This window comes from Erythrobacter sp. GH1-10 (assembly GCF_045363165.1).
In the GTDB taxonomy this organism is placed as follows: domain Bacteria; phylum Pseudomonadota; class Alphaproteobacteria; order Sphingomonadales; family Sphingomonadaceae; genus Erythrobacter.
In genome coordinates, this window is record NZ_JBJFLP010000001.1 from 1282993 (window position 1) to 1392168 (window position 109176).

Here is a 109176-nt window from a genome sequence, read left to right on the forward strand (position 1 = left end):
GGCTTCGTTGTCGTAGGCGAGCTGCTCCGCCTCGAAAGTGATGGTCTGGTCGGACAGCAGCTCGGCCACGGCATCGGCCGTCGTTTCGACGTCTTGCTCCGGTTCGGGCGCATCCTGCTGCGCGGCTGCCGGAACAGCGACCGACAGCGCCAGCGAGCCCACGATCGCCAGTGCGACCGGGCTTGTCCTGCAGCGCATATCTGTGCCGGTCCCGATCAAACTGTCGACCTTCCAAGCTCGCGACATGGCTTGCCTATTGCACCGCTCGCGCCTAATCGCAATCGCCATTCCAGAGCCCGACCGCTGGAGCCGTTTCGCCGTTCCGTGCGTTCGACGAAGCGGCCTGCTACCGGCCCGCATGTTCGCAAGAAATCCCCGGGAGACCCCATGAAGATCCAGTTCACCGACAGCCCGCCCGCCGATGTCCGGCTTATCGCAAGGATCGTGAACCAGGGTGATGCACTGTCCGATCTCGACGCCGCAATCGTCGACGGCGCGAAGGCGGCGCGATTCAAGGGACGTGTCGGGCAGGTGTTCGAGGGCTTCACGGTGGCTGACGGGGCGCTGCGCCGCGTGGCGATCGCCGGTGCGGGCGAAACCGACGCCGATGCGCGCCGCCTCAACATCGAGAAAGCCGGTGCGGCGCTCACCGCGAAATATCTCTGCTCGGGCGAAAGCAAGATGGTGCTCGACCTCGGACACGCCGATCTTTCGGGCGAGGAAGCCGCCGCAGCGCTGCTGGGCCTGCGCCTGCGCGCATGGCGGCATGACGAATACCGCACCAAGCTCGCGAAGGAAAAGCGTGTCTCGCTGAAAACCGTCCATGTCTTCGGCGCGCCCGACGGGACCGAAACGGCCTGGGAAGAGGCGGCGGCCATCGCAAAGGGCGTCGAATTCACGCGCACCCTCGTCGCCGAGCCGGCCAACATCCTTTATCCGGAAAGCTTCGTCGAACGCTGCGACGAGGCCTTCAAGGGAACCGGGGCGGAAATCACCGTGCTCGGCGAAGCCGAGATGGAGCGGCTCGGGATGGGCGCTTTGCTCGGCGTCGGACAGGGCTCGGAACGCCCGTCGCGCCTGCTCGCGATCCGCTGGAACGGCGGCGAGAAGGGCGAGAAGCCGACTGTGTTCGTCGGCAAGGGCGTCACTTTCGACACCGGCGGCATTTCGCTGAAGCCGCCGCCCGGCATGGAAGACATGAAGTGGGACATGGGCGGCGCAGGTGCGGTTGCGGGCGGCATGCTCGCCATCGTTTCGCGCAAGGCCAAGGCCAATGTCGTCGCGGTGATGGGATTGGTCGAGAATATGCCCGACGGCAAGGCGCAGCGCCCGGGCGATATCGTCACCACGATGAGCGGCCAGACGGTCGAAGTTCTCAACACCGATGCCGAAGGACGGTTGGTGCTGTGCGATGCGCTGCACTGGGCGCAAGAGGAATACGACCCGGCTCGCATCATCGATCTTGCCACGCTGACCGGAGCCATGATCATCGCGCTTGGCCATGAGCACGGCGGCCTCTTCGCAAATGACGACGATCTTGCCGACCAGTTGCTCGATGCGGGCAAGACGGTGGGGGACAAGCTCTGGCGCCTGCCGATCGGCCCTGCCTACGACAAGCTGATCGACTCGCCCATCGCCGACATGAAGAACGTCGGCCCGCGCCCTGCCGGTTCGATCACGGCGGCGCAGTTCCTGCACCGTTTCATCAAGAAGGGCATGCCTTGGGCGCACCTCGATGTCGCGGGCATGGTCTGGTCGGACAAGCCCGGCCACAGCTGGGACAAGGGCGCGACCGGCTATGGTGCGCGCCTGATCGACCGGCTGGTAAAGGACGTCGCGGAATAAGTCTCATGGGCAGGATGCGGAAGAAGGCGGACCTGCCCACCAAGATCTGCGAGACCTGCGGGCTGCCTTTCACATGGCGCAAGAAGTGGGAGCGCGATTGGGACAGCGTGAAGTATTGCTCCGAGCGGTGCCGGCGTTCTCGTTCACAGTGACCAAGCCACCCGCTCCCTCCACCCTTCCACCCGGAATATTGTCGGTTAGGATCCGGGTGGAAGGGTGGAGGGAGCGGGTGGCCTAGGCTATCCAACCAAACATGAAGATCGACTTCTGGCAGTTGTCTACCGATCCGGCGGAGAAGGTCTGCGCGCTGATTGCGCAGCGGGTGCTCGATTCGGGCGAGCGGCTGCTCGTCGTGAGCAACGATCCCGACCAGCGGGACACCATCTCGAAGGCGCTGTGGAATGCCGGGCCGACAAGTTTTCTGGCCAATGCCGAAGTGGATGCTGACGGTCCCGAGCGCCAGCCGGTGCTGCTCAGCGATGTGCCCGAACCCGCCAACGGGGCCGGCCACGTTATCTTTGCCGACGGCCAATATCGCGAAACGGACGGCTTCGAACGCACCTTTCTGCTGTTCGACGAGGCCACTGTCGAGCAGGCCAGGGCGGTCTGGCGCTCGCTCGACGGAAAGGACGATCTCGAACGCGCGTTCTACCGGCAGGAGGGCGGAAAGTGGGTCAAGGTCGCCTGACCCCTTGCGATTCGGCGGGTGTTGCGAGATGTTCGTTTCCGCATTGACCAGGGGGGGAAGCACCATGCTCCGCACGACAACCATCTTCGCCGCAACCGTTCTGCTCGCCGCGTGCGGTTCGGAAACTTCGGGCGAGTTCACCACGGGCGACGGTGAAACCGGCGAATACACGATCGACGAGACAACCGGCGAAACCACCGCATCGATCACGACGGACGAGAGCACGGCCACTCTGCGCTCGGGCGCGAATGTAGAGGTCGATTTGCCGTCCGGCTTTTCACTCTATCCCGGCGCGGAGGTCGTCTCGAACACTGTTGTCGATCACGCGGGTGGCAAGGGCGTCATGCTGGTGATGCAATCGTCAGACAGCACCGAAGACCTGATCGAGTTCTACCGTGAGCAAGCGGAAGAGGCGGGGATCAAGGTCGAACTCGACATGCGCATGAACGAGATGATGATGCTGGGCGGGCAAGCTGACGACGGAACGACCTTTTCCTTCAACACCTCGCCTTCCGACGATGGCGGCAATCGCGCCCAATTGATCGTCGGCACCAAACAGTAAGTCTCCCGCGAAGCCACAAAGGCTTGAACTGGCGCGCTGCCGGAGCTAGGGGCGCGCCGACAGGAATCTGCCCGCTTGCGGGTCTCTCTTCGCGCACCCCCTTTGCGCATCATTTCAAGGAACCAGTACAATGGCGGTTACCCGCACCTTTTCGATCATCAAGCCCGACGCCACGCGTCGCAACCTCACCGGCGCTGTCACCAAGATGCTGGAAGAAGCCGGACTGCGCATCGTCGCTTCGAAGCGCATCCACATGACCAAGGACCAGGCCGAAGGCTTCTACGCGGTCCACAAGGAACGCCCCTTTTTCGGCGAGCTCGTCGAATTCATGACCAGCGGCCCGGTCGTCGTGCAGGTGCTCGAAGGCGAAGATGCCGTGAAGCGCAACCGCGACATAATGGGCGCAACCAACCCGGCCGACGCCGCCGAAGGCACGATCCGCAAGACCTTTGCGGAATCGATCGAAGCCAACACCGTCCACGGCTCGGACAGCGAAGAGAACGCGAAAATCGAGATCGACTTCTTCTTCAAGCCCGAAGAAATAGTCGGCTGAACGCCGACATCGTCCGATAGCAGGAAGGCCGCTCCCATCGGGGCGGCCTTTTTCGTTGGCGGGATCAGCCGGCCTGGGCCGAGCGCTTGGCAAATTGCGCCAGCTGCGCCGAATGCGCGTGGTGGTGGCCGCTCTCGCTGCTTTCCATCTCGCGGTGCATCGCGGCGAGTGCTTCGGGGTTGAGGTCCAGCCCGAGCCTGGAATACGTTCGCGCGATTTCGCTTTCCCAATCGGCGTTGAGGTTATCGAAGTGCAGGCGGGCAATCGGACCTGACCAGCCATCGAGCGCTGCCGCCATGCGGGCTTCGCGCAGCGCCAGCTTGCGTCGCCACTCGGCCTCGATCCAGCCGAGATCGCAATTGTCGCACTGGATCGCCATCTGGTTGGCGACCAGCGAGACCGCGCTGCGCAGCACCGCTTCGAGCCTGCGCTCGGCGATCACCAGCCGCGCGTTCGGGAACTGGGCAAGCAGCGTTGCGAGATCTTCCGAGAATGCCGGGACCTTGAGCACGCGCGGCTTGTCGGCGAGCCCGCGATGCGCGGCGTCGGTCTTTAGCATCCGGGCGAATTCGCGATATACCGGCGCAGGCTCGCGAGCTTCGCTGAAAGCCGAATAGGACGGAATACGCCACTGCGATTCGTAGATCGAATGGTTGAGCGCCGCCGCGATCCAGCCCAATTCTTCCTCGACTTCGCCGCTCGCCATCGGGTGGATCACATCGATCCACGGATTGATCCGGCGCATCATCATCAGGTCGATCGCGCCCTTCATCCGCCGCATGTCCGGGAAGCTCGGCACCGGATGCGAAGCGTCGCAATACCGGGTCGCCGAATGCGCGGGATCGGCGGCGAGCAGCTTGTGCACGCGGGTCGTGCCGCTGCGCATGTGGCCGATGACGATGATCGGCGGGGCCAGCCTCGTTGCGAGCAGTTCGGGCCGGTCCATCCACAGCGCGCCGAAGCGCAGGCGGTTGCGGATCACGCGCACCAATTGCCCCCAGGCCATCGCCCGGCCGAGCGGGTTGAGATCGGCTTCGGCTTCGATCGCCTTCGTGAGCCGTTCGAGCCGCAGGCGGAAATCGGCGACGTCGTCCGGCTGGCGTCCGGCGATCTCGGCATCTGCGGCTTGGTCGCCGAGTGGCTTTGCCGCCGCCGTCCACAGCTCTTCTGCATCCAGAGATGGCGGGGGGAGCCAACGTCTGTCCCAAGCCTGCCGTAACCAGCCGTTCGCCTTGTCGACGATCGGCGCGCGGGCCAGCGGATGCGGGCGTTCGGGCAGGCTGGAAATTGCTCGCGACGCCATCAGAACTGATCCGCCACATTCATCAGCTTCGTAAGCCGCGCAGGCGCGACGCTCCGCCAGCTGCGTTCAAGCCATTCGCTTACGTGTTCCCAATCGACCCCCGGACGGTTGAGGATCAGCCCGACCCAGCCGCTCGCGCCATAATAGGCAGGTTTGAAATAGACCTCGGGCTGCGTCTCGACGAGGCCCATCAATTCGTCGATCCCGCTCGTCTTGACCAGCACGGCAATGTGCTCGCTGCCGTGATGCTGGTCGTTGAAATGCGCGAAGAACTTGCCCGATTTCTCGGTCCCGACTCGAAAGCCCGGCGATCCGTGGCTTTCGCGTGCGTGGGTTTCGGGCAGAGCCAGTGCGAGCTCTTGCACGCGCTGGTAGAGATATCCGGCATCGTAGCCGCGCGAGACGTAATCGGAGACCGCGCGCGGATAGAGCTGGTGCTCGGCGAACTTCACGCGCTCGGCGAGGCTTGCGGGCGTTTCGCCCGTACGGATCGCGACCTTCGCCTGCGCCAGCACTTCGCCAGCGTCGAGCTCGGGCGTGACGATATGCACGCTTGCACCGCCATGGCTGTCGCCCGCGTCGATGGCGCGCCTGTTCGTATCGAGCCCCTTGTACTTGGGCAGAAGCGAAGGATGGATATTGAGAATGCGGCCCTCCCAGCGGCGCACGAATTCGTCAGAGAGAATGCGCATATAGCCGGCCAAAACCAAATATTCCGTTCCCGCGTCGACCAGCGCGGCCTCCATCGCGGCGTCGTGTTCCTCGCGCGAGTGGCCCATGTGCGAATGGACGAAGGTGGCGATGCCTTCCGCCTCGGCGATGTCGAGCCCGGCCGCATCGGCTTTATTGCTGGCGACGAGGACGACTTCGTAGGCGGCGTTGTCGAGCAGGCTGGCATAAAGCAGCGCGGCCATGTTGGTGCCGCTGCCGGAGATGAAGATAGCGACCTTTGCCTTACGCAAGGTGGACCGCCTCCCAGCCTTCCTTGGCGCTCCACGTGCCTTGCGATCCGCGCACGGTGCAGCCGCGCTCGCCCGCTTCTATCGTGCCGATCCGCAAAACGGCCTCGCCTTCTTCGGCGAGCCGCGCGGTGATCTCTTCAGCCTTGTGAGCATCCACCGCGAGCACCATCCCGACGCCGCAGTTGAAGGTCCGCGCCATCTCGCCCGGTTCGATGTTCCCCTGCGCCTGCAGAAACGCCATCAGGCGCGGCTGCTCCCACGCATCGGCATCGACCACCGCATGCGCGCCCTTGGGCAGGATGCGCGGAATATTCTCGAGCAATCCGCCCCCGGTAATGTGCGCAAGGCCGTTCACCAGACCCGCGCGGATCAGCGGCAGCAGGCTCTTCACGTAAATGCGAGTCGGTTCGATCAGAGCATCGATCAGCAGCCGCTCCTGATCGAACAGGGCGGGGCGGTCGAGCTTCCAACCGAAATCGGCCGCCAGCCTGCGCACCAGCGAATAGCCGTTCGAATGGACACCCGAGGAGGTGAGCCCGAGCAGGACATTGCCCGGCGCAACCTTGTCGCCGGTCAATTGCTCACCGCGCTCGACCGCGCCGACACAAAAGCCTGCGAGGTCATAATCGCCATCGGCATACATGCCCGGCATTTCCGCCGTCTCGCCGCCGATCAGCGCGCATCCGGCCTGTTTGCAGCCCTCGGCTATCCCGGCGATCACGCGCTCGGCAACCCCGTTTTCCAGTCGCCCGGTAGCGAAGTAATCGAGGAAGAACAGCGGCTCGGCACCTTGCACTATCAGGTCGTTGACGCACATGGCGACAAGGTCGATCCCGACGGTATCGTGCCGGTCATGATCGATCGCGAGCTTGAGCTTGGTCCCGACGCCATCGTTGGCCGCGACCAGCAGCGGGTCCTCGTATCCCGCCGCCTTGGGGTCGAAGAAGCCGCCGAATCCGCCGAGTTCGCTGGTCGCGCCGGGCCGCGCGGTGGCTTTCGCCAGCGGCGCGATTGCCTTCACCAGCGCGTTGCCGGCATCGATCGAAACGCCTGCATCGGCGTAGGTGTAGCCTGCGGCGGCGTTTTTGCCGCTTGAACCGGTGTCAGACATCATACAATCCCCAGCCTCATGCCCACCCCTCTAGCCTTTCCTGCTTGGAATTCCACGCCGGTTTGGGCAAAAGGCCGCTGATTTCCCCGATGGCTGCTACGATCACCCATTCCGGCCCTGCCAAAGAGGCCTCCAAGCGCGCCACCGCCCCAGCGTGGCTGCGGCGTTGGAGTGCGGCGTTGATCGCGGTCGCCTTGCTCGGCGGAGCCTACCTGGTGGTTGCGCAGGTTTCGGGTGATCGCGGGATCGCGCCAACCGCCTCGAGCGCCGACGTCGAAGTGCGCGGGATCGAGGTCGATATCCGCGCGGATAGCGGCGAGGAAGCCCGACAGGAAGCCTGGAAGCGCGCGCAGCGGCTCGCGTGGCAAAAGCTCGATGGTCCTCCGGTTTCCGACAGCCAGCTTTCGGGCATGGTCTCCTCGATCGTGATCCAGCGCGAACGGATCGGGCCGAAACGCTACGTTGCGACGCTCGGCGTGGTCTTCGATCGCCAGCGCGCCGCACGCTATCTCGGTGGTGCCACGCAAGGGCGATCCTCTGCGCCGATGATGCTGATTCCGGTGACGGTGCGCGCCGGTACCTACACCACGTTCGAAATGCGCAATCCATGGCAGCGCGCCTGGGCGGAGTTCAATCCCGGCACCAGCAGGATCGACTACGTCCGCCCAACCGGCGCAGGCGGAGACTCGCTGCTGCTTACTTATGGCCAGACCGGAAGGCGCAGCCGTGCATGGTGGAGCTCGACGCTTGACCAGTACGGGGCTGCGGATGTCCTCATTCCGATTGCCACGCTCGATCATCAGTTTCCCGGCGGCCCCGTCAACGGGACCTTCACGGCGCGCTACGGGCCGGACAACCGCGTGCTCGAGAGCTTCGAGCTGGACGCGGACAGCCCGGCGAGCCTGCCCGACATGCTGACCCAGGCGGTCGAGCGGATGGATGCGATCTACCAGCGCGCGCTCGAAGACGGCAAGCTGCGGCCCGATCCCACGCTGAGGGTCGGCGGATCCGGCGAGATCGATCCCGCGCTCCAGCGGCTGATCGAAATCGGCAGGGCAATCCGCGCCCGCGACGCGGCGGCCGCAGAGGGCGCCACCGTTGCGACCGGGGAGCCGGGCGCCGAACAAACCACGCCGCCGCCGGCTGCTGCGGTGGTGCGCAGTTTCGTCGTCCAGTTCGCTTCTCCCGATGCCGCGACCTTCGATGGCGCGCTTTCGGGTGTGCGCGGCACTCCGGGCGTTCGCGGCGTTGCGGTCACGAGCACGGCGATGGGCGGAACGTCGGTGATGAGCGTGAGCTATGGCGGTTCGATCGACGAGCTCGCAGCGGCGTTGCGGGCGCGCGGCTTCAACGTCACCCAGGGGGCGAACGCGCTCGCCATTAGCCGCTAAGGCCGCCGCTATGGCCAAGGACGCCAACCGATCGACCCAGATAGCTTTGCCGTTGGCCCCGCGAGATGGGCGCGAGGCGCAACGCATCGTCGTCGGCAATGCCAATGCGGATGTTATCGAAGCGTTGCGCAATCCGGCGCGCTGGCCGTTTCACACCGCCGTGCTGACCGGCCCGCCGCGCTCCGGCAAGTCGCTGATCGGGCGTTGGGCCGAAGGGCACGGCGTGGCCGTGATCGACGGCGCGGATAAGATCGACGAAACCGAGCTGTTCCATCGCTGGAACGCCAGCCAGAAAGGTGGGTCGAAGTCCGGCGAGCCGCTGCTTTTGATCGCCGATGCGCAGCCGTGGGAGATTGCCTTGCCGGACCTCCGATCACGGCTTGGTGGCTCGCTGCAACTCGAAATCGGCGAACCGGACGACGAGATGGCGGCGGAGTTGATCCATGCTCATGCCGAACAGCGTGCGCTCTCCTTGGCCGATGGTGCGGTGGAGTATCTCGTGCCGCGCACGGAGCGCAGTTTTGCTGCGCTGGAGAAGCTGGTTGCGACGATCGATCGCATCAGTCTTGAACGGCAGGCCCCCGCCACCATGTCGGTATGGCGCTCCGCGCTGGAAGCTTTGCAAGGGCCCGAACAACAAAAGCTGTTCTAGTGCCAGCTTGCATCACACCGGTTTTGGTGGGAGAAAAATGCCATGTTCGACGGTCTGAAGAGCTATCTGGACTCGATCCAAGCACGCGATCCCGCACCGCGTTCGCGTTGGGAAGTCCTTTTATATCCAGGTGTTTGGGCGCTGTTCTTCCACCGGATTGCGCACTGGCTGTTCGATGCCAAGCTGTATTTCCTGGCGCGCTTCGTGAACCATTTTTCGCGGATGATCACCGCCATCGACATCCATCCGGGCGCGACCATCGGCAAGAATTTTTTCATCGATCACGGCTTCACCGTAATCGGGGAGACCGCCGAAATCGGCGATAATGTGACGATTTACCAGTGCGTCACCTTGGGCGGGACCAACCCGACCAACGGGATCGGCGGAAAGCGCCACCCGACCCTCGAAGACAACGTGATCATCGGCTCGGGCGCGCAGATCATCGGCCCGATCACCGTAGGCGAACGTGGGCGCGTGGGTGCCAATGCGGTGGTGATGGAGGATGTCCCCGCCGGCGCGACCATGGTCGGCGTGAAAGCCCGTTCGACGCTGGTTCCGGCGGAAGACTGGGCCAAGGAATTCATTCCCTACGGCACCGTTCCGCAGTGCGAGGATGCCGAAGGCAACCGGGTCGATTGCATCGAGAAGCTCGAAGGCGAGCTTGCGGCCCTGAAAGCGGATCTGGCTGCACTCAAGGCCGAGCGTCAGTCGGAGGAAAAGTCCGCGGAGCAGGCCTCGCTCGATCTCGATCCCAAGAAGAGCGGGACGGGTAGCTGATGAGTTCCGGCATGGGGCCGGGAGCGCCCGGACAGGTCGTTGCATTTCCCGGAAGGGCACAGGGCCAGATCGGGTTCGAACGGGATGAATTGCAGCGGATCCTCGACCTCTATGGCCGCATGGTCGCTGCCGGCCAGTGGCGCGACTATGCGATGGATTTCGACAAGCACGCGGCGACGTTTGCCGCGTTTCGCCGCACCGCCGAGCGTCCGCAGGCGCGGGTGGAGAAACGCCCGGCGCTACGCAACAAGCAGGGCATGTGGACGCTGTTCGGCGAACACGGCCAGATCCTCAAACGGGGGCATGAGCTCGCGGGTGTGCTGGCCCCGATGGAGCGCCGCCTGCTCAAGGCCGTCGACGACGACTGAGCGCGGCGGCGCGCTCCCGTCAGGCCGGAGTGGCAGCGGGTGCGGCCAAGGCCACATCGCTGGTCGCGGGCAGCCTTTGTTGGAGATTCTCGGGTAGGGCCGAGACCACGCTGCGGCGGATCGGCTGCCAGAAGGCCGAGAGGCTGAGCAGCGCGGAGCCGATCACCAGTGCGGTCAGCGCGAAATTCAGCTCCACCGCGCCGAATTCACGGAACAGGAAGGTGAGCGCAAACAGCACGTAGGCGAGAGCCGAAACCAGCAGCGCCCGGCGGTCGATCGCCAGCGCAAGCAGGCCGAACCCGATATAGACCGCGACCACTCCGATCGCCGCGCCGACGCCGATATTGTCGCCGTCGGTCACACCGATCAGCGAGAAGATCGGGTGCGCGATCATCGGTGCTGCCAGCAGGTGCAGCCAGAAGGCGACATCGCTGCGTCGCGTGGTGCGCTCGAGGTCCGTCACATCCCAGCGCATGGCAAAAGCGAACACGCCGAGACCGGCGACGAACACCAGCGCGAGGATGACGTCCGGGTTGAGGTCGCGCGGGCCGAGACCGGCAACGATAAGCGCGATGACGGTCGCGGCGATGGCAGCCGCTCCCGCAGCGACAGTGATCGGCACCATGAAGCGTCGCCAGTGGATAAACGCACCGCCTGCGGCAACGAGCGCCGCGAGGGAAATCAGCACCGCGCCAAGCTGGTCATTGCCGCGTTCGACGATGCCGACCGCGACGCCCAGCACGGTGGCAAAGGTTCCGCCGACGAACGCCAGCAGCAGCAGGATCGATGGCAGTGCCATGCGGCGCTTGCGCGTGAAGAATTCGGCGAGGGGCCATGCGGCTGCGGCCACGAACAGGCCGGAGAGCGAGATCTGCCACGCCTGCTTGATGTTGTTGGCCTCGCGCCAGGCAGCCAATTGTGCCTCGGTTGCCGGGGGATTCTGCTGCATGAGTTGAAGGAAATCTTCAGCCGGGGCAACGATGCCGGCAATCGCCTGTCCGATCGCTCCGACAGCAAGCAGCAGGATGACGATCCCGATGCTGACGAAGATGTCGTTGAAGCTGTTGATGAGCCGGAAATCTTCTTCCGACGACCGCGGCAGTTCGCGCACGCGGGTCATGTAGGTGCGGAATTCCTTCGCGGACTCGGCGCTGAGCGCGCCCGCCGCCACCGCGGAATTGATGTCGTCTTCGCTGTACATCGAAATTCTCCCTGTTGCGCGGGAAAGTAGGCAAGGTGTATTACTGTGTCAATACGCCACGATGCTTGCGTGTGCCGATCACGATCAGTCCTGCGCCCAGCGCTAGGTCCACACCGAGGCAGAACGGCGGATACCAGCCTGGTAATCCAGCCGCTTCACCCGCCAGCAAATCATATATTCCGTGCGCTGCGAGCGCGAACCCCACGCCTGCGGGCCAAATTCGTCTGGAAAGGAGCCCGGCTGCCATGAAGGCACAGGCAATTGCGACTTCGATAAGGATCGCTCGCACATCGCCGGTGGCCAGGCGCGCACCGACATAGATTGCGACGATGATGCCCAAGCCGATATTGGCGGTCTCGAAGATCGTCTTGGGTGCCAGGCGCCAATGCAGGAGCAGTACGGCTAGTGCCGGAACCGCTCCTGCGAACGCATAGAGCGCGAAGTGCGCCAAGCCATTACCCGCGCGCGCTGCTCGGACCGGTGCCGGTCACCTTCTGCATTGCCTTGAGGATATTGGCGCTCTGCTCGCTCCCGCTCTGCGGTGCGGTGAGGTTCGAGAATTCGCTGATCTTGGCCCAGTTCTCGGCGAAGCCTTCGACCGTGCGCTCGCCTTCGGGCAGCCACACGGCATCGTTCATCACGGTCCATGCCGAGTGGTAACCACCCGCACCCGCGCCGACGATGGCGTTGGTCGGGGCGTCTTCGCTGACAAGGAAGAGCGCAGCCGGGACTACGTTCACCGGGTCGAACAGCTTGAAGGCTTCTTCGGGGAAGAGGTCTTCGGTCATGCGCGTGCCTGCGACGGGCGAGAGCGTGTTGACCTTGATGTTGTACTTCGCGCCCTCGAGCTGGAGCGTCTTTGTGAGGCCCGCAAGGCCGAGCTTGGCGGCGCCATAGTTCGCCTGGCCGAAATTGCCGAACAGGCCGGTCGAGGAAGCGGTCATCAGCACGCGGCCATAGGCCTGCTCGCGGAAGGTTTCCCAGCAGGCCTTGGTGACGAAGGCCGAGCCGGTGAGGTGCACCTTGAGCACGAATTCGAAATCGGCCGGGTCCATCTTGGCGAAGGTCTTGTCGCGCAGCACGCCGGCATTGTTGATGAGCACGTGCACGCCGCCCCATTTCTGCTTGGCGTCGGCGACCATCTTTTCCATCTGCTCGTATTCGGTGACCGAGCCGCCGTTCGACATCGCTTCGCCGCCCATCTTCTCGATTTCCTCGACGACCTGCAGCGCCATGTCCGAATGGCCGGTGCCATCGCGTGAGCCGCCGAGATCGTTGACCACGACCTTCGCGCCGCGGCGGGCGAGTTCGAGCGCGTATTCGCGGCCCAGACCGCCGCCTGCGCCGGTCACGATTGCTACCTTGTCCTTGAAATCGATGCTCATGATGGTTCTCCTGTCCGAATGCGGCGTATGGCTTCCTTGGCTTTACGCTCGCGTAAACTTTGACGGGCGCTGGGTGGCAGGAATCGTGCTGTGTTGCAACAGCGTGCTTTGCCTGCCCCGCGCGCCGTAGGGTCAGGCGAACCGATTACAGCGTTTCAAGGGCGGGAATGAGGCGATCGAGCGAATCGATCACAGCATCGGCGCCAAGCTCGTGTGGCGGCTTGTCGCAATAGCCATAGGCCGCTGCGATCACGGGCACCCCCGCTGCGCGTGCGGCCTTCACGTCGTAGGTCGAGTCCCCGATGAAAGCCAAGCGGTCCGCACCGCAGCGTTTCTGCGCTTCGAACAACGGATCGGGGTGCGGTTTCGAGATGTAGCGCCCGTCTGCACCCTTGCCGAGGCTGTTGCCGCCGATCACGGTTTCGAACGGGTCGATGAAATCGAGCTGGGTGAGGATGGAACGGGCGAAATCCTCGAACTTGTTGGTCACGACTGCCAGTCGGACGCCTCGTCCGGCGAGCTCCGCTACCACTTCGCGAGCGTGGGCATAGGGCTGCGAATGCACGGCGTTGTGCTCCGCGTAATAGGCCAGCATCTGCTTGTAGAGCGCGCGGAAATCGTCGCCTTCGGGTCCGCCGGGCATACCGCCTTGCGCCTCGACCGCTTGGGCGAGCATGATCTTCGCTCCGCCGCCGATCAGATCCTTGCTGGAATCGACCGGAACCGGGTCGAACCCGCCAAGTTCGAGTGCATGGTTCACCGCCGCGCCGAGATCGCGAAAAGTATCGAGCAGGGTGCCGTCGAGATCGAAGCCGACAGCGTCGAAGGGAAAATCAGCCATGGCGGGCGCGGTGCAGGATGCGACTTCAATCTGCAAGCGTTTGGTGCCATGTGGCGCATATGACCGATTTTGCCGCCATCATCCTTGCCGCGGGCAAGGGCACCCGCATGAAAAGCGACCTGCACAAGGTGCTGCACCCGATCGCGGGCAAGCCGATGCTGATGCACCTGCTCGACAGCCTGGCGGAGTTGGAGCCGCAGCGCACGGTGGTAGTGGTCGGCGACAAGCGCGCACAGCTGGACGAGGCACTCGAGGGGCGCGATATCGCCACGGCGTTGCAGGACCCGCAGCTAGGCACCGCGCACGCCGCACTGCAGGCGAAAGAAGCGCTCGCGGGCTTTTCGGGCAATATCCTGGTGTGCTTCGGCGATGTGCCGATGGTAACCGCACAAACGGTGCGCAAGCTGATCGCCGCACTTGATGGCGGGGCCAAAGTCGCAGTCCTGGGTTTTCGACCCGCAGATGCGCTTGCCTATGGCCGGATCCTTGCCGATGGTGACGGGACCGTGCGCAAGATGGTCGAGTTCAAGGACGCGACCGAACGCGAGAAGAAGACCCGCCTGTGCAATTCGGGTCTGATTGTCGCGCATTCCGACGACATGTGGCCGCTTCTCGACGCAGTCGATAACGACAACGCTCAGGGCGAATACTACCTCCCCGACGTCGCCACCGGAGCGATCGCGCGCGGGGACAAGGTAGTCGTGGTTGAAACCGATCCAGAAGAAGTCGCCGGGATCAACTCGCGTGCCGAACTTGCCGCGGTCGAAGCGCATTGGCAGGCGTCCAAGCGCGACGAGGCGATGGCCGGCGGCGCGAGCCTCACGGCGCCAGATACGGTGTTCTTTAGCTGGGATACCGAGTTGGGCCGCGATGTGGTGGTTGAACCCAATGTTGTGTTCGGCCCCGGCGTGAAAATCGCCGACGGCGTCCATATCAAGGCGTTCTGCCACATCGAGGGCGCGACCATTGCCAGCGGCGCGCAAGTCGGGCCGTTCGCGCGGTTGCGCCCCGGCGCGGTGATGGAAGAAGACAGCTTCGTCGGCAATTTCGTCGAGATGAAGAAGGCGGTGCTCGGAAAAGGCGCAAAAGCCAGCCACCTTTCCTACATCGGCGATGCGACCGTGGGCGAGAAGGCCAACATCGGCGCGGGCACGATCACCTGCAATTACGACGGCTATTTCAAATACCAGACGGTAATCGGCGATCGCGCTTTCATCGGGTCGAACAGCGCACTGGTCGCGCCGGTTACCATCGGCGCGGATGCGATCGTCGCGGCAGGTTCGACCGTCAGCCGCGATGTCGGTGCGGGCGACCTGCGCATGGTGCGCGGCGAGCAGATCGTGAAAGACGGCTGGGCCGACCGCTTTCACGACGCGATGAAAAAGAAGAAAGCGGCGGCGAAGAAGGACAAGTGAGCGAGGAAACGCTCACCTGCTGGCTGTGCGGGCGCGGGTTCGAGACACGCATCCAGCGGCACCATCCGGTGCCCAAGGCGAAGAAGGGGCGCGGCACGGTTCCCGTCCACCCGATCTGCCACAAGACGATCCACGCCAATTTCACCAATTCGCAGCTGGCGCGGCTCGGGGACGATCCCGAGGCTTTGCGCGAGAATCCTGCCATCGCGAAATTCGTCGACTGGGTGAGCGGCAAGCCGCCCGACTTCCACGCACCCACGCGGCGTTGACCGGCCCGTCCGGGAACCATTGGGCCCCGTAGCTGCTGATAGTTCGAGAGACACTGTCAGGAGCACACACATGGGTATCGCACGCTGGATCGCAACAGGCGTCGGCATCGCCACAATCGGCGCAGTCGCCGCCTATGCGCAATATCGCGACATCGAGAAGCCGGCCTACGAAGTCGTGATCGACGAGGACGGGTTCGAACTGCGCCAGTACGCGCCGATGGTAGTCGCGCAGGTGACGCACACGGGTACACGCCGTCAGGCACGCGGGGCGAGTTTCCGTCGCCTTGCCGCTTACATCTTCGGCGAAGACCGGCCCGCTGGCGGCGAGGACATCGCCATGACTTCGCCGGTGATTACCGAGAAGGTCGACCAGAACGAGAAGATCGCGATGACCTCCCCCGTGATGACGGAGAATACCGGGGGAGACACATGGCGCATGCGGTTCGTCATGCCCGCCAAGTACACGCTAGAAACGCTGCCGGAGGCTCCGGCGGATATCACCCTCACCGAAGTGCCGGGTCGGCGCATGGCGGCGGTGCGTTTCAACGGAAACGCTCGCGATGCCGATCTGGAGGCGATGGAAAAGCTGCTGCGCGACTGGATCGGACGGAAAGACCTGACGCCCGTCGGTGGCGCGGAGTACGCGTTCTACGATGCCCCGATGGTGCCGGGGCCGCTCAGGCGCAACGAAGTGATGATCGAAGTGGCGGCCGAATAGGAGACTTGGTCGTTCAGGGGGAATTCGGCCGCCGCTTCGGGGTACCGCTCACGCGTCTTCGAGCGTGCGCTTCTGTGCCGGCTTGCGTCCGGTGTCACGCTCCCACTGTTCGAACTCGCTGCGGCTCAGGAGATACCGCTCGCGGGCTTCATGGAAGCTGATGACGCGGTCGTGCACGGCTTGCACGACGTCGGCTTTTTTCGATTTCGACCAATAGACGCGGTGCGACTTGGGCAGGCCGTACTGCTTGATCACATCGGCGATGGAAAGATCCCTGGGGTATGTCACGTTCTGTACTCCTTCATGTCGAGCCCCGTTTTCACAACGCCCTCTGTTGCGTGAGTGAAGGATCGCGATTTTGGACTTAATGCGGAGCTACCAAGCATGGTTAATTCCGCGTTGACGCCGCCTTGCGTTTTCGGCGTGCGACGAAGCGAGTGCAAACTGTCGGTTTGTTTTACACCCTGAAATTCCAGCAGAAAAAAGGGCGACCCGATTGCGGGCCGCCCTTCATTTTCGCGTGACTGCGACTCGGTTCAACCGCCGGTGTTTTCATCCATCAGCTGCTGCATGAGATAGACGTATTGCAGCGCCTGAAGCTTGGCGCGCTGCTCGTTGTCGACGCCGCCGGAGTGCCCGCCGACCGTGTCCTCGAAGTAGTAATAGGGCTGGCCGAGCTTCTTGAGCTTCGCCGCACCTTTGCGCGCATGCGCCGGATGGGTGCGGTCGTCGGCAGTCGAGGCCCACAGGAACGGGGTGGGGTAATCCACGCCCTCGACGATCTTCTGGTAGGGCGAATAGCCTTCGATCCACTCACGCTGTTCCGGGATACGCGGGTCGCCATATTCGCCGATCCACGACGCGCCGCGTCCGATCAGGTGATAGCGCAGCATGTCGAACAGCGGGATCTGGACGATCGCCGCACCGAACAGGTCGGGGCGCTGGGTGAAGGCCGTCCCGACCAGCAGGCCGCCTTGCGAGCCGCCCTGGATGCCGAGGTGCTCGGGGCTCGTGAAGCCCTTGTCGACCAGATCCTGCCCCACGGCGATGAAATCGTCCCAGGTGCGCTGCTTGTTCTCGCGGATCGCGGTCTGGTGCCAGTTCGGCCCGAATTCGCCACCGCCGCGCAGGTTGGCGAGCACATAGGCGCCGCCATTCTCGAGCCACAGCTTGCCGGTTGATCCGAGATAGCCGGGCAGGCGCGGGATCTGGAACCCGCCATAGCCGGTCATCAACGTGGCGGTGGTGCCGTCCATATCCATGCCCTTGGGCTTGACTATGAAATAGGGGATCCTGGTCCCGTCCCTGCTCGTCGCCTCGTGCTGTTCGACTTCCATTCCGGCCTTGTCGAAATAGCTCGGGCTGGTCTTGATTACGCGCGGTGCGGCGGTCCCGTCCGAGTAGTAAAGCGTTGTCGGATTGAGGAAATCGGTGACCGTGAACATGATCTGGTCGGTTTCGTCGGACGAGGCAGCTATGCCGACGGTGGCGTTGTCGGGCAGCTCGACCTCTTCGCTGACCCACGCTCCTTCGACATAGTTGAACTGCAGCACCTTGCCGACGACATTGTCCAGCATCCCGACGAACAGCGCGTTGCCTGTGATCGAGCCGCCGCGCTTGGTCTGCCGCTCGCCCGGAGCCCACACCAGTGTCTTTGTGGCGCCGTTGGGGTCGGCCTTCCATTCCTCAAGATCGACCGCGATCAGGCTGTCGGCGGGAAAAGTCTGGCCGTCCACCTCCCAGTCGACATCGGTCGAATAGAGCAGGTGCCCGTCGACGATGCCGTAGGGGTTCGCTTTCTTCGGGATGTCGAGCTCGATCCACTCGCTGTCCTTTTCGACGTAGTAGACGCTTTCGTGGAAGCTGACGCCGCGGAATGCGGTGCGCGCGTGGATATAACCGGTGTTGTCGCGCAGCAGGCTCGCGCCCGCCCACACATCGGTGGGCTCGCCGCGGAAGATTTCGGGCGCATCGGCAAGGTCGGTGCCGCGCGTCCAGACGCGGCTGGTGAAGGGATATTCGCTTTCGGTCAGCGTGCCTTCGCCGAAATCGCGACCGACCAGCAGCGTGTCCTCGTCGATCCAGCTGATCCCGCCCTGGCTCTTCTCCTCGATCGCGAAGCCGCCTTCGACGAACTGTTTGGTCGAGGTGTCGAATTCGCGCATGATGGTCGCGTCTTCACCGCCGTCGCTCAAAGCGATCATGCACTTGGTGAGGGCGGGCGGCAGGCAGGTCGAACCCTTGTAGACCCATTCCTTGCCTTCTTCAGCGGCCAGCGCGTCGATATCGAGCACGGTCTCCCATTCGGGCTCGTCGGTCTGGTAGCTTTCCAGCGTCGTGCGGCGGAGCAGGCCCTTCGGGTTCTCCTTGTCCTGCCAGAAATTGTAGAGCCCGTCCGGACGGAAGCTCACATAGGGGATGCGATCTTCGCTGTCGTAGATCTCCAGCGCCTCGGCTTTGAGCTGCTCGAAGCGCGGATCGGTTTCGAGTGCGGCAAGTGTGCGCTCGTTCTCGTTCTCGACCCATTCGAGGGCCTCCTCGCTGCGCGCTTCCTCAAGCCAGATGTAGGGATCCTGTTCGGGGCCGGGGATGCCATCGGCGGGCGCTTCGGCCTTGTGGTCGTCGGCGTTTGCGCCGCTAGCAGCGGTGATCGTCATGGCAGCGCCCAGTGCCAAAGCAATTGCTCGTGTGGAAACAAGTTTCAAATGTCCTCTCCTTGGGGGGAAATGCATGATCGGAATGTGGCGGTGAAGGGTGCGAATGTGAAGGGAAATCCAATGAAAAAGGGCGGCGCCACATCTGCTGTGGAGCCGCCCTGTCATGTTTCTTGCCGTGGTGCCCAAGCTTACGCTTCGACATGCTCCGCCAGCACGGTGAGGCCGTTTTCACCGACTTCGGCAAAGCCGCCGCGAACCTCGATCATCTCGGGCGCGGCGCCGTCGCTCTTGTAGACCTGCACCGCACCGTCGCGGATGGTCGACATGAACGGCGCGTGGCCTTCGAGCACGCCGAATTCGCCTTCGGTGCCGGGGACGACGACCATGTGGACGTCTTCCGAGCGGACCAGCTTGGCCGGGGTTACGAGTTCGAAGTGGAGGGCCACTGTCTTACGCGTCCTCGGCCAGCTTCTTGGCCTTCTCGACTGCCATGTCGATGCCGCCGACCATGTAGAAGGCCTGCTCGGGCAGGTGGTCGTATTCGCCCTCGACGACAGCCTTGAACGATTTGATCGTGTCTTCGAGCTGGACGAAGATTCCGTCGATGCCGGTGAAGACTTCGGCGACGTGGAACGGCTGCGAGAGGAAGCGCTGGATCTTGCGCGCACGCGCAACGGTCAGCTTGTCCTCTTCCGAAAGCTCGTCCATGCCGAGAATGGCGATGATGTCCTGCAGCGACTTGTACTTCTGCAGCGTTTCCTGAACCTTACGAGCGGTTTCGTAGTGCTCCTGACCGACGACACGCGGTTCGAGAACGCGGCTGGTCGAGTCCAGCGGGTCCACCGCCGGATAGATGCCGAGTTCCGAGATGGCGCGCGACAGGGTCGTCGTTGCGTCAAGGTGGGCAAACGAGGTGGCCGGGGCCGGGTCGGTAAGGTCGTCCGCCGGAACGTAGATCGCCTGAACCGAAGTGATCGAGCCCTTGTTGGTCGAGGTGATGCGTTCCTGCAGGTTGCCCATGTCGGTCGACAGGGTCGGCTGGTAGCCCACCGCCGAAGGAATTCGGCCGAGCAGTGCCGACACTTCCGAACCCGCCTGGGTGAAGCGGAAGATGTTGTCGACGAAGAACAGCACGTCCTGGCCTTCTTCGTCGCGGAAATATTCCGCCATGGTCAGGCCCGACAGAGCCACGCGTGCGCGGGCGCCCGGAGGCTCGTTCATCTGGCCGAAGACCAGCGCCACTTTGGACCCTTCGCTTGTGGCGACGCCGTTTTCGTCCTTCTGGATAACACCGGCGTCGAGGAATTCATGGTAGAGATCGTTACCTTCGCGGGTACGCTCACCGACGCCTGCGAACACGGACACGCCGCCGTGGCCCTTCGCGATGTTGTTGATCAGCTCCTGAATGAGCACGGTCTTGCCCACGCCGGCGCCGCCGAACAGGCCGATCTTGCCGCCCTTTGCATACGGTGCGAGCAGGTCGATCACCTTGATCCCGGTGACGAGGATGGCGGCTTCGGTCGACTGGTCGACAAAGGCCGGGGCCTCGGCGTGGATCGGGGCGGTCTTTTCTGCGCCGACAGGGCCCAGCTCGTCGATCGGCTGCCCGATGACGTTCATGATCCGGCCGAGCGTCTTGGGTCCGACCGGGACGCTGATCTGCGCGCCGGTGTTGACGACTTCCTGGCCGCGCACGAGGCCGTCGGTGCCGTCCATCGCAATGGTGCGGACGGTGTTTTCGCCGAGGTGCTGTGCGACTTCGAGAACGAGCGTCTTGTCCTGGTTCTTGGTTTCAAGCGCGGTGAGGATCGCCGGCAGTTCGCCTTCGAACTGCACGTCGACGACAGCGCCGATGACCTGGCTGATCGTGCCGTTGGTGGTCTGGTTAAGGGCAGGTGCGGTGGCCATTATAGTGTTCCTGTCAGATAATTATGAGCGCGGGGGGCTGTTACTCGGCAGCTTCCGCGTCGGTAGTCATGTCGGCTTGCAGGTTGGCGCGTTCGAGCGCGCCGCAAAAATCGGGTTCATCGACGATGGCCCATGCTGCGTCATTCTGCGCCAAAGTCATGGTCCGCTCGGTGCCTTCGGGGTCCTGCGCGAACGCATATGTGCAGCTGAATTCGGTGCCGAGCTCGTCGGCAACGCAGGTTGCATTGCTCACGCGGGCGCGCAGGGTTGGGCAGGCGGTGTCGAGCGCGGCCTGTACATTGGCAAGCTCGGGCGCGGCGCCGTCGCCGGCAGCATTGTCGTCGGGGCTGAGATCGGCCGAAACCGTTTCGGGCGCGAGGTCAGCGGTGTCTTCACCGGTCGGTTCGGAGCACGCTGCAATGCTGGCCCCAAGCGCGGTTGCGGCGGCAAATGCGATAAGCTTCTTCATAGTGCTTCAGCTCCTGCGATAATCTCGATCAGTTCGGTGGTGATCGCGGCCTGGCGGCTGCGGTTGTATTCTTTGTTGAGGTCCTTGATGAGCTCGCCGGCGTTGCGGGTCGCGTTGTCCATCGCGGTCATCGAGGCGCCTTGCTCGGATGCTTCGCGTTCGAGCAAGGCGCCGAACAGCTGCGTCTTCACATAGCGCGGGAGCAGCTCTTCGAGGATTTCCTCTTCGCCCGGTTCGTATTCGACCACGGCATCGCTGTCCTCTGTCTCCTCGGGAGTGGGAACCGGGATCAGCTGGTTCACGGTCGGGTCCTGCACCAGCGCCGACTTGAATGTTGGGTAAATCAGGTGCGCGACATCGAACTTGCCGTTCTCGTACATCTCGATCAGCTCGTTCGCGATCGCATCGGCTTCGTCGAAACCGGGCGTCTTCACTTTGGACGTGTCGAAATGGGTGCCGATCTTGTCGGCATATTCGCGTTTGAGCGGCGCGCGGCCCTTTTTGCCGACGAGATAGAATTCGACTTCCTTGCCTTCGGCAAGCAGCGCCTGCGCCTTGGCCTTGGCGGCCTTGACGATGTTCGAGTTGAGACCGCCGCACAGGCCCTTGTCGGTGTTCACGACAACCAGCAGGTTGCGCTTGTCCGATCCCGTGCCTGCCAGCAGCTTCGGTGCGTTGTCGCCCGAAACCTTGCCCGCGAGGCTGGCCATGACGGCAGCGAGCCGTTCGGCGTAGGGGCGCGCTGCCTCGGCAGCCGACTGTGCACGGCGCAGCTTGGCCGCCGCGACCATCTGCTTGGCCTTGGTGATCTTCTGGGTCGACTTGACCGAGTTGATCCGACCTTTGAGTTCCTTGAGTGAGGGCACTGGGTGCGCTCCTTACGCGAACTGCTTGGCGAAGGTTTCGAGCGCGGCGACCACACTCGCCTTGGTGTCGTCCTCGAACTTTCCGGTGTCGCGGATCGTCTTGAGCACGTCGGCGTGTTCGCTGCGGAAGAACGCCAGCATCTGCTCTTCGTATTCGTTGACGCGCTCGACCGGGATCGAATCGATAAAGCCGTTGGTGCCGGCAAAGATCGACACGGTCTGCTCTTCGAACGGCATCGGCGAGAACTGCGGCTGCTTGAGCAGCTCGGTCAGGCGCGCACCGCGGTTGAGCAGCTTCTGCGTCGCGGCGTCGAGGTCCGAGCCGAACTGCGCGAAGGCGGCCATTTCGCGATACTGGGCGAGGTCGAGCTTCATCGAGCCCGAGACTTTCTTCATTGCCTTGGTCTGGGCAGCACCGCCGACACGGCTCACCGAAAGGCCGACGTTAATCGCCGGACGAACGCCCTGATAGAACAAGTCGGTTTCGAGGAAGATCTGGCCGTCGGTGATCGAGATCACGTTGGTCGGGATATAGGCCGACACGTCGCCCGCCTGCGTTTCGATGATCGGCAGCGCAGTGAGCGAACCCGAGCCATTGTCGGCGTTCATCTTCGCCGCGCGCTCGAGCAGGCGGCTGTGGAGATAGAACACGTCGCCCGGATAGGCTTCGCGGCCCGGCGGGCGGCGCAGCAGCAGCGACATCTGGCGGTAGGCGACAGCCTGCTTGGAAAGGTCGTCATACACGATCACGGCGTGCATGCCGTTGTCGCGGAAGAATTCGCCCATCGCGCAGCCGGTGTAGGGCGCGAGGTACTGCAGCGGCGCAGGCTCCGAAGCGGTCGCGGCGATGACGATGGAATATTCCATTGCGCCGTTTTCTTCGAGCTGTTTCACGATCTGCGCGACGGTCGAACGCTTCTGGCCGACCGCGACATAGACGCAATACAGCTTCTTCGATTCATCGTCGCTTTCGTTGACACCCTTCTGGTTGATGAAGGTGTCGATCGCGACGGCGGTCTTGCCGGTCTGGCGGTCGCCGATGATGAGTTCGCGCTGGCCGCGACCCACGGGAACGAGCGCGTCGATCGCCTTGAGGCCCGACTGCACCGGCTCGCTGACCGACTCACGCGGGATGATGCCCGGCGCCTTCACTTCGACGCGGCTGCGTTCGGTCGTTTCGATCGGGCCCTTGCCGTCGATCGGGTTGCCCAGAGCATCGACCACGCGGCCCAGCAGGCCTTTGCCGACCGGCACGTCCACGATGGTTTCGGTGCGCTTGACGGTGTCGCCTTCCTTGATCTCGGCGTCCGAGCCGAAGATCACGACGCCGACATTGTCGGCTTCGAGGTTCAGCGCCATGCCCTGAACACCGTTGGCGAATTCGACCATCTCGCCGGCCTGCACTTTGTCGAGGCCGTGGATGCGGGCGATCCCGTCACCCACGCTCAGCACGGAACCAACTTCGCTGACTTGCGCTTCGGTGCCGAAATTGGCGATCTGGTCCTTGATGACCTTCGAGATTTCTGCGGCGCGGATTTCCATGTGTGTAGTCCTTTAGGCCTTCATTGGGCGTATTATACGGCTGACGCCTTCATCGATTGGGCGAGAGAATTGAGACGGGTGCGGATCGAGGCGTCGATGCGCTGCGACCCGATGGTGACGACGAGACCGCCGAGCAGGTCGGGGTCGACGTCGGCTGAAAGCATGACAGTGCGGCCTTCGCGGGCCGTCAGTTTGCTCTTGAGCTCGGCCAGCTGGCTGTCGCTCAAGGGGTGCGCGCTGGTAACCGTCGCGGTCACCTCGCCGCGCTGGGCAGCGGCGATCGCCTTGAACGCGGCGATCATGCCAGGCAGTGCCGAGAGGCGACGGTTTTCAGCGAGCACGCCAAGGAATCGGGTGGTGAGATCGGACATCTCGAGCAGCTTCGCCACTGCGGCAATCGCTTCGCCCTGAGCGGCGCGCGAAAGCTCGGGATTGGTGGTGGCCGCACGCAGATCGTCCGATTCGCCGAGCGCTTCGCTCAGCTTGCCGAGATCGGATTCGACGGCGGTCACCGTCCCCGCTTCGCTTGCGAGTTCGAACAGGGCTGAGGCGTAACGGCCTGCAAGGCTGGCCTGTATACCGGCGGAAATATCCACGCGCTTCGATGTCCTTCAGGAGCTTCGAGAATTAACGATGCATCGCCTCGAAAATGGAGGTCCGTAAAGGGGTCTCCGGCAAGGCTGGCGCGCGCCTAGCAATGTCTTTCCGATTCCGCAAGCGAAGGAGGGGTGAATTATGGACATCATCTCTTGCTTGATGCAGAACCTTCCAGGTGGGTTAAAACGCCCCCGGGAGAGGAATGATGGAGATGACTCCGATGGCCCCCAAGTGCGGGGTCGAGATTTCGGGTGTGTCGCTGGCCGATTGCAGCGACGCCGAAATGGATGAGATCAAGCAGGCAATCTACGAACACGGGGTGGCGGTATTCCGCGACCAGGACTTCTCGCCTGAGGACCACATCCGCTTCGGAAAGCGCTGGGGCGGGATCGACATCAACAACTACTTCCCGCTGCAACAGGACTATCAGGAAATCGCGGTGGTCAAGAAAGAGGCCGACCAGCAGACCAATATCGGCGGGGATTGGCACACCGACCATTCCTACGACCAGATCCCGGCGATGGGCTCGGTCCTTGTCGCGCGCGAGCTGCCTCCGAGCGGAGGCGATACGATGTGGGCGCATATGGGCGCGGCCTACGATGCCCTGCCCGACGATGTGAAGGCCGAGATCGAGAACCTCGAAGCGTTCCACACCGCCGATCACATATACAAGGCCGATGGCCTGTATGCGCAGACCGACATGGGCCGCGATCTGCGCGGGCATGATCTCAAGACCGGCGCCGTGCACCCCGTGGTGATCCGCCACCCGCAGACCGGGCGCAAACTGCTCTATGTCAACCGGGCCTTCACGATCCACTTCGTCGGCCAGACGCGCGAGCAAAGCCTGCCGCTGCTCCAGAAGCTGTTCGATGCCGCGTTGACCGAAGACAATCAGTGCCGCCTGCAATGGAAGCCCGGGACGATTGCGATCTGGGACAACCGCACGACCTGGCACAACGCGATCAACGACTATCAGGGCCACCGCCGCGAGATGCACCGCATCACGCTGAGCGGAGAGGCGCTCGCCGCCTAGTCTTTCGGGCTATCGGTTCTCGCAGGTGTAGATCAGCCGCTCGTTGGGCTGGTCTGGCAGTTGCGAGAGCACATCGGCTTGCATCTCGCCAAGCCGGTCCGCGGCATTGATCGCCCCGCAGGTCGGGGGATCGTAGGACTGGCGCGTATCGCGGGCGAGCGCCATGCCGTTGCGCCCGATCAGATAGCGTTCGATCCGGTATTCGCGCGCATCGGAGTCGATCTGGTTGATCGATACGACAGCCTCTTCGTTGGGAACGAACACCCGCGACCACCGCGCGCCCTCGCGCCCGTACTGGGTCCGACCGTTGACGCATCCATCCGCATCCCATTCGAACTCGACATCGCGGTCCGGGTCGCTCGTGATCCGGCTGCGGTCGAGGTCGAGCGTGCAGGTGAGCTTTCCGGCGGCGAGCGGCCCGTTGCCTGCGCTTTCTCCTTCGCTGTCTCCGCCGAGCGCAGCAGCGAGCCGGTCCTCTACTTCGGAATTGCCCGGGCGCGTGATCCAGGCGAGGCCTGCGCCGATGATCGCGACCCCGGCGATCCCTGCGAAGACATAGACCCGCGATCCGGATGAGCGTCGCTGGCGTGCCTGCGCCGCGAAGAAACCCCCTGCGGCGGCAATCAGCAAAAGCACTGCCGCAAGCGCCATCATGTTCTCGCGTTCCTCGCGGACGTCTTCCTCGATCTCGTCGCGGAGCTGCTCGGTCTCGGCCTCGCGCTCGGCCCGAGCGGCAGCGGCCTGCGCCTGCGCCGCCTCGCGGCGCTCGGCCTCGGCCCGTTCGATATCGGCGAGGCTGCGGCATTCGATATCGGTCGTGGCGGCTTCGACATCGTTGGCACGCAGGAACGGCATCAGTTCGCGGTTGGAGATCGCAAAGTAGAATTCGCCTTCACCTTGCCGCGAGAGGGTCACCGCCCGGTTGACGCCGAGCACCCGCCCGCAATCGTCGACCAGCGGACCGCCCGAATTGCCCCCGGCGATATCAGCCGAATGGAGGATCGATGCCGTGCCGCGCAGATCGCGCTGCCCGGACACGAAACCGCGCGTCTTGACCGGAGGCTGTGCCGCGACCCAGTCGCGGATCGAGCCGCTCAGCGCGCGGTCGACCACGCCTGGATACCCTAGCGCCACCACTTCATTGTCGTCGGCGACGAAATTGGTGCGCAGGACGAGCGGCGGCAGCCGCAATTCGTCGACCAGCTCAAGCAGCGCAAGATCGTTGGCGCGGTCGATCGCCACGACTCTTGCACGGGAGGCGCCATCGCCTTCTGACGGGATCACCACCACCAGCATGTTCTGGCGTCGCGCAGCATCCTCGACCACATGCGCGTTGGTGACGAGCATTGTCGAAGTGACTGCAAAGCCGGTCCCGTGGCCCATGAATTGAGGTCGCTCGTCTTTCATCCCGACGAGCACAACGCGGGCCACTCCGCGGGAGGCGGCATCGATGTCTCCCGGGTCGGCCGCGAGCCGCGAGGGAGCAAGCGCCATCAGGCAAAGGGCGAACAGGAAGAGCAGGCGAGACATGCCGTGCACTGTATGCGGCATTTCGTTCGCACTTCAAGCACCGCTGAACGGGCTTCGACAGGAAGATTCGTGCGGCTTACTGTTCTCCGCCGCCGACGGCTGTGGCAGAAGCCGTGCAAGTATAGACCAGCCGTTCGTTGGGCCGGTCGGGCAATTGAGCGAGCACCGCCGATTGCTGCTCGCCCAGAATGCGTGCGCCATCGAGCACGCCGCAGGCCGGAGGCGTATAGGCCGAGCGCACGTCGCGCGCGCCCTGCATCGCGTCGCGGTTCAGCAGGTAGCGATCAGTGCGGAAGATGCGGGTTTGCGGATCGTAGGTGTTGACCGAAACCGCCGCCTCGTCGTTGGGCACGAACACGCGGGTCCATTCGCCGTTGGTCATGCCGTATTGGGTCCGCCCGTTGACGCACCCGTCGGCGGCCCAGTCGAATTGAACGTCGTCGGTTCGCGCACCGGTCACGCGGCTGCGTTCGGGGACGAGGGTGCAGATCAGCGTGCCGTCGCCCGCCAGCGAGACCGGCTGGACGGCGCTTTCGTCGCCTGAGCCCTCGAGTTCCTCGAGCGCTGCCGCAACACGATCCTCGATCTCGCTGTAGCCGGGGCGGGTCAGCCACACGAGCACCGTCCCGATCGCAGCAATGCCGGCAACCCCCGCGGCCATCATGGCTCGGCTCTGGGCGAGGGGGTTCGCTTCCGGATCGGCGCGATACTGGGCCCGCAACTGCGTTGCTGCATAACCCGCGCCGATCCCCACCAGCAGCAGGACCAGAGCAAGCGCCATCGCATTGTCGCGCTCTTCCATCACTTCGAGTTGCGCCGCCATCCGTGCATCGGCCTTCGCCTCGCGCAGCGCATCCTCGCGCGCCTCGATCTTGGCGCGGGCGTCGGCCCGCTCGGCATCGAAGCGGGCCCGCTCGGCGGCGTTGAGTTCCTCGATCGAGCGGCAGGGCAGGGCATTGGTCTGGGGCTCGATCGAATTGTCGCGCAGGAACGGAAGCAATTCGCGCAGGCTCACCGCGAAATAGAATTCGGCATCCGATCCGTCCGAATCTGCTCCGAAAGAATTGACTCCGAGCACCCTCCCGCACCCGTCGAGCAGCGGCCCGCCCGAATTGCCCCGCGCGATGGGCGCGGTGTGGAGGATCGTATCGAATTGGCGACTCGGGCGCTCGCCCGACAGGAAGCCGCGACTCTTGACCGGCGGCTGGGCATCGAAAATGTCGCTGATCTCCAGCCCCTGAGCGAGATCGACATTCATCGGGTAGCCGACCGCAGAGACTTCACCCATGGTTCCGTTCACGCCGCCGGCAATCGAAAGCGGCGGCAGCCGCAAACTGGAATCGACGATTTCGATCAGCGCCAAGTCGTTGCGCGGGCTGACGGCAACCGGGCGGGCGAACGCGCTCTCCGCGCCTTCGCTGGGCACGATGCCGATCCGCAGCGTATCGTCTTGCAGCGCTTCGCGAATGACGTGGGCGTTGGTCACGATCTTCGTAGGAGTGACGGCAAAGCCGCTGCCGTGGGTGACGGGGACGAGCTCCTCGCCATTCTGGCTGACGAGCACGACACGGACCACGCCCCGTGCCGCGGCGGCGACATCGCCTTCATCGGCGGCTGCCGGGATCGCGAGCGCGGCGAGCAGCAGCACGACGAGCGCGAACGCGGCTTTTCCGCGCGATTTCAGCAGGCTCGTTAAACTTTGCGCCATGTCGAGCGGTGTAATCACTTGCCCTTGCCCTTGCCCTTGCCGCAGCACGCGGCAATGATGAATGGGTTTCATGGCCGGATAACCGGCCCAGGGTCAAAGGGGTATTCATGAAATTCCGCGCATTTTGTATCGCAGCCGTTGCCGCAGCATTCGCATCTGCACCGCTTTCCGCTCAGGAAAACTCTGGCGAGGAGGTTGAATTCGAGGTCAAGGGGGAGACGTTCGTGCTTCAGATTCCCGAGGGATATTGCGCGCCTGAGGGCTCGGGCGCGCTGATAGCGAAACAGTTTGCGGACGCGGATTCGGCCAACCTCACCCCGGTCAATCTCCAGCGCTGCGGGAGCTATGGCGAGGACTACATCATGATCAAGACGCCGCGCCAGATGCCCGCGGTGCCGATCGCCAAATCGATCTTCATCGAGATCATGGCCAACGAGATGCAAAAGGGCCAATCGGTCAAGGAGGGCCTCGACCAGGGCAAGCGCGATGTCGATACCGTCACCGACGGCAAGCTCGACATGGACCTCGGCGGTATCGGCTATGCCGGGTCCGATGACCAGTGCGCCTATCTTGCCGGCGTGGCCGATGTCGCAGTCGAAGGCGGGGGAGCCGGAACCGTTGCGGTCGGATCGTGCGGCACTCTTGTGGGCACGCGGCACTTCTTCGTCCATGCCTACATGGCGGAAGGCGACGCGAGCACGATCGACGAGCTCAAGGCCCGCAGCCGCGCGGTCTCGCTTCAGATCACGCGGAAATAGCGCGTACGCCTACATTGAGCGCAAGGAGCGGGATGCGCTATATGCGGCAGCTCGGCTAGGCCGCATGGCATGACACAGATACGAACCCTGACAGACGACGAACGCTGGCAAATCGCGATGGCGAAAGACCGGCGCTTCGATGGTGCTTTCGTCACCGGCGTCCATTCGACCGGCATCTATTGCCGCCCGAGCTGCCCGGCGCGCGCGCCGCTGCGCAAGAACGTGAAGTTCTACGCAACTGCGGAGGATGCCGAGGCAGTCGGTCTGCGTGCGTGCAAGCGCTGCTCACCCAACACCCAGAGTGCGGAGGAAGCCTGCGTACTCGCCGCCATTGCCGCGATCCGCGCCGATGGCGCCATGACGCTCGACCAGCTCGCAGATCTCACCGGCTATTCGCCGACCCATTTCCAGCGCCTGTTCAAGCGCACGGTCGGCCTGTCGCCCGCAGCTTTCGCCCGCGCCTTGCGGGAAGAGAAAGTGCGCGGGGCGCTGGAGGGCGGGGCGAGCGTGACCGATGCGCTCTACGAGGCGGGCTATTCAGCGCCGTCGCGGTTCTATGCGGAAACGAAAGGAAAGCTGGGAATGACGGCGAGCGACTGGCGCGATGGCGGCAAAGGCCGGGTGGTCCATTGGAGCGTTGTCGCGACTTCGCTCGGCGACATGCTGGTTGCCGCAACCGAAAAGGGCGTGTGCTGCCTCGCCTTCAACGAGGGCGAGGAAGAATTGCGCGCGCGCTTCCCCAAGGCCGAGCTGGTCGAGGCAGGCGCGGAGTTTCGTGCGCTGTTCGATCAGGTCGTCGCGGCGGTCGAGGAGCCATCGAGCGACAATTCGCATATTCCGCTCGATGTAAAAGGCACCGCGTTCCAGCAGCGCTGCTGGCAGGCGCTGCGCGAAATACCGGCAGGCGAGACGCGCAGTTACGGCGAGCAGGCAGCGATGCTTGGCAACCCCAAGGCGAGCCGCGCGGTCGGCAGTGCGAACGGCGCGAACAACATCGCGGTGCTGATCCCGTGCCACCGGGTGGTTCCGGCGAGCGGAGGGGTCGGCGGCTATGCCTATGGACCGGGAATCAAGGCCGAATTGCTGAAGCGCGAAAGCGAAGGATAATCATGACCAAAGAGGAATTCGCGGCGCTGCACACCGGTAGCGAACCGTTGGTGCTGTTCAACATCTGGGATGCCGGGAGTGCGAGGGCAGTGTCCGATGCCGGAGGCAGGGCGATAGCCACGGGGAGCCTCTCGCTCGCCGGAGCGCAGGGCTACGACGACGGCGAGCAGATTCCCTTCGAAGCCCTGCTCGAGATCGTACGGCGCATCGCCGGGACTGCCCCCCTTCCGCTTAGCGTCGATATCGAAACCGGCTATGCCGATGAGATTGAAGCCCTTGCGGCCAACGCTGCGGCACTCCGGAAGGCGGGGGCGATCGGCTGCAACCTCGAAGACCAGCTGATCGGCTCCGATGCCTTGCGCGATCCGTACCAACAGGCCGCGCGCATCGCTGCGGTCGATGCTGCAGGGCTGTTCGTCAATGCGCGCACCGATCTGTTCCTCGCGCCCCTGATCGCGGGCGAGAGCCCGAATCGTGCGGAACTTGTCGTGGCAGCGATCGAACGCGCGGTGATCTATCGCGATGCCGGGGCGGGGTGCCTGTTCGTGCCGGGCCTCAGCGATCCCGCGTTGATCGCGGAGTTGTGCGAAGCGGTAAGCATGCCGGTCAATGTGATGCGATTGCCGGGCATGCTCTCCAATGCCGAGCTCGGGCGGCTGGGAGTCGCCCGGATCAGCCACGGTCCGGGCCCCTGGCGCGAAGCGATGGCACAGGTGGGCGAGGCGGCGCGCGCGGCGTTGGCGGGTTAGGGCCTGCGCGCATGATGGCCCGGGGGGACTGCCTCAGCCTTCGAATTCGGTTTCCAGCGTGATTTCGCAATTGAGGAGCTTCGAGATCGGGCAGCCTTCCTTGGCCTTGTTGGCGAGATCCTCGAACGTTTCCTTCGAAACGCCAGGCAGCTTGCCGGTCAGCTTGAGTGCGCTTTTGGTCACCTCGAAACCGCCTTCGCCATCGTCTTCAAGCGTGACGTCGCAGGTGCAGTGAAGCTCGCCGTTCTCGTGACCGGCTTCGGCCAGCTGGAAACTCGTTGCCATGGTGAAGCACGAGGCGTGCGCAGCGGCGATCATCTCTTCCGGATTGGTCCCAGGAGCGTCTTCGAACCGCGTGTTGAAGCCATAGGGATTGTCGAGCGCGCCCGACTTGGTCGAGACGTGGCCCTTGCCGGTCTTGCCCATGCCTTCATAGCGTGCGGAGGCGGAATTGATTGTTTTCATTTTGCTTACTCCTTTGCCTGATTCAACACGCAAGGCGAGGCAGCGTTCCGATCGGTTCAATCGAGCTTTGGCGGAAAACCGGGCTCGCATTTCGCCATCGCGCGCTGATAGGCGTCGCGCGCGCCGATGCGCTGGAGGTAGGCCTTGAGGGTGGGCTTGTCGTCGATCGACAACCCGTTGAAGGCACGACTGGTGGTCAGCTGGAACACCATCATGATGTCGGCGGTGGTGAGCTGCGAACCACCGAAATAATCCGCTTCGCCCAGCCGTCGCTCGATCTGCTCCCACGCGTTGGTGACGCGCTTCATCAGCGGCGGAGGCATTTCCGCGCCGACGAAATTCACCGCGATCTGCATCATCCCGTTGGTCATGAAAGTCGCGTTGGCGAAGTGGAACCAATAGAGGTGGTCGGCGAAATCGGGGTGGTCCGCGCCGGGGACGAGGGGCGTGTCGGGGGCGTATTTGCCGACGATGTATTCGACGATCGCGCCGCTCTCACCGAGCATCAGGTCGCCGTCCTCGATCAGTGGGGCGATCTGCATCGGATGCAGCGCCTTCAGCTCGGGCGGGGCGAGCCGGGTTTCGGGATCGCGGTCGTAGAGCTTCAGCTTGTAGTCGAGGCCCAGCTCCTCGAGCAGCCAGACGATGCGTTCGGATTGCGAAATGCGCAGATGGTGGACGGTCAGCATGTCTGGTTTTCCCCTATTCGTTATGCGCCCAGCTCTTATCGGCGGGGGTCAGCGAGTCGAGGAATTTCTCGGCGGTGTCGAGATAGTCCTGCCGCTTGTCCTCGTCCATCCGGTCCCAGTTGGAATAGATCCGCCCGATGCGGTGATTGCTCTCCAGCCGGTCGCGGTGGCGATCCATGAAATGCCAGTAGAGCGGGTTGAACGGGCACGCGCCATCGCCGGTTTTCTTCGAGACGGAGTAGCTGCATTCCTTGCAGTAATTGCTCATCTTGTTGATGTAATTGCCTGATGCGGCGTAGGGTTTCGTCGCCAGATTTCCTCCGTCGGCATAGAGGATCATGCCGCTGACATTGGGCAGTTCGACCCACTGGTAGGCGTCGGCATACACTGCGAGATACCAGTACTGCACGTCGCGCGGGTTGATCCCGGCCAGCAGGCAGAAATTGCCGAGCACCATCAGCCGCTGGATGTGGTGGGCGTGGGCGTTCGCCTTTGTCGAGCGGATGCAATCGGCGAGGCAGCGCATGTCGGTGTCGCCGGTCCAGAAGAAATCCGGCAGGGCGCGCTGGGCATTCAGCTTGTTGTCGCTTTCCAGCCCCGGCATGTGCAGCCAGTAGAAGCCGCGGATATATTCGCGCCAGCCGATGATCTGGCGGATGAAGCCCTCGACCGAATTGATCGGCGCCTTGCCGTCTTCGTAGGCTTTCTCGGCGCGCTTGCACAGCTCGATCGGGTCGAGCAGTCCAAGGTTGATGCTGGTTGAGAGCATCGAGTGGTACATGTCGTCCGATCCGTGGACCATCGCGTCCTGGTAGGGGCCGAACTTCTCGATCCGCTCCTTGAAGAAGGCGTCCGCTGCCTGTTCGGCCTCGCCGCGCGTTACCGGCCAGCCGAACGGTTCGAGATCGCCGAAATGGTCGGAGAACTTTTCGCCGACCAGTTCGATGACTTCCCGGGTGATCTCGTCGGGTTCGAATTTCGGGACCTCGGGCGGGTCCATCTCGTCTTTTGGCGGCTCGCGATTGTCCTTATCGTAATTCCAGTCGCCGCCCTCGGGCTTGCCATCCTCGGTCATCAGGATGCCGGTCTTCCTGCGCATTTCGCGGTAGAAATGCTCCATGGTGAGGTGCTTGCGGCCCTCGGCCCAGTCCTTGAAGTCGTCGTGCGAGCAAAGGAAACGGTCGTCGGGAAGGATTTCGACGTCGCAGGCGAATTTGTCCGGCCATTGCTCGATCGCCTGCTGCACCCGCCATTCGCCCGCTTCGACGATGTGCACGGCGCGCGGATCGTGGCGCTCGATCGCGCGGGCGACTTCGCCAGTGAAGTCGCCCGAATTGTCCTCGTCGGTGAGATTGACATAGTCGACTGTCCACCCTGCATCCTCAAGCTCTGCGGCAAAGTGGCGCATGGCCGAAAAGATCAGCACGATCTTCTGCTTGTGGTGTTTGACATAAGTCGCCTCGTCCCAAACCTCCATCATGAGGATGACGGTGTCGTCTTTTGTCCGACCCCGCAGCGAGGCGAGGGTGCGGGTCAGTTGGTCGCCAAGTATGGGGACGAGGATCGATTTGTCGGACATGCCCCACCAATGTTCGGCGGGGCGATAAGTGCCTCAAACAAAGCTGTAGGGGTCAATATCGACGCCGACCCGCACGCCCGGCGGGAAATCGTGCGCGTCGAGCCATTCGCGCAGCGTGTCCTGCAAATTCGCGCTGCGCCGGGCGTTGACGAGGAAGCGATAGCGATAGCGACCGCGCAGCAGCGCGAGCGGGGCAGGGGCGGGGCCGAGGATATAGAGATCGTCGCGCTGCGGGCGAGTATCGCCCAGTCGCACCGCCGCCTCGCGGGCTTCTTTCTCGTCCTCGGAAGACAGGATGATCGCTGCCCACCTGCCGAAAGGCGGCGCTCCCGCATCGCGCCGTGCCTCGGTTTCGGCGGCGTAGAAGGCGTCGCGGTCGCCGTTCGCCAGTGCGGCGATCACCGGCGCGTCGGGATGGCGCGTCTGGATCAGCACTTCCCCCGGCTTTTCACCGCGCCCGGCTCGGCCCGCGACCTGGGCGACCTGCTGGTATGTGCGTTCGGCGGCGCGCAGGTCCCCACCTTCGAGACCGAGATCGGCATCGACCACTCCCACCAGTGTCAGTTCAGGGAAGTGGAAGCCCTTGGTTACGAGTTGCGTGCCGACGATCACGTCGATCGCCTTGGCCTCGGCCTGCGCGATGAACTCGGCGGCGCGTTCGGGCGAGCCCAGCGTGTCCGAAGTCGCGACCGCAACGCGGGCCTCTGGGAAGAGATCCCTTACTTCGTCGGCGATCCTCTCGACGCCCGGTCCGCAGGCCACGAGGCAATCGCCTTCGCCGCATTCGGGGCAGGTTTTGGGCGGAGCTGTCTCGAGCCCGCAGTGGTGACAGGCGAGACGCGCGGAAAGCCGGTGTTCGACCAGCCATGCGCTGCAATTGGGACACTGGAAGCGGTGGCCGCAATTGCGACACAGCGTCAGCGGCGCATAGCCGCGGCGATTGAGGAACAGCAGCGATTGCTCGCCCTTCGCCAGCCGGTCTTCGAGCCCGTGTATGATCGGTGCCGAAAGCCAGCGACCGCTCGGGGGCTTCTCCTCGGTCAGGTTCACCAGCTTGATGTCGGGCAGTTCCGCCCCGCCGAAGCGGCTCGGTAGTTCCATCAGCTCGTAGGTGCCAATTTCGGCCATGTGCAGGCTTTCGAGCGCGGGAGTCGCGCTCGCGAGCACCACCGGGATGTCTTCGAAACGGCCACGCATGACCGAGACATCCCGGGCATTGTAGCGCACCCCGTCATCCTGCTTGAAGCTGACCTCGTGCGCCTCGTCGACGATGATCAGGCCGAGCTTGGCATAAGGCAGGAACAGCGCCGAGCGTGCGCCGACGACGACCTGCGCGGTGCCTTCCGAGATCGCCCGCCACGCGCGCCGCCTTTCGGTCGATTTCAAGGAAGAATGCCACAACACCGGGGGCGTGCCGAAGCGCTGCTCGAACCGCACGAGGAAGTTCTCGGTCAGCGCGATTTCGGGCAGCAGGACGAGCACCTGCCGGCCCATTCGCACCGCCTCGGCGATGGGTTCGAAATAGACTTCGGTCTTGCCCGATCCGGTCACCCCGTCGAGCAGGATCGGAGCGAACCTGCGGGCTTCGACCGCCTGGACCAGTCGCTTCGCCACATCGAGCTGGTCGGGGGACAAAGCGGGTTGATCGAAATCGGGATCGGCGGGCGGGTAGGGACGATCGATCGCAACCGTCACCGGCTCGATAACGCCCTGGTTCACGAGTCCGCGCAAGACCCCTTCCGAGACATCCGCAATCCCGGCAAGCTCGCGGATCGTTCCCTGTTCGCCCTCGAGCGCCTCGATCGCTGCCAGCCGCTGCGGCGTCATCCGTTCGGGCGTGCCGCCGGTCAGCCGGTATTCGGTGGTTGTGGTCGGGCCGCCCAGCGCGCCGCCGCTCGACAGCACCATCCGCGCCACGCTGGCGAGCGCGGCGCAGTAATAATCGGCGGTCCATTCGATCAGGCGGCGCAGCGGTTCGGCGAGCGGCGGGACGGGCACGACCTCGCGGATCGGGCGCAGCTTGCTGGCATCCACCGCACGTCCCGGGAGCCTTCCTTCGTCCCACACGATCCCGGTGACCGTGCGCGGCCCCAACGGCGCGATCACGACGCTGCCAGGTTCGACACGCATTCCCTCGGGCACGCTATAGTCGAGCGGCCCGAGCGCGGCATTCAGGACAAGGAGTCGGACGCGGTTCATGATTCCCGCGCAATATGGGCATGACGGGTGCACAACGACAAGGAACGGGACATGGATATGAACGGACAAGATGGCGCGGTGATCGGGCGCCGTGCGGTGTTGCTCGGAGGAGCGGGCGCACTGGCGGTCCTGTCGCTTCCCGCGTGCTCGACTTATCCGGGCTTCAGCCTGACGGAGGCGGTGCGCCGCCTGTTGCTTTTATCGAGCGAACGCGCCTTCGCGCGCCTGACCGCGCCCGACGGCTATTGGGACCAACAGGTCGCACGGCTCGGCCTCGGCAACCTGCTCGGCACGCGCGGCGATGTCATTTCGCGCATCCTCACTTCGGCGCTATTCAAGGACCGGCTGGAGGAAGCCTTCGCCGACATTGCGATCGAAGGTTCCTATCGCGCCGCGCCGATCGTGACCGATGCCGTGCGCGTCATCGGCCTTGCCAATGCGGTCGAACTTGTCCGCGGAGGTCCTACCGCTGCGACCGATGCTCTGCGCGGCGAGCTCGGCGGCAGGCTGATCGACGCGATGGTCCCCGAGCTCGGCCGCGCGATCGAGGTCGCCTCCGATCCTTTGGTCGCCGAGCTTATCGACGGCCTCACCGGCACCGATGTCGGCGGGATCGCGCAGCGCCTCGCCGGCAATGTCGACGATGCGATCTGGACCGAGATCGGCGTGGAGGAAGCTGCGATCCGCGCCAACCCCGATGCTACGCGCGACCCACTTTTGATCGGCGTATTCGGAGCAGGCGCAGTCTACTGACAGGGTTCAGAACCGCGCGGTCACTCCGATATTGGCGATGTGATCCATCCGGTCCTCGCCATCGCGCACGACGTATTGATTGAGATAGCCGGGCGTGAAGGTGATTGCGTCGGAAACCGGGAACGACACGCCTGCGAAGTTGCGCCAGTTGGCCACACCCTCGCGGTTGAACGGCACGTCGTTGAGGCCGATGAATGGCTCGGTGTAGAGAACGAGGTCGTTGCGCTCGGTAATCGGCACGGTCGCCTGAACAAGGTTGCGATAGCGCCAACTCGTCTGGTCGCTTTCTTCGTAGAAGCGCTGCTCTAGCCGGTTGCGCGACGTGAGCTTGAAACCGCCTTTGTCGATGAGCGTGACGTTCAGTTCCTGGTAGATGCGGTGTTCGTTGACTTCGACCGGGCCGATCGGATCGGTCAGTATGTAGGCATAACCGCCGCCGACATTGACAGTGTCGTCGATCTTGAATCCGACGAACGAGCGAAGCAGCAATTGCCCGAGACGATCGGCATCGTTGGTGAAGCGTTCCTGCGCTTCCAGCCGAACGAACACCTCGCCTTCCTCGTCCAGGTCTACGAAAATGAATTGACCGCCCCAGATGTTGAAATCGTCCTCGGTCGCGGCGGCGGGTGCGGCGATCAGAAAGGCGCAGGCCGCGCCGATCAGCGTGAGTGGTTTCATGGTTTCCTTATCCGGCCCTATCATCGATTATATTTTGCAATGTGATAACGTAACCTAATGCTTTCGATCGAGTTCCCGAGCAAATTTGCAGGGTGAATCCGTCACCGCGCGTCTGGTTTCGATCCGCGGTGTATGCCATCCCGATCCGCAACGAATCGCAACGCATCACCGGAGAGCCGCCGCCATGAAATTCTTTGCCGACACCGCCGAGATCGACGAGATCAAGGACCTCGCCGCCACGGGCCTGCTCGACGGGGTCACAACAAATCCTTCGCTGATCGCAAAGTCGGGCCGCGATTTCATGGAAGTGACCAAGGAAATCTGCGGCCTGACCGATGGCCCGGTTTCAGCCGAAGTCGTCGCGCTCGATCACGAAACGATGATGAAAGAAGCCGAGGTGTTGCGGAAGATTGCGGACAATGTCTGCATCAAGGTGCCGCTCACGGTTGACGGGCTCAAGACCTGCAAGGCGCTTACCGAAGACGGCACCATGGTCAACGTCACGCTGTGCTTCTCGGCCAACCAGGCCCTGCTCGCGGCCAAGGCGGGCGCGACCTTCGTTTCGCCCTTCGTCGGCCGCCACGACGATAACGGCTTCGACGGGATGGAACTGATCGAGGATATCCGCCTCATCTACGACAATTACGCGTTCGAAACCGAAATCCTCGTCGCCAGCGTGCGCCACACCACTCACGTCCTCCAAGCCGCAAAGATCGGCGCCGACGTGATGACCGCGCCGCCTAAGGTGATCCACGGCCTGTTCAAACACGTGCTGACCGACAAGGGGATCGAGGGTTTCCTCAAGGACTGGGAAAAGACTGGCCAAACCATCGGATAAGTTCCTATTTGGGACCGAATGGCTGAAGAATCCCCTCTCGACAGGTTCAAGCACGCGCTGACCGGGGCATCGCGCGCGATCGCGCGCGACCCGGAGATCGAAGTCGCGTGGAGTGCCGATGTGCCCGGCGCGGCGGGCAACCGCTTCCGCGTCCCGCTACCGGGCCGCGACCTACCAGGCGAACAGGTCACCGAAGCGCGCGGTTTTGCCGACAGTTTCGCGCTCAAACTGCGCCACCACAATGCCGGGCTGCACGCCAAGAGTGCGCCGCCCGAACCGATTGCGCGTGCCTGCTACGATGCGATCGAGCAGGTTCGTTACGAGGCACTGGGCGCCAACCGCTTCGGCGGGATCAAGTCCAACCTCGACGCCGCTACCGAGATGCGGATTGCGGGCGACGACATCGCGCGCGCGCAGAATTCCTCCGAAGTGCCGATCCAGACCGCGCTTTCGCTGCTGCTGCGCGAACAGCTCACGGGTGAACCGATCCCCGACAAGGCGAAGGCCGGGATCGGGCTGGTGCGCGAGGCGATCGAGGAAAAGATCGGCAAGGACTTCGAGGCGCTGTCCGACCAGCTCGACGACCAGGAAGCGTTCCAGCAGCTCGCGCTCGACATGCTGCGCGATCTCGATCTTACCCGCCCGACCGACGCGCCCGACGATGCCGACAACGAGGACGGCGAGGACGATGACGGCGCCGACGACGAGCAGACCGGCGACGACGAAAACGAAGGCGAAGGCGATCCGCAAAGCGCCGAAATGGCGGGCGAGATGGCCGAAGGCGACGCCGAGGGCGATGCCGAGAGCGAGTTTTCCGCCGACGACGAGATGCAGGAAGGCGAGCCGGGCGAGGAAGGCGAGGCCTCCAACGCGCCCGTCCGTCCGAACCGTCCGCAAACCGACATCCCCGACACGCTCGATTACAAAGCCTACACGACCCGTTTCGACGAGATCATCGACGCGCCCGAACTGTGCGACGCCGAGGAACTCGACCGGCTGCGCGCCTATCTCGACAGCCAGCTGACGGGCCTTCAGGGCGTAGTGACGCGGCTGGCCAACCGGCTCCAGCGCCGCCTTATGGCGCAGCAGAACCGCAGTTGGGATTTCGACCAGGAAGAGGGCGTGCTCGATGCCGCGCGGCTTTCCCGCGTCGTGGTCTCGCCCGGCACCGCGCTCAGCTACAAGGTCGAACGTGACGTCGATTTCAAGGACACGATCGTCACCTTGCTGATCGACAATTCGGGCTCGATGCGAGGTCGACCGATTTCGATCGCCGCGATCAGCGCGGATATTCTCGCGCGCACTCTTGAGCGCTGCGGCGTCAAGACCGAGATTCTCGGCTTCACCACCCGCGCGTGGAAGGGCGGGCAGAGCCGCGAGGCGTGGCTCGCCGATGGCAAGCCGCAGAACCCCGGTCGCCTCAACGATCTCAGGCACATCATCTACAAGCAGGCCGATGAGCCGTGGCGCCGCGCGCGCCGCAATCTCGGCCTGATGATGCGCGAGGGGCTGCTCAAGGAAAACATCGATGGCGAGGCGCTGATGTGGGCGCACCAGCGGCTTATGGGCCGCCCCGAGGAACGTCGCATCCTGATGGTGATCAGCGACGGCGCGCCGGTGGACGATTCGACGCTGAGCGTGAACTCGGCGGGCTATCTCGAAGCGCATCTGCGCGGTGTGATCGAATGGATCGAGGCGCGCTCACCCGTGCAGCTCGTCGCCATCGGAATCGGCCACGATGTGACCCGATACTATCGCCGCGCGGTGACGATCATGGACGTGGAGCAGCTTGGCGGGACGATCATGGAGCAGCTTGCGGAGCTGTTCGAGGATGAGAAGGGGCCGAAAAGGCGATGAGCAAAGCAACGACCGTAACCGAAGCCGTCACCACCCGCCGCTCTGTCCGCGCGTTTCTCGACAAGCCGGTCGAGCTCGAAACCCTCAAGCGCGTGATGGACACCGCGCGCTGGGCGGCTTCGGGGTGCAATTACCAGCCCTGGGAAGCCTCCATCCTCACGGGGCAACCCCTCAAGGACTTGCAGGCCAAGATCACCACCACGCCGCCGCAAGAGCTCGAATACGATTGGGACGCTCCGAAGGCCGAGGATGCCTACAAGGAGCGGCTCTATGGCGTATCCAAGGGGATGTTCGATGCGCTCGGCATCGCGCGCGACGATGGCCCGGCGCGGATGGCGGCGATGGGCCGCAACGCCACCAGCTTCGATGCGCCCGCGGTCATGTTCGTCTATTTCCCGCGCCTGATGAAAGCGCCGCAATGGTCGGACACCGGCATGTGGCTGCAGACGGTCGCGCTTCTGCTGCGCGAGGAAGGGCTCGACAGCTGCTTCCAGGAGTTCATGGCGTACTATGCCAACGTGATCCGCGACCACCTCGGCCTCGATCACGAGCGCTACATGTTCTTCTGCGGCATGGCGATCGGCTATCGCGACCCCGATGCGCCGGTGAACAATTTCGAGCGTGAACGTGTGCCGTTGGGCGAGCAGGTGAAGTTCCTCGGTTTCTAGGTTCGTCATTGCGAGCCGCAGGCGAAGCAATCCATCTCCTGAGTTCCGCCCATGGCGATGTTTGGTCGATGGATTGCCGCGTCGCCTCTCCGAGGCTTCTCGCAATGACGAGATAATTGACGGAGCACCGAAGGCTAGGCAAAGCGCCACTCGCAATGCCCGACCTCAAGCTTTTCAATTCGCTCACCCGCGAAATCGAAACTTTCCAGCCCGTCCATCCCGGCGAGGCGCGCGTCTATACTTGCGGACCGACGGTCTATAACTACCCGCATATCGGCAATATGCGCGCCTATGTGTTCGCAGATATCCTCGGGCGGACGTTGAGCTACAAGGGGTACAATCTCACCCATATCATCAACATCACCGATGTCGGCCACCTGACCGACGATGCCGATGCGGGCGAGGACAAGATGGAGAAGATGGCTGCGGAGAAAGCGCAGTCGATCTGGGACATCGCGAAGCATTACACCGAGGCCTATTGGGCGGATGTGAAGGCGCTCAATATCCGCGAGCCTGCAAAGTGGTCGGTCGCGACCGACTACATCGACGAGATGATTGCGTTCGCCGAAGGTATCGCGGACAAGCACTGCTACGAGCTTGAGAGCGGGCTCTATTTCGACGTCTCGACGGTCGAGGATTACGGGCGGCTGGCGCGCGCACAAACCGAAGAGGGCGAAAGCCGCATTGGCGATGTCGAAGGTAAGCGCAACGCCGCCGACTTCGCGATCTGGCGCAAGACCCCGCCGGGCGAAAAGCGTCAGATGGAATGGGATTCGCCATGGGGGAAGGGCGCACCCGGCTGGCATCTCGAATGCTCGGTCATGGGCGAGAAACTGCTCGGCTTCCCGTTCGACATCCACACGGGCGGGATCGACCACCGTGAGATCCACCACCCCAACGAGATCGCGCAGAACCAGGCGTTTTGTGGCTGCGGTGGGCTGGACGTCGCGACGCACTCGGGCGCGAAGATCTGGATGCACAACAACTTCCTCGTCGAGCGCTCGGGCAAGATGAGCAAGTCGTCGGGCGAGTTCCTGCGGCTGCAATTGCTGATCGACAAGGGCTTCCACCCGCTGGCCTACCGCATGATGTGCCTGCAGGCGCATTACCGCAGCGAGCTGGAGTTCTCGTGGGAGGGGCTGGAGGCAGCGCTGACGCGGCTGAAGCGGATGGTGATGGCGGTCGAAAAACTCCGTGAGGCGAGTCCCCGCGAAGGCGGGGACCTCCATCAGGATGGAGAGAGGCCCCCGCCTGCGCGGGAGCTCACACACCCCAAATTCAGGCCGGCATTCGACAAGTTCGATGCCGCGATCGGCGACGACCTCAACACGCCGATAGCGCTGACCGCACTGGAAGATGCTTTGGCGACCAAGAAAGTCGATCTCGCGATCAAGCGCGCCGTGGTCGAAAAGATGGACGCGGTTCTTGGCCTCGACTTGTTCGGCCTGAGCCGCGAAGACCTCCGCATCCGCCCCAAGACTGCCGAAATCACCGAAGCCGAAATCGAAGACGCGCTCGCTCGCCGCAAGGCAGCCCGCGCCGAGAAGGACTTCGCCACCTCTGATGCGATCCGCGATGAACTTGCGGCCAAGGGCGTCGAGGTGATGGACGGCGATCCGCTCGGCTGGGAGTGGAAGCTCGGCTAGCTGCGCTTGCGGCTCAACCAGCAATTCACCGAAAACCGCGCGTCGGCGAAGGCGTTGCCGGGGACGGTAATCGGTTTGACCTCGTGCGGCAGGAAGCTTGGGAACACCACCAGCCGGTCGTGCCGCGGCTCGATCACTTCTTCTGCACCCCCGCGCGGATCGGTGATCACCAGTTCGCCGCCGGAAAACCCCTTTGGCTCGCGGAAGACATAGTAGACCGCGCTCACCATCCGCACTACGTCCTTGCGATGCTCGCCGTATAATGTGTCGAGGTGGCGGCGGAAGAAATCGCCGTCGCGGTGGATGGCAAGATCGATCTGCATCTCTTTGGGCGACCACTCGGGCACGCCGGTGGTCTCGAGCAGCTGCGGCGTTGCAGCCATGATCGCCGCGCGGAAGTGCGCGCGGTGCCCGTCCCAGTTTCCGGTAAAGGTCGAGGACCGCCTGACCTTCGTATCGATCCCGCCCTGCGCGCTCTCGCTAATGCTCGAAGGGCCGAACCCGACCTCGTTCGCGATAGTGAATTCGAGCAGGTCGTGCGAGGCCTCGGCACCGAGAAAATCGTCGAAGATGCCGGTCCCTTTCATCGCAGCCCGACATGCGGTTGTGCGTCGGGCCAAGTCAAGTCTAAGGACATCGGCAAGAGAGGACTGCGCATGACCATACTCGCCATTTCCGGCCTGATCCGCCCGCTGCTCGAACCCCGCCTGCCCGAAGGGCTCGACGTGCGCTGGTTCATGACCAAGGAGGAAGCACTCGAAGCCGTGCCCGAAGCCGAGATCGGCTGGTTCGACATGTACGAGCAGGAAGCCATGGCGGAAACGCTGCGGGCGGCGACAAACCTCAAATGGCTCAATTCGATCTATGCCGGTCTCGATTTCCTGCCGATGGACGTGCTGATCGAGCGCGATATTACCGTCACCAACGGCGCCGGAATCAACGCGATTACCATCGCCGAATATGTCGTGATGGGGATGCTCAATATCGCCAAGGGATATCGCGAGGTGGTGCGCTCGCAGGAAAAGCGCGAATGGCTGCAGGACTCGCCCGGCAAACGCGAGCTCGCGGGTTCGAAGGCGCTGCTGCTCGGCTATGGCGCGATCGGCAAGCTTATCAAGCCGCGGCTCGAAGCCTTCGATGTCGATGTGACCGTGGTGCGGCGAAGCGGCGGCGAGGGCGTTCTCACGCCCGACCAGTGGCGCGTGAAACTCGGCGAGTTCGATTGGGTGATCCTCGCCGTGCCCGCCACACCTGAAACCGACGGAATGATCGGTGCGGAAGAGCTTGCGGCGATGAAATCGGACGCCGTGATCGTCAATATCGCGCGCGGAGCGGTGATCGACCAGCCGGCGCTCGTCGAAGCGCTCGACACGAAGCAGATCGGCGGCGCATTCCTCGATGTGACAACGCCCGAGCCGTTGCCCGCCGACCACAAGCTGTGGTCGCTCGACAACGCGCATATCACCATGCACCTCTCGGGCCGCGCGCAGGACAAGATGTTCATGCGCAGCGCCGAGCGGTTCCTCGACAATCTCGACAAGTATCTGAAGGGCGAGCCGGTTGCACCGATCTTCGATCCGAAACTCGGATACTGATCCGCGCGCAGCGTAACCTTTCGGGGCAAACGCACGAAACCATCCAAGGCGAAACGAACCACGTGCTCGCTCGTTGGTGGAAGTGAGCATGATAGGAGCGAAGATCCATGTCCGATGAAGGCGCGAACAAACGGAAAGCATCGGACCTCTTCGTCGAATGCCTCGAATCCGAGGGGGTCGAATATGTCTTCGGCGTTCCGGGGGAGGAGAACCTCGACCTGCTCGAAAGCCTGTCCGACAGCTCGATCAAGCTGGTGCTTACCCGCCATGAACAGGGCGCAGGCTTCATGGCTGCGACCTATGGCCGCCACACCGGCAAGGCGGGCGTTTGCCTGGCGACGCTCGGCCCGGGCGCGACCAATCTGGTCACCGCCGGAGCCTACGCCCAGTTGGGCGGAATGCCGATGCTGATGATCACGGGGCAAAAGCCGATCAAGAGCTCGAAGCAGGGCCGGTTCCAGATCCTCGACGTGGTCGACATGATGGGGCCGATCACCAAATCGACCCACCAGCTGCATTCGGGCGACAACATTCCCAGCCGCTTGCGAGAGGCCTTCCGCCTGGCCGAAGAGGAGAAGCCCGGCGCGACCCACATCGAACTGCCCGAGGATATTGCAACCGAAGAAACCGACGCGAACCCCATCCCGGCAAGCCTTGCACGCCGGCCCTCGGCGGAGGAAAAGGCCGTCCGCCATGCGGTCGAAGCCATCGCAAACGCCGAGGCTCCGGTGCTGGTCGTCGCGGCGGGGGCCAACCGGCGGATGAGCAGCAACATGCTGCGCGAATTCGTCGACAAGACAGGGATCCCGTTCGTCACGACCCAGATGGGCAAGGGCGTGCTCGACGAACGGCACCCGCTGTTCCTTGGCTGCGCGGCGCTGTCTTCCGGTGATTTCTGCCACCGCGCGATCGAGGACGCAGACCTCATCATCAATGTCGGCCACGATGTGATCGAGAAGCCGCCGTTCTTCATGCGCGACGCCTTCGACGATCCGAAGGCTTGCGCGACCGTGATCCACGTTTCGACCAAGACCGCCGAAGTCGATCCGGTCTATTTCCCGCAGATCGAGGTGATCGGCGATATCGCCAACGCGGTCTGGCAGATCAAGGAAGCGCTGGAGCCGCAGCCGCACTGGGATTTCACCCGGATGCTCGAATACCGGCAGGCCGAGCACGACCATTCGAAGCCGCTCGAAAACGACACGCGTTTCCCGATCTTCCCGCCGCATCTCGTCCGGCAGGTGCGCAAGTGCATGCCGGAGGACGGGATCATCTGTCTCGACAACGGCATCTACAAGCTGTGGTTCGCGCGGAACTACACCGCCTATCTCCCCAACACCGTGCTGCTCGACAACGCGCTCGCCAGCATGGGCGCAGGGCTGCCGAGCGCGATGATGAGCGCCATGCTCTATCCGGAGCGCAAGGTGATGGCGATTTGCGGCGATGGCGGGTTCATGATGAACAGCCAGGAGCTGGAAACCGCTGTCCGCCTGCGCCTCGACCTCACCGTGCTGATCCTGCGCGACGACGCCTACGGGATGATCCGCTGGAAACAGGCCAATATGGGCTTCGACGATTACGGGCTGACCTTCGGCAATCCCGATTTCGTCGATTACGCGCGCAGCTACGGCGCCGAAGGGCACCGTGTCACCAGCAGCGAACACCTTACCGATGTGCTCGCGGAATGCCGCGACACGCCGGGCGTGCACGTGATCGATTGCCCGGTCGATTATTCGGAGAACGACCGCATCCTCAACCACGAGATCAAGGAACTGAGCGCGCAGCTATGACATTGAATGGGAAAGGAGAATTTTCTTGCCCAAGTTGAAAGACACCTATCCGCTCTATCTCAACAACAAGGCCGAGCAGCCCAACACCGATCTCGCCGTCACCGACAAGTTTACCGGAGAAGTCGCGTTTCGTGTGGCGCTTGCCGATGCCGAGACGATCGACAAGGCCATCGTCGGCAACGTCGCCGCTACCGAGCCGATGGCGCGGCTTGCTTCCTACGAAAAGCAGGATGTGTTGATGCATTGCGTCAGCCGCTTCAAGGAGCGGTTCGACGAGCTCGCCTATGCGCTGTGTGTCGAGGCGGGCAAGCCCATCGGCGACAGCGAGGGCGAAGTCACGCGCCTGATCGACACCTTCCGCATTGCCGCCGAAGAAGCCGTGCGCAATTACGGCGAGGTCATGCCGCTCGACATTTCCGAGCGGGCGAAGGGATACCAGTCGATGTGGAAGCGCGTGCCGATCGGGCCGTGCAGTTTCATCTCGCCGTTCAACTTCCCGCTCAATCTCGCCGCGCACAAGATTGCGCCCGCAATCGCGATGGGGTGCCCGTTCATCATCAAGCCTGCATCCAAGACACCGCTAGGGACGATCATTATCGGCGAGGTGCTGGCCGAATGCGATGTGCTGCCCGAGGGTGCTTTTTCGGTACTCCCGGCGAGCCGCGACGGTGCGGATCTGTTCACGACCGACGAGCGCCTGAAACTGCTCAGCTTTACCGGTTCGCCGGCGGTCGGTTGGGCGCTGAAAGCGCGTGCGGGCAAGAAGAAGGTCGTGCTCGAACTCGGCGGCAACGCGGCAGTGATCGTCGACCACGACGCCGATCTCGACGATGCGCTCGAGCGGATCGTGTTCGGCGCGTTCTACCAGTCGGGACAGTCGTGCATCGGCGTCCAGCGGATCATTATCCACGAGGACATCTACGACCGCTTCCGTGAAATGCTGGTCGAGAAGACGAAGACGCTGGTCGCGGGAGACCCGAAAGACCGCTCCACCTTCATCGGCCCGATGATCTCCGAAGGCGAGGCTACGCGGCTCAAAGGCTGGATCGACGAGGCGGTCGAAGGCGGGGCGACACTCCTGTGCGGCGGCGGTCTGTCGAACGGCAACATGCTCGAAGCGACGCTGCTCGAGAATGTCGAAAAGGATGCGCGAGCCTTGAACGAAGAGGCTTTCGGCCCGCTCGCGATCCTGCAGAAGTTCAGCGACTTCGATGGGGCGCTGGCCGAGGTGAACCGCTCCGAATTCGGCCTGCAGGCGGGCATCTTCACCCGCGACCTGTTCAAGATGTTCGACGCGTGGGACCGGCTGGAAGTCGGAGGCGTCGTGATCAACGACGTGCCGAGCTACCGCGTCGACAACATGCCCTATGGCGGGGTGAAGGATTCAGGCCTCGGACGCGAAGGCATTCGCTTTGCGATGGAAGATATGAGCGAGATCCGGAACCTCGTGATCCGGCGCTAACGAGAGCGCCGCCCCGATCCGATCGAGGCGGCGCTTTCCGTTTATTGTCGTTGTTTACTCGGCAGCCATGTGGCGATGCCCGATCATCGAGGTGCTGCGTGCGATGAGCGATTGGTACTCTTCCCACAGCGCGTTGGCCTTGTCCTCGCCACCAGCGAGTTCGGAGAGCGCAGCAAACCATTTCTCCCCGTCCGGATTGCTCGTGTAGGTGAGCTCGACAGGGCCATCTTCCATGCGCCACACGACGAGGAAATCCCATTCACCTGTTTGCAAATGGACGAGAACCGGCTTTGCCGTATCCGCAGCGTCCGATGCTTTCTCGAAATAGTCGCGAATGATTTCTTCCGCCCGACCCCGCTTACCGGGTTTGATGTCGACCATGATGATATTCAGATACCGAGCGTTCTCGCGAACCGACGGTCCTTCGCTGTGGTTATCGGCCAAGGCAGAAGCCGGGATTGCGGCCAGAGCGGTTGCAGCAAACAGAAAAGTAAATTTACGCATAAAGAGTCCCCCAGTTTGAATTGCTTGGCGCTTTAAGAACTGGGCGACCCCGCCAAGGTCCGTCGGTTATATCGGATAAGCGCATTTTTGGCGAATCCGGACTGATTGCGGCCCGTTCAGCTCTCCTCGAGCAGCAACAGCACGGCTGTAACCACCATTCGTTCGTCCTCGCCGCCGAAACGGTGATCGACTTCGCGTATTGTCGCTTCTGCCACCAGCTGGCCGGGGATGGTGAATTCATGATCGGGCAGGGCGGTGATGAATTCCTCGCCCGCTTCGACTGCCTCGCGCCCGTCGAAGTCGAGCATCACTTCGTGCCGCGTCCCCGAGAACGTGATCGAGGCCCAGGCCTTCTCCTCATGTTTGAGCAAGCTTGCCTGCCCGTTGGTCAGTGCAAGCAACGCGTCGCGGACGCGATCGGCGGTGGTGCGACGCGGGCGATAGCGGCGCGCGACCTGCGCCGACTTGGTTTCGAGCAGTGCGGGGTGTGCGAAAGTGTCGATCAGCATGGGGCAAACTCCTTGGTTTCGATGAACGCTGCGGCGGCTTCATATTCCGCCATCCAGCGCAGCGTGCGCGCTTCGGTCGCGGGGCGTGGTATGCGACCCATGCGCAGGTCGAGCACGAAACGGGGGTCGTGCGCAGCAAGGCGACCGAACTTGGTCGCCGCCATGTCGTGGGTGCGCAGGAACTTCTCGACTTTGCGGATCAACATGGTCTCCCCCGTGGGCTGGATTGGAACGGTCGAATCACTCGATGTTCTTTAAATGTTCCAACTGAAATCCTAGGCGATTATCCCTTTCCGACACGTAGGTTTTGTGCTATATAATGGGCATGACGAAAGCACCGACACTCCGCCAATTCCAAGACCGCTTCCCCACCGAGGATAGCTGCCTAGAGCACCTGAAACTGGTGCGCTTTGGCGAGCGTCACGAGTGCGAAAAGTGCGGCAAGGATGCCCAGTTCTACCGGATCGCGAAGCGGCGCTCATATGGCTGCGAGCATTGCGGCCACCAAGTCTACCCGACTGCTGGCACACCCTTTCACCGGACGCGCACGAGCCTTCGTGATTGGTTCTATGTCATGTTCCTGTTCTGCTCGAAGCGGAACGGTGTGAGCGCCAAGGAAGTCGAGCGCCAGATCGGTGTCACCTACAAAACCGCTTGGCGCATGTGCCACGAAATCCGCAAGTATATGGCGGCGGTCGATGGCGATGAACCGATCGGCGGGCCGCTCACCACGGTTGAAATCGACGAGACCTATATGGGCGGTGAAGTCGAAGGCAAAGGTTCGGGCTACAAGGCAAACAAGGTGGCCGTGATCGGCATGGCGCAGCGTGGCGGTGACATTGTGATCCGCGTTCTCCCGAACCGTCGCAAAGAGACGATGAACCAGATTATCCCGCTGCACGTGAAGGCGCACACCGAAGTCCACACCGACGAGTTCGGCGGCTATAACGACCTAAGCATTCTCAACGGCTACTGGCACAAGAAGGTGAACCACTCGAAGGGCGAGTATGTCGCCAAGGGCGGGGTATCGACCAACAGCGTGGAGGGCTTCTGGGCGCAGCTAAAGCGCTCGATCCACGGCACTCACATCCATGTCAGTCAGAAGCATCTGTCGAAGTATCTGGGCGAGTTTGAGTTCCGTCACAATCGCCGGAACCGTCCCGAGACGATGCTTTCGGAGTTGATGACTTCTTTCTCGCGCTAGGCTTCTCGCCATGCACCATGGCTTCTAACAGTCGGTCGAATTTGTCGTGCGCATCATTCATCTTGTGAGCATACAGCAAACTCTTAGCCGTTTACAGCCTGCTGCGCGAAATGAGCTGAAGCGTCCTTCGCTTCATTTGTGTGCCCGTCTCGCAGTAGCGGTGTCATTTGCGACAGGTAGTACTCCATCGCACCAATTTGCTGACGAGCGTCGAGGTTTGAGAAGTTCGGCACAATGAGGCCCGCTTTCTCAAAAGTGATGAGCAGGGAAAATGCGTCGCTCATTAGGTTGTTCATCGGATAAAGGCGCTCTGCCAGAAAAGTCGAGTTTCGATGTTCATTGAACCGATGAAGGATCACCGATGCCGGTCTTGCAAGACTTTGTAGTTTCTGTGTCGGATTCAATTTCACTTTCTTTGGGCTAGGCCAGAATAAGATGGCACCGGCTGCCAAAACAAGAAGGACGCTAAGAATCCCACCCCAGGGCAAAGACGAGATATCTGCCAGCGAAATATCGGATGCGTAGTGCGCAATCATCGCACTAATTCCGAAACCGAAAAGCGCATCAACAACTGCGCCAGCGGCGAATAACAAGGCCGCAGCCAAATATTTCTGCCATCTGGGTTTTTCGCGCATTCCGGCGTCATAGCGCGCACCTCCGATTCGCTGGAGTCATCGGCACGAGACTTTCCACGGACACGTGTCGGAAGGGGATAATCACCAAATCCTACTTGTCTAGGAAAAATCCTATGCTATAGGAAAAATAAAGGGTCACATCGACGAAAAGCGAGGAATTCTGCGGATGAGCGGATCGAAAAGATCATCGCAGCGCGAGCGGCTTGCCGAGCTGGCGCGGGAACGGGGGGCGAGCCTGAGTGGCCTTTCCGAGATGCTTGGTCGTAATCCCGCGTATCTCCAGCAGTTTATCAAGCGCGGCACGCCGAGGCGGCTGGGAGAGAGCGATCGGTGGAAGCTGGCGCAGTTCTTCGGGGTGGACGAGGTTGAGCTTGGCGGCGAAGGTAAGGAAAAATCCTATATTGACGCGTCGTTCGGGCGCCGATCAGGCTATATCGACGTCCCGAGGCTCGACATCGGTGCCTCTGCAGGTCCCGGGGCGCTTCCCGCTAGCGAAGCGTTTTTCGACGCATTCCGCTTTTCGCGCCGTTGGCTTGCCGAGCAGGGTCTCGAAGGTGCGCAGCTTTCAGCGATCACTGTCCAGGGGGATTCGATGCAGCCGCTCCTCAACGATGGCGACGAAATCCTCGTCGATCGCTCGCCCCGCCGCTTCCGGGACGGGGTGCACGTCGTGCGCCTGGACGATACACTGATGGTGAAGCGCGTCGCGAGCGCGGGGCCAGGGCGTCTTACGCTGCTCAGCCAGAACCTCGCCTACCCGCCAGTCAGCGTCGCGGCAGAGGATGTGGAAATTATCGGCCGGGTGGTCTGGAAAGGCGGGCGGGTTTAACCCACATACTCCCGATGACCGACAGACCCACTCCGCCAATGAAAGCCGCGATCATCCCGGTGACACCGCTGCAGCAGAACTGCTCGCTGATCTGGTGCACCAAGACCAACAAGGCTGCGCTGGTCGATCCCGGCGGCGACCTCGACCGGTTGAAGGAAGGCGTGGCCAAGGCCGGTGTCGAGCTTGAGAAGATCCTCATCACCCATGGCCATCTGGATCATTGCGGACAGGCTGGAATGCTTGCCGACGAGCTTGGACTGCCGATCGAAGGGCCGCACGAAGACGACCGCTTCTGGATCGCCCAGCTGGACGACGATGGCGCGCGTTGGGGGATGCATGCACAGACCTTCGAGCCGACCCGATGGCTCGAGCACGGCGACAAGGTCACCGTCGGAGAACTCGAACTCGATGTGATCCATTGCCCTGGCCACACGCCCGGCCATGTCGTGTTCTTCCACGAACCGAGCCGCTTCGCGATCGTCGGCGACGTGCTGTTCCAGGGCAGCATCGGCCGCACCGATTTCCCCAAGGGCAATCACCAGGACCTGATCGACAGCATCACCCAGCGTCTGTGGCCGCTCGGCGAGGACGTGATGTTCATCCCCGGCCACGGCCCGACCAGCACCTTCGGTCAGGAGCGCAAGACGAACCAGTTCGTAAGCGATATGGCGCTGGGCTGAGTCCTACAAGATCCTCGCGGCAATCAGCGCGGCGTAAACGCCAAGGCCTAGCAGCGTCAGCATCGTAACCAGCGTTCCGATCATCCGGCCCTTGCCGAGCGAGCCTCCATCCATGCCGAAGCCGTGCGCCACGCGCCCGAGGATGAAAAGGCCTGCGACATAGGCGAGCCAGGGATCGCCTTTGCCCGTGATTTCGATCGCGGCGATCAGGATCAGCACGAAGGGAGCGCTCTCGACGAAGTTGGCCTGCGCGCGCATCCGGCGGATGACGTTCTCATTATCCTCGTCTCCGACGAAGATCTTCTCGGCCGCGCGGACCCGTCCGATGCGGACCATCAGCCAGAGGTTTAGAATGGCCGCCGCAGCCGCAGTCGCCAGTGTAACCGGAAGCAATACCATCGAGATGATCCCCTCAAGAAGTGTAGCTCGCGGTGCTAAACGCACGCCGCCATGCTTGCAACGCGCGAATATTCCGCTATAGCGCGCGCCTTCCCAGCCAACTTACGGCCCGGACGCATCGCCAGCCCTTGTGCTTGTGCGAAACGCGCCCATGTCCTAAGGGCGGCTGCAAGACGTAACGTCAACTGACACGAACACACGTATTTATTTGAGGAAATGGTGCCGCCATGGCTGTTCCAAAGAGAAAAGTATCGCCCCACCGCCGTGGCAATCGCCGCGCACACGATTCGCTCAAGGTCGAAGCGCATCACGAATGCTCGAATTGCGGTGAACTGAAGCGCCCGCACAACCTGTGCCCGCACTGCGGTTACTACAACGGTCGTGAGGTCGTCGCGGTCGGGCTCTAAGCCCCCGAAGCGATGAATACGGAGAGAGAGCTATGAGCCTGCCGCGTATCGCCGTTGATGCGATGGGCGGTGATGAAGGCGTGCGCACCATGATCGAGGGCGCTGCGCTGGCTCGCCGTTCTCACGACAAGTTCCAGTTCCTGCTGGTCGGCGACCAGACCAAGATCGAGACCGCGCTCGAAGCGCACCCGAACATGCGCGGTGCCTCGGAAATCCTCCACTGCGAAGATGTGATCAGCGGCGACGAGCAGCCCAGCCGGGCGATCCGCCGGGCAAAGACTACCAGCATGGGTCTCGCCGTAAACGCGGTGAAGGAAGGTGCCGCCGGCGCTGCAGTCAGCGCGGGCAACACCGGCGCGCTGATGGCGATGAGCAAGATCGCGCTGCGCACCATGCCGGGGATCGATCGGCCCGCGCTCGCCGCGCTTATGCCGACACTCGAACCCCACGACGTGGTGATGCTCGATCTCGGCGCAAACACCGAGGCGGACGCGCGCAACCTCGTGCAGTTCGCGGTGATGGGCGCAGCCTATTCGCGGATCGTCAACGGCTTCGAGAAGCCGACCGTGCGCCTCCTGAATATCGGCACCGAAGAGATCAAAGGCACCGATGCGCTGCGCGAGGCGGCAGCCAGGCTGGCTGCCGCGACAGCCGATCCGGAAAGCGGCCTTGCGCTCAATTTCGACGGGTTCGTCGAATCCGACAAGATCAATCGCGGCGAGACCCATGTGGTCGTGACCGACGGCTTCTCCGGCAATATCGCCCTGAAGGCGATCGAAGGCGCCGCGCGGTTCGTGACCGATCTGCTCCGGCAGGCCTTCACCAGCTCACTGCGTTCGAAGGTCGGGTTCCTCGTGTCGCGCCCTGCGACCGAGCTGCTGCGCCACCACCTCGACCCCAACAACCACAACGGTGCGGTCTTCCTCGGCCTCAACGGTGTGGTGGTGAAGAGCCATGGCAGCGCGAATGCGAAGGGTGTTGCGCATGCGGTGAACGTCGCCGCGCGGCTGCTCGAGGACGATCTGACACAGCGCATTTCGGACGACCTTGCCGAACTCGGCGAAGCCGCGCTCAAGGAAAACGGCAATGTCGCCGCCAATCCCGGCAGCGAGGCGGCAGAGTGACAGGTGCCCGGCTGCTCGGTTCGGGTTCGGCACTGCCCGAACGGGTGGTCACCAATGCCGAGCTCGCCGCGAAAATCGATACCAGCGACGAATGGATCGTGGAGCGCACCGGGATCCGCCAGCGTTACATCGCGGGTGAAGGCGAAACGACCTCGACGCTCGCAATCGATGCTGCCCGCGCTGCGATTGCCGATGCCGGCATTCCGGCGGAAACCATCGACATCATCATCCTCGCGACCGCGACGCCCGACAACACCTTTCCCGCGACCGCGACCAAGGTGCAAGATGCGCTCGGCTGCAATGGCGGGATCGCCTTCGATGTCCATGCCGTATGCTCGGGTTTTCTCTACGCGTTGACGACTGCCGATTCGCTCCTGAAAACCGGAATGGGAAAGCGCGCTCTGGTGATCGGTGCTGAAACATTCAGTCGAATCCTCGACTGGGAAGACCGCACCACTTGCGTGTTGTTCGGTGACGGCGCCGGGGCGGTCGTGCTCGAAGCGCCCGAACCCGGCGCGGCTTCCGAAAGCGGTATTCTTGCGAGCCGCCTCCATGCCGACGGGGCGCAGCATGACCTGCTTTTTGTCGACGGCGGACCCTCGACGACGCAAACCGTCGGTCATTTGCGCATGAAGGGCCGCGAGGTGTTCCGCCATGCCGTGGTCAATCTTGCCAATGTGCTTCATGAAGTGCTTGAAAAGGCGGATGTTTCGGTGTCCGACATCGACTGGGTCGTGCCCCACCAGGCCAACGCGCGCATCCTCGATGCTACCGCCAAAAAGCTCGGCATCCCGCCGGAAAAAGTGGTGGTCACGGTCGATCGCCATGCCAATACGTCCGCCGCTTCGGTGCCGCTTGCTTTCGATGTGGCGCGGCGCGACGGACGGATCAAACCAGGCGATCTCGTCATGTTCGAAGCCATGGGCGGGGGCTTTACCTGGGGCGCTAGCCTGATGCGCATCTAACGCGCGACGTTTCACTCTGTGTAAAATTTGTACACGCTGCGTCACGCAAGTTGCGATTCTTACGATAAAACTTTACACTTCATACTCTTCGTAGCGGGTCGCACCGACGAAGGAGAGACGCCAATGATGCGTTCAGTAGGCACGTTAACGCGGGCTGACCTGGCTGAGACAATAAATAGAAAGCTGGGTTTCAGCCGGGCAGAGTCGCTCGATCTGGTCGAGGCCATCCTCGACAAGATGAGCGATGCACTGGCCGGTGGTGAAAATGTAAAAATATCCGGTTTCGGAAGTTTCGTCCTCAGGGACAAGAACGAGCGGATCGGCCGCAACCCCAAAACCGGGGTCGAGGTTCCGATCACTCCGCGCAGGGTGATGACTTTCAGGGCAAGCCAATTGCTCAAGGAGCGCATCGCCAAGGGCGATTAATGTAACTGGAGTGGGCGCATGGCTGAATTCGACGATGGCAAGGACGAAGGCGCGCTGCGCACCATCGGCGAAGTCAGCGATGCGCTCGACATCAAGCCGCATGTCCTGAGGTATTGGGAGCAGCAGTTTTCGCTGCTCAAGCCGCTCAAGCGCAGCGGCGGACGACGCTATTACCGTCCGAAAGACGTGGAGCTGGTCGAAACGATCGACCGGCTCGTCAATCAGGAGGGGTATACGCTTAAGGGCGCCGAGGCCGTTTTGCGTTCATCCGGCAAGTCGGAACTCGACCGGCGCCGGAGTGATCGCCGGAGCGGTGATCGCCGCGCGAGCGCGGACAGCGGCGGGGACCTTGCCCGACCGGCTGCGCCCGACCACAGGCCGAAGATCGTCGAGGCAGTTGCGCGGCTCAAAGCGATTCGCACCCGGCTCGAGCGCGCGATCGAAGTCTGAATGTGACTGCGGGGCGGCCTATTCGGCTGCCATCAATTCGGCTTCGCCCAGGTCGACGCTGACCAGTCGCGACACACCCTTTTCTGCCATTGTCACGCCGAAGAGCCGGTGCATCCGGCTCATCGTAACCGCATTGTGGGTGACGATCAGGTAGCGCGTGTTGGTGGTGTTCACCATCGAGTCGAGCAAATCGCAGAATCGCTCTACATTGGCATCGTCGAGCGGCGCATCGACCTCGTCGAGCACGCAGATCGGTGCGGGATTGGTCAGGAACAGCGCGAAAATCAGCGCGGTCGCGGTCAGGGCCTGCTCGCCGCCCGACAGCAGCGACAGCGATTGCAGCCGCTTGCCCGGTGGCTGGGCGTAAATTTCGAGACCGGCTTCGAGCGGATCGTCGCTGTCGATCAGCGCGAGATGCGCCTGCCCCCCCTGGAACAGCCGCGTGAACAGCTCACGGAAATGTCCATCGACCTCTTCGAAGGCGGCGCGGAGCCGTTCGCGACCCTCGCGGTTGAGGCTGCCGATCGAACCGCGCAGCCGCGCGACCGCTTCGGTAAGTTCGGCCTGCTCGCTGGCGTTGGTGCCGTGCTCTTGCTCCAACCGTTCGAGCTCCTCGGCGGCGACGAGATTGACCGGACCGATCCGCTCGCGGCTGGCCACAAGCTTGTCCATCTCCTCGCTTTCGGCGGAGGAATGCTTCACATTCTCTTCGGCGAATTCGAAGCGCTCGGCGAGCAGCGGCGGCGGGCACTGGAAGCGCTCGCCGGATACGCGCGCCATCTCGCCGCGGCGTGCCTCTTCGCTTTCGGCGCGGGCGACCAGCGTCGCGCGGCCTTCGCGCGCCTGTGCGAGGTTTTCGGTAACGTCGGCGAGTTTGCGTTCGGCGGCGGTGACCACCTCCTGTGCAGCGTTCTTGGCTTCCTCGGCGGCGGCAAGCTCGGTGTTCAGCCGTTCGCGCATCACATCGCCCTGTTCGATCTCGGCCATCAGCGCGGCGGGCTTGGCTGCGATCACCGCGCGCTCTTCCTCGATTTCCTCGAGCCGTCGCCCGGCTTCGGCGGTGCGCTGGGTCGCTTCGGATGAGCGCGCCTTCCAGTTTGCGTGATCCGCCTGCTGGGCCGCGAGCCGTTCGCGCGCTACCGCAAGGCCCTGATCGTGCGATGCAAGCTCTGCGAGCGCGGCCTGAACCGCCGACTTGGCGGCCTCGTGCTTGGCCTGTGCCGCCTCGAGTGAAGCACGGCCGGTATCGGGCGAGGGCAGGGTATCGCGCTGCTCCCGCGCGGCGGCGAGTTCGGCCTCGGCTGCCTTCAACTGCTCAGCGATTTCGCGTTCGCTTTCGGCCAATTCCTCCAACCGGGCGGCGATACGATCTTTCGCGGCCTCGGCCTGATCGAGCGCCCGCAGAGCCCCTCGCTCCGCCTCGATCGCACTTGATAGTTCCCGCTCCTGCGCCACGAGACGGGTCTGCAGGGCGGAAAGCTCCTCGCGTGTGGTGCGTTCCTCGGCTTCGGCGAGCTGTGCCGCGCCGCGCAGATCGGGAAGCAGGCCTTCGAGTTCCGTCAGACGGTTCGCCGCTTCAAGGCGGGCGGCCTCCGCGGACCCTTCGCCGCGCGCTACGAACCCGTCCCAGCGGCGCAGGTGGCCACCGGTCGTGACCAGCCACTCACCCGGTGCGAGCGAGCGTCCATCGTCTGTGTCCGCGACATGCACCAGCGCAAGCCGTGCGCGCAATTCGGCGGGGCAGGCGCTGATATGGTCGAGCAGGCTGTCGGCAACCTGCGAAGGTGCGTCGGTTCCGGTCCAGAAGCGCCCTTCGTCATCGCCAGCCGGATTGCCCAGGGGCGATTTGGCATCGCGCCCGAGCACCGCCGCGAGCGCGCGTTCGTATCCCGGTTCGACACCGACCTTGTCGAGCGCGACCGGCAGACCCTTACGGTTTGCCGCGCTCTTGGCCCGCGCATCGCGATCGCGGGCGAGGGCGGTGAACTCGCGCTCGATCCCGGCAAGTTCGGCCTTCGCCGTGGCAAGCGCAGCGGCGGCCTCGTCGCGTGCGGTTTGCAGGTCGCCCTTGCGCGTCTGCGCGTCCTCGATCGTGGTCCGCAGGCGAGCGACCTCGCCGGCCGCGTCGTCGGCGGCCTCGCGCGCGGAAATCACCGCAGCTTCGGGATCCTGTCCGTCCGAGAGTTCGGCGCGCGTCGCGGCGATCCGTTCGCTCTCGCGGGCAAGGCGCGCGAGCCGCGCTTCGGCCTGCTCGATCGCGGCCTCGGCCACACGCCATTCGGCTTCGACCCCGGCGTGATCGGCGGTCGCCTTGGCAAGCGCAAGTTCGGCGGCACGACTGGCGCGTTCGGCATTCTCGCTGCGATCTGCGATCTGTGGCCGAGCGGTTTCGGCCTGTTCGACCGTCGCCTTGCTTGCATCGATTTCGCGCGCGAGCCGCGATAGCGCTTCGACCGCATCGGCAGTGAGGCGGTCTGCGTCCTTGCGGTCTTCTTGCAGCCGCGCCTTTTGCCGATCGAGATCCGCGAGCCGTGCTTCCGCCGCTTCGAGCTTCTCGGACAGCGCTGCCATGCGGTGGCCGTGTGCGCTGGCGTCTTCGCGGCGGTCGGCGAGTTCGTCGCGCGCTTCGGCGAGTTTTGCCGCTGCCTCGCCCTGTTCCTTCTGCGCTGCCTTGCTTGCTTCCTGAGCCGCAGCGACGCGCGCCTCTGCGTCTTCGGCGGCCTTGCGCGCTTCCTTGGCGGCATGCGCCGCGTCGCGCCAGCGCGCGAACAGCAACCGCGCCTCGGCCACGGTTATCTGGTCGGAGAGCTTCTTGTAACGCTCGGCCTGTTTGGCCTGGCGCCGGAGCGAGGCCATTTGCGAATCCAGCCCCGCCATCAGGTCTTCGAGCCGCGCGAGGTTGGCTTCGGTCGAGCGCAGCTTGCTCTCGGCGTCTTTACGCCGGACATGCAGGCCCGAGATGCCGGCCGCTTCTTCGAGCATCTTGCGGCGCTCGGCCGGTTTTGCAGCGATCACCTGGGCGATCTTGCCCTGGCTGACGAGTGCGGGAGAATGCGCGCCGGTTGCCGCATCGGCAAAGGTCAGCGCAACATCCTTCGCACGGACATCGCGGCCGTTCACGCGGTAGGCGCTGCCAGCGCCGCGCTCGATCCGGCGTGTTACGACCAGCTCTTCGCCTTCGGCGTCGCTGGCGTGCAGGACGACTTCGGCGAAGGCCCGTTCGGGCCGGGCCGAAGTGCCCGCGAAAATCACGTCTTCCATCCAGCCCGAGCGCATCGATTTGGCCGAGGTCTCGCCCATAACCCAGCGGATTGCTTCCAGCAGGTTGGACTTGCCGCAGCCGTTCGGCCCGACGACCCCGGTCAGCCCGGGCTCGATGCGCAGTTCCGCCGGCTCGACGAAGCTCTTGAAGCCGCTGAGCTTGAGCCGGTGGAACTGCATGGGTTGGTGGTGCTCCCGCTTACTCGGTCCGCGCGCCGGCGCGCTGCAGGACGGGTTCGAGATCGGCCCACTGGTTCACCTCGAGCTTGCGCCCGTTGAGGAGCCATGAGGGGGTGCCCGTGAGGTTGAGCTCCTGACCCTGCTGCTGGGAACGTTCGGCAATACCTTCGATGTTCGGGACATCGGCAAGACACTGGCGCGCCTGATCGGCCGAGAGGCCGCGCGCGGAGAAGAAGTCGATCAGGCCGGAAACCTCGCCGATTTGTACGAAACGTTCTTCCAGCGGCAGGTCACCGGTGGCGTTGATCGCTTCGGCATTGGCGGAAACGCCGCCCATCACCTCTTCGAACTGGACCCATGCCTGATCGGCGAGGACCTGCATGCTCTCCGGCTGGCCGCAGCGCACCAGCGTCGCAATCGTCAGATCCACCGGGTTGGCGATCAAATTGCGCAGCTCATAGCTCACCACGCCGGTCGAAACGTAGTCTTCCTTGAGCGGGGTCGAGCCGGTCTGCGCGAAATAGGCGCAGGCGCTGCAAGTGTGCGACGCGTATTCGACCAGCTTGAGCGGTGCGTCAGGGTTGCCGAGGACGTATCCGCCTTCCTCGCTGATGTTGACGGTTTCGGTCCAGCTGGTGCCGTCGGGAGCCGGGATCGCTTCGATCGGCTCGCCGGCGGGAGCACCGCCTTCTTCCGGGGCGCTGTCACATGCAGAAAGCGCGAGCGCCAGCGGGGCAATCGCGCCGATTGCCATTGCGCGTTTGGTTGAGACGGAACGGATCGAAATCATGTCGATGTCACCTTCATTCGAATGGAGGAAGTTAAACGGGGGGTGTCGCGTGCGCCAATAGCGGCTCGGCACGCGCTTGTGCAAAAATATTGCATAACTCACCGGGCGCTTCGTTTTGGCACATCTATCGAGCGAATCCGGCGTTTAGTCGTTTTCCGGGACCGGCCGGAAGTGCTCACGCAAGACCGGATAGAGCGCATCCCAGTCGTGAACGCCTTCGAGCAGCTTGCCGTCGAGCGCGAAATGCGGCTTCGAAAAGCCTTCGGCATCGGTCGGCAGGCCGAATTCCTGATTGTCGGCGGTAGCGCTTTCCTGAAGCCCCAGGATCGTGCCCCGGCTGTTGAGGCACAGATTGAGGTCCATCCGCGAATAGCCGCGTCGTTTGGCCATCATATCGTCGAAATCCAGCGCAGAAGCCAAGGAAGTGCGGGAACTCGTGTACCCCCGGGACCATATGGCACGATTGTAGGCCGAGGCCGAATTCCACCGTTCCATCCAGCGCTTCTGGTCGCGCATGAACATGGCGTGGTTCACCTTGAACTTCGCCGGCTCGCCGCAGGCAGCGAGAAGCGCGAGCGGGAGGTCTGCGGGGTGATCGAACCGCAGCCGGATTTCGAGGCTCAGCAGTCCCGGTGCGAGCAGCGCGATATCGAGCTCGGGGTCGCCCCTAAAGGCGAACTCATAACAGCCTTTGCAGGCGTAACTGGTGAATATGATCAGCCGCGTTTCGGCGTCGGGATTGCCGATCAGCCAGCCGTTTTCAGTCCGCTCGACGGTGGCATGCCATGCTTTGCGGCTTGTGTTGTCCTTGAAGGCGCTGTCGGGATTGCTGAGCAGCTGCGCCGAAAGGGGCGCGGCAATCACTGTTCCCGCGAGCGCCAGCGCGCCGGTTACCGCTTTGATCACGCGTCCTTTTCCCCGTCCTTCTTATCGAAACTGCGCGCGAGGCTTTCGAGCACCTGGCGGAGTTCGGGATCGCCGATATCGCGCAACGAGTCTCCCAGTTCCATCGGGATCGGCTTGAGCGAAGGCGGCGGCTTTGCAGGTTCTTCAGCACGCGGAGGCTTAACCGCGCCTTGCCGGATCTTGATCCGCGAGACCGCGCTGTATCCGAAGAAACGGTTTACCCGTTCGATGATTTCGGGGATCACCTGCTGGATCAGCGGCGCATGCGCCGGGGCGACGACCAGTTGCAGGATGCCCTCGGACTTCTCGCCCGGCGGAAAACGGATCGCTTCGGGACTGCACACCCGGGCGTGATGCGGACCGACGATTTCGGGCCAGCGGGTGACGACCGAACTCTGTACGAAGCCGAAGCGGCGGAATGCAGTGCGGCCGATTTCAGGCATGAGGTCGCCGATCGCCTTCGGGCCGCCGCCACGGGGCCGTTGGTACGGCTTAGGCACCTTTCTGGTGCCTTTCTGTGGCTTCTTGTCGGTGTCGCTTCCCATCGCACTCTCAGCCATGCCATAGGGCCGCCGTGACTTCCACCGCTGCCGACATCTCGTCCACGCTGATCGACTGGTACGATACGCACGCCCGCGACCTGCCGTGGCGCAATCCGCCCGGCATGCCGGTGCCCGACGATCCGGCGTGGCCCTATCGCGTGTGGCTTTCCGAAGTGATGCTGCAGCAGACGACGGTCGCGGCGGTGAAGCCCTATTTCGAGAAATTCACCTCGATATGGCCGAATGTCGAGGCGCTGGCGCAGGCATCCGAAGACGAGGTTATGGCAGCGTGGGCGGGCCTTGGATATTACTCGCGGGCTCGCAATCTGTTGAAGTGCTCGCGTGAAGTCTCTGACCTCGGCGGATTTCCCGAGAGCGAAGATGCGTTACGCAAGCTTCCGGGCCTTGGCGCCTACACGGCGGCGGCGATCGCCGCGATCGCCTTCGGTCAGCGTGCGGTGGTGGTCGATGCGAATGTCGAGCGTGTGGTGGCGCGGCTGTTCGACATTGAGGAGCCGTTGCCCGGTGCGCGAAAGACAATCCGCGAACGGGCCGAAGCCATCACGCCCGAACACCGGGCGGGCGACTTTGCGCAAGCGATGATGGATTTGGGTTCCAGCATCTGCACCAGCAAATCGCCGCGCTGCCTCCTGTGCCCGCTCGCCGATGCCTGCGAGGGCCGCAAGGCAGGAGAACCCGAGCGGCTTCCCGTCAAGCCGCCAAAGAAGGCCAAGCCCGAGCGGCGCGGCACCGCCTACTGGATCGAGCGAAAGGGACACGTCTGGCTGGTTACCCGCGAGGGCAACGGCATGCTGGGCGGGATGCGGGCGCTACCCGACGACGGCTGGTCCGCGCGAGAGGACGGTTCGGGTCCGGCTCCGGTGGATGCGAATTGGGAAGAACTCGGCGCGGTCCGCCACACTTTCACTCACGCACACCTCACGCTCGGCGTCGTTCGCGCCGAGGCTTCGGACGAACCGACCGGGTCAGGCGAGTGGTGGCCGATCGAGAGAATCGACGAGGCGGGCCTGCCGACGCTGTTCGCGAAGGCCGCCCGGCTTGCGCTGGCGCGGGATTAGAAAGTGCCGCCGGTGATCGCCAGCCTGATTGCGATCAGCACGATCACGAACAGGCAGAAATTGCGGCCCGAATTGCTTGATGAGAGTTGTCCAATCCCCGCGCCAAGCCCTGCGACGGGCAGAAGCAGCCAGTTGAGCAGGCCGACGACGGGCAGGAGGAACGGGATTGCGAGGATCAGGCAAACGAGGCCGATCAGCCAGGAGATGAGATTGAGCATGTGTGTTATATAAGTATAACACCATTGCTCGACAAGTCCCGATTGACCACTGAATTCATCTGCCTCACACAGGCGCAAACCGAGTCTCCGGAGAATACCCCATCATGGCATTTCGCACTTTCGAACCGACCGATCTTTCACGCCGCGCCTTGCTTCGTGGCGGCGGCTATATGGCCGCCGGTGCTGCTCTGGCATCGCTTCCGTTCGGACGCGGTCTGCTCGCCCACGATGTCAGTCACGCATGGCCGAACGTGGCTGCACTGGCCGAAAAGTATGTCGGCGAGGGCAAGGTAGCAAACCTGTATGCGACGTTCGGCTGGGGCCGCGACGACATGGCGCACACTGTTGGTGGCGGCACTCTCTCGATCGACGGTTCGACCGAGGTCGATATGGATTCGCTTTACCGCATCTATTCGATGACTAAACCGGTGACCGGCATCGCCACGATGATGTTGATCGACGAGGGCAAGCTCGGGCTCGACCAGCCGCTCTATGACATCCTGCCCGCCTACCGCGAGATGATGGTCCAGAAAGAATATGACGGCGCGATCACCGAAGACAATCTCGAGCCGGCGAAGGGCCCGATCACGATCCGGCAATTGCTCACACATACTTCAGGTCTCGGCTACGGGATCGTCCAGAAGGGTCCGATCAAGGACGCCTACGAGGAACAGGGTCTGGTTCCCGGACAGGTAACCCGTTTGCCGATCCCGGGCATCGGGCGGGCCGAGGCAGTCCGCAGCCTCGAAACCTTCGCCGATCGCCTCGCCGAGCTGCCGCTGGTGCTCCAGCCCGGCACGAAGTGGAGTTATTCGGTCAGTCTCGACCTGCTCGGGCGCGTGATCGAGGTGGTCGAAGGCAAGCCATTCGATGTCGTGCTTCAGGAGAAAATCTTCGATCCCTGCGGCATGACCAGCACCTATTTCACGGTGCCGGATAGCGAAATCGGCCGCTTTACGGACAATTACGGAATTCTCGCAGGTACTCCGATGCCAATCGATCCGGCGGAAAGCTCGATCTATCTTGACGAACCGGCCTTCCCGTTCGGCGGGGCAGGGCTGGTTTCGAGTCCAAGGGATTATGACCGCTTTCTGCGAATGCTGCTCGGCTATGGCAAGATCGGCAATGAGCGGGTGATGGGGGAGCTTGCAGTCCGCGTTGCGACGTCCAACATCCTGCCCAGGACCGCTACGACCGAAGGGACCTGGGTTGCAGGACAGGGCTTCGGCGCAGGGGGCCGCTCGACCAATGGCCAGTATGGCTGGGGTGGGGCAGCAGGCACGCTCGGCGCGGTCGATTTCAATCTCGGACTGCGCGCGGCCCTGTGGACGCAATACATGCCGACCGAGGCGTTCCCGATCCGCGACGAGTATATGGCCGCGCTCGAAAAGGATCTGATGGCGATGCGCGCTGCCAAGGCGGCATAATGAACCATCCGGCGCATCCCGAGCTCGCCCGCACCGGACCCGTCGCATTCTCCGGTTCCCCGATCGATCGCGCAGACAACCTTCGTGCCGATCCCGATGCGCTCGCGGGCATGATGAACTGGAAGGCGCGGCTGCTGAAGCTCGACGAGCTCATGCCCGAACTGGACGACACAGGTCGATTGGCGTGGGGCACTCTGGCCGATGCGCCCGAGGATGCCGAACTGGTGTTTCTCGGGATCGACCGGGCAGACGGCGGCGAGAAGCCCTGCTTTGCGGCAATTCCGAAGCAAGGCGATGCCAGCCCGCGCATGGCCAATCCCAAGCTGTGGTCGCTCATGGCAACGCTAGAGCCGGGCGATCTTGCGACCTACGGAGGGGCACGGAGCCTGGTCGATTGGCACGCCCGCCATCGTTTCTGCGCAGAGTGCGGTGCCCCGACCAAGGTCGCCAAAGGCGGCTGGCAGCGCAGCTGCGACGCCGGACAAAGCGGCTGCGGCGCGCAGCACTTTCCGCGCACCGACCCGGTCACGATCATGCTGGTCGAATACGATGGGCGCCTGATGCTGGGACGCGGCAAGGGTTGGCCCGAGCGCAGTTTTTCCGCGCTCGCAGGCTTCGTCGAGCCGGGCGAAACGATCGAAGAGGCTGTCGCGCGGGAGGTATATGAGGAATCCGGAGTGCGGGTGCGAGACGTGTCCTACGTCGCGAGCCAGCCGTGGCCGTTTCCGAGCCAGCTTATGATGGGCTGCCACAGCTACGCCGATGACGACGAATTGGTCATAGACGAGACCGAGATGGCGGAAATCATCTGGTTCACTCGCGAGGAAGTGATCGCTTCGCTCGAAGGCGACGGGCCGTTCCGCGCGCCGCCCCCGCACGCCATCGCCTGCAACCTGATGAAATGGTGGCTATCGAAATGACCGCACCCGACACACTCACCATCGACATCTACTCCGACGTCATGTGCCCGTGGTGCCTGATCGGATACGGGCAGTTGAGCAAGGCGCTGGACGAGCTGGAGTGCGAGATCGAGGCGGAAATCCGCTGGCGTCCGTTCGAACTCAATCCCGACATGCCTGCCCAAGGCGAAGAGCAGGAGGCGCATCTCCAGCGCAAGTATGGCCGCTCCGCCGAGGAAGGTGCCGCCTTGCGCAACCGGATGAGGGCGATTGCACAAGAGGCGGGCGTCTCCCTCAATTTCGAAGGCGAGGGGGAAGCGCCTCCAGCGATGATGTGGAATACCCGCGATGCGCACAAGCTGCTCGGCTTCGCGCTCGAACAGGCGGGGCCGCAGGTGCAAACGCAATTGAAACTCGCGCTGTTCGAGGCGCATTTCAACCGCCGCGAGCGGATCGGGGATCGCGAAGTGCTGCTCGATATCGCCGCTGGCGTCGGCCTCCACCGCGAGGCGGCCAAAGCGGCGCTCGAAGACGAGGCGCTGGAAGCGCGGGTGATCGCCGAGGAGCGTCAGGCCTGGGACATGAATATCTCCGGCGTCCCGGCAATGATAGTGAACGGCAAATTCATGGTGCCAGGTGCGCAGGGGGCCGAAACCTACGTCAACGTGCTGCGCCGGGTGGCCGAAAAGAGCCGGGCGGAAGCGCAGTGACCGAATTTGCTCCGCGCACTGCTGTCATCACCGGCGGGGCAAGCGGGATCGGACTGGGGATCGCCCGGCGGTTGGCGGGGCAGGGCGTGCAGGTCATGGTCGCCGATCTCCCGACCCCAGCGATCGAGCGCGCGGAGGCGATAGACGGTATCACCACCTTCCCATGTGATGTTTCGGAGCTCGAACAGGTCGAGTCGCTGGCCGATGCAGCGTTTGCGACATTCGAAACGGTCGATCTGGTGCTGAACAATGCGGGCGAGAGCGGACCGAACGGCAAGCTGTGGGAAGTCGACCCGGAGCTTGCCCGGGCGCACTTCGATGTCAATTACTGGGGCGTATGGAATGGCTGCCGTGCCTTTGCTCCACGTCTGATCGCGCAGGAAAGCGCCAGCGCGATCTACAACACCGGCAGCGAAAACAGCTTTTTCTGTGCGGTCCCGCATTCGGCCGCCTACATCGCGGCCAAGCACGCCGTTCTGGGTCTGACCGAGAGTTTTCGCGAGGACCTGCCGGCGCACGTCCACGCGGGCCTGATCGTTCCCGGGTGGGTGTTCACCCCGCTCGGCCCGGAGCGCTTCATGAAGTTCGGCATGGATGTCGATCACTACGTCGACATCGTCCTTCCGCAAATCCTCGCGCGAAGGCGCTTTGTCGTCAGTCACGGATACAACCGGGTCCGGATCGCCGAGCGTATGGACGAACTTGCATCGAGCTTTGCCGAATATGCTCTGCCCTCCGAGGAGGACGCACAGCACGACGTTCGCCTGGTGATGAAGCAGTTGCGTCAGCCGTAGACAGCAAACCTATGAGCAGCGCTTAAATTGAGGGTGGACAAGGAGTTGCTGTCGGTCGCAGACTGCCCTTACGTTCAACCGAAGGAGTCTTGTCGTGAGCCAACCCGTTTCTCTCCGCACCATCGCAGCCCTTTCTCCGCTGGCCCTGCTCGCAGCCTGCGGAGGTGGAGGTGAAGACGTTTCCCCGGTTGGCGAGGAACCGGCCGTCATTGGCGAGCGGCAAGACAATTACGAAGCGATCGGCGATGCCTTCAAGGCGATCCGCGCGCAGCTCGAAACCGGGTCACCCGACTTTGCTGTGATCGGCAACAGCGCGAGCGAGATTAACGAACGCGCACAGAAGATCACCGGCTACTTTCCCGAAGGCACCAGTGTGGATTCGGGCTACGACACCGAAGCGCTCGCAACGATCTGGGAAAAGCCCGCCGAATTCGAGCAGGCCGCGCAGGATCTCGTCGACGCCAGCGCCGAGCTTTCGGGCATCGCGGTGACTGGCGATGCGGCTGCAGTCGGCGAGGGCGTCAAAAAGCTCGGCGGAACCTGCAAGGCATGCCACGACCAGTTCCGTCTCGACGACGATTGACGACCCGCTAGCGCAATGGCGACCCGACCGGTCAGAGTCTGGGACCTGCCCGTCAGGCTCACGCACTGGAGCTTCGTCGTACTGGTCCCGGCGATGTGGTTCACCGCGGAGAACTCGCATTGGGGCTGGCATACGCGGCTCGGCCACGTCCTGCTCGGCCTGATCCTTTTCCGCATTCTCTGGGGCTTCCTCGGCACAAGCACCGCACGCTTTTCGAGCTTCGTGCGCGGACCGAGGCGCATCCTCGCCTATCTGAGGGGTGGATATGCGGAAGACCGTCAGATCGGGCACAATCCCTTGGGCGCGCTGGCGGTGATTGCCTTGTTAGGCGTGATGCTCGCCCAGATCGGCATGGGATTGTTCGCGGGAGACCCCTACGATGGCGCGACCGGTCCGCTCAATCCGCTCGTCGGCGTGATGACCGCCGACACGCTGACCGATTGGCACGAAGCGTTCTTCTACGTCGTGGCGGGCCTCATCGGAGTGCACATTCTCGCCATCGGGTTCTACGCGGTGCTGCGGATGGACGATCTGGTGGGGCCGATGATTACCGGCAAACGCGAGGCTGCGGCGGATATCGATGGCATCGGGGCGATGAAGTGGGGCCGCGCAGCGGTTTGCGCGGCTATTGCAGCGGCGGCCGCGCTCTGGATCTGGTTTGGGGCACCGCCGTTGACTTGACGCCTAGATAAGCGCGAGCTTTTCCAGCTTTGCTGCAAGCTTTCCGGGCAGCGCATCACCGATGTCTTCGCCCGGGGCGAGATCGCGCGGGGGCTCGCCCTTGAGATAGCGCCAGCCCTGGTGGGCACGCTTGGTGCGCGGGTGGACGCGGATCAGTTCGGGCTTCAACTCGATCCGCCAGCGCCCGTCGTCGCCTTGGGAAAAGCCGGTGATTTCCGAGCGCGCGACGATTGCATGCTGGTGAATCCAGTAGAGCGATCCGCCAATGCATTGCTCCCACTTCGTCGGGCGGTACTTGGTCGTGAGATGCGGGCTGCGCCGACCGGCATACCAGCTTTCGATATCGGAATAACTCTGCGCGCCGTACGCGATCTTGGTCAGGTGGAGCGGCATACTGTAAAGATGGCGGTTGGCACGGCGCGGCTCAACCCCCCGGGATCACATTGTGACCAGCCCGCTGACGACCGCGAGCCCGAGGAAGGCGAAAAAGCCCATCGAATCGGTGATCATGGTCACGAAAACCGACGAGGCGACCGCCGGGTCCTGGTCGAGCCGTTCGAACACCACTGGCACCAGCACGCCCGCGAGGCCTGCGACCGCAATATTGATGATCATTGCCACCGCGATCACCGCGCCCATCATCGGGCTGAAGAGCAGACTCGCAGCGATCCCGATCAGCACCGCGACAGTCCCGCCGTTGAGCAAGGCGACGCGCAGTTCCTTCCACAGGATGCGGCGGGTGTTGGCACGGGTCAGCTGGTTGGTCGCGATCGCACGCACCGCCACTGCCATGGTTTGCGTACCGGCATTGCCACCGATGCTGGCGACGATCGGCATCAGCACCGCGAGCGCGACGAGTTGCTCGATCGCCGCGCCGAAGAACGCGATGATCGCGGAGGCGACCACCGCCGTGCCGAGATTGGCGATCAGCCAGCGCACCCGGCTCGAAAAGGCTTCGCGGATCGGCTCGTTGATGTCGCCGTCGCCCGCACCCGATAGCAGCAGGGCGTCCTCGCCGGCCTCTTCGGAGATGATGTGGACGATATCGTCGACCGTCATCTGGCCGACCAGTCTTCCGCTGTCGTCCACCACCGCAGCCGAGATCAGCGCGTATTTCTGGAACATCAGCGCAACCTCTTCCTGGTCCATTGTGACCGGGATCAGCTGCTGGTCGCGCTTCATGATGTCGGTCAGCTTGACCCAACGCGGAGTGGTGAGGATCCAGTTCAGAGCGCAGGTGCCGACCGGATGATGCGCGGCGTCGATCACGAACACTTCGAAGAAATCGTGTTCAAGATCGCCGTTTTCGCGCAGGTAATCGATCAGGTCGCCGACGGTCAGGTGTTCGGGCACCGCCATCACATGGCGGTTCATCAGTCGCCCGGCGGTCTCTTCCGGGTAGGCGAGCGCGGAATTGACTGCTTCAGCAGTTTCGGGCTCCAGCTCAGCGATGATCGCGCGCTGGTCGTCCTCGTCGAGGTCTTCGAGCAGCTGCACCGCATCGTCGGTCTCGAGCTGTTCGGCGATGGTCGCGACCGCATCGGGCGGCAGCGCTTCCATCATCATTTCGCGAACGTGGTCGTTCAGCTCGGCGACCACTTCGACGCTCATCAGGTCGGTGATCGCCTCGGCCAGTTCGGCGCGTTCGTCGCTGTCGAGCAGCTCGATAAGGTCGGCGATGTCGGCTGGGTGGAGCGGCTCGACGAGATCGTAGACCGCCCCCTTGTCGCCCTCTTCGAGGGACTCGCGCACGCCCCTGATATATTCGGGCTTGAGCCGGTTTTCCTCGTCGTGGCGTTCGTCGTCGATCCGGTCGTCGGGGCGCACTTCTTCTTCGGCTGCGTCGCCGACGATGGTTTCGTCTTCAAGGGCGCTGGGATCGACCATTTGGGCGGGTTTAGAGTCGCGCACTTGAAAAGCAAGCGGGTGACAAGGCTGTCTCAACTGCTAGAGAGCCATCAACCCGATCCGCTCGCCCTGAGCCTGTCGAGGGGCTGTCCTTTCTTCCGAGCGTCCTGCCAGAAGAAGTGCAATGGTTCGACAAGCTGGGGATGAGCGGAAATAATTGATTTGGAGATAGAAGCATGGCCGACAAACTGACCTTCACCCTCGATACTGGAGACGGCGAGAACAAGGACGTCGTCATCAAGCTGCGCCCGGACCTCGCCCCCGGCCATGTCGAGCGCATCACCGAACTCGCCGGCGAAGGCTTTTACGATGGCGTGGTATTCCACCGCGTGATCCCCGGCTTCATGGCACAGGGCGGCGATCCGACCGGCACCGGCATGGGCGGTAGCGACAAGCCCGACCTCAAAGCCGAATTCAACAGCGAGCCGCACACCCGCGGCACCTGCTCGATGGCGCGAACCCAGGTGCCCGACAGCGCGAACAGCCAGTTCTTCATTTGCTTCGACGACGCCGAGTTCCTCGACGGCCAATACACTGTCTGGGGCCAGGTCGAGAGCGGCATGGACCACATCGACGGCCTGCCCAAAGGCGAACCGCCCGCGAACCCGGGCAAAATCGTGAAGGCAACGGTTTCCTGATCTGAGCCCGGAATATGAACGTGGCGCTGCGGAAGGGAATTGTCGTTCTTGCGACGTTCCTTCTCGCCGCCTGCGTCACCTATCCGGACATATCGCAATCGCGTTCCCCGTGCCGCACCGAGCCCGGAGGATGGTGCCCCTTCGTGCGTTCGGCAGCGGCGGAAGCGTGGCCCTATGCCGTCGCGGCGACGAATGCCTATGTCGGCGATGACGATGTATTCCCCGATCCCGGCCCGGTCCTGAAGCGGATCGAGCGGCTGGAGATCGCGGAAGAAGATGCCGAGAAAGGCTTCAGCTACGAGATTTTCGAGCAATACGCTCCGGGCAGCGCCGGTAGTCCGGATCGCAAGCCGATTGCCCGTATCCTCGCCTTTCGCGGGACCGATTTCGACGGATTCACCGACATTTTCTACGGCACGTTGCGCGACGACCAGATCGCAATCGCGATGCGATATTTCAATCTTGAGCGCGAGCGCTGGGGCAGCGATCCGCAATGGATCGTGACCGGCCATTCGCTGGGCGGTGCGCTGGCGACGGAGGTGTCGATCAAATACCCTGAGGTGCGCGCTTACATGTTCAACACGTCTCCTTTCTATCGCAGCGATGCGATGACCAACGACATCAGCCGGATGGTGGTCAATGAGCGTGGCGAGGTGCTGCGGCGCTTTCGCAAATACGACGTTGCGCCGGCTGCCGACGTGTTCACGATCAACTGCGCACCCGAAAACGGCCAGTTCACCAAACACAAGATCCGGCCACTCGCCGACTGCATCACCTGGATCGCCGCCTACGGCAGCGCCGATGCCCTCGCGGTGGTCGAAGCGAACGGAGTGCGCAAGCCGATGGTGGAATGCGGGGAGCCGGACAAGATGCATCCCGGTCCGAGGTCGAGAAGGATCGAACCCTGCGTGCATGTCGCTCGAAACCCGAAGGACGATCAACGGCCGCGCGACGAGGATCGATGATCCGCGTCGACCTTCTCCCGGCATGCGTTGAAAGGCTGGAGGAGACAGCAAGGGTTCTGGCCGAGGCGCGCGATCCTGCGCCGCTTCGGTCGCGAGAAGGACCTGCGGCGCGCGGCGACGCTCTGATGCAGAGTGCGCCTATTCGGATTCGGTGGCGATCACACGCTTGAGAGTGTAGCGGCCCGGCTCGCCCGGCCCATCGGGGCCGTGATAAATCTCCGTCCGCCCGATCATGCCGTCTTCGCGCAGATCGAATGCGAGGCTGTGTGCGTGGCTCTCGCCTTCATCGAACCCGGTGACATCCCGGAAGGCGAACGCGATGCGATCGGGGGTGGCAGGCAGGCTTTCGAGGCGGGGCTGGTTGCCTTGCGGGCAGTAATGCGTGGCTACCACATGATCGCCGTCGAGATGATAGACAGTCATCGAATGCAGACCGGCAGCGGTTTCCCAACGCTCGACAACCGTGTGACCACGCGCAGTCGGTTCGAACACGATCTCCAGAGCTTCGGTTTCAGCGACCGACCAGCGACCCTCCCACGACAGGATTTGCGCAAATTGCGTTTCCGCATCTGAGGTCGAACCCGTTTCTGCGTGCGATGCGGTTGCAGCAAAGACGAGCAGGGTGAAGAGGTGTTTGCCGTGCATCGGACGATCTTGCAGCTTTTCCCTTGGCAGGCAACATCGCTCGCGCATTGAACCGCGTGCCGCTTCCCGCTAAAGGCGCGAACCTCATGAAACCGCAAAAGCCTCCCAAGACCTTCAGGGTCAAGAGCTTCGGCTGCCAGATGAACGTCTATGATGGCGAGCGCATGGCCGAGTTGCTGGCCGAAAAGGGCATTACGCCTGCGCCCGAGGGTGAGGATGCGGATCTGGTGGTGCTCAACACCTGCCACATTCGCGAAAAGGCGGCGGAGAAGATCTATTCGGACATTGGCCGCCTGACGAAGGGCAAGACACAGGAAAAGGCCCCGATGATCGCGGTCGCGGGCTGTGTCGCGCAGGCCGAGGGCGAGGAGATCATGACGCGCGCCCCTGCGGTCTCGATGGTGGTCGGTCCGCAGGCATATCACCGCCTGCCCGACATGCTCGACAAGGCGGTGAAGGGCGAGCGGGCCACCGATACCGACATGCCCGCGATCGCGAAGTTCGATAGCCTGCCGCAACGCCGGAAGCGCTCGCCGACCGCGTTTCTCACCGTGCAGGAAGGCTGCGACAAGTTCTGCACCTATTGCGTCGTTCCCTACACGCGCGGTGCGGAAATTTCTCGTCCGTTCAGTGATTTGATCGCCGAAGCTCGCAAATTGATCGAAGCGGGTGCGCGCGAAATCACGTTGCTCGGGCAGAATGTCAACGCGTGGTCGGGTGAGGATGTAAAGGGGCAGAGAGTAGGCTTAGCGGGGCTCATCCGTGCTCTGGCACGTCTCGATGGGCTCGAGCGTATCCGCTACACCACCTCGCATCCCAACGACATGGAAGACGATCTCATCGCCGCGCATGGTGAGATCGACAAGCTCATGCCGTATCTTCACCTGCCGGTGCAGTCGGGCAATGACCGGGTGCTCAAGGCAATGAACCGTTCGCACACGGCCGAAAGCTATCTGCGGCTGCTCGAACGCTTCCGCGAGGCGCGCCCGGACATCGCGCTTTCGGGCGATTTCATCGTCGGCTTTCCCGGAGAAACCGAAGCCGAGTTCGAGGACACGCTGAGCATAGTCGACGAGGTCCGCTACGCGCAGGCCTTCAGCTTCAAATATTCGCCGCGCCCCGGAACGCCCGCTGCAACCATGGAGGACCAGATCGCCAAAGAGGTGATGGACGACCGCCTCCAGCGACTTCAGGCCCGCCTCAATCGCGACCAGTTGGCGTTCAACGCAGCCAGCGTCGGCAAACGCTGCACCGTCCTCGTCGAGCGCAAGGGCAAGCACCCCGGGCAGTGGCTCGGCAAGTCGCCATGGCTGCAAAGCGTCTGGTTTGAAGGCGAGTGCCAGATCGGCGACATGGTCGAAGTCGACCTCATCGAGGCGGGGCCGAATTCGCTGCAGGGCGCATTACTCGCCGGAAACTGACCTCTCTTCCGACTCCATGGCCAAGGCGCGCGCGCCGATATCGCTGAAGTAGCGCGAGGCAAGCGCGTTTCTGGATGAATCGTAGAGCTTCGAGATAAGTGCGCGGTCGAAAACGGTAAGGCCTTCGGGCGGTTCCTCATCCTGGAACAGGGTCAGTATTGTCGGTGCCGCAGGTACGACATCCGGGGCGATGCCGCCGGTTGGCGCAAAGGTTCTCATCGTTGCGTAATCAGCGAGCTGTTCGAGCGTCTTTCCCTGTGCGCTCGCCAATTCGATGAGCACCATGGCACCGATGATCTCATTGGTGGTGCGGCTGCGCAAGCGCGATTCCAGGCGAAGCGGGTTGGCGAAGTCGGCCACATTCTCCAGCGGTCGGCCCATTTGCTCGGGGAGCACATTACCATCTGCACTGCGGAACGCAGTGTAAGTCCACGATCTTACCGGCCCCGTTTCCTCCAAGACCCGCGCGCGTTCGTAGCTCAACAGGTGATCGAGCAGTTCTGATCTTTCGTTGAGCCACACGCTCGGCGGGCCTTTTTGCGGCGCGACGAACACGACCGATATATTGTGGTTGCAGTTCTCTCTCGGATCGCGCCTGTTTGCGCCAAGTCTATCGGCATTTTGCCGAATGCGCGTCTCGATCGCCGCAGCGGGCTCTTCGGGAAGCCCGAATACCTTGGGACATATCGCGTCGAAGAAGGTCCCGATCGTGCGGCCGAGGCGTGGTGGCCGGATGATCTCCTCGGCCATCTCGCGCAGTTCCCGACGTCGCTCGAGGTCGGTTGGCGGAGCTTCGACGACAATTTCGGGATCATCGGAAGATGCCTCGGTCACCTTCTCAGGCGCGGCGGACCCGGTTGACTGCGCCGACGCGCTTGCCGCGCCCAGCAGAGCAGCCACGCAGACTGATGCGAACCTTTTCATATGGCCTCCAAGCCGCATGATCGGAGTTGGTTCTACCTCGCATCATGTGAAATCTCCATGACTTTCCACCGTTACAGCGGGGGTGCGAACTTGCTTTGCCGCAGAAGCGGCTTACCTTTTCGATTCAGGGCGGGCCAATTTCCGTCCTCGAACAAAGGAACCTATGGGCCGTAGACCGACACGCGCAGCCGATCCCCAGCGGGAGCCCCGAAAAGAACCGGTGCTTTCGCCCGATCCCACGCCGATCCGCCAGCCCCGCCGCGCCCGCGCGGAGCTGACCTTTGAAAACCAGTCATTGCTCGGCGCGTTGTTCGGCGAGTTCGACGCGAACCTCGTGCAGGTCGAGAACCGGCTGGGCGTCATGATCCACGCGCGCGGCGACCAGATCGTTATCGAGGGAGCGGAGGACAATGTCGCCCGCGCCCGCGACACGATCAACACGATGTACGACCGGCTGGCGCAAGGGCAGGACCTCGACAGCGGAGCGATCGAATCGCTGATCGCGATGTCGAACGAACCGACGCTCGAAGGGATCATAAGCGGCGAGAAGGAAAAGCCGCCGATCATGATCCGCACGCGCCGCAAGACGATCGTGCCGCGCTCGGCGACGCAGGTGACATACATGCGCAGCCTTGCCCGCGACGACATCATCTTTGCGCTTGGCCCTGCCGGGACCGGCAAGACCTATCTCGCGGTCGCGCAGGCGGTCAGCCAGCTCATCACCGGCAGCGTCCAGCGGCTGATCCTCTCGCGCCCGGCGGTGGAGGCGGGCGAAAAGCTCGGCTTCCTGCCCGGCGATATGAAGGACAAGGTCGATCCGTACCTGCGCCCGCTCTACGACGCGCTGTACGATTGCATGCCGCCCGAACAGGTCGAACGACGGATCGAAAGCGGCGAGATCGAGATTGCTCCGATTGCCTTCATGCGCGGCCGCACGCTCGCTGACGCCTTCGTGATCCTCGACGAGGCGCAGAACACCACGCGCGAACAGATGAAGATGTTCCTCACTCGCTTCGGCCAGAACAGCCGGATGGTGGTGTGCGGCGACCCGCGCCAGGTCGACATTCCCGGTGGCGACTCGATGTCCGGGCTCGCCGATGCCGTGGGCAAACTGGAGGGCGTAGAGGGCTTCGGTACGATCCGCTTTACCGCCGCCGACGTGGTGCGCCACCCGATCGTTGGTAGGATCGTTGAGGCGTATGAGGGCAAGCCCGAGTAGGTGCAGCTCGAAATCGAAATCGAAGACTGGTCTCCCGGCGAATGGGAGGAAATCGCTGACAAGGCTCAAACCGGAACGGCAATGCTCGTGGCTGAGCTGCGGAATCCGCGGCTTGAAGTGAGCGTTCTGTTCACCTCCGACGACCAGGTCCACGCGCTCAACCGCGAATGGCGGGATCGCGACAAGCCGACCAATGTGCTCAGTTTCCCGATGCTGGAGCGCGCCGAACTGCTCGATCTTCAAAGCGAAGGTCCGCCTGTCATGCTCGGAGATATCGCTCTCGCATTCGAGACCTGCGCACGCGAGGCAGAGGAAAAGGGGATCAGTCTCGCGCATCACGCCGCGCACCTGATCGTCCACGGCCTGCTGCACCTCGCCGGTCACGATCACGTCCATTCGGACGAAGAGGCCGAAGCGATGGAAAAACTCGAGATCGCCATACTTGCAAAAATGGGTATCCCGGACCCATATGGTGACCGCACATGACAGGAGTAATCCCGTAAGGGCCCAAAACGAGTATGCCCGATTCCCAATCCCCCGCCGGAGACGCGGAGAGTAGCAGCGGGCTGTGGCCTGCGATCCGGAAAGTCCTCAAGATCGGTGACGGCGAACGTTCGCTGCGCGCCCAGCTCGAAGAGGCGATCGACGAGCACGAGGACGAAAACGAAGATAGCGATACCGACGAGCAATCGAGCGCGAATGGCGATTTGACGCCGGTCGAACGCCAGATGTTGCGCAACCTGCTGCATTTCTCCGAACACGATGCCGATGACGTCGCCGTTCCGCGCGGCGAGATCGTGGGTGTCGAAGCATCGATCGGGTGGGAAGAGCTGGTCGAAAGCTTCAGCGAGAACGGTCATTCGCGCATGCCGGTCTATCGCGACAAGCTCGATGATGTGATCGGCATGATCCACATCAAGGACATCTTTCCGTATCTTGCCACAGGCAAGAAGCCGCCGCGCGACTGGACCGTGCTGATGCGCCAGCCGCTCTATGTGCCGCAGACGCGCGGGGCGCTCGATGTGCTGGCCGACATGCGCGCACGCCGCGTCCACCTTGCGATCGTGCTTGACGAATTCTCCGGAACCGACGGGATCATCACGATCGAGGATCTGGTCGAGGAAATCGTCGGCGAGATCGAGGACGAGCACGACGAAACGCCCGAGGCGCTTATCGTGCCGATCGGCGACGGTATGTGGGATTGCGACGCGCGGGCCGAGCTTGATGATGTTGCCGAACAGGTCGATCCGCGCCTCGCGGAAGTCGAGGAAGCGGTCGACACGCTCGGCGGACTCGCCTTCGTGCTGGCCGAGCAGGTCCCACCGGTCGGGACAGTCGTGGAACATCCCAGCGGTTGGCGGATTGAAGTGACGGAGGCTGACGAAACGCATGTCAAGCGACTGCGCCTCCACGCGCCCGAACCCGCCGAAGATGCGAGTGACTTGCAATAAACGCAGTTTTTTGCGCCGATTCTGATTTTTTCTTCGATTTTTTGCATCCGGATCGCGCCTCGCGCGTATCTCCTCGTAACGAGGAGAATTTCTGATGCCGTCACGTCGATTGCCCCCATTGCGCGCCCTGGAAGCGTTCATGCGCACGGTCCGTCTCGGATCGGCGCGGGCTGCCGCAGAGGAAATCGGGCTGAGCCCCTCGGCGCTCTCGCGCCGGATTACCAATCTCGAGGAATTCGTCGGCAAGAAACTGTTCACCCGCGCGCGCCAGTCGATGCAACTCACCGATGAAGGGCAGGCGTTCTACGAGGCTGTGAACCCGCACCTCGAAGCGCTCGCGCGCGCGGTCGAGAGCCAGTCCGACAACATTTCCCTGCTGCGCCTGCGGCTCGGCGTGTTGCCGCTGTTCGGCAGCCAGCGGCTGTTCCCGCGGCTGGGCGAACTGCGAAAGCGCCACCCGCTGCTCCATATCGACATCGACACGGGGCCGCATCTCGAAGACCGGGTTGGCGATACGCTCGATGCGGCGATCATCCTGTCGCGCGGACCCGAACGCGGGCTCCATGCGGTGCGGCTCGATCACAACCTAGTCCATGCGATCTGCAGCAGGGAAATCGCGCGCGCGATCGGCCCCGAAGTGAATGCGGAGGGCCTCGCCAAACAGACCTTCCTGATTCACAACGAACTGCCCGAAAGTTTCGTCGCCTGGAAGAAGGCCCACAAGCTCGACGATATGGAGCCGGCAGCCATCGACCATTACGATTCGGGCCAGCTCATGCTCGAGGCAGCGGCGCAGGGCCTTGGCATTGCGATCATGCACGACGATCACATGCGCCGCGCTGCCGACAACCGGCTGACCGACCTGTCGAGCGTCTCGGTCGAAAGCCCCTACAGCTACTGGTTCGTGTGCAAGCCGACAGCGCTCGAATCGCGCCCGGTAAGGCTGTTTCACGATTGGCTGGTCAGGGCCGGGCTCTAACCCGCATCCTCTTCCGCCGGATCGTGAATTTTCACGCCGACGCCTTGCGCGCCCTTGGGGGCGTTGTAACGGATCGGCGGGACGTTATGGGCGAATTCGCGCACCGGCTTGCCGAGCGCTTTGCACAGCGCTTCCTCGATCCGTTTTCGGGCCTCCGCTGCGATCGCTTTTCTACCGCGGATGTCTTCGGGGCTGAACGGTTCGAGGAAATGCATGTGCAGAGTAAAGCTGCCCCGCCGAGCTAGCACGCGCTTTGCGTTGTTGAGCCCGGTTTCGTCGCCAACCCAACCGATCCATTCGGCCACCGAATTGTAATCGAGCATGACCGGCTGGACGAGAACTTCGGCCGGAGGCGGCTCCAGCACGCTCAGCATGCTGCTCTTGAAAGGTAGCAGCGAATGGCCATCGGTGGTGGTGCCTTCCGGGAAGACGGTGACCGCCCAGTTGTCTGCCAACGCTTCCTTGAGCGCGTTGATCTGCTCGGCCACGCCGAGGCGGTTTTCGCGCTTCACATAGACAGTGCGGTTCAGCGATGCGAGCCAGCCCACCACTGGCGCCTCCGCCAGCTCGGCCTTGGCCACGAAAGCGGTTCCGCTGGCGCCCGCCATGGCGAGGATGTCCACCCAGGAGATGTGGTTGGCGACATAGAACACGTCGCGCTTGAGGTGGACGCCGTGAACGACGACCTTGCACCCGCACACCCGCGCGGCATAGCGCAGGAAAAGCATCGGGAAGGGCGAGCCGTAGCGTAGGATCCGGTAGAGATAATGCAGCGGCACGAAGATCAGCAGCAGCGCGATCAAAGCCAGCGAGCGAGTAGCGATGCGAAGCCAGCCGCCGGTCGAGATCGGCGTTTTCTCGCCGCGCGCGGCTGCGACCCGCAGTTTCCAGAGTTCGCTTTCGGGCGCGTCTATGCCTTGATCCGCCGGACTGTCAGTCATCCCGCGAGAGCCTGACTCCATACAGTTCCATGCGGTGATCGACGAGGCGATAGCCGAGCTTTTCGGCGATCTGGCGCTGTAGCGACTCGACTTCGGGGTCGACGAATTCGACGACCTTGCCGGTCTCGACGTCGATCAGATGGTCGTGATGCGCTTCCGGCACTGGTTCGTAGCGCGAGCGACCGTCGCCGAAATCGTGCCGATCGAGGATGCCCGCTTCCTCGAACAGGCGCACGGTGCGGTAAACCGTCGCAATCGAGATCTTCGGATCGATCGCCGAAGCGCGTTCGTGCAGCAATTCGACATCGGGGTGGTCGTCGCTCTCGGACAGGACCTTGGCGATCACGCGGCGCTGCTCGGTGATCCGCAGGCCTTTTTCGGCACACAATTGTTCGAGATCGATTTTCTGGCTCAAGCGAAGCTCCGTTACCGTACAGGCCCGTTCGCGGTGCCCCGCGACGACCCGAAAGTAAAGCACCCCGCCTCATATACGAGACGGGGCGCCTTGCTCAAGCTGGCGGGCGGCTCGCCCAAAAATGCGAGCGGAGCCGCTTTCCAGACTTACTTCTTGCGACGCCCGCGGCCGCTGCCGGGCTTGCGCCCAAGGCCGATCTTCTTGGCGAGATCGCGGCGGGTTTCGGCATAGTTGGGTGCCACCAGCGGATAGTCCGCGGACAGTTCCCAACGCGCCTTGTATTCCTCGGGCGTCAGTCCGTGTTCGGTCGAAAGGTGACGCTTGAGCATCTTCATCTTCTTGCCGCAATCGAGGCAGACGATGTGGTCCTTCTTGATCGACGAACGGATCGAAACCGCAGGTTCGGGCCGCGGTTCTTCCTCGTTATCGTTTTCGCCGAGTCCCGAAAGGGCGGCATAAACGTTGCTGATCAGCGACGGAACTTCGTTCACCTCGACATCATTGTTGCTGAGATGAGCAGCGACGATGTCGCTGGTCAAAGTTATTAGCGTCTCTTTCATTTCGATTTCCAAGCCTTGCATGAGTCCCTCACTCGATTTGTTGTTTTTCGGATTTTTCCGATCATTTTGCCATGAACCAGCCTCGCAGTCTTTGCAAGATCGCCCGTGGCTTTTGTTCACTTTTGGGAGTGGGGGTAACAGACTAGATCGAGCGCCCGAAAGTAATGGCGTCGATCCTACTGCCATCGGACATCCGGTAATAGTTGGGACGTTCGCCGATGGGTTCGAAACCGGTCCTGAGATACAGGTGTTCGGCAGGGTTGCCGCGCCGCATTTCAAGAAAGATTCGAGCGGTTGATCGCTCGCGCGCGGCTTCGAACAGCAATTCGATCAATAGCTTGCCGAAACCGCGTCCACGATATTCGGGAATGACCGCGATCAGCAGCAGCTCTTCCTCGTCGGCGCCGTGGCGGGTGAGGACGAAGCCCGAAGGATCACGCTCGGTCTCGCCTTTGATCGGTTTGCCATCTGCGTCGATGACGAGTGCATGCGTGTTGGAAAGCACCAATGCATCCGCCACCTGCCGACGGGTCCATGCTTCGCCATAGGCCGGGTCGAACGCCGCATCCATCACTTCCATGATGCAATCGACGATATGCGAAGAGCGAATCATGAGACCTTCCGGGCCTTTTGGGGCGTGGCGTCGGGCCCGCGTCCGTAGATCGGCGACAGGTCTTCGGTAAGTACCGTGGCCGGCAGCCGCACGACATGCCGGGCATCGGGCAGGAGATCGTGAACCGTTCGGCGGCTATCGAGCAATTCAGCGAGTTCTTGCGCCTTGCTTCCTGCGACATGTGCTTCTGCGCCGCGGGCGAGGGCGGCTTGCGGCGCGAGCGACGCCATTTCGCCTTGAGGCGCGGGTCCTGGCGCAAAGTCGGCAACGAACCACTCGCCATGCCCGCCTGTCATGCAAACGGTAAGCGAGCCGGCTCCGTCGGCCTGTGCCATCGCGGCGACCAATGCGAGTGTCGGATATCCAATCACCTCTGCGCCCCAAGCAAAGCCGAGGGCGCGGGCGGTCGCGATGCCGATCCGCACGCCGGTAAAACTGCCCGGGCCAAGCGAAACGAGGATACGATCCGCGCGCCCTTTGTCGGGCAAGTCGGCAATCATCGGGATTAGCCGCTCGGCATGGCCGCGACCCAGTTCGAGATGGTCATGCGCGAGAAGCCTGCCGCCCTCGAACAGGGCGATCGAGCAGGCTTCGGTTGCCGTTTCGATTGCGAGCGTGCGCATGCCAAGGCCCTGCCCCAGCGAGCGCTTGCCCGCAAGTCAGACTATCGTATTGAATTTATCGAAATCGGGACGCGGGCTGCGATCGAAGATGCTTTCCGGGTCGCCATATCCGATCGAGCAGATGAAGTTGACCCGGTGGCGCGGCTCGTCGCCGAAGAACGCCGCATTGACCTTGTCCTGATCGAAGCCCGACATCGGACCGCAATCGAGTCCCACCGCGCGGGCGGCGAGCATCAGGTAGGCGCCCTGGAGCGAGGAATTGCGAAACGCGCCTTCCTTGCGCCCTTCCTCGTCGCCTTCGAACCAGCTCTTGGCGTCGGTGTGGGGGAACAGCCACGGGAGCTCTTCGTGGAAATCGATGTCGTAGCCGATCACGGCGGTAACGGGCGCGGCCTTGATCTTGGCCTGGTTGCCTTCCATCGCGCACCCGGCGAGCTTTTCCTTCTGCTCGTGCGACTTGACCCACACGATCCGCACCGGCTGCATGTTCGCCGAGGTCGGGGCCATCTTGAGCAGGTCCCAGATGGCATGAAGCTGTTCGTTCGAAACGTCCTTGTCGAGCCAGTCGTTGTAGCTGCGCGCCTCGTTGAAAAGCTGCGCAAGCGCATCGTCCGACAGGACGTGATCGTGGAATTGCTTGGTCATGGAAATCCTTGAAGTTTGACTTGAAATTCAGGCTGCTCTGACTTCAACGACTTCGGGGACGTAATGTTTCAGGAGGCTCTCGATGCCCTGCTTCAGGGTCATCGTGCTCGACGGGCAGCCCGCGCAGGCGCCCTGCAGCGAGAGATACACGACGCCCTCCGAGAAGCCGCGATAGGCGATATCGCCCCCGTCTCCCGCCACTGCAGGACGCACCCGGGTTTCGAGCAGTTCCTGGATTGCCGCGATCGTATCGGCATCCTCTTCGCTGTCTTCGACCACATTGCCTTCGTCTTCGGCGGGAACGTTGATCCCGTCCGCACTGCCCCCGACGAACAGCGGGGCCTCGGACACGAAATGATCGAGCAGGATCGAATGAACCTGAGGTTTGAGCGCGGACCAGTCGGTGCCCGGCGCGGCTGTGACCGTGACGAAATCCCAGCCATAGAACACGTTGACCACTTCGCCGGTGTCGAAGATCGCTTGTGCCAGCGGACTCGCCTCGGCCGCTTCGGGCGATGCGAATTCGCGCGTGCCTGACGACATGACGGTGCGTCCCGGCAGGAACTTCAGGCTCGAAGGGTTCGGAGTGGTTTCGGTTTCTATGAACATGGACCGTAAATAGGGGCGGGCAGGGCGTGCGGCAAGCAAGCTCTGCTAGTCCGTGTCCAAACGATCATTCACTATCCCTTCAGCCCTTGGGTCTTTATAGGGAACGCCATGAATGTAATCACTCGCGCCCTTAGCGCCCTTGCTCTGATCGCTGTCCCCTTGGCGATCGCACTACCGGCAGTCGCACAGAACGAAGCGCCTGCCACACCTGCGGAACCGCAAATCCCGGCTCCGCAGGCGGTCACTCCCGAAGGCGAGGTTCCGTGGCTCTATCGCGGCAGCGACGTGCCGGTCGACGAACAATGGGTGTTCGGCGAGATGGAAAACGGCCTGCGCTATGCCGTGCGCCGCAACGGCGTGCCGCCGCGCCAGGTTTCGATCCGAGTGCGGGTCGATGCGGGTTCGCTGCACGAACGCGAGTGGGAACAGGGCTATGCCCACCTGCTCGAGCACCTGCTGTTTCGTGAAAGCAAGTATCTGGGTCAGGCCGAGGCGATCGCGGCCTGGCAACGGCTCGGTGCGACGTTCGGCAGCGATGCGAACGCCGAAACCAGCCCGACCCATACTGTTTACAAGCTCGACATCCCCAATATCGACCGCGCAAAACTGGCCGAAAGCTTCAAGCTGCTTTCGGGCATGATCCGCGAACCGGTGCTGAGCGAGCCCAATGTTGCCGCCGAACGCCCGATCGTGCTCGCCGAAAAGCGCGAACGGGGCGGGGCTGCGCAGCGCATCGCCGATCTCACACGTCAGACCTTTTTCAACGGCCAGCGGCTTTCCACCCGCAGCCCGATCGGGACGATCGAAACCCTTGAAGGCGCTACGGGCCCGAAGATCCAGGAGTTCTACAATCGCTGGTATCGTCCCGAAAACACCGTGATCGTCGTCGCTGGCGATGCCGATCCGGAAGTGCTCGCCGGCCTTGTCGAACAATGGTTCGGCGATTGGCAGGTCACCGGGGAGGCGGGCGTCGCACCCGATTTCGGCGATCCGGTCGCGCCCGAGGGCACCGAAGTCGCAGCCGGGAGCGGTTGGCCGATCGGCGAACTCGCGGTCGGCGTCGAGCCCGACCTGCCGCGCAATCTCACCTACGCGGTGATGCGCCCGTGGCGACCGGTCCAGGACACCATTGTCTACAACGAAGGCCTGCTGCTCGATGCGATAGCCCAGTCGATTATCAACCGGCGGCTTGAGGAGCGCGCGCGCGGTGGCGGATCGTTCCTCTACGCGCAGGTCCAGCAAGACGATATCTCGCGTTCCACCGATGCCACTTTCGTCACTTTCGCGCCGCTGACCAATGATTGGCAGTCCGCGCTGGCCGATGTGCGCGCCGTGATCCAGGACGCCATCACCAATCCGCCGACGCAAGAAGAGATCGACCGCGAGGTGGCCGAATTCGATGTCGTGTTCGTCAACCAGGTCGAACAAGCCAGCGTCGAGGCGGGCTCCCAATTGGCCGACAATCTCGTCAACGCGGTCGATATCCGCGAGACGGTCGCATCCTCGGAAACCGTGCTGAAAGTGTTTCGCGGCATGAACGCGCGCTTCAATCCCGAGGAAGTGCTGGCCCGCACCAAGGCGCTGTTCGAAGGCGACGTGGTCCGCTCGGTTTACGTGACCCCGGCTATCGGCGAAGCCGATGCAGCGGCGCTCAAGCTGGCTCTGGCAAGCGAGATCGAAATCGACTCCAGCGCCAGGCTCGCCGCGCAGACGATCTCTTTCGAGGACCTTCCGCCGATCGGCACCGCAGGCACGATCACCGCAGAGCGCCCCATCGGCGTGCTCGATATCGAGCAGGTCGATTTCGACAACGGCGTGAAGGCGTTGCTGTGGTCGAACGATGCCGAACCCGGGCGCGTGACGGTGAAGGTCCGCTTCGGCGCCGGCTATCGAGCCTTCGACGCAAGTAATGCGGTGTACGCCCCGATCGGCGAGATCGCGCTGGTCGGCTCTGGCATCGGCGAGCTTGGCCAGACCGAGATCGATCGGCTCGCGACAGGGCGCAAACTCGGATTCGACTTCGCGATCGACGATGCGGTGTTCACCTTTACCGCGCAGACGCGTTCGACCGACGTTGCCGACCAGCTTTACCTGTTCGCCGCCAAGCTCGGCATGCCGCGCTGGGACCCGGAACCTGTGATCCGCGCCAAGGCGGCGGCGGAGCTCGCCTACAACACCTATTCCACCAGCCCCAGCGGCATCATCAATCGCGATCTCGAATACCTCGTGACCGACAGGGACCCCCGTTTTGCCACGCCGGGTCCCGTAGCCTTGGAGGCCGTCACGCCCGAGCGCTTCCGCGAAGTGTGGGAGCCGCTGCTGACGCAAGCGCCGGTCGAGGTCCTCGTATTCGGCGAGTTCGATCGCGATGCTATCGTCGAGAAGCTCCGGCAGACCTTCGGCGCGCTGCCCCCCGCCGAGCCGATCCCGGCGGAAATCGCTGCGCGCGTGCCCGATTTCCCCGAGGCGACGGGTGAGCCGACAGTGCTGAACCATCGCGGCGATGCCAACCAGGCCGCTGCCGTGATTGCCTGGCGCAGCGGCGGCGGCATGGCGAGCATCCGCGAATCCCGCCAGCTCGAAATTCTCACCCAATTGTTCAACAACCGTCTGCTCGAAGCGCTGCGGGAACGTGCCGGGGCGAGCTATTCGCCGCAGGTTATTTCCGACTGGCCGGCCGATCTCCCGGCAGGCGGCACGATCACGGCATTCGCCCAGCTTGAGCCCGATTTTGTGCCGATCTTCTTTGCCGAGGCGGACAGGATTGCAAAGGACCTGGCCGCAAATCCGCCAACCGCCGACGAGCTCGAACGAGTGACCGAGCCGCTCGGCCAGCTGATCCGCCGCGCATCGACCGGAAACCAGTTCTGGCTGTTCAACCTCGAAGGTGCGACCACCGACCCGCAAAGGATCGCGCTGTTGCGGACGTTGCTGGCGGATTATTCGCGCACCAGCCCGCAAATCATGCAGTTCCTCGCAGACCGTTACTTCGGCGGGGCCGAACCGCTGAAACTGGCGGTGATCCCCGAGGGGCAGGAACTCGCGCAGGCTCCGGATACGATTGCCCCGGCCGCGAGCGAATCCAGCGCCGCAGTGCGCGCGCAGCCGGAAATCATCGGGCGCTGACGGGGGTCGACTTGCAGCGAACCGATCACCGAGTGCGCGAAATAAAGTTGTCGCAAAGGCCTTTGGCGCTTTACACATAGTGTCCACGCGCGATAGGGGCGCGCCCCCGAAGAAGATTTGAAGAATTCGATTATGGCTCAGAACTGGAAACCGGAAAGCTGGAAGGCTCACGAAGCGCGGCACCTGCCGCACTACGAAGACGCCGCAGAGCTCGCTGATGCGGAGGAAACGCTTTCCGCCTATCCTCCGCTTGTGTTCGCGGGGGAAGCCCGCGCGCTCAAGTCGGACCTTGCCGATGTCGCCAACGGCAAGGCGTTCCTGCTCCAGGGCGGCGATTGCGCCGAGAGCTTCGCCGAATTCCATCCAAACAACATTCGCGACACCTTCCGCGTGCTGCTGCAGATGGCGGTCGTGCTGACCTTCGCCAGCAAGCGCCCGGTGGTGAAGGTCGGCCGCATGGCGGGCCAATTTGCGAAACCGCGCTCTGCACCCACCGAGACCAAGGACGGCGTAACGCTGCCGAGCTATTTCGGCGACAACATCAACGGGATCGAGTTCGATCCCGAGCAACGCCGCAACGATCCGGGCCGGATGGTACGAGCCTACAGCCAGGCAGCGGCGACGCTAAACCTGCTTCGCGCCTTTGCGGGCGGGGGCTACGCAAACCTTCAGCAGGTCCACAAATGGACGCTCGATTTCATGGGCCGCACGCCTTGGACCGCGAAGTTTGCCGAGACCGCCGACCGGATCGGCGAGGCGCTCGCTTTCATGGAGGCGTGCGGGGTAGATCCGGCGACCGTGCCGCAACTTCAGGGGACGAGCTTCTACACCAGCCATGAAGGGCTGCTGCTGCCCTACGAACAGGCGCTGACGCGGCAGGATTCGCTCACCGGCGATTGGTACGCGACCAGCGCGCACATGCTCTGGATCGGCGATCGCACCCGTTTCCCGGGCAGCGCGCATATCGAATTCGCGCGCGGCATCGGCAATCCGCTCGGCATGAAATGCGGGCCGAGCCTCGAGCCCGACGCGCTGCTCGGACTGCTCGATGTGCTCAACCCGTCGCGAGAGCCGGGGCGGATCACGCTCATCAGCCGCTTTGGCCACGACAAGGTCGAGGAGGGCCTGCCCAAGCTGGTTCGCGCGGTGAAGCGCGAAGGGCACCCGGTGGTGTGGAGCTGCGACCCGATGCACGGCAACGTCGTCAAATCGGAAAGCGGCTACAAGACGCGCCCGTTCGACCGGATCCTCAATGAGGTAAAGGGCTTCTTCGCTGTGCACCGCGCCGAGGGCACGCATCCCGGCGGCATCCATATCGAGATGACCGGGCAGGATGTGACCGAATGCGTCGGCGGCGCGGTCGCGATCACCGACGATGCGCTCGGCGATCGCTATCATACCCATTGCGACCCGCGTCTCAACGCCGAGCAGTCGCTCGAACTCGCTTTCCTGCTGGCCGAAATGCTCAACGAGGAAATGAACGAGCGTCAATCAGAGAAAGCTGCCGACGCGGCCTGATCTGTGTGCCGGCAAGGCGCATGCCTTTCAATTGTCACGCGATTGCGGCATGAGACCTTTCGCTGCCGGAGACGCAAGACCGGCGAAGCAGGAGAGGCACGTGCCCCTTAGCGAGCGCCACGAGACGGCGCAGAATTCCGATCCCGATGACCTGACGGGAAGTTTCCGGGCGACCCGGGCGCTGACCGAAGCGCTGGCGGAACCGCTTAGCGATGCCGATGCGACGATCCAGTCGATGGAAGACGCTTCGCCTGCCAAATGGCACCTCGCGCACACCACATGGTTCTGGGAAACCTTCCTGCTGCGCAATCACGCGACGGGTTACCGCCTTTACGACGAGGAGTACCCGTTCCTCTTCAATTCCTATTATGAAGCCGAAGGAGAGCGGATCGCGCGGTTTTCGCGCGGGATGCTGTCACGCCCGACGCTCGACGAAGTGTTCGATTGGCGCGCGCATGTCACCGCGGCGATGGAGGGGCTGCTCGACGATCCTGCCTGTGCCGACCTGATCGCGCTAGGGATTGCGCACGAGCAGCAGCACATCGAATTGCTGCTGACCGACATCAAGCACGCCCTGTTCCAGAATCCGACCGGTCCGGCGATGTTCGGGGGCGCGCCCGAAGCGGCGATGTCGGCGGGAGGGCGCGAGATCGGTTGGCATGAGCATCCGGGCGGGGTCGCACTGATCGGTCACCAGGGCGGCGGTTTTGCTTTCGACAATGAAGGCCCGAGCCATCGAGTCCTGTTGGAGCCGTTCGCGCTCTCCCGGCGACTCGTCACCAACCGACAATGGGAAGAGTTCATTGCCGATGGCGGCTACAATACTGCTGCGCTTTGGCTGTCGGACGGCTGGGCATGGGTCAATGAGCACGCCATCGCTGCGCCGCTCTATTGGCGCGAGGAAGAGGCGTTCACGCATCAAGGCTGGCACATCCGCGACCCGGACGCTCCAGTCACGCACATCTCCTATTACGAGGCCGATGCCTTTGCGACCTGGGCGGGGGCGCGACTGCCGACCGAATTCGAGTGGGAGGCGATCGCGCGCGGACAGGAAGGCGAACGTGCCGCGCACGTTCCGTCATCCGGCAACCAGCTTGATCACGCCGAAGCGCCGAGCCCGCAGGGAGGCGAGGCGCTGTTCGGCGATTGCTGGCAGTTCACCCGCTCGGCCTATCTCCCCTATCCGCGCTTCCGGCCCGCCGAGGGCGCTGTGGGCGAATACAATGGCAAGTTCATGAGCGGGCAGTTCGTGCTCAAGGGTGCCAGCTGTGCGACCGTGCGCGGCCATTCGCGCGCCTCCTATCGCAATTTCTTTTACCCCCATCAGCGCTGGCAATTGACCGGATTGCGGCTCGCAAAGGACCTTTAAGACAATGACTACCGAGAAAGGCCTGAAGCTGGTCGAACGCGACGAGGGAGGGGTTGATCCGGTCTTCCGCTCGGACGTGATCGAAGGTCTCTCGCAGGAGCAGAAGGCGATCCCCGCGCGCTGGCTCTATGACGATGCCGGATCGCAGCTGTTCGAAGACATCACCCAGCTGCCCGAGTATTACCCGACCCGCGCCGAGACCGAGATCCTGACCGAGCGTGCGGAGGAGTTTGCGGCAAGGATCGGACCGGGCAGGGCAGTGGTCGAATTCGGATCGGGTTCGTCGGTCAAAACGCCGCTGCTGCTCGAGGCAATCGCACCTGCGGCTTATGTCCCGTTGGACATCGCGGGCGATTTCCTGCGCGCGTCGGCCGCCGAGCTGGCGGCGAAGTTTCCGGGCCTTCCGGTCCACCCCGTCGAGGCCGATTTCATGCGACAGGTCCAGCTTCCCGAAGAAGTGGCCGACCTGCCGAAGCTCGGCTTCTTTCCGGGATCGACGATCGGCAATATGGTCGCGCGAACCGCGGTCGACCTGCTGCGCTCGATGCGCGAAACACTCGGCATCGGCGCGCAGCTGTTGATCGGCATGGACCTGATCAAGAATGAAGACGTGCTCGTCGCCGCCTATGACGATGACGCAGGCGTCACGGCGGAATTCAATGTCAATCTGATCCGCCGGATCAACCGCGAGCTCGATGGCGATATTCCGGTGGACGCCTTCGAACACGAGGCGCGCTGGAACGACGATTACGCGCGGGTCGAAATGCACCTGGTCGCCGGTCGTGACATGACCTTTACTGTCGGTGGTCGCACCTTCACGATGCAGAAGGGTGAGACGATCCACACCGAAAACAGCCACAAGTTCAACCGCCGCACTTCGAACATGCTGCTGCTGGCGGGCGGCTGGGAACCGCAGGAGCGTTGGCTCGACTCCAAGGACCGGTTTTCGCTGATCCTGGCCGAGGCGAGGCCGCCGCGCAGCGCGCCCTGACGCCTTCCTGAAACTCTCGGCCTATCTGCGCGTTGGGCGGGCATGGGATACAATCATTGCGACATTTGCGTCATCGGCGCCGGGATGGCCGGGCTCGCCTGCGCGACGCGTCTCGCCGAAGCGGGGCTGCTGATCGCGGTCGTCGACAAGGGGCGTGGCCCGGGTGGCCGCATGGCTGCAAGGCGGACCGAAATCGCGGGTGAGGTCGTTTCGTTCGACCACGGCGCGCAATACTTCACCGCGCGCGATCCGGAGTTCGGGGCAGCGGTGGGCGAGTGGGAAGCGCAAGGCGTGGTCGCTCCATGGCCGGCAGCGGGCGAAGGGGCCTATGTCGGGATCCCCGGTATGAACGGCCCGATCCGCGCGATGGCGCAGGATCTGAAAGTCCACTGGAACACGCGAGCTGAGAAAATCGTGCGCAGCGGCGCCAGATGGCGGATCGAGGCGGGCGATACGGCATTCTCGGCCAAGACGGTGCTGCTTGCGATCCCGGCCGAACAGGCCACCGAACTGCTGGCAGACGTGTCTTCCCCGCTGGCCAAAATCGCTTCGGAGGCTGTGTCTGCCCCGTGCTGGGCGGTGATGGCGGGCTTCGACGCGCCGCTGGAAGTCGAGACCGACACGCTCCGCGATCCCGAAGCGCCGATCAGCTGGGCCGCGCGCAACTCGGCCAAACCGTCGCGCTCCGGAAGCGAATGCTGGGTGCTTCACGCCTCGCCAGAACGCAGCCGCGAACTGGTCGACTTGGCGAAGGAAGAGGTCGGCCCGATCCTGCTCGAAGACTTTTTCGCACAGACCGGCGCCGAAGCGGTAACCCCCATTCACCTCGCGGCGCATCGCTGGCTGTACGCCATGGTGCAGGCCGTAGACGGCGAGCCCGCGCGTTTTGACGACGAGTTATGCATCGGCATCGCGGGCGATTATCTTCATAGCCCGCGCGTCGAGGGAGCATGGCTTTCCGGCGTCGCGCTGGCGGAAAAGGTGCTCGCTCCCGCATAAGAGCTAGTGGACGCGCGCGGCGCGAAGCGACTAGCTCTCCCTTGCGAAGAGGGGAGATGCACCATGATGGAGCTGTTCGATTTGACCGGGAAAACCGCCGTCGTCACGGGCGCGGGACGGGGGATCGGCGAAGGTATTGCAACGCTGCTTGCAGAAGCTGGCGCGAATGTCGTCTGCGCCGCCCGATCGACCGACCAGATCGAACACACGGCGAGACTGATCAACGCAAGCAATGAGGGCGGACGCGCGATCACCCAACGCACCGACGTGTCTTCGCAAGAGGATATGCAAGCGCTCGCCGCTCGGGCGATGGAGGAATTCGGGCGGCTCGATATCTGGGTCAACAACGCCGGTGGCTCGCTCGTTTCCGCACCACTTGCCGAGCTCGATCCGGCGGAGTGGGACAAGACGCTTGCAACCAACCTCTCATCGATCTTTTACAGCGTTCAGGCGGCCGTTCCCCATCTGGGGGAGGGCAGCGCGATGGTGAACATCTCCTCGCTGGCGGCGGTCGAGCCGTTTCCCGGTAGCGCGCATTACAGCGCGGCCAAGGCCGGTGTGCTGATGCTGACCCGCACGCTGTCGATGGAACTTGGTCCCAAGACGCGCGTCAATGCGATCCTGCCGGGCTTCGTGCCGACCGACACGGTGAAGAAGGCGCTCAATATGAGCGACGAGGACTTCGGTCCGCTGCTGGAGCAGCTCGCGCTGCCCGCGGGAAGACTCGGCACGCCGCGGGACATCGCCGCGCTGGTGCTTTACCTCGTTTCGCCCGCGAGCGAGTGGGTCACCGGGCAGTGCATGCAGGCTTCGGGCAAGCCGTCTTCGGGGAGTTAGGAGCCTGGTGGCCGAGGGATAAGCTTTGGCGTCTTGCTTGTGTATTCCCGATATTCGGGGTCGTCTCCCCAGCGCTTCTTCGCGATCCCGTCGAGCAGGTTTATCCCGCTGACCTTGGTCAGCAAAAGCGTCACGAAGATCGGGGAGATGATCGCGAGATAGGACCAGCCCGAAAGCAGCGGGATTGCGATGACGAGGATACCCAGCCACAAGGTGATTTCGCCGAAATAGTTCGGGTGCTGGGACCACGCCCATAGCCCGCTCTTGATGAAATGGCCTTCGTTCGCGGGATCGGCCTTGAACCGGCGCTTCTGCTCGTCGGCGATCACTTCGAATGCGAAACCGATAAGCCAAAGGACTAGGCCCGCCCAGAAGAACACGCCCAGGGGCCGCGTGTCCTGCGAAGTGATGACGATCAGCGCGGCCGATGCGGTGAAGATCACCCACAGCGACTGCAGCGTCCACGCGACGAAGAAACGGGGCGGATTGGTCTTGATCTTCGCGAACCTCCGATCGGTCCCTCCCGATGCGTGGATACGCATGAACAGGAAGCTGCCGAGCCGTATGGTCCAGATTGCCACCAGGGCGGCGACGATCAGCGCGCGCGTATCGAGCGGCCAGGCGGCGAAACACGCGAAAGCAATCACTGAAATGTAAGTCAGTGCCCCGACGCTGTCATAGAAGCGGTCGCTCTGGAAGATTGCTGCCGGAACGAAAGCCAGCCAGTTCACTCCCAGCGCCACCAGAGCACAGACGAAGAATGCCGAGCGGCCCTCAAACAGCAGGCTGTTGCTACCTGCCAGATAGGCGAAACCAAGACCGATCGCCGCGGCAATTGCAGCGATCAGCAGGCTGCGCGGAGCTTGCTCAAACGACATCGCTCACTCCCGATCCAGAGCCTCTAACATCCACAAACAGGCCATCGTCAGGCGAGCGCTATGTGGCGCTTCATGTGATGGTCGACATCGCCGAATTCGGATTCGAAGATGGTGAGTCGCTTGAAATAATGCCCGATCGCATATTCGTCCGTCACGCCGTTGCCGCCGTGAATCTGGACCGCCTCCTGCCCGATCAACCGCGCCGCCTGGCTGACTCCGACCTTGGCAGCCGACGCCGCGCGCTTGCGCTCGGTTTCGGAAGCGTTGAGGCGCAGTGTCGCGAGATAGGTCAGCGAAACCGACTGTTCGTAAGCCGTGTACATGTCGACCATGCGGTGCTGGAGCACCTGGAATTTTCCGATCGGCACGCCGAACTGCTTGCGCTGCTTGGAGTATTCGACCGTCATGGCGTGCGCGACCTTCATGGCGCCGCAGGCTTCGGCGCACTGGGCGGCGATCGCTTCGTCGGCCACCCGCTCGATCAGCGGCAAGGCTGCGCCTTCTTTGCCGATCAGTGCATCCGCAGGGATGGCGGCATTTTCGAAATAGACTTCGGACGCGCGGCGACCGTCGACCGTTTCATAGTCGCGGGTGACGACCCCGTTGGTCGATTTGTCGACCACGAAGACCGAAACGCCGTCCTTGTCGCGCCGGTCGCCCGAGGTGCGGGCGGTCACGATAAAATGGCTCGCCCAAGGGGCGCCGATTACCACCGCCTTGTGGCCGTTGAGGACATAGCCGTCGCCGTCTTTCTTCGCGGTGGTTTCGAGATCGGCGAAGTCGTAGCGACCGCGCGGCTCGGCATATGCGAAGGCGAAGACCCGGCTGCCATCGACGATGCCGCCGATATGCTCTTCCTTCTGCGCGGCAGTCCCTGCGTGCTTGAGAAACCCGCCCGCGCACACGACAGTGGGGACGAACGGCTCGACAACGAGGCCCTTGCCGAATTCCTGCATGACGATCATCGCATCGACCGCGCCGCCGCCGAATCCGCCGTCATCCTCGCTGAAAGGCATGCCGAGAATGCCGAGCTCGGCCAGCTGGGCCCAGATTTCCGGACGCCATCCGGCTTCGCTGGCGATCGCGGCGCGGCGTGTTTCCCAGTCGTATTCTTCGCGCACGAGGCGCGTGAGGCCGTCGCGCACCATTTCCTGTTCTTCGGTGAAGTTGAAGTCCACTTGTTCTCTCCGGATGTCGCTCGGCGGCTCAGAGGCCGAGGATCATTTTCGTAATGATGTTGCGCTGGATTTCGTTCGACCCGCCATAGATCGATGTCTTGCGCATGTTGAAATAGGTCGCTGCGGCGTGCTTCGCGTAATCCGGCCCGACCGGATACTGGTTCGAACCCGCATCCCCCGGCACGTTGGCGATATTGCCATAGAGCGGCGTACCATAGGAGCCGACCGCCTCGAGCGTCAGTTCGGTCAAACGCTGCTGGATTTCCGTGCCCTTGATCTTGAGGATCGAGCTTTCGGGCCCCGGACCCTTGCCTGCCTGTTCTCCGGCCAGGGTGCGCAGTTCGGTGATTTCGAGCGCGGCGAGGTCGATCTCGAGCTGGCTGACTTTGCGGGCGAAATCGAAATCGTTGATCAGGGGCTTGCCGTCCAGCGTTTCGGATGCGGCGATTTCGCGCAGTTTCTCGACGCCGCGTTTGGAGCGGGCGACACCGGCGATCCCGCTGCGCTCGTGCGCGAGCAGGAACTTGGCGTAGGTCCAGCCCTTGTTTTCCTCGCCCACGAGGTTTTCGACCGGCACGCGCACATCGGTGAGCCAGGTTTCGTTGACCTCGTACCCGCCGTCGAGCAGCTTGATCGGCTTCACTTCGACGCCCGGCGTCTTCATGTCGATCAGGATGAAGCTGATGCCTTCCTGCGGCTTCGCAGCGTCGGGATCGGTGCGGCACAGGAAGAAGCCCCAGTCCGCATGCTGGGCGAGCGTCGTCCAGGTCTTCTGGCCGTTGATGATGTAATGGTCGCCGTCGCGCACCGCGGTGGTCTTGAGCGAGGCAAGGTCGGAGCCCGCGCCCGGTTCCGAATACCCCTGGCACCACCACACATCGCCGCTGCGGATGCCGGGCAGGTGCTCTGCTTTCTGTTCCTCGTTGCCGAACGTGTAAATGACGGGTCCGACCATTGCCACGCCGAACGGCAGCGGCATCACTGCGTTGATGCGGGCATTTTCCTCCGACCAGATATAGCGCTGGGTCGGCGTCCACCCGGTGCCGCCGTATTCGACCGGCCATGCCGGAACCGACCAGCCCTTTTCGCCGAGGATCTTGTGCCAGGCGAGGAAATCCTCACGCTCCATATCCTCGCGCATGCCGAAATCGGCGAGATGCTTCGGATAGTTTTCGGCGATGAACGTGCGGACCTCTTCGCGGAAGGCCTTTTCTTCAGGGGTGAATTCGAGGTTCATGGTCCTGCTCTCCTGGGTGTTCCATTTCTTGCCCCGCCTCTTGTCACGAATATGCCTTGACTTGAAGGCTCAATTTGCGGCTGGGCAGCGCACTATCGGGACGGCAAAGCCGTCGTGATCCTGGCCCCGTCTCATCGGGGCAGGGAGCGAGGAATTTCAATCTCGAAACGGGTGGGGCGGGGCTGCGTTCCACGAACGCGCCAAAACCCATGCTGTGGAGGATTGGCTGGGGTGGCAGGATTCGAACCTGCGCATGGCGGTACCAAAAACCGCTGCCTTACCGCTTGGCTACACCCCAGCAGAGCGCGCGGATATAGCGGCTCTCGCGCGTATGTGAAGGGGGTTTAGGCGGCGCGGGTGCGGCGCGTGGACAGATCGCTTTCGACCTTTGCAATTACCGCTCGATCGATGCGGTAGAACATCAGCGCGATCACCGCCGGGAGCATCACCAAAGCGGGAATGATGGCAAAGGCCATCTGGATGCCAATCAGTGCGGTTTCGGTCTGCACGGCGTCTTTCACGAAGCCCGTTGCATCGAGCACGAAGCCCGGGATGGCCGAGCCGAAGGCTATGCCCGCCTTAACGCCGAACACCGATGCCGCGATCACCAGCGCCGTCATCTGCCGCTGATATTTCCAGTCGACGAACTCCGCGATGTCGGTGAACATCGAATAGGCCAGCACCATCAGCATCCCGAACCCGATCCCGACCAGGTATTGCACGCCGGTCTGGGGCCATACCGCGTCGAGTGGCAGGAAATAGAACGCCAAGATCATCGACGCCTTAAGCGCGCCTGCCGCGACGAGAAGATGTGCCTTTTCGAACCGGCGCATCAGGAAGCTGCCGACGACCACCCCGGTTACCTGCCCCAGCGCCAGGCTGGTAAGGAACAACGCCGGGCGGTCGAAGAACAGGAATACCGGTGCACCGTCGTCCTTGGCGACATATTCGAAGAAGAACAGCGCTGTGGCCGCGCGAGATGCAATGGCGGTGACCCCCAGGATCGCCGCGATGGCGACCGCGATCCACGACCCAGTCCGCACCAGGACGCGCACATCGCTCCACGGCGTGCCATTGGCCTCGACCGGCGGGATGCGCTCCCTGGTCGTGAAGAAGGTGATCGACAGACAGAATACCGAAATCGCGGCGATGCAACTGATCGTGAGCAACACACCGAGCCGGTCGTCACCGGCGCCAAGGGTGCGGATCAGGGTCGTCCCCAGCGCACCGACCAATATCCCTCCGAGCGCGGAAAAGAACATCCGAAAGCCGGTGACATTGGCGCGCACTTTCGAAGAGGGCGAAATCACTCCGAGCAGTCCGCCATAGGGGATGTTGACCGCCGTGAAGGCGAGCATCGACAGTGTATAGGTGACATAGGCCCAGACAAGCAGCGCCGTGTCGCCCAGATCCTCCGGCGCGTTGAATATGAGGACGATGGTGATCGCCAGCGGTACCGAGCCGTAGAGCAGATAGGGGCGATAGCGCCCCCAGCGGGTGCGCGTGCGGTCGGCGATCACGCCCATCATCGGATCGGTCACCGCATCGACCAGCTTGGTGAGCAGCATCATCAATCCGATCGCCGCGGGCGCGACGCCGAGCAGGTCGATGAAATAGAACGGTAGGAAGAAGCCGAAGAAATTGAGGATCAGCCCGAAAGCGAGGTCGCCGACCCCGTAGCCGAGCTTCTCCCCGAAGCCGACCCGTCCGCGAGTTTCGGTTGATGCTGGCTCGGGCAAGCGGCTCTCCTTCGCGCTCGATACGGCCTAGATCGCCTTGCCCTCGAAATCGGCGGCCGAGTGACGCTCGCGCAGTTGGGTGTCCTCGTCGCCCCACACCTTGTTCACGATCCGCCCGCGTTTCACTGCGGGGCGTTCGGCGATCTCGTGAACCCATCGCGCGACGTTTTCGTATTCGTGGATCGAAAGGAACGTCTTGGCCTCGTTGTAGATCTTGCCGAACACGAACGGTGCGAGCCACGGCCAGTTCGCCATGTCGGCGATGGTGTAATCCTCTCCTGCTAAAAAACGGCTGTCGGCGAGGCGCTTGTCGGCGACGTCGAAGATGCGCTTGGTTTCCATCGCGTAGCGGTTGATCGGGTATTCGTATTTTTCCGGCGCATAGGCGTAGAAATGGCCGAAGCCTCCGCCAATAAACGGGCCGGTGCCGACCTGCCAGAACACCCAACTTAGCACTTCGGCGCGTGCGGCGGGATCGGTGGGCAGGAACTCCCCGAACTTCTCGGCCAGGTGGACAAGGATCGCACCGCTTTCGAACACGCGGAACGGCTTCTCGCCGCTGCGGTCTTCGAGTGCGGGAATCTTCGAATTGGGATTGAGCGAAACGAAGCCGCTGGTGAACTGTTCGCCTTCGCCGATGTTGATCGTGTAAGCATCGTATTCGGCGTCCGAGTGACCCCTTTCGAGCAATTCCTCGAGCATGATCGTCACCTTCACGCCGTTCGGCGTGGCGAGCGAATAGAGCTGGAATGGATTGTCCCCGACCGGCAGACTCTTTTCAGTCCGTGCCCCTGCAGTCGGGCGGTTGATGTTGGCGAACCGGCCGCCCGATTCGGTGTCGACGCTCCAGACGTCGGGCGGGGTGTAGGTGGGATCGGCCATCGAATTCGGCTCCTGTTATGCGTGGGCTAACATGTGGTTCGCGAAGTGGGGCATTGGCGTTACGAGCGCAAGCCTGCGGCGCGCGGGGTTTTGCTTTGGGCGCTGAAACCGAAGCTTGCGCCGCGTATCCTTTCGGGATACTTGGCGCGCATGACGCATCTTGCAGGATACAGAATTCGCCTCTGGCGTGAGGCGCACGACCCGCCGCTTTCCGCGGAGGAGTTCGGTGCACGCTACTGCGATCCAGAGGGTGATCCCTGGCCGAGCCGCACCGTCTATGGCTGGGAGGCGAAAGGCAAGGTTGCAAGGCCCAAGGTGCAGAAACGCCTCGCCGAACTGGGGATCTGCGAACCCGCCGACTGGCTCGAACCCGCTCCCGCCGAACCCGCAAACTCTCCGTCGCCATCGAAGGCCCCCCGCATGACCTCCAAGAAGTCCGCATCGGCGCATCCGTTCTTCGACATGCACGCGCACGGGTTCGTCCGCGTGGCGACCGCGACGCCGCATCACCGCACCGCCGACGTGGCGCTGAACACCGCAGGTGTGATCGCCGAGGCAAAGAGGGCGCATGAGAAGCACGTCGATCTTGTCGTGTTCCCCGAGCTGTGCCTGTCGTCCTATGCGATCGACGACCTGCACTTGCAAAATGCGCTGCTCGACCGGGTGGAAGCGGCGGTGGCCGAGGTCGTCGAGGCTTCGGCAGAGCTGAATTCGGTGCTCGTCATCGGCGCACCGCTGCGGCGCAATTCGAAGATCTACAATTGCGCGCTGGTGATCGCGGGCGGGGAGCTGCTTGGGGCGGTGCCCAAGTCCTATCTCCCGAACTATCGCGAGTTCTACGAGAAGCGCCATTTTGCGCATGGCCGCAATTGCCGCGACCTTTGGATTGCCGTGGCGGGAGAAGAAGTGCCGTTCGGGACCGATCTCGTGTTCGGTGCCGCCAACCTGCCGGGCTTCACCTTCGGCGTGGAGATTTGCGAGGATTTCTGGGCACCCAACCCGCCCGGGACGCTGACCGCGCTCGCTGGCGCGCACATCCTGTGCAACCTCTCTGCCTCACCGATCACCATCGGTCGCGCGGATGATCGCCACCTCCATTGCCGCTCCAGCAGCGCGCGCTCGATCTGCGCCTATGTTTACTCGGCGAGCGGGCACGGCGAGAGCACCAGCGACCTTTCGTGGGACGGGCAGGGCGTGATCTACGAGATGGGCGACCTGCTCGCCGAAAGCTCGCGCTTCGATCTGCATCCCGAACTCTGCGTCGTCGATATAGACCTCGACCGCATCGCTGCCGAGCGGATGCGCAACCAGACCTTTTCGGACGCCGCCGAAGCGCACGGGCGGCCCGAAGACAGTTTCCGCCGGATCGTCTTCGAGCACGCCTATCGCGAGGGCGATGTCGGGCTCGAACGCCCGATCCGCCGGTTCCCTTTCGTCCCCAACCGGCAGCATGCGCTCGACGAGGATTGCTACGAAGCCTTCAACATCCAGGTCGATGCACTGATGCGGCGCATCCAGGCGACGCAGACCAAAAGCCTCGTGATCGGCATTTCGGGCGGGCTCGACAGCACGCATGCGATGATCGTGGCGGCCAAGGCGTGCGACCGGCTGGGCCTGCCGCGCACCACGATCCGCGGCTACACCATGCCCGGCTTCGCCACTTCGGATACCACCAAGTCCAATGCGTGGAAGCTGATGAAGGCGATGGAGATCAAGGCCGAGGAGATCGATATCAAGCCAGCTGCGCGGCGAATGCTGGAGGATATCGACCATCCCTTCGCCGAGGGCGAAGCGCAATACGACACGGTGTTCGAAAACGTGCAGGCCGGGCTGCGCACCGATTACCTGTTTCGCCTAGCCGGCCACCACAAGGGGTTCGTGGTCGGCACCGGCGACTTGTCGGAACTCGCGCTCGGCTGGTGCACCTATGGTGTGGGCGACCACATGAGCCATTACGGCGTCAATGCAGGTGTCCCGAAAACACTGATTCAGTACCTGATCCGCTGGTCGATCGAGACCGGGCAGTTCGACGAGGCATGCGGCGAGGTGCTCGGCGCGATCCTCGACACCGAGATCTCGCCCGAGCTCGTGCCTGCGAACGAGGACGGCGAATTGCAATCGACCGAGAGCATCATCGGTCCCTATGAGCTCAACGATTTCTTCCTCCACCACACGATCCGCTGGGGCCAGCGACCCGGCAAGATCGCGTTCATGGCGTGGCATGCGTGGAAGGATGCCGAGGCAGGATTGTGGCCCGCCGGATTCCCCGACGATCGCAAGAACGAATACGATCTGGCGACGATCGCCGACTGGCTCGAGAAGTTTCTCAAGCGCTTCTTCGGCTTTTCGCAATTCAAGCGCAGCGCTCTGCCCAACGGGCCGAAAGTCTCTTCGGGCGGAGCGTTGTCCCCCCGCGGTGACTGGCGCGCGCCGTCCGATGCGGTGGCCGATGTGTGGGTGGAGGAATTGCGAGCGAGCCTGCCTGAAAACTAACTACAGAGAAACCTGAACGGTTGCTGCTTTCCGATCTCACAATCGGTTCAGTGGTATTGTGGTGAGTTCCTGACCTACGGTCGCGCACACGGTCAGGGGAATTGGGGCAATGAAACTCGGCACCAGAATTGCGCTTTGCGCGGCAGCTTCGTTGACAATGGCGGGATGCACTGCGGCGGAAATGCAGGCGTTTACGGTCGGACTGTCTGCCGCTCTCGATGAATACGCCTACCAGAACGCAGCGGGCCCGACTTATTGCGATCCCGGCTACCGGCTGGAACTCGGCTACGACGCCTATAACAACCCGGTGCGCTTCTGCGTTACCGCCGGACCCTATTACGAACACGTCGCACCTGACTACCTCGACCTGAAGGACAGCTGATAAGACAATGCCGGAGCGTCCCGATAGACGCCCCGGCATCGATTGCTCGACTGAGCGCTTGGGATCAGGCCGCCATTTTTTCGATTTCAGCCTTCGCCTCGGCGATCTTCTCATCGGCGTTCTCGCCCATGATGCCGTCAGCCGCGATCACCTGTTCGGTCTCGATGCCGAGGAAACCCAGGAAGAACTTGAGCCACTTAGTCATGAGGTCGGCGTCGCTGCCGACCGGCACGCCGCCCGATGCGACGGTGATGTAAGCCTTCTTGCCCGTGAGCAGGCCTTCCGGACCGTTCTCGGTGTATTTGAAGGTGGTTCCGGCGCGCGCGACGAGGTCGGCCCAGCTCTTCACGGTTGCCGGAACGCTGAAATTGTAGATCGGCGTGCTGATCACGATAGTGTCGGCGGCCTGCAATTCCGCGATCAATTCATCGCCGATCGCCGCGAGTTCGGCCTGCTCGGGCGTGCGCTCCGATTTCGGCGTCAGGTTTGCGGTGTGACGATCGTGCGTCAGGTAGGGCAGGTCGTTTGCCGACAGGTCGCGCCGATTCACGCTCGCACGGTTCTTGGCGGCGAGGTTTTCGACCAGCTTGTCACCCAGATCGCGGCTGACGCTTTCACCGTCGCGGATCGAAGCGGAGAGGTAGAGAATATGGGACATGGGGTTTAGGCTCCTTGGATGAACTGGAAAAAAGTGGGGCCAGCCGATGGGAGGGGGGATCGGTGGCTGGCCCCGGCAAAGTCAGGCCGCGCCTCAAGCAGCATCGACGAGCACGACTTCGCTATCTTCGAGCGCGGTCACGGTGATGCTCTCACGCTGAGTGATCGCAACGCCATCGCGGGCAATGGCTTCAACGTCTTCGACGCGGACTTTGCCCGTTGCGGGGACGAGATAGAGATGCCGCGAGGCATCCGCGATGTCGTAAGTCACGCTTTCACCGGCCTTGATCGTCGCGCCCAGCACTCGGGCGTTCGTACGTATTCTCAACGCATCATTGTCATTTGCGATCCCGCTGGCGAGCGGCACGAAGGATCCCGAGCGGTCGCCCTTGGGAAATTCCTTGGCACCCCAGGTCGGTTCGCCGCCGCGCTCGTCGGGGATGATCCAGATCTGGAAGATCTGGGTTTCGTCATCCTCGAGATTGTATTCCGAGTGCTGCACGCCGTTGCCTGCGCTCATCACCTGCACATCGCCCGCTTCGGTGCGGCCTTCATTGCCCATGCTGTCGCGATGGGTGATGGCGCCTTTGCGGACATAGGTGATAATTTCCATGTCGCTGTGCGGGTGGGTCGGGAAACCCGTGCCCGGAGCGATGGTGTCATCGTTCCAGACGCGCAGATTGCCCCAGTGGACCCGCGCAGGATCGTGGTAGCTGGCGAAAGAGAAGTGGTGATGCGCGTCGAGCCAGCCGTGATTGGCCGAACCGAGGCTTTCAAAGGGACGAAGTTCGATCATTTCGAGTCTCCTGTCTGAGCGTATCTGCTCTGTTGGAACGGGAGATAGGCGCTGCAATCCGTCATGATAACTGAGATAAACCTTGCCAAAATGTTCGGATAATCCGAACATACAGGCATGAAGCTCGGCGATCCCACACTCGACCAATTGCGCATCTTTCTCGCTGTAGTGGAGGAGGGCAGCTTCGGTGGTGCAGCGCGCGCGAGCGGCCGTGCCGTCTCCGCGATCAGCTATGGCATCGCCCAACTCGAGGCGCAGCTGGCTGTGACCCTGTTCGAGCGCGAAGGGTCCCGGAGACCGGTGCTCACCGAGGCGGGACAAGGTTTGCTCGCCGAGGCGCGCGGCGTCACCGACCGCGTCGATGCGCTGCTTGCCAAAACCCGCTCGCTCCATGCTGGCCTCGAAAGCAGTGTCTCCCTCGTGCTCGACGTGATGGTGCCGGGCGAGGTCACGGCGCTGGTGCTGCGCGAGTTCCGCCGGATGTTCCCGACCGTGGCGCTGACGCTCAATATCGAGGGACTGGGGGCGGTGGCGGAGTGCCTGCTCGACGGTCGCGCGGCGCTTGCCATCGGGGGACCGGTGATCGGCGACCATCCCGCGCTCGAACGGCAGGCGATCGGCGAGGTCGAACTGGCGCCGGTCGCCGCGCCGGACCATCCGCTTGCGGCCGGTGACATTGCGCCGGGCGAAAGCCGCAAGCACCTGCAGCTGGTGCTCGCCGACCGTTCCGACCTCACACAGGGCCGCGAATTCTCGGTCCTGAGCCCGCTCACCTGGCGGCTGGGGGACCTCGGCGCGAAGCACTCGCTGCTCAAGGAAGGGCTGGGCTGGGGCAACATGCCGCGCCACCAGATCGCCGAAGATGTCGTCGAAGGACGACTGGTCGAACTCGACCTGCCCGAAAAGCCCGGCGCCGACTACACGCTCAGCGCGCTATGGCGGCGCGACGACCGGCTCGGTCCGGCGGCCAGCTGGCTTATCGATACATTCCGGAATGAACTCGCGCGCTGCGAGACCTAGGGGCCGAAGGCGATCGGCTCGTCGCCCGCCTTCCAGGGATCGAATTTGGGCATCACCGCCTTGAACAGGTCGCTGGAGAGATGCCCTTCGAGCCAGAATTGCAGGTGCGGGATCGGCTTCGAATCGAACCAGCCGCGATCGGTGTTGGCGAACTGACGGATGAAAGGGAACAGCGCGATGTCGGCGAGCGTGCGCGTGTCGCCGCACAGCTGCTTGTGCGCCGCGAGCCGTTCGTCGAGGTCCTGAAGGATGAGAAGACCCCGCGCGCGGTGGTCGGTGTCGTCCTGCTCCTCCTCATAGCGGTTGGGGTATTTGTAGCGGTCGAGATGGTGCTTGAACGGCCCGTCATTGCGGGTGATCAGCGCCTTATCGTCGCCTGCGAGCCAGCCTTCGGGATCGTTCTGCCCGAGCGCCCAGCGCATGATCGCGATGCTTTCATCGATCACGGTGCCATCGGGCAGCACCAGCACGGGTACCGTCGCTTTGGGTGAGGCTTCGATGAGCTCGGGCGGTTTGTTCGAAAGCTTCACCTCGCGCAGCTCGACCAGGATTCCCGTAACCCACAAGGCCATGCGCGCCCGCATCGCATAGGGGCAGCGGCGGAAGGAATAGAGGACTGCCAAAGAAGAGGAAGAACGCTCGCTCACACCGAATCAATCGTCTGCGCGCGGCAGCGTTCCGACATGTTTCTCGCCCCGCTCGGCTGCGAGCCGGGCCTGGCGCTGGCGTTCGCGATAGCGTTCGCGCTGTTCCTCGGACTTTTCGTCGATGCAGTGCGGGCAGCTAACGCCTTCCTCGTAGTGCTCGCTTCGCATGTTTTCGGGAGAGACCGGGCGACGACAGGCGCGGCACAGCTTGTAATCGGACAGCGCAAGATCGTGACCGACCGCGACACGCTCGTCGAACACGAAGCAATCGCCTTCCCACAGGCTCTCGTCCGCAGGCACCTCCTCGAGATATTTGAGGATGCCGCCCTTGAGGTGATAGACGTCCTCGATGCCTTCGGACCGTAGGAAGCTCGTCGATTTCTCGCAGCGAATTCCGCCGGTGCAGAACATCGCGACCTTCTTCTTGCCTTCGAGCAGTTCCTCGCGGTGCTCGCGAAACCACTCGGGAAACTCGCCGAAGCTGCGCGTCTCCGGATCGAGTGCTCCCTTGAAGGTGCCGATCGCGACCTCGTAATCATTGCGCGTATCGATCACGAGCGTGTCCGGGTCTGAGATGAGGTCGTTCCAGTCCTGGGGCGCCACATAGTGCCCGACCGAGGCGCGCGGATCGATATCGGGCTGGCCCATGGTGACGATCTCGCGCTTCAATCGTACCTTCATGCGGTTGAACGGCATGTCCTTCGCGGTCGAGAACTTGACGTCGAGATCGGCGCAGCCGGGCAGGGCGCGGATGAAAGCAATCACGGCGGCGAGCGCGTTGTGCGACCCCGCTATCGTGCCGTTGATCCCCTCCTTCGCCAGCAAGAGAGTTCCGCCGATGCCGTGTTCGACGCAGACCTGCTGGAGCGGGGGCTTGAGCGCGGCGGGATCGTCGAACGCCGTGAATTGGTAGAGCGCGGCGACGTTGACGGTATGTTTTCTGTCAGACGCACTCATAGGTCGATGTCAGGCTTATACGCATCGGGCTATTCTCGCTATCGCCACCTTCGCCAGAACCGGCTTCGTAGTCAGAGATCCGCTTGGGATCACCCTTACCTGCGCATGCCCGCTTCGCAGCCTTCTCAAGCTCGGCCGGGGCTTTCACATATCCGTCAGACGACTCGATAATGTCGATCGTGACGCTCACCTTCGCTGTGTTCGTATCCAGCCACTCGATCGTTGTCGTGGTGCCGTTTGTGAGCAAAGCCAAAGCTCCAAGAAGCGCTAACGCCATCCTGTCTCTCCTAAATCCGCGTGACCCAGCCGTGTTTGTCCTCGACCTTACCATGTTGGAGGCCGACGAGCTTCTCGCGCATTTTCGCAGCCATCTGGCCGATGCCGCCGGTGCCGATGGTGAACTCGCCAGCGGGTGACGCGACTGTGCCGACGGGCGTCACGACCGCCGCGGTCCCGCAGGCCAGCGTCTCGAGCAGCGTGCCGCTTTCCGCTTCCTCGCGCCATTGGGCGATCGAATAGGGTTCCTCGCGCACGTCGAGCCCTTCCTCGCGCAGCATCGCGATCAGGCTGTCGCGGGTGATGCCGGGCAGGATCGTGCCGGTAAGCGGCGGAGTGATCACGCTGCCGTCCGAGCGGATGAAGAACAGGTTCATCCCGCCCAGTTCCTCGACCCACTTCTTCTCGACCGCGTCGAGGAACACGACCTGGTCGCAGCCCTGCGCAATCGCCTCGGCCTGCGGGACAAGGCTGGCCGCGTAGTTGCCGCCCGTCTTGGCCGCGCCGGTGCCGCCGGGGGCAGCGCGGACATAATCCTGCGACACCCAGATTTTCACCGGGTTCACGCCCTTCTTGAAGTAGTTGCCGCTCGAAACGAGGATCACCACGAACTTGTACTGCTTCGCCGGACGGACGCCGAGGAATGCCTCGGACGCGAACATGAAAGGCCGGATGTAGAGCGATCCGCCCTCGATCGGCGGCATCCACTTCGCATCGGTCGTCACCGCTTCGCGAACGGCCGCCATAAAGGTTTCTTCCGGGATCTCGGGCATCGCCATCCTGAGCGCCGACGCGTTGAAGCGTGCTGCGTTGGCCTCGGGCCGGAACAGCGCAAGGCCGCCATCGGCGTGGGTGTAGGCCTTCATCCCCTCGAAGATTTCCTGCGCATAATGCAGCACGCTTGCCGCAGGATCGAGCGAGAGCGGCGCGCGCGGCCCGATCACCGGAGTCTGCCAGCCGCCCTTGGCTTCGTCATAGTCGATCGTGACCATGTGATCGGTAAACACGGTGCCGAATCCCGGATCGGCAATGCGGGCTTCACGGACATCGTCGGGCGTGGGCGCGGGGTGGGGGATGCGAATGAATTCCATGGCCTGTGCGATTAATGCGCGGGGTGGTGCTGGGCAAGGCCCTGCATAGCCGCGTTCGATCGCCTTGCGCGGCGCAATTGTACCGCAGGCCGCCGCCTGATACCCAACCTTCCGGTTTGTTTTTGACCAGGAAAACGGGGGAATTGGTCATGTCCTGGAAATTGTCGACAGCGCTCGCGGGCGCTTTTATTGCAAGCGGCTGCGCGGCGGCGCAGGCGGCGAACGAAGCCGATACCGAACAGGTCGCCGAGGGTTCGTCGCGGGAATTGACCTGCGAGTATCCGGTCAAGGTCGACGATTCGGCGGAAAGCCTTATCGCGCGTTACGGGGAGCAGGCCAGGCTCGGCCAATATTGGGGTGAGGCCGAGGAATTCTTCGTTTTGACGATATGGCCGGACGATCCCTCGCGCACGCTTGAGATCGTCTACCGCACCGAAGAACGCAAGGAAGTGCGGTCGGTCGGCGCCGGGCCGGAATCTCGATGGACGATCAAGGGGTTGCCAAGGGGCGCTTCGGTCGAACGGATCGAAGAGGTGAACGGAGCGTCGTTCGCAATGTTCGGCTTCGAATGGGACATGCATGGCCGGATCGTCGACTTCAACGGCGGCACGCTAGCCGACCTTGGCGGGTGTCGAGCAAAGTTGTCGATGGATTATCGCGAATTGGGCGAGGACGAGGGCGATCTCAATCGCGAGGAACTGATGGGTGATATCGTCATCCCCTCGACTGCGCCGGCTATGCGAAGCGGGGATATCCAGCTCTCCTATCTCGCGCTGCAATTCGGCGAAGATCCCGAACTCGAGGGCTTCGATCCCGAGGATTACTGATCGACCGGCAAGCGATAAAATGAAAAGGGCGATCCAGCCCGTCGGTGGATCGCCCTTTCATGGTCAGCGGCCTGGAAGTGCCGCTCACGAAGCCTCTAAGGGTAATGAATTACCGATAGTGCCTCGCGCGGAAACTTGCCGACCTCTCTGCTGAACCATGAGACATCGGATCACCTCCTTTCGCGCTTGAAAGCCAAGACCTCGCCGTTTCACCGGGGGCCGAGAGCCGCGTTCGCCGCTGGCCTCACCTGCTGTTGTGAATCATGCGATTCCTCGACACAAGACTTGAAATATACTTTTCCCACGTCATACTCGATCGCCGTTGCGCACGAGGCGTGACAAGCGCGTCCGAGGAGAAACCCCGGGCGCTTTTTGATTCCTGCCTCGTCTGTGGACGAAACGTGGGAAAGCCTGTGGATATTAACGTATAGAATCGGCTGGACGGGCGCCCATCGGCGCACCGACATCCTACCTGCAATCCTCGATTACGCGGCTCACCTCGACCCACGCGGGTATGTAGAGCGTGCGCTCTCCTTCCACGCCGACGGCAAACCGTCCCTTGGTGATCGCCATCGCATCGAGCAGCGGATCGCGCGGGTCGAACCTCGCAACCATCAGGCTGGGACGGCTTTCGATCGGGCTCGCCTGCACCTGCTTCTGCGCGGTCTCGGTCTCGATCCGCATCATCCGCGGCGAGCCTGCGGGCGCGGACATGATCCGCGCAATACCGATCTCGCGATTGGTCTTGCCGCAGCGGATCATCAGGACCGGCTCGGCGGCGCTCGGGCCGAACAGCGCCAGCGTTTCGCCCGACTCGTCGAGATAGGTCCAGTTGCCCGGCGTCTGCGGCGCGTCGAGGTAATTGTCGAATTCGGGCTCCTGCACCACCGGCGGGGGTGTCGGGGTTGGAGTCGGTGTCGGTGTCGGACTTGGAGCCGTGACCGGCGGCGGCGCGGACACGATCGGATCCACCTTTGGCACGCATGCGGCGATGGCGAAGGTCAGCGCGATGGCACCGGCGGCGTGGAAGTAGATCGCTTTCATGAGGCCTAAATGCGCGCTAACGGCTGAAGGGTCCATGACCAATTCGCCGAAATCACCACCGAAAAAGACGAAGAAGCGGGTCGATCACCTGCTGGTCGAGCGCGAACTCGCCGAAAGTCGCACCCGCGCGCAGGCGCTCGTGATGGCGGGCGTGGTGTTCTCCGGCGAGACCAAGATCGAAAAGCCGGGCCAGCAGGTAGCCGAAGACACGCCGCTCGAAGTGCGCGGGCGCGACCATCCCTGGGTCAGTCGGGGCGGGATCAAGCTCGCCCACGCAATCGAGCACTTCGGGCTCGATCCGGCAGGCGCGGTGGCGATGGATATCGGCAGCTCGACCGGCGGTTTTACCGATGTGTTGCTTCAGGGAGGGGCGGAGCACGTCTTCGCGGTCGATAGCGGGACCAATCAGCTGGCGTGGAAGCTGCGTCAGGACCCGCGTGTGACCGTGCTCGAACAGACCAGCGCGCGCATCCTGACGCCCGAGCAGATCGACCGGCCTTGCAACTGGGTCGTGTGCGACGCGAGCTTTATCGGCCTAGCCAAAGTGCTCGAGCGCCCGCTCGAGCTGGCTGCGCGTGAATGCCAACTGGTCGCCCTCATCAAGCCGCAATTCGAAGTCGCGCGCGAGGAGGTGGGCAAGGGCGGCGTGGTCCGCGATGCCGCGCTTCACGAGCGCGTCTGCAGCGAGGTTCGCGAATGGCTGGAGGGGCTTGGCTGGGACATTGAAGGCATCGTGACAAGCCCGATCACCGGCCCCCAGGGGAACGTCGAGTTCCTCATCAGCGCACGGCGGGGCTAGACCTCAGCCGAGGTCGAGGCTCGACAGTTTCGCATCCAGGTCGATCGGGATTTGCGAGAGCACTTCGACCCCGCTCGCCTTTTCGTAACCCTCGTCGCCGTACTGTGCGACCAGTTCGGCGTGGCGGGCATCGCGTTCGCGCAGCAGCTCGGCGATCTCGTCGCGGTAGAGCGCGACCATTGCGGTGACAAACCGATTGACCAGGTCGTCTTCCTTCGTGCGGTCCACGTTGAAATCCGGCAGGTGCTCGATCATCACTTCGGCAGGGTAGAGGAATTCGTTGGTGACGAAGCGGTTCACCGTGAACCACGCGCGCGGAATGCCGACGGTGTCGATCGACAGGCCGATCAGATGGGTGACATGCGCCCGCGCATCCTCACGCTGCGGCGGCCAAACCTTCGGCTCGAGTCCTTCCGGCAACTGGGTGCGGTGGAGGAACAGGTGGAAATGCCCATGCTCGTCGGCATCGCGTTTGCCCGGCGCATGGACGTGGTAATACCAGCGCGACTTGCACTTCGCGTCGCGCGCGTCCTTTTCCGGATAGTGCTTCCAGAAATGGACCTCGTCCTCGGGCACAACGCGCAGCATCAGCGGGCGCTGTTCTTGCGCCATCTGCGCAATCGTCTCGATGACGGTATTCGCGGCTTCGACCAGGTTCATCAAACGGGGACTTATAAAGCAAAACGGCCGACGGCAACTTTCGCTGCCATCGGCCGGATTGTCTTACGCTTGAGCGCGAAGCTTATTCGGCAGCTTCGCACTCTGCAGCGGCGCAGCAGCCTTCTGCAGCGTCGCAACCTTCGGCATAGGCTTCGCAACCTTCAGCGGCGCAGCAACCTTCAGCGGCGCAGCAGCCTTCGGCACCGCAATCGGCAGTTGCGGTTTCTTCGACCGAGGTTTCGTCGGCAGTGGTGGCGCCGTCGTCAGCCGGAGCCGAACAAGCTGCGGTGGCGACAGCGAGGCCGCCTGCAACGGCGAGCATCGAAGCAAAGTTGGTCTTTTTCATGAAATCGTTCCCCTAATTGGGCTCCCATCGAACCCGGAAAAGGCGGGACGCGCGAGTGGATGAAATCTTGCCGATTGGCGCCCCGAATCACGGCAAGAATGTGGCGACGCTATCACAAGACGCTCGAAACGCACACGTCTTTAATCATGGCTCGCCCCAAGCGAAGGAAATGCGCGGGTTTGCAGCATGTACCGACGCAGTTTGGGACACAACGCCGCCGGGAGATTTGCGCTACCGATGCCAGTGTGTATCGCTCACAGGCAATGGTTAGCCGCGAATCGCCGCCGACTAACCGCGTGTCCCGGACGGCTGTTGCCAAACAGGAGAGAGAATGAACTTTCTGGCTTCGAAAGCGCAATTGCGGGCGAGCTTCCTGCGTTGGTCTCTGTTCTTGGTACCGCTCGTGGTGCTGCTCGGTTTTCTCGCGGGCCAGTTGGGCGGACCGGATACGGCGTGGTTCCAGAATCTGACCAAGCCATCGATCT

Annotated in this window: 117 protein-coding genes and 1 tRNA gene (2 of these 118 cut by a window edge); 58 read left to right on the forward strand and 60 right to left on the reverse strand. The window is 63.1% G+C overall.

Going from position 1 to position 109176, the window contains the following annotated elements:
• On the reverse strand, nt 1-246 hold the 5' portion of the coding sequence (locus tag ACI5KX_RS06255; RefSeq protein WP_406809813.1) for an LPS-assembly protein LptD. It extends 2052 nt beyond the left edge of the window; the window shows 246 of its 2298 coding nt (coding positions 1-246); it begins with the start codon at nt 244-246; its stop codon lies off the left edge, out of view.
• 141 nt (nt 247-387) lie between these two features.
• On the opposite strand from ACI5KX_RS06255, the gene ACI5KX_RS06260 reads away from it, so the two are divergent.
• The 5 genes from ACI5KX_RS06260 to ndk all read left to right on the forward strand — a co-directional run bounded on the left by ACI5KX_RS06260 (nt 388) and on the right by ndk (nt 3648).
• The gene (locus tag ACI5KX_RS06260) at nt 388-1845 is read left to right on the forward strand and encodes a leucyl aminopeptidase (RefSeq protein ID WP_406809814.1); all 1458 of its coding nucleotides are present in this window, start codon (nt 388-390) and stop codon (nt 1843-1845) included.
• A 5-nt stretch (nt 1846-1850) separates the two neighbouring features.
• Complete coding sequence (locus tag ACI5KX_RS06265) at nt 1851-1997, forward strand: DUF2256 domain-containing protein (RefSeq protein ID WP_406809815.1); 147 nt, start codon at nt 1851-1853, stop codon at nt 1995-1997.
• A 101-nt stretch (nt 1998-2098) separates the two neighbouring features.
• Complete coding sequence (locus ACI5KX_RS06270; protein ID WP_406809816.1) at nt 2099-2533, forward strand: DNA polymerase III subunit chi; 435 nt, start codon at nt 2099-2101, stop codon at nt 2531-2533.
• 64 nt (nt 2534-2597) lie between these two features.
• Complete coding sequence (locus ACI5KX_RS06275) at nt 2598-3095, forward strand: hypothetical protein (RefSeq protein ID WP_406809817.1); 498 nt, start codon at nt 2598-2600, stop codon at nt 3093-3095.
• A gap of 130 nt (nt 3096-3225) precedes the next feature.
• Nucleotides 3226-3648 carry a nucleoside-diphosphate kinase gene (ndk, locus tag ACI5KX_RS06280; RefSeq protein WP_406809818.1) on the forward strand — a complete coding sequence of 141 codons (423 nt, stop codon included), beginning with the start codon at nt 3226-3228 and terminating at the stop codon, nt 3646-3648.
• 64 nt (nt 3649-3712) lie between these two features.
• On the opposite strand, the gene ACI5KX_RS06285 is transcribed toward ndk, so the two are convergent.
• The 3 genes from ACI5KX_RS06285 to purM are packed head-to-tail and all read right to left on the reverse strand — an operon-like array spanning nt 3713 to nt 7027.
• Nucleotides 3713-4951 (reverse strand): sulfotransferase, encoded by a 1239-nt coding sequence (locus ACI5KX_RS06285; protein ID WP_406809819.1) that lies wholly within the window; start codon nt 4949-4951, stop codon nt 3713-3715.
• A complete protein-coding gene (gene purN, locus ACI5KX_RS06290; protein WP_406809820.1) occupies nt 4951-5913 on the reverse strand; it encodes a phosphoribosylglycinamide formyltransferase in 963 nt (320 codons plus the stop codon). Before purN ends, ACI5KX_RS06285 begins: the two co-directional genes overlap by 1 nt.
• Entirely contained in the window at nt 5906-7027 is a 1122-nt protein-coding gene (gene purM, locus ACI5KX_RS06295) for a phosphoribosylformylglycinamidine cyclo-ligase (protein WP_406809821.1), read from the reverse strand. Before purM ends, purN begins: the two co-directional genes overlap by 8 nt.
• 86 nt (nt 7028-7113) lie before the next feature.
• Here purM and ACI5KX_RS06300 point away from each other — a divergent pair, with 86 nt between their 5' ends.
• Genes ACI5KX_RS06300 through ACI5KX_RS06315 form a run of 4 tightly spaced genes read left to right on the forward strand, consistent with a single transcriptional unit; the run spans nt 7114 to nt 10212 of the window.
• A complete protein-coding gene (locus ACI5KX_RS06300) occupies nt 7114-8415 on the forward strand; it encodes a heavy-metal-associated domain-containing protein (RefSeq protein WP_406809822.1) in 1302 nt (433 codons plus the stop codon).
• A 10-nt stretch (nt 8416-8425) separates the two neighbouring features.
• Entirely contained in the window at nt 8426-9067 is a 642-nt protein-coding gene (locus ACI5KX_RS06305) for an HdaA/DnaA family protein (protein ID WP_406809823.1), read from the forward strand.
• Nucleotides 9068-9109: 42 nt separating this feature from the next.
• Nucleotides 9110-9844 (forward strand): serine O-acetyltransferase EpsC, encoded by a 735-nt coding sequence (gene epsC, locus ACI5KX_RS06310; protein ID WP_406809824.1) that lies wholly within the window; start codon nt 9110-9112, stop codon nt 9842-9844.
• Nucleotides 9844-10212 carry a DUF2794 domain-containing protein gene (locus tag ACI5KX_RS06315; RefSeq protein WP_406809825.1) on the forward strand — a complete coding sequence of 123 codons (369 nt, stop codon included), beginning with the start codon at nt 9844-9846 and terminating at the stop codon, nt 10210-10212. Before epsC ends, ACI5KX_RS06315 begins: the two co-directional genes overlap by 1 nt.
• Nucleotides 10213-10231: 19 nt before the next feature.
• Here the strand turns inward: ACI5KX_RS06315 and ACI5KX_RS06320 are convergent, their stop codons facing one another.
• The 4 genes from ACI5KX_RS06320 to ACI5KX_RS06335 form a co-directional block, all read right to left on the reverse strand.
• On the reverse strand, nt 10232-11413 hold the full coding sequence (locus ACI5KX_RS06320; RefSeq protein WP_406809826.1) for a hypothetical protein: 1182 nt from the start codon (nt 11411-11413) through the stop codon (nt 10232-10234).
• A gap of 40 nt (nt 11414-11453) precedes the next feature.
• The gene (locus ACI5KX_RS06325) at nt 11454-11864 is read right to left on the reverse strand and encodes a hypothetical protein (RefSeq protein ID WP_406809827.1); all 411 of its coding nucleotides are present in this window, start codon (nt 11862-11864) and stop codon (nt 11454-11456) included.
• 4 nt (nt 11865-11868) lie between these two features.
• Nucleotides 11869-12798 carry an SDR family NAD(P)-dependent oxidoreductase gene (locus ACI5KX_RS06330; RefSeq protein WP_406809828.1) on the reverse strand — a complete coding sequence of 310 codons (930 nt, stop codon included), beginning with the start codon at nt 12796-12798 and terminating at the stop codon, nt 11869-11871.
• A gap of 145 nt (nt 12799-12943) precedes the next feature.
• Nucleotides 12944-13639: an HAD-IA family hydrolase gene (locus ACI5KX_RS06335; protein WP_406809829.1), complete on the reverse strand. Its 696-nt coding sequence runs from the start codon at nt 13637-13639 to the stop codon at nt 12944-12946.
• Between the two features lie 59 nt (nt 13640-13698).
• Here ACI5KX_RS06335 and glmU point away from each other — a divergent pair, with 59 nt between their 5' ends.
• The 3 genes from glmU to ACI5KX_RS06350 all read left to right on the forward strand — a co-directional run bounded on the left by glmU (nt 13699) and on the right by ACI5KX_RS06350 (nt 16041).
• A complete protein-coding gene (glmU, locus tag ACI5KX_RS06340) occupies nt 13699-15054 on the forward strand; it encodes a bifunctional UDP-N-acetylglucosamine diphosphorylase/glucosamine-1-phosphate N-acetyltransferase GlmU (RefSeq protein ID WP_406809830.1) in 1356 nt (451 codons plus the stop codon).
• Entirely contained in the window at nt 15051-15323 is a 273-nt protein-coding gene (locus ACI5KX_RS06345) for an HNH endonuclease (protein ID WP_406809831.1), read from the forward strand. The genes glmU and ACI5KX_RS06345 overlap by 4 nt, the downstream gene beginning before the upstream one ends.
• A 70-nt stretch (nt 15324-15393) precedes the next feature.
• Complete coding sequence (locus ACI5KX_RS06350; protein WP_406809832.1) at nt 15394-16041, forward strand: SOUL family heme-binding protein; 648 nt, start codon at nt 15394-15396, stop codon at nt 16039-16041.
• 48 nt (nt 16042-16089) lie between these two features.
• Here the strand turns inward: ACI5KX_RS06350 and ACI5KX_RS06355 are convergent, their stop codons facing one another.
• From ACI5KX_RS06355 to ACI5KX_RS06390, 8 genes are all read right to left on the reverse strand, one after another.
• Nucleotides 16090-16329: a DUF1153 domain-containing protein gene (locus ACI5KX_RS06355; protein ID WP_406809833.1), complete on the reverse strand. Its 240-nt coding sequence runs from the start codon at nt 16327-16329 to the stop codon at nt 16090-16092.
• A 248-nt stretch (nt 16330-16577) separates the two neighbouring features.
• Nucleotides 16578-18698 (reverse strand): prolyl oligopeptidase family protein, encoded by a 2121-nt coding sequence (locus tag ACI5KX_RS06360; RefSeq protein WP_406809834.1) that lies wholly within the window; start codon nt 18696-18698, stop codon nt 16578-16580.
• Nucleotides 18699-18886: 188 nt separating this feature from the next.
• Nucleotides 18887-19144, reverse strand: a complete 258-nt coding sequence (locus ACI5KX_RS06365) for an ATP synthase F1 subunit epsilon (RefSeq protein WP_406809835.1) — start codon at nt 19142-19144, stop codon at nt 18887-18889.
• A 4-nt stretch (nt 19145-19148) separates the two neighbouring features.
• On the reverse strand, nt 19149-20606 hold the full coding sequence (gene atpD, locus ACI5KX_RS06370) for a F0F1 ATP synthase subunit beta (protein ID WP_406809836.1): 1458 nt from the start codon (nt 20604-20606) through the stop codon (nt 19149-19151).
• A gap of 40 nt (nt 20607-20646) precedes the next feature.
• Nucleotides 20647-21075: a hypothetical protein gene (locus ACI5KX_RS06375; RefSeq protein WP_406809837.1), complete on the reverse strand. Its 429-nt coding sequence runs from the start codon at nt 21073-21075 to the stop codon at nt 20647-20649.
• On the reverse strand, nt 21072-21941 hold the full coding sequence (locus tag ACI5KX_RS06380) for a F0F1 ATP synthase subunit gamma (RefSeq protein WP_406809838.1): 870 nt from the start codon (nt 21939-21941) through the stop codon (nt 21072-21074). Before ACI5KX_RS06380 ends, ACI5KX_RS06375 begins: the two co-directional genes overlap by 4 nt.
• A 12-nt stretch (nt 21942-21953) precedes the next feature.
• Nucleotides 21954-23483 carry a F0F1 ATP synthase subunit alpha gene (gene atpA, locus ACI5KX_RS06385; protein ID WP_406809839.1) on the reverse strand — a complete coding sequence of 510 codons (1530 nt, stop codon included), beginning with the start codon at nt 23481-23483 and terminating at the stop codon, nt 21954-21956.
• A gap of 32 nt (nt 23484-23515) precedes the next feature.
• The gene (locus tag ACI5KX_RS06390; RefSeq protein ID WP_406809840.1) at nt 23516-24079 is read right to left on the reverse strand and encodes a F0F1 ATP synthase subunit delta; all 564 of its coding nucleotides are present in this window, start codon (nt 24077-24079) and stop codon (nt 23516-23518) included.
• Between the two features lie 203 nt (nt 24080-24282).
• Between ACI5KX_RS06390 and ACI5KX_RS06395 the strand changes: the two genes are divergently transcribed.
• On the forward strand, nt 24283-25113 hold the full coding sequence (locus ACI5KX_RS06395; protein WP_406809841.1) for a TauD/TfdA dioxygenase family protein: 831 nt from the start codon (nt 24283-24285) through the stop codon (nt 25111-25113).
• A gap of 9 nt (nt 25114-25122) precedes the next feature.
• On the opposite strand, the gene ACI5KX_RS06400 is transcribed toward ACI5KX_RS06395, so the two are convergent.
• Nucleotides 25123-26643, reverse strand: coding sequence for a serine protease (locus ACI5KX_RS06400; protein ID WP_406809842.1), 1521 nt, complete (start codon nt 26641-26643; stop codon nt 25123-25125).
• Between the two features lie 76 nt (nt 26644-26719).
• Nucleotides 26720-28423 (reverse strand): serine protease, encoded by a 1704-nt coding sequence (locus ACI5KX_RS06405; RefSeq protein WP_406809843.1) that lies wholly within the window; start codon nt 28421-28423, stop codon nt 26720-26722.
• Nucleotides 28424-28458: 35 nt separating this feature from the next.
• Here ACI5KX_RS06405 and ACI5KX_RS06410 point away from each other — a divergent pair, with 35 nt between their 5' ends.
• The 3 genes from ACI5KX_RS06410 to ACI5KX_RS06420 all read left to right on the forward strand — a co-directional run bounded on the left by ACI5KX_RS06410 (nt 28459) and on the right by ACI5KX_RS06420 (nt 30965).
• Entirely contained in the window at nt 28459-29109 is a 651-nt protein-coding gene (locus ACI5KX_RS06410; RefSeq protein WP_406809844.1) for a hypothetical protein, read from the forward strand.
• 69 nt (nt 29110-29178) lie between these two features.
• Nucleotides 29179-30216, forward strand: a complete 1038-nt coding sequence (gene ada, locus ACI5KX_RS06415; protein WP_406809845.1) for a bifunctional DNA-binding transcriptional regulator/O6-methylguanine-DNA methyltransferase Ada — start codon at nt 29179-29181, stop codon at nt 30214-30216.
• Between the two features lie 2 nt (nt 30217-30218).
• Complete coding sequence (locus tag ACI5KX_RS06420) at nt 30219-30965, forward strand: isocitrate lyase/phosphoenolpyruvate mutase family protein (RefSeq protein ID WP_406809846.1); 747 nt, start codon at nt 30219-30221, stop codon at nt 30963-30965.
• Between the two features lie 33 nt (nt 30966-30998).
• Here the strand turns inward: ACI5KX_RS06420 and ACI5KX_RS06425 are convergent, their stop codons facing one another.
• The 4 genes from ACI5KX_RS06425 to ACI5KX_RS06440 are packed head-to-tail and all read right to left on the reverse strand — an operon-like array spanning nt 30999 to nt 35897.
• Nucleotides 30999-31430 (reverse strand): OsmC family protein, encoded by a 432-nt coding sequence (locus tag ACI5KX_RS06425; RefSeq protein WP_406809847.1) that lies wholly within the window; start codon nt 31428-31430, stop codon nt 30999-31001.
• A gap of 56 nt (nt 31431-31486) precedes the next feature.
• Nucleotides 31487-32119, reverse strand: coding sequence for a glutathione S-transferase family protein (locus ACI5KX_RS06430; protein WP_406809848.1), 633 nt, complete (start codon nt 32117-32119; stop codon nt 31487-31489).
• 13 nt (nt 32120-32132) lie between these two features.
• Nucleotides 32133-33698: a cryptochrome/photolyase family protein gene (locus ACI5KX_RS06435; RefSeq protein WP_406809849.1), complete on the reverse strand. Its 1566-nt coding sequence runs from the start codon at nt 33696-33698 to the stop codon at nt 32133-32135.
• 33 nt (nt 33699-33731) lie between these two features.
• Nucleotides 33732-35897, reverse strand: a complete 2166-nt coding sequence (locus tag ACI5KX_RS06440) for a primosomal protein N' (RefSeq protein ID WP_406809850.1) — start codon at nt 35895-35897, stop codon at nt 33732-33734.
• Between the two features lie 51 nt (nt 35898-35948).
• Between ACI5KX_RS06440 and ACI5KX_RS06445 the strand changes: the two genes are divergently transcribed.
• Nucleotides 35949-36650: a DUF4197 domain-containing protein gene (locus tag ACI5KX_RS06445; protein WP_406809851.1), complete on the forward strand. Its 702-nt coding sequence runs from the start codon at nt 35949-35951 to the stop codon at nt 36648-36650.
• 6 nt (nt 36651-36656) lie between these two features.
• On the opposite strand, the gene ACI5KX_RS06450 is transcribed toward ACI5KX_RS06445, so the two are convergent.
• Nucleotides 36657-37328: a DUF2490 domain-containing protein gene (locus tag ACI5KX_RS06450; protein ID WP_406809852.1), complete on the reverse strand. Its 672-nt coding sequence runs from the start codon at nt 37326-37328 to the stop codon at nt 36657-36659.
• 184 nt (nt 37329-37512) lie between these two features.
• Here ACI5KX_RS06450 and fsa point away from each other — a divergent pair, with 184 nt between their 5' ends.
• The 4 genes from fsa (at nt 37513) to cysS (ending at nt 42337) form a co-directional block, all read left to right on the forward strand.
• Nucleotides 37513-38166 (forward strand): fructose-6-phosphate aldolase, encoded by a 654-nt coding sequence (gene fsa, locus ACI5KX_RS06455; protein ID WP_406809853.1) that lies wholly within the window; start codon nt 37513-37515, stop codon nt 38164-38166.
• Between the two features lie 18 nt (nt 38167-38184).
• A complete protein-coding gene (cobT, locus tag ACI5KX_RS06460) occupies nt 38185-40023 on the forward strand; it encodes a cobaltochelatase subunit CobT (protein ID WP_406809854.1) in 1839 nt (612 codons plus the stop codon).
• Nucleotides 40020-40691 (forward strand): nitroreductase, encoded by a 672-nt coding sequence (locus ACI5KX_RS06465; RefSeq protein WP_406809855.1) that lies wholly within the window; start codon nt 40020-40022, stop codon nt 40689-40691. Before cobT ends, ACI5KX_RS06465 begins: the two co-directional genes overlap by 4 nt.
• A gap of 155 nt (nt 40692-40846) precedes the next feature.
• The gene (gene cysS / locus ACI5KX_RS06470; RefSeq protein ID WP_406809856.1) at nt 40847-42337 is read left to right on the forward strand and encodes a cysteine--tRNA ligase; all 1491 of its coding nucleotides are present in this window, start codon (nt 40847-40849) and stop codon (nt 42335-42337) included.
• Here cysS and ACI5KX_RS06475 read toward each other — a convergent pair.
• Entirely contained in the window at nt 42334-42924 is a 591-nt protein-coding gene (locus ACI5KX_RS06475) for a 2OG-Fe(II) oxygenase (RefSeq protein WP_406809857.1), read from the reverse strand. The genes cysS and ACI5KX_RS06475 overlap by 4 nt on opposite strands.
• A 69-nt stretch (nt 42925-42993) precedes the next feature.
• On the opposite strand from ACI5KX_RS06475, the gene ACI5KX_RS06480 reads away from it, so the two are divergent.
• From ACI5KX_RS06480 to ACI5KX_RS06490, 3 genes are all read left to right on the forward strand, one after another.
• On the forward strand, nt 42994-43932 hold the full coding sequence (locus tag ACI5KX_RS06480; protein ID WP_406809858.1) for a D-2-hydroxyacid dehydrogenase: 939 nt from the start codon (nt 42994-42996) through the stop codon (nt 43930-43932).
• A 107-nt stretch (nt 43933-44039) separates the two neighbouring features.
• Nucleotides 44040-45722 carry an acetolactate synthase large subunit gene (locus ACI5KX_RS06485; RefSeq protein ID WP_406809859.1) on the forward strand — a complete coding sequence of 561 codons (1683 nt, stop codon included), beginning with the start codon at nt 44040-44042 and terminating at the stop codon, nt 45720-45722.
• A gap of 19 nt (nt 45723-45741) precedes the next feature.
• Nucleotides 45742-47184, forward strand: a complete 1443-nt coding sequence (locus tag ACI5KX_RS06490; protein WP_406811333.1) for an aldehyde dehydrogenase family protein — start codon at nt 45742-45744, stop codon at nt 47182-47184.
• A 54-nt stretch (nt 47185-47238) separates the two neighbouring features.
• On the opposite strand, the gene ACI5KX_RS06495 is transcribed toward ACI5KX_RS06490, so the two are convergent.
• From ACI5KX_RS06495 to ACI5KX_RS06505, 3 genes are all read right to left on the reverse strand, one after another.
• On the reverse strand, nt 47239-47688 hold the full coding sequence (locus tag ACI5KX_RS06495; RefSeq protein ID WP_406809860.1) for a hypothetical protein: 450 nt from the start codon (nt 47686-47688) through the stop codon (nt 47239-47241).
• Nucleotides 47689-47804: 116 nt separating this feature from the next.
• Nucleotides 47805-48197, reverse strand: a complete 393-nt coding sequence (locus ACI5KX_RS06500) for a hypothetical protein (protein ID WP_406809861.1) — start codon at nt 48195-48197, stop codon at nt 47805-47807.
• Nucleotides 48191-48403 (reverse strand): hypothetical protein, encoded by a 213-nt coding sequence (locus tag ACI5KX_RS06505; protein WP_406809862.1) that lies wholly within the window; start codon nt 48401-48403, stop codon nt 48191-48193. Before ACI5KX_RS06505 ends, ACI5KX_RS06500 begins: the two co-directional genes overlap by 7 nt.
• 119 nt (nt 48404-48522) lie before the next feature.
• Between ACI5KX_RS06505 and ACI5KX_RS06510 the strand changes: the two genes are divergently transcribed.
• The gene (locus tag ACI5KX_RS06510; RefSeq protein ID WP_406809863.1) at nt 48523-49401 is read left to right on the forward strand and encodes an IS1595 family transposase; all 879 of its coding nucleotides are present in this window, start codon (nt 48523-48525) and stop codon (nt 49399-49401) included.
• A gap of 83 nt (nt 49402-49484) precedes the next feature.
• On the opposite strand, the gene ACI5KX_RS06515 is transcribed toward ACI5KX_RS06510, so the two are convergent.
• Nucleotides 49485-50036: a hypothetical protein gene (locus ACI5KX_RS06515; RefSeq protein WP_406809864.1), complete on the reverse strand. Its 552-nt coding sequence runs from the start codon at nt 50034-50036 to the stop codon at nt 49485-49487.
• 166 nt (nt 50037-50202) lie between these two features.
• On the opposite strand from ACI5KX_RS06515, the gene ACI5KX_RS06520 reads away from it, so the two are divergent.
• Together ACI5KX_RS06520 and ACI5KX_RS06525 are read left to right on the forward strand one after the other, a co-directional pair.
• Nucleotides 50203-50865, forward strand: coding sequence for a helix-turn-helix transcriptional regulator (locus ACI5KX_RS06520; RefSeq protein WP_406809865.1), 663 nt, complete (start codon nt 50203-50205; stop codon nt 50863-50865).
• 38 nt (nt 50866-50903) lie between these two features.
• Nucleotides 50904-51545, forward strand: coding sequence for an MBL fold metallo-hydrolase (locus ACI5KX_RS06525; RefSeq protein WP_406811334.1), 642 nt, complete (start codon nt 50904-50906; stop codon nt 51543-51545).
• A 3-nt stretch (nt 51546-51548) separates the two neighbouring features.
• On the opposite strand, the gene ACI5KX_RS06530 is transcribed toward ACI5KX_RS06525, so the two are convergent.
• On the reverse strand, nt 51549-51944 hold the full coding sequence (locus tag ACI5KX_RS06530) for an MAPEG family protein (RefSeq protein WP_406809866.1): 396 nt from the start codon (nt 51942-51944) through the stop codon (nt 51549-51551).
• A 227-nt stretch (nt 51945-52171) separates the two neighbouring features.
• On the opposite strand from ACI5KX_RS06530, the gene rpmF reads away from it, so the two are divergent.
• From rpmF to ACI5KX_RS06555, 5 genes are all read left to right on the forward strand, one after another.
• Nucleotides 52172-52351, forward strand: coding sequence for a 50S ribosomal protein L32 (gene rpmF, locus ACI5KX_RS06535; RefSeq protein WP_152435052.1), 180 nt, complete (start codon nt 52172-52174; stop codon nt 52349-52351).
• Nucleotides 52352-52383: 32 nt separating this feature from the next.
• Nucleotides 52384-53475, forward strand: coding sequence for a phosphate acyltransferase PlsX (gene plsX / locus ACI5KX_RS06540; RefSeq protein WP_406809867.1), 1092 nt, complete (start codon nt 52384-52386; stop codon nt 53473-53475).
• The gene (locus ACI5KX_RS06545; RefSeq protein WP_406809868.1) at nt 53472-54440 is read left to right on the forward strand and encodes a beta-ketoacyl-ACP synthase III; all 969 of its coding nucleotides are present in this window, start codon (nt 53472-53474) and stop codon (nt 54438-54440) included. Before plsX ends, ACI5KX_RS06545 begins: the two co-directional genes overlap by 4 nt.
• Nucleotides 54441-54563: 123 nt before the next feature.
• The gene (locus tag ACI5KX_RS06550) at nt 54564-54866 is read left to right on the forward strand and encodes an integration host factor subunit alpha (protein WP_406809869.1); all 303 of its coding nucleotides are present in this window, start codon (nt 54564-54566) and stop codon (nt 54864-54866) included.
• 18 nt (nt 54867-54884) lie between these two features.
• On the forward strand, nt 54885-55316 hold the full coding sequence (locus ACI5KX_RS06555) for a MerR family transcriptional regulator (protein WP_406809870.1): 432 nt from the start codon (nt 54885-54887) through the stop codon (nt 55314-55316).
• 18 nt (nt 55317-55334) lie between these two features.
• On the opposite strand, the gene smc is transcribed toward ACI5KX_RS06555, so the two are convergent.
• From smc to ACI5KX_RS06575, 4 genes are all read right to left on the reverse strand, one after another.
• Nucleotides 55335-58757 carry a chromosome segregation protein SMC gene (gene smc, locus ACI5KX_RS06560; protein ID WP_406809871.1) on the reverse strand — a complete coding sequence of 1141 codons (3423 nt, stop codon included), beginning with the start codon at nt 58755-58757 and terminating at the stop codon, nt 55335-55337.
• Between the two features lie 19 nt (nt 58758-58776).
• Nucleotides 58777-59547: a thioredoxin domain-containing protein gene (locus ACI5KX_RS06565; RefSeq protein WP_406809872.1), complete on the reverse strand. Its 771-nt coding sequence runs from the start codon at nt 59545-59547 to the stop codon at nt 58777-58779.
• A 144-nt stretch (nt 59548-59691) separates the two neighbouring features.
• The gene (locus tag ACI5KX_RS06570; RefSeq protein ID WP_406809873.1) at nt 59692-60453 is read right to left on the reverse strand and encodes a thioredoxin domain-containing protein; all 762 of its coding nucleotides are present in this window, start codon (nt 60451-60453) and stop codon (nt 59692-59694) included.
• Entirely contained in the window at nt 60450-61013 is a 564-nt protein-coding gene (locus ACI5KX_RS06575; protein ID WP_406809874.1) for a DUF721 domain-containing protein, read from the reverse strand. The genes ACI5KX_RS06570 and ACI5KX_RS06575 overlap by 4 nt, the downstream gene beginning before the upstream one ends.
• A 14-nt stretch (nt 61014-61027) precedes the next feature.
• On the opposite strand from ACI5KX_RS06575, the gene ACI5KX_RS06580 reads away from it, so the two are divergent.
• Nucleotides 61028-62074 carry an A/G-specific adenine glycosylase gene (locus ACI5KX_RS06580; protein ID WP_406809875.1) on the forward strand — a complete coding sequence of 349 codons (1047 nt, stop codon included), beginning with the start codon at nt 61028-61030 and terminating at the stop codon, nt 62072-62074.
• Here ACI5KX_RS06580 and ACI5KX_RS06585 read toward each other — a convergent pair.
• Nucleotides 62071-62292, reverse strand: coding sequence for a hypothetical protein (locus ACI5KX_RS06585; protein ID WP_406809876.1), 222 nt, complete (start codon nt 62290-62292; stop codon nt 62071-62073). The genes ACI5KX_RS06580 and ACI5KX_RS06585 overlap by 4 nt on opposite strands.
• Nucleotides 62293-62396: 104 nt before the next feature.
• On the opposite strand from ACI5KX_RS06585, the gene ACI5KX_RS06590 reads away from it, so the two are divergent.
• The 6 genes from ACI5KX_RS06590 to ACI5KX_RS06615 all read left to right on the forward strand — a co-directional run bounded on the left by ACI5KX_RS06590 (nt 62397) and on the right by ACI5KX_RS06615 (nt 67386).
• A complete protein-coding gene (locus ACI5KX_RS06590; RefSeq protein ID WP_406809877.1) occupies nt 62397-63719 on the forward strand; it encodes a serine hydrolase domain-containing protein in 1323 nt (440 codons plus the stop codon).
• A complete protein-coding gene (gene nudC, locus ACI5KX_RS06595; RefSeq protein ID WP_406809878.1) occupies nt 63719-64639 on the forward strand; it encodes an NAD(+) diphosphatase in 921 nt (306 codons plus the stop codon). Before ACI5KX_RS06590 ends, nudC begins: the two co-directional genes overlap by 1 nt.
• Entirely contained in the window at nt 64636-65328 is a 693-nt protein-coding gene (locus ACI5KX_RS06600) for a DsbA family oxidoreductase (protein WP_406809879.1), read from the forward strand. Before nudC ends, ACI5KX_RS06600 begins: the two co-directional genes overlap by 4 nt.
• Nucleotides 65325-66122 carry an SDR family NAD(P)-dependent oxidoreductase gene (locus tag ACI5KX_RS06605; RefSeq protein WP_406809880.1) on the forward strand — a complete coding sequence of 266 codons (798 nt, stop codon included), beginning with the start codon at nt 65325-65327 and terminating at the stop codon, nt 66120-66122. The genes ACI5KX_RS06600 and ACI5KX_RS06605 overlap by 4 nt, the downstream gene beginning before the upstream one ends.
• 94 nt (nt 66123-66216) lie before the next feature.
• On the forward strand, nt 66217-66705 hold the full coding sequence (locus ACI5KX_RS06610) for a c-type cytochrome (protein ID WP_406809881.1): 489 nt from the start codon (nt 66217-66219) through the stop codon (nt 66703-66705).
• Nucleotides 66706-66720: 15 nt separating this feature from the next.
• Nucleotides 66721-67386, forward strand: coding sequence for a cytochrome b/b6 domain-containing protein (locus tag ACI5KX_RS06615; protein WP_406809882.1), 666 nt, complete (start codon nt 66721-66723; stop codon nt 67384-67386).
• Nucleotides 67387-67389: 3 nt separating this feature from the next.
• Here the strand turns inward: ACI5KX_RS06615 and ACI5KX_RS06620 are convergent, their stop codons facing one another.
• Together ACI5KX_RS06620 and mgtE are read right to left on the reverse strand one after the other, a co-directional pair.
• Nucleotides 67390-67779 (reverse strand): DUF1489 family protein, encoded by a 390-nt coding sequence (locus tag ACI5KX_RS06620; RefSeq protein WP_406809883.1) that lies wholly within the window; start codon nt 67777-67779, stop codon nt 67390-67392.
• Between the two features lie 45 nt (nt 67780-67824).
• Nucleotides 67825-69273 (reverse strand): magnesium transporter, encoded by a 1449-nt coding sequence (gene mgtE / locus ACI5KX_RS06625; protein ID WP_406809884.1) that lies wholly within the window; start codon nt 69271-69273, stop codon nt 67825-67827.
• Nucleotides 69274-69470: 197 nt separating this feature from the next.
• Here mgtE and ACI5KX_RS06630 point away from each other — a divergent pair, with 197 nt between their 5' ends.
• Both ACI5KX_RS06630 and ACI5KX_RS06635 read left to right on the forward strand, forming a co-directional pair.
• A complete protein-coding gene (locus ACI5KX_RS06630; protein WP_406809885.1) occupies nt 69471-69932 on the forward strand; it encodes a peptidylprolyl isomerase in 462 nt (153 codons plus the stop codon).
• Nucleotides 69933-69946: 14 nt separating this feature from the next.
• Entirely contained in the window at nt 69947-70897 is a 951-nt protein-coding gene (locus tag ACI5KX_RS06635) for a hypothetical protein (protein ID WP_406809886.1), read from the forward strand.
• A gap of 138 nt (nt 70898-71035) precedes the next feature.
• On the opposite strand, the gene ACI5KX_RS06640 is transcribed toward ACI5KX_RS06635, so the two are convergent.
• On the reverse strand, nt 71036-71542 hold the full coding sequence (locus ACI5KX_RS06640) for a hypothetical protein (protein WP_406809887.1): 507 nt from the start codon (nt 71540-71542) through the stop codon (nt 71036-71038).
• 86 nt (nt 71543-71628) lie between these two features.
• Here ACI5KX_RS06640 and miaB point away from each other — a divergent pair, with 86 nt between their 5' ends.
• Nucleotides 71629-72963 carry a tRNA (N6-isopentenyl adenosine(37)-C2)-methylthiotransferase MiaB gene (gene miaB / locus ACI5KX_RS06645; RefSeq protein ID WP_406809888.1) on the forward strand — a complete coding sequence of 445 codons (1335 nt, stop codon included), beginning with the start codon at nt 71629-71631 and terminating at the stop codon, nt 72961-72963.
• Here the strand turns inward: miaB and ACI5KX_RS06650 are convergent.
• Entirely contained in the window at nt 72946-73863 is a 918-nt protein-coding gene (locus ACI5KX_RS06650; RefSeq protein ID WP_406809889.1) for a hypothetical protein, read from the reverse strand. The genes miaB and ACI5KX_RS06650 overlap by 18 nt on opposite strands.
• A 187-nt stretch (nt 73864-74050) precedes the next feature.
• Between ACI5KX_RS06650 and ACI5KX_RS06655 the strand changes: the two genes are divergently transcribed.
• The 4 genes from ACI5KX_RS06655 (at nt 74051) to ACI5KX_RS06670 (ending at nt 77536) form a co-directional block, all read left to right on the forward strand.
• The gene (locus tag ACI5KX_RS06655) at nt 74051-75106 is read left to right on the forward strand and encodes a PhoH family protein (protein WP_406809890.1); all 1056 of its coding nucleotides are present in this window, start codon (nt 74051-74053) and stop codon (nt 75104-75106) included.
• A complete protein-coding gene (gene ybeY / locus ACI5KX_RS06660) occupies nt 75107-75592 on the forward strand; it encodes an rRNA maturation RNase YbeY (protein WP_406809891.1) in 486 nt (161 codons plus the stop codon).
• A gap of 32 nt (nt 75593-75624) precedes the next feature.
• Nucleotides 75625-76557 carry a hemolysin family protein gene (locus tag ACI5KX_RS06665; RefSeq protein WP_406809892.1) on the forward strand — a complete coding sequence of 311 codons (933 nt, stop codon included), beginning with the start codon at nt 75625-75627 and terminating at the stop codon, nt 76555-76557.
• A 94-nt stretch (nt 76558-76651) separates the two neighbouring features.
• On the forward strand, nt 76652-77536 hold the full coding sequence (locus ACI5KX_RS06670; protein WP_406809893.1) for a LysR substrate-binding domain-containing protein: 885 nt from the start codon (nt 76652-76654) through the stop codon (nt 77534-77536).
• Here the strand turns inward: ACI5KX_RS06670 and ACI5KX_RS06675 are convergent.
• The 7 genes from ACI5KX_RS06675 to ACI5KX_RS06705 all read right to left on the reverse strand — a co-directional run bounded on the left by ACI5KX_RS06675 (nt 77533) and on the right by ACI5KX_RS06705 (nt 81942).
• Nucleotides 77533-78477 (reverse strand): lysophospholipid acyltransferase family protein, encoded by a 945-nt coding sequence (locus ACI5KX_RS06675; protein ID WP_406809894.1) that lies wholly within the window; start codon nt 78475-78477, stop codon nt 77533-77535. The two genes, ACI5KX_RS06670 and ACI5KX_RS06675, sit on opposite strands and share 4 nt — an antisense overlap.
• Nucleotides 78470-78892, reverse strand: a complete 423-nt coding sequence (locus ACI5KX_RS06680) for a Fur family transcriptional regulator (RefSeq protein WP_406809895.1) — start codon at nt 78890-78892, stop codon at nt 78470-78472. The genes ACI5KX_RS06675 and ACI5KX_RS06680 overlap by 8 nt, the downstream gene beginning before the upstream one ends.
• A gap of 146 nt (nt 78893-79038) precedes the next feature.
• Entirely contained in the window at nt 79039-79473 is a 435-nt protein-coding gene (locus tag ACI5KX_RS06685; protein ID WP_406809896.1) for a MucR family transcriptional regulator, read from the reverse strand.
• 121 nt (nt 79474-79594) lie between these two features.
• Nucleotides 79595-80065 (reverse strand): GNAT family N-acetyltransferase, encoded by a 471-nt coding sequence (locus ACI5KX_RS06690; RefSeq protein WP_406809897.1) that lies wholly within the window; start codon nt 80063-80065, stop codon nt 79595-79597.
• A complete protein-coding gene (gene tsaB / locus ACI5KX_RS06695) occupies nt 80062-80688 on the reverse strand; it encodes a tRNA (adenosine(37)-N6)-threonylcarbamoyltransferase complex dimerization subunit type 1 TsaB (RefSeq protein WP_406809898.1) in 627 nt (208 codons plus the stop codon). Before tsaB ends, ACI5KX_RS06690 begins: the two co-directional genes overlap by 4 nt.
• Before the next feature lie 36 nt (nt 80689-80724).
• Entirely contained in the window at nt 80725-81333 is a 609-nt protein-coding gene (locus ACI5KX_RS06700; RefSeq protein ID WP_406809899.1) for a malonic semialdehyde reductase, read from the reverse strand.
• 27 nt (nt 81334-81360) lie between these two features.
• Nucleotides 81361-81942: a NifU family protein gene (locus tag ACI5KX_RS06705; RefSeq protein WP_406809900.1), complete on the reverse strand. Its 582-nt coding sequence runs from the start codon at nt 81940-81942 to the stop codon at nt 81361-81363.
• 108 nt (nt 81943-82050) lie between these two features.
• On the opposite strand from ACI5KX_RS06705, the gene ACI5KX_RS06710 reads away from it, so the two are divergent.
• The 6 genes from ACI5KX_RS06710 (at nt 82051) to ACI5KX_RS06735 (ending at nt 90782) form a co-directional block, all read left to right on the forward strand.
• Nucleotides 82051-85068 (forward strand): M16 family metallopeptidase, encoded by a 3018-nt coding sequence (locus ACI5KX_RS06710; RefSeq protein WP_406809901.1) that lies wholly within the window; start codon nt 82051-82053, stop codon nt 85066-85068.
• Nucleotides 85069-85200: 132 nt separating this feature from the next.
• A complete protein-coding gene (locus ACI5KX_RS06715) occupies nt 85201-86586 on the forward strand; it encodes a class II 3-deoxy-7-phosphoheptulonate synthase (protein WP_406809902.1) in 1386 nt (461 codons plus the stop codon).
• A gap of 100 nt (nt 86587-86686) precedes the next feature.
• The gene (gene egtB / locus ACI5KX_RS06720; protein ID WP_406809903.1) at nt 86687-87955 is read left to right on the forward strand and encodes an ergothioneine biosynthesis protein EgtB; all 1269 of its coding nucleotides are present in this window, start codon (nt 86687-86689) and stop codon (nt 87953-87955) included.
• Between the two features lie 4 nt (nt 87956-87959).
• Nucleotides 87960-88946 (forward strand): L-histidine N(alpha)-methyltransferase, encoded by a 987-nt coding sequence (gene egtD / locus ACI5KX_RS06725; RefSeq protein WP_406809904.1) that lies wholly within the window; start codon nt 87960-87962, stop codon nt 88944-88946.
• A 42-nt stretch (nt 88947-88988) separates the two neighbouring features.
• Nucleotides 88989-89945 (forward strand): NAD(P)/FAD-dependent oxidoreductase, encoded by a 957-nt coding sequence (locus ACI5KX_RS06730; RefSeq protein WP_406809905.1) that lies wholly within the window; start codon nt 88989-88991, stop codon nt 89943-89945.
• A gap of 63 nt (nt 89946-90008) precedes the next feature.
• A complete protein-coding gene (locus ACI5KX_RS06735) occupies nt 90009-90782 on the forward strand; it encodes an SDR family NAD(P)-dependent oxidoreductase (RefSeq protein ID WP_406809906.1) in 774 nt (257 codons plus the stop codon).
• Here the strand turns inward: ACI5KX_RS06735 and ACI5KX_RS06740 are convergent.
• The 6 genes from ACI5KX_RS06740 to yghU all read right to left on the reverse strand — a co-directional run bounded on the left by ACI5KX_RS06740 (nt 90779) and on the right by yghU (nt 96696).
• A complete protein-coding gene (locus tag ACI5KX_RS06740; RefSeq protein ID WP_406809907.1) occupies nt 90779-91660 on the reverse strand; it encodes a DUF1295 domain-containing protein in 882 nt (293 codons plus the stop codon). The two genes, ACI5KX_RS06735 and ACI5KX_RS06740, sit on opposite strands and share 4 nt — an antisense overlap.
• Before the next feature lie 47 nt (nt 91661-91707).
• Nucleotides 91708-92838: an acyl-CoA dehydrogenase family protein gene (locus ACI5KX_RS06745; RefSeq protein WP_406809908.1), complete on the reverse strand. Its 1131-nt coding sequence runs from the start codon at nt 92836-92838 to the stop codon at nt 91708-91710.
• 28 nt (nt 92839-92866) lie between these two features.
• Nucleotides 92867-94075 (reverse strand): acyl-CoA dehydrogenase family protein, encoded by a 1209-nt coding sequence (locus ACI5KX_RS06750; protein WP_406809909.1) that lies wholly within the window; start codon nt 94073-94075, stop codon nt 92867-92869.
• A 223-nt stretch (nt 94076-94298) separates the two neighbouring features.
• Nucleotides 94299-94373 (reverse strand) — tRNA-Gln (locus ACI5KX_RS06755).
• A 46-nt stretch (nt 94374-94419) separates the two neighbouring features.
• Nucleotides 94420-95814 carry an MFS transporter gene (locus ACI5KX_RS06760; RefSeq protein ID WP_406809910.1) on the reverse strand — a complete coding sequence of 465 codons (1395 nt, stop codon included), beginning with the start codon at nt 95812-95814 and terminating at the stop codon, nt 94420-94422.
• Between the two features lie 27 nt (nt 95815-95841).
• A complete protein-coding gene (gene yghU, locus ACI5KX_RS06765; protein WP_406809911.1) occupies nt 95842-96696 on the reverse strand; it encodes a glutathione-dependent disulfide-bond oxidoreductase in 855 nt (284 codons plus the stop codon).
• A 420-nt stretch (nt 96697-97116) separates the two neighbouring features.
• On the opposite strand from yghU, the gene ACI5KX_RS06770 reads away from it, so the two are divergent.
• Together ACI5KX_RS06770 and ACI5KX_RS06775 are read left to right on the forward strand one after the other, a co-directional pair.
• Complete coding sequence (locus tag ACI5KX_RS06770) at nt 97117-99189, forward strand: NAD(+) synthase (protein ID WP_406811335.1); 2073 nt, start codon at nt 97117-97119, stop codon at nt 99187-99189.
• A gap of 157 nt (nt 99190-99346) precedes the next feature.
• Nucleotides 99347-99571: a hypothetical protein gene (locus ACI5KX_RS06775; RefSeq protein WP_406809912.1), complete on the forward strand. Its 225-nt coding sequence runs from the start codon at nt 99347-99349 to the stop codon at nt 99569-99571.
• A 64-nt stretch (nt 99572-99635) separates the two neighbouring features.
• Here ACI5KX_RS06775 and ACI5KX_RS06780 read toward each other — a convergent pair whose 3' ends face one another.
• Together ACI5KX_RS06780 and ACI5KX_RS06785 are read right to left on the reverse strand one after the other, a co-directional pair.
• A complete protein-coding gene (locus ACI5KX_RS06780; protein WP_406809913.1) occupies nt 99636-100229 on the reverse strand; it encodes an FMN-dependent NADH-azoreductase in 594 nt (197 codons plus the stop codon).
• 93 nt (nt 100230-100322) lie between these two features.
• Nucleotides 100323-101024 (reverse strand): pirin family protein, encoded by a 702-nt coding sequence (locus ACI5KX_RS06785; protein ID WP_406809914.1) that lies wholly within the window; start codon nt 101022-101024, stop codon nt 100323-100325.
• A gap of 117 nt (nt 101025-101141) precedes the next feature.
• Here ACI5KX_RS06785 and ACI5KX_RS06790 point away from each other — a divergent pair, with 117 nt between their 5' ends.
• On the forward strand, nt 101142-102044 hold the full coding sequence (locus tag ACI5KX_RS06790; RefSeq protein ID WP_406809915.1) for a LysR family transcriptional regulator: 903 nt from the start codon (nt 101142-101144) through the stop codon (nt 102042-102044).
• Here ACI5KX_RS06790 and ACI5KX_RS06795 read toward each other — a convergent pair.
• The 4 genes from ACI5KX_RS06795 to ACI5KX_RS06810 are packed head-to-tail and all read right to left on the reverse strand — an operon-like array spanning nt 102041 to nt 105015.
• On the reverse strand, nt 102041-102667 hold the full coding sequence (locus ACI5KX_RS06795) for a glutathione S-transferase (protein WP_406809916.1): 627 nt from the start codon (nt 102665-102667) through the stop codon (nt 102041-102043). The two genes, ACI5KX_RS06790 and ACI5KX_RS06795, sit on opposite strands and share 4 nt — an antisense overlap.
• Nucleotides 102668-102697: 30 nt before the next feature.
• Nucleotides 102698-103648, reverse strand: coding sequence for a rhodanese-related sulfurtransferase (locus ACI5KX_RS06800; protein WP_406809917.1), 951 nt, complete (start codon nt 103646-103648; stop codon nt 102698-102700).
• Nucleotides 103635-103925 carry a hypothetical protein gene (locus ACI5KX_RS06805; RefSeq protein WP_406809918.1) on the reverse strand — a complete coding sequence of 97 codons (291 nt, stop codon included), beginning with the start codon at nt 103923-103925 and terminating at the stop codon, nt 103635-103637. The genes ACI5KX_RS06800 and ACI5KX_RS06805 overlap by 14 nt, the downstream gene beginning before the upstream one ends.
• 10 nt (nt 103926-103935) lie before the next feature.
• Nucleotides 103936-105015 carry a branched-chain amino acid aminotransferase gene (locus tag ACI5KX_RS06810; protein WP_406809919.1) on the reverse strand — a complete coding sequence of 360 codons (1080 nt, stop codon included), beginning with the start codon at nt 105013-105015 and terminating at the stop codon, nt 103936-103938.
• Nucleotides 105016-105164: 149 nt separating this feature from the next.
• Between ACI5KX_RS06810 and ACI5KX_RS06815 the strand changes: the two genes are divergently transcribed.
• Nucleotides 105165-105842, forward strand: coding sequence for a hypothetical protein (locus ACI5KX_RS06815; RefSeq protein ID WP_406809920.1), 678 nt, complete (start codon nt 105165-105167; stop codon nt 105840-105842).
• A gap of 468 nt (nt 105843-106310) precedes the next feature.
• Here ACI5KX_RS06815 and ACI5KX_RS06820 read toward each other — a convergent pair whose 3' ends face one another.
• Nucleotides 106311-106886: a hypothetical protein gene (locus ACI5KX_RS06820; protein WP_406809921.1), complete on the reverse strand. Its 576-nt coding sequence runs from the start codon at nt 106884-106886 to the stop codon at nt 106311-106313.
• A gap of 34 nt (nt 106887-106920) precedes the next feature.
• On the opposite strand from ACI5KX_RS06820, the gene ACI5KX_RS06825 reads away from it, so the two are divergent.
• Entirely contained in the window at nt 106921-107685 is a 765-nt protein-coding gene (locus ACI5KX_RS06825; protein ID WP_406809922.1) for a TlyA family RNA methyltransferase, read from the forward strand.
• Between the two features lie 3 nt (nt 107686-107688).
• On the opposite strand, the gene ACI5KX_RS06830 is transcribed toward ACI5KX_RS06825, so the two are convergent.
• Together ACI5KX_RS06830 and ACI5KX_RS06835 are read right to left on the reverse strand one after the other, a co-directional pair.
• Nucleotides 107689-108345, reverse strand: coding sequence for a DUF6969 family protein (locus ACI5KX_RS06830; RefSeq protein ID WP_406809923.1), 657 nt, complete (start codon nt 108343-108345; stop codon nt 107689-107691).
• 82 nt (nt 108346-108427) lie between these two features.
• Nucleotides 108428-108691 carry a hypothetical protein gene (locus ACI5KX_RS06835; protein WP_406809924.1) on the reverse strand — a complete coding sequence of 88 codons (264 nt, stop codon included), beginning with the start codon at nt 108689-108691 and terminating at the stop codon, nt 108428-108430.
• A 331-nt stretch (nt 108692-109022) separates the two neighbouring features.
• On the opposite strand from ACI5KX_RS06835, the gene ACI5KX_RS06840 reads away from it, so the two are divergent.
• On the forward strand, nt 109023-109176 hold the beginning of the coding sequence (locus ACI5KX_RS06840; RefSeq protein WP_406809925.1) for a TspO/MBR family protein. It continues 395 nt past the right edge of the window; only the first 154 of its 549 coding nucleotides appear in the window; its start codon is at nt 109023-109025; the stop codon falls past the right edge of the window.

Coding starts and splice junctions, on each gene's coding strand:
- ACI5KX_RS06260 (WP_406809814.1), top strand. CDS start 388: ATGAAGATCCAGTTCACCGACAGCCCGCCCGCCGATGTCCGGCTTATC.
- ACI5KX_RS06265 (WP_406809815.1), top strand. CDS start 1,851: ATGGGCAGGATGCGGAAGAAGGCGGACCTGCCCACCAAGATCTGCGAG.
- ACI5KX_RS06270 (WP_406809816.1), top strand. CDS start 2,099: ATGAAGATCGACTTCTGGCAGTTGTCTACCGATCCGGCGGAGAAGGTC.
- ACI5KX_RS06275 (WP_406809817.1), top strand. CDS start 2,598: ATGCTCCGCACGACAACCATCTTCGCCGCAACCGTTCTGCTCGCCGCG.
- ndk (WP_406809818.1), top strand. CDS start 3,226: ATGGCGGTTACCCGCACCTTTTCGATCATCAAGCCCGACGCCACGCGT.
- ACI5KX_RS06285 (WP_406809819.1), bottom strand. CDS start 4,951: ATGGCGTCGCGAGCAATTTCCAGCCTGCCCGAACGCCCGCATCCGCTG.
- purM (WP_406809821.1), bottom strand. CDS start 7,027: ATGATGTCTGACACCGGTTCAAGCGGCAAAAACGCCGCCGCAGGCTAC.
- ACI5KX_RS06300 (WP_406809822.1), top strand. CDS start 7,114: ATGGCTGCTACGATCACCCATTCCGGCCCTGCCAAAGAGGCCTCCAAG.
- ACI5KX_RS06305 (WP_406809823.1), top strand. CDS start 8,426: ATGGCCAAGGACGCCAACCGATCGACCCAGATAGCTTTGCCGTTGGCC.
- epsC (WP_406809824.1), top strand. CDS start 9,110: ATGTTCGACGGTCTGAAGAGCTATCTGGACTCGATCCAAGCACGCGAT.
- ACI5KX_RS06315 (WP_406809825.1), top strand. CDS start 9,844: ATGAGTTCCGGCATGGGGCCGGGAGCGCCCGGACAGGTCGTTGCATTT.
- ACI5KX_RS06320 (WP_406809826.1), bottom strand. CDS start 11,413: ATGTACAGCGAAGACGACATCAATTCCGCGGTGGCGGCGGGCGCGCTC.
- ACI5KX_RS06330 (WP_406809828.1), bottom strand. CDS start 12,798: ATGAGCATCGATTTCAAGGACAAGGTAGCAATCGTGACCGGCGCAGGC.
- ACI5KX_RS06335 (WP_406809829.1), bottom strand. CDS start 13,639: ATGGCTGATTTTCCCTTCGACGCTGTCGGCTTCGATCTCGACGGCACC.
- glmU (WP_406809830.1), top strand. CDS start 13,699: ATGACCGATTTTGCCGCCATCATCCTTGCCGCGGGCAAGGGCACCCGC.
- ACI5KX_RS06350 (WP_406809832.1), top strand. CDS start 15,394: ATGGGTATCGCACGCTGGATCGCAACAGGCGTCGGCATCGCCACAATC.
- ACI5KX_RS06360 (WP_406809834.1), bottom strand. CDS start 18,698: ATGACGATCACCGCTGCTAGCGGCGCAAACGCCGACGACCACAAGGCC.
- atpD (WP_406809836.1), bottom strand. CDS start 20,606: ATGGCCACCGCACCTGCCCTTAACCAGACCACCAACGGCACGATCAGC.
- ACI5KX_RS06375 (WP_406809837.1), bottom strand. CDS start 21,075: ATGAAGAAGCTTATCGCATTTGCCGCCGCAACCGCGCTTGGGGCCAGC.
- atpA (WP_406809839.1), bottom strand. CDS start 23,483: ATGGAAATCCGCGCCGCAGAAATCTCGAAGGTCATCAAGGACCAGATC.
- ACI5KX_RS06395 (WP_406809841.1), top strand. CDS start 24,283: ATGATGGAGATGACTCCGATGGCCCCCAAGTGCGGGGTCGAGATTTCG.
- ACI5KX_RS06400 (WP_406809842.1), bottom strand. CDS start 26,643: ATGTCTCGCCTGCTCTTCCTGTTCGCCCTTTGCCTGATGGCGCTTGCT.
- ACI5KX_RS06405 (WP_406809843.1), bottom strand. CDS start 28,423: ATGAAACCCATTCATCATTGCCGCGTGCTGCGGCAAGGGCAAGGGCAA.
- ACI5KX_RS06410 (WP_406809844.1), top strand. CDS start 28,459: ATGAAATTCCGCGCATTTTGTATCGCAGCCGTTGCCGCAGCATTCGCA.
- ada (WP_406809845.1), top strand. CDS start 29,179: ATGACACAGATACGAACCCTGACAGACGACGAACGCTGGCAAATCGCG.
- ACI5KX_RS06420 (WP_406809846.1), top strand. CDS start 30,219: ATGACCAAAGAGGAATTCGCGGCGCTGCACACCGGTAGCGAACCGTTG.
- ACI5KX_RS06425 (WP_406809847.1), bottom strand. CDS start 31,430: ATGAAAACAATCAATTCCGCCTCCGCACGCTATGAAGGCATGGGCAAG.
- ACI5KX_RS06430 (WP_406809848.1), bottom strand. CDS start 32,119: ATGCTGACCGTCCACCATCTGCGCATTTCGCAATCCGAACGCATCGTC.
- ACI5KX_RS06435 (WP_406809849.1), bottom strand. CDS start 33,698: ATGTCCGACAAATCGATCCTCGTCCCCATACTTGGCGACCAACTGACC.
- ACI5KX_RS06440 (WP_406809850.1), bottom strand. CDS start 35,897: ATGAACCGCGTCCGACTCCTTGTCCTGAATGCCGCGCTCGGGCCGCTC.
- ACI5KX_RS06445 (WP_406809851.1), top strand. CDS start 35,949: ATGGATATGAACGGACAAGATGGCGCGGTGATCGGGCGCCGTGCGGTG.
- ACI5KX_RS06450 (WP_406809852.1), bottom strand. CDS start 37,328: ATGAAACCACTCACGCTGATCGGCGCGGCCTGCGCCTTTCTGATCGCC.
- fsa (WP_406809853.1), top strand. CDS start 37,513: ATGAAATTCTTTGCCGACACCGCCGAGATCGACGAGATCAAGGACCTC.
- cobT (WP_406809854.1), top strand. CDS start 38,185: ATGGCTGAAGAATCCCCTCTCGACAGGTTCAAGCACGCGCTGACCGGG.
- ACI5KX_RS06465 (WP_406809855.1), top strand. CDS start 40,020: ATGAGCAAAGCAACGACCGTAACCGAAGCCGTCACCACCCGCCGCTCT.
- cysS (WP_406809856.1), top strand. CDS start 40,847: ATGCCCGACCTCAAGCTTTTCAATTCGCTCACCCGCGAAATCGAAACT.
- ACI5KX_RS06475 (WP_406809857.1), bottom strand. CDS start 42,924: ATGAAAGGGACCGGCATCTTCGACGATTTTCTCGGTGCCGAGGCCTCG.
- ACI5KX_RS06480 (WP_406809858.1), top strand. CDS start 42,994: ATGACCATACTCGCCATTTCCGGCCTGATCCGCCCGCTGCTCGAACCC.
- ACI5KX_RS06485 (WP_406809859.1), top strand. CDS start 44,040: ATGTCCGATGAAGGCGCGAACAAACGGAAAGCATCGGACCTCTTCGTC.
- ACI5KX_RS06495 (WP_406809860.1), bottom strand. CDS start 47,688: ATGCGTAAATTTACTTTTCTGTTTGCTGCAACCGCTCTGGCCGCAATC.
- ACI5KX_RS06500 (WP_406809861.1), bottom strand. CDS start 48,197: ATGCTGATCGACACTTTCGCACACCCCGCACTGCTCGAAACCAAGTCG.
- ACI5KX_RS06505 (WP_406809862.1), bottom strand. CDS start 48,403: ATGTTGATCCGCAAAGTCGAGAAGTTCCTGCGCACCCACGACATGGCG.
- ACI5KX_RS06510 (WP_406809863.1), top strand. CDS start 48,523: ATGACGAAAGCACCGACACTCCGCCAATTCCAAGACCGCTTCCCCACC.
- ACI5KX_RS06515 (WP_406809864.1), bottom strand. CDS start 50,036: ATGCGCGAAAAACCCAGATGGCAGAAATATTTGGCTGCGGCCTTGTTA.
- ACI5KX_RS06520 (WP_406809865.1), top strand. CDS start 50,203: ATGAGCGGATCGAAAAGATCATCGCAGCGCGAGCGGCTTGCCGAGCTG.
- ACI5KX_RS06525 (WP_406811334.1), top strand. CDS start 50,904: ATGAAAGCCGCGATCATCCCGGTGACACCGCTGCAGCAGAACTGCTCG.
- ACI5KX_RS06530 (WP_406809866.1), bottom strand. CDS start 51,944: ATGGTATTGCTTCCGGTTACACTGGCGACTGCGGCTGCGGCGGCCATT.
- rpmF (WP_152435052.1), top strand. CDS start 52,172: ATGGCTGTTCCAAAGAGAAAAGTATCGCCCCACCGCCGTGGCAATCGC.
- plsX (WP_406809867.1), top strand. CDS start 52,384: ATGAGCCTGCCGCGTATCGCCGTTGATGCGATGGGCGGTGATGAAGGC.
- ACI5KX_RS06550 (WP_406809869.1), top strand. CDS start 54,564: ATGATGCGTTCAGTAGGCACGTTAACGCGGGCTGACCTGGCTGAGACA.
- ACI5KX_RS06555 (WP_406809870.1), top strand. CDS start 54,885: ATGGCTGAATTCGACGATGGCAAGGACGAAGGCGCGCTGCGCACCATC.
- smc (WP_406809871.1), bottom strand. CDS start 58,757: ATGCAGTTCCACCGGCTCAAGCTCAGCGGCTTCAAGAGCTTCGTCGAG.
- ACI5KX_RS06565 (WP_406809872.1), bottom strand. CDS start 59,547: ATGATTTCGATCCGTTCCGTCTCAACCAAACGCGCAATGGCAATCGGC.
- ACI5KX_RS06575 (WP_406809874.1), bottom strand. CDS start 61,013: ATGGCTGAGAGTGCGATGGGAAGCGACACCGACAAGAAGCCACAGAAA.
- ACI5KX_RS06585 (WP_406809876.1), bottom strand. CDS start 62,292: ATGCTCAATCTCATCTCCTGGCTGATCGGCCTCGTTTGCCTGATCCTC.
- ACI5KX_RS06590 (WP_406809877.1), top strand. CDS start 62,397: ATGGCATTTCGCACTTTCGAACCGACCGATCTTTCACGCCGCGCCTTG.
- nudC (WP_406809878.1), top strand. CDS start 63,719: ATGAACCATCCGGCGCATCCCGAGCTCGCCCGCACCGGACCCGTCGCA.
- ACI5KX_RS06600 (WP_406809879.1), top strand. CDS start 64,636: ATGACCGCACCCGACACACTCACCATCGACATCTACTCCGACGTCATG.
- ACI5KX_RS06615 (WP_406809882.1), top strand. CDS start 66,721: ATGGCGACCCGACCGGTCAGAGTCTGGGACCTGCCCGTCAGGCTCACG.
- ACI5KX_RS06620 (WP_406809883.1), bottom strand. CDS start 67,779: ATGCCGCTCCACCTGACCAAGATCGCGTACGGCGCGCAGAGTTATTCC.
- mgtE (WP_406809884.1), bottom strand. CDS start 69,273: ATGGTCGATCCCAGCGCCCTTGAAGACGAAACCATCGTCGGCGACGCA.
- ACI5KX_RS06630 (WP_406809885.1), top strand. CDS start 69,471: ATGGCCGACAAACTGACCTTCACCCTCGATACTGGAGACGGCGAGAAC.
- ACI5KX_RS06635 (WP_406809886.1), top strand. CDS start 69,947: ATGAACGTGGCGCTGCGGAAGGGAATTGTCGTTCTTGCGACGTTCCTT.
- ACI5KX_RS06640 (WP_406809887.1), bottom strand. CDS start 71,542: ATGCACGGCAAACACCTCTTCACCCTGCTCGTCTTTGCTGCAACCGCA.
- miaB (WP_406809888.1), top strand. CDS start 71,629: ATGAAACCGCAAAAGCCTCCCAAGACCTTCAGGGTCAAGAGCTTCGGC.
- ACI5KX_RS06655 (WP_406809890.1), top strand. CDS start 74,051: ATGGGCCGTAGACCGACACGCGCAGCCGATCCCCAGCGGGAGCCCCGA.
- ACI5KX_RS06665 (WP_406809892.1), top strand. CDS start 75,625: ATGCCCGATTCCCAATCCCCCGCCGGAGACGCGGAGAGTAGCAGCGGG.
- ACI5KX_RS06670 (WP_406809893.1), top strand. CDS start 76,652: ATGCCGTCACGTCGATTGCCCCCATTGCGCGCCCTGGAAGCGTTCATG.
- ACI5KX_RS06675 (WP_406809894.1), bottom strand. CDS start 78,477: ATGACTGACAGTCCGGCGGATCAAGGCATAGACGCGCCCGAAAGCGAA.
- ACI5KX_RS06685 (WP_406809896.1), bottom strand. CDS start 79,473: ATGCAAGGCTTGGAAATCGAAATGAAAGAGACGCTAATAACTTTGACC.
- ACI5KX_RS06690 (WP_406809897.1), bottom strand. CDS start 80,065: ATGATTCGCTCTTCGCATATCGTCGATTGCATCATGGAAGTGATGGAT.
- tsaB (WP_406809898.1), bottom strand. CDS start 80,688: ATGCGCACGCTCGCAATCGAAACGGCAACCGAAGCCTGCTCGATCGCC.
- ACI5KX_RS06700 (WP_406809899.1), bottom strand. CDS start 81,333: ATGACCAAGCAATTCCACGATCACGTCCTGTCGGACGATGCGCTTGCG.
- ACI5KX_RS06705 (WP_406809900.1), bottom strand. CDS start 81,942: ATGTTCATAGAAACCGAAACCACTCCGAACCCTTCGAGCCTGAAGTTC.
- ACI5KX_RS06710 (WP_406809901.1), top strand. CDS start 82,051: ATGAATGTAATCACTCGCGCCCTTAGCGCCCTTGCTCTGATCGCTGTC.
- ACI5KX_RS06715 (WP_406809902.1), top strand. CDS start 85,201: ATGGCTCAGAACTGGAAACCGGAAAGCTGGAAGGCTCACGAAGCGCGG.
- egtD (WP_406809904.1), top strand. CDS start 87,960: ATGACTACCGAGAAAGGCCTGAAGCTGGTCGAACGCGACGAGGGAGGG.
- ACI5KX_RS06730 (WP_406809905.1), top strand. CDS start 88,989: ATGGGATACAATCATTGCGACATTTGCGTCATCGGCGCCGGGATGGCC.
- ACI5KX_RS06735 (WP_406809906.1), top strand. CDS start 90,009: ATGATGGAGCTGTTCGATTTGACCGGGAAAACCGCCGTCGTCACGGGC.
- ACI5KX_RS06740 (WP_406809907.1), bottom strand. CDS start 91,660: ATGTCGTTTGAGCAAGCTCCGCGCAGCCTGCTGATCGCTGCAATTGCC.
- ACI5KX_RS06750 (WP_406809909.1), bottom strand. CDS start 94,075: ATGAACCTCGAATTCACCCCTGAAGAAAAGGCCTTCCGCGAAGAGGTC.
- yghU (WP_406809911.1), bottom strand. CDS start 96,696: ATGGCCGATCCCACCTACACCCCGCCCGACGTCTGGAGCGTCGACACC.
- ACI5KX_RS06770 (WP_406811335.1), top strand. CDS start 97,117: ATGACCTCCAAGAAGTCCGCATCGGCGCATCCGTTCTTCGACATGCAC.
- ACI5KX_RS06775 (WP_406809912.1), top strand. CDS start 99,347: ATGGCGGGATGCACTGCGGCGGAAATGCAGGCGTTTACGGTCGGACTG.
- ACI5KX_RS06780 (WP_406809913.1), bottom strand. CDS start 100,229: ATGTCCCATATTCTCTACCTCTCCGCTTCGATCCGCGACGGTGAAAGC.
- ACI5KX_RS06785 (WP_406809914.1), bottom strand. CDS start 101,024: ATGATCGAACTTCGTCCCTTTGAAAGCCTCGGTTCGGCCAATCACGGC.
- ACI5KX_RS06790 (WP_406809915.1), top strand. CDS start 101,142: ATGAAGCTCGGCGATCCCACACTCGACCAATTGCGCATCTTTCTCGCT.
- ACI5KX_RS06800 (WP_406809917.1), bottom strand. CDS start 103,648: ATGAGTGCGTCTGACAGAAAACATACCGTCAACGTCGCCGCGCTCTAC.
- ACI5KX_RS06805 (WP_406809918.1), bottom strand. CDS start 103,925: ATGGCGTTAGCGCTTCTTGGAGCTTTGGCTTTGCTCACAAACGGCACC.
- ACI5KX_RS06810 (WP_406809919.1), bottom strand. CDS start 105,015: ATGGAATTCATTCGCATCCCCCACCCCGCGCCCACGCCCGACGATGTC.
- ACI5KX_RS06815 (WP_406809920.1), top strand. CDS start 105,165: ATGTCCTGGAAATTGTCGACAGCGCTCGCGGGCGCTTTTATTGCAAGC.
- ACI5KX_RS06820 (WP_406809921.1), bottom strand. CDS start 106,886: ATGAAAGCGATCTACTTCCACGCCGCCGGTGCCATCGCGCTGACCTTC.
- ACI5KX_RS06825 (WP_406809922.1), top strand. CDS start 106,921: ATGACCAATTCGCCGAAATCACCACCGAAAAAGACGAAGAAGCGGGTC.
- ACI5KX_RS06830 (WP_406809923.1), bottom strand. CDS start 108,345: ATGAACCTGGTCGAAGCCGCGAATACCGTCATCGAGACGATTGCGCAG.
- ACI5KX_RS06835 (WP_406809924.1), bottom strand. CDS start 108,691: ATGAAAAAGACCAACTTTGCTTCGATGCTCGCCGTTGCAGGCGGCCTC.